Annotated in this window: 109 protein-coding genes; 92 read left to right on the forward strand and 17 right to left on the reverse strand. The window is 65.3% G+C overall.

What is annotated here, in order from left to right; all coding sequences use genetic code 11:
* The 10 genes from AC07O4_RS28075 to xylB all read left to right on the forward strand — a co-directional run.
* Positions 1–612: extracellular solute-binding protein (locus tag AC07O4_RS28075; protein WP_495306245.1), on the forward strand; the 612-nt coding region annotated here is incomplete at its 5' end.
* Between the two features lie 58 nt (positions 613–670).
* The gene (locus AC07O4_RS28080) at positions 671–1,528 is read left to right on the forward strand and encodes a carbohydrate ABC transporter permease (protein ID WP_062472670.1); all 858 of its coding nucleotides are present in this window, start codon (positions 671–673) and stop codon (positions 1,526–1,528) included.
* A gap of 10 nt (positions 1,529–1,538) precedes the next feature.
* Positions 1,539–2,363, forward strand: coding sequence for a carbohydrate ABC transporter permease (locus AC07O4_RS28085; RefSeq protein WP_495306246.1), 825 nt, complete (start codon positions 1,539–1,541; stop codon positions 2,361–2,363).
* A gap of 17 nt (positions 2,364–2,380) precedes the next feature.
* Positions 2,381–3,418 carry an ABC transporter ATP-binding protein gene (locus AC07O4_RS28090; RefSeq protein WP_070059983.1) on the forward strand — a complete coding sequence of 346 codons (1,038 nt, stop codon included), beginning with the start codon at positions 2,381–2,383 and terminating at the stop codon, positions 3,416–3,418.
* A 90-nt stretch (positions 3,419–3,508) separates the two neighbouring features.
* A complete protein-coding gene (gene dalD, locus AC07O4_RS28095; protein ID WP_495306286.1) occupies positions 3,509–4,888 on the forward strand; it encodes a D-arabinitol 4-dehydrogenase in 1,380 nt (459 codons plus the stop codon).
* A complete protein-coding gene (locus AC07O4_RS28100; protein WP_095948299.1) occupies positions 4,885–5,673 on the forward strand; it encodes an L-iditol 2-dehydrogenase in 789 nt (262 codons plus the stop codon). Before dalD ends, AC07O4_RS28100 begins: the two co-directional genes overlap by 4 nt.
* A 26-nt stretch (positions 5,674–5,699) precedes the next feature.
* Positions 5,700–6,371: a transaldolase family protein gene (locus AC07O4_RS28105; RefSeq protein WP_495306247.1), complete on the forward strand. Its 672-nt coding sequence runs from the start codon at positions 5,700–5,702 to the stop codon at positions 6,369–6,371.
* A gap of 23 nt (positions 6,372–6,394) precedes the next feature.
* A complete protein-coding gene (locus AC07O4_RS28110) occupies positions 6,395–7,363 on the forward strand; it encodes a carbohydrate kinase family protein (protein WP_495306248.1) in 969 nt (322 codons plus the stop codon).
* A gap of 15 nt (positions 7,364–7,378) precedes the next feature.
* Positions 7,379–8,320: an AraC family transcriptional regulator gene (locus tag AC07O4_RS28115; protein ID WP_070059980.1), complete on the forward strand. Its 942-nt coding sequence runs from the start codon at positions 7,379–7,381 to the stop codon at positions 8,318–8,320.
* A gap of 52 nt (positions 8,321–8,372) precedes the next feature.
* Positions 8,373–9,839, forward strand: coding sequence for a xylulokinase (gene xylB, locus AC07O4_RS28120; protein ID WP_495306249.1), 1,467 nt, complete (start codon positions 8,373–8,375; stop codon positions 9,837–9,839).
* A 71-nt stretch (positions 9,840–9,910) separates the two neighbouring features.
* On the opposite strand, the gene groL is transcribed toward xylB, so the two are convergent.
* On the reverse strand, positions 9,911–11,566 hold the full coding sequence (groL, locus tag AC07O4_RS28125; protein ID WP_042579049.1) for a chaperonin GroEL: 1,656 nt from the start codon (positions 11,564–11,566) through the stop codon (positions 9,911–9,913).
* A 55-nt stretch (positions 11,567–11,621) separates the two neighbouring features.
* Positions 11,622–11,912 (reverse strand): co-chaperone GroES, encoded by a 291-nt coding sequence (locus AC07O4_RS28130; protein WP_056572926.1) that lies wholly within the window; start codon positions 11,910–11,912, stop codon positions 11,622–11,624.
* Between the two features lie 376 nt (positions 11,913–12,288).
* On the opposite strand from AC07O4_RS28130, the gene AC07O4_RS28135 reads away from it, so the two are divergent.
* Together AC07O4_RS28135 and AC07O4_RS28140 are read left to right on the forward strand one after the other, a co-directional pair.
* A complete protein-coding gene (locus AC07O4_RS28135; protein ID WP_495306250.1) occupies positions 12,289–12,780 on the forward strand; it encodes a cupredoxin domain-containing protein in 492 nt (163 codons plus the stop codon).
* A gap of 155 nt (positions 12,781–12,935) precedes the next feature.
* On the forward strand, positions 12,936–15,158 hold the full coding sequence (locus AC07O4_RS28140) for a copper-transporting P-type ATPase (protein WP_495306251.1): 2,223 nt from the start codon (positions 12,936–12,938) through the stop codon (positions 15,156–15,158).
* Here AC07O4_RS28140 and AC07O4_RS28145 read toward each other — a convergent pair.
* Positions 15,139–16,074 carry a LysR substrate-binding domain-containing protein gene (locus AC07O4_RS28145; protein ID WP_070059966.1) on the reverse strand — a complete coding sequence of 312 codons (936 nt, stop codon included), beginning with the start codon at positions 16,072–16,074 and terminating at the stop codon, positions 15,139–15,141. The genes AC07O4_RS28140 and AC07O4_RS28145 overlap by 20 nt on opposite strands.
* Before the next feature lie 97 nt (positions 16,075–16,171).
* Between AC07O4_RS28145 and AC07O4_RS28150 the strand changes: the two genes are divergently transcribed.
* From AC07O4_RS28150 to AC07O4_RS28170, 5 genes are read left to right on the forward strand one after another with little or no spacing between them, the layout of a single operon-like run.
* Positions 16,172–16,624, forward strand: coding sequence for a hypothetical protein (locus AC07O4_RS28150; RefSeq protein ID WP_495306252.1), 453 nt, complete (start codon positions 16,172–16,174; stop codon positions 16,622–16,624).
* Between the two features lie 8 nt (positions 16,625–16,632).
* Complete coding sequence (locus tag AC07O4_RS28155; RefSeq protein WP_495306253.1) at positions 16,633–17,805, forward strand: trans-sulfuration enzyme family protein; 1,173 nt, start codon at positions 16,633–16,635, stop codon at positions 17,803–17,805.
* 22 nt (positions 17,806–17,827) lie between these two features.
* The gene (locus AC07O4_RS28160) at positions 17,828–18,754 is read left to right on the forward strand and encodes a transporter substrate-binding domain-containing protein (RefSeq protein ID WP_495306254.1); all 927 of its coding nucleotides are present in this window, start codon (positions 17,828–17,830) and stop codon (positions 18,752–18,754) included.
* 55 nt (positions 18,755–18,809) lie between these two features.
* A complete protein-coding gene (locus tag AC07O4_RS28165; protein WP_062471835.1) occupies positions 18,810–19,547 on the forward strand; it encodes an amino acid ABC transporter permease in 738 nt (245 codons plus the stop codon).
* Complete coding sequence (locus AC07O4_RS28170; RefSeq protein WP_495306255.1) at positions 19,547–20,236, forward strand: amino acid ABC transporter permease; 690 nt, start codon at positions 19,547–19,549, stop codon at positions 20,234–20,236. The genes AC07O4_RS28165 and AC07O4_RS28170 overlap by 1 nt, the downstream gene beginning before the upstream one ends.
* A gap of 7 nt (positions 20,237–20,243) precedes the next feature.
* On the opposite strand, the gene AC07O4_RS28175 is transcribed toward AC07O4_RS28170, so the two are convergent.
* Together AC07O4_RS28175 and AC07O4_RS28180 are read right to left on the reverse strand one after the other, a co-directional pair.
* Entirely contained in the window at positions 20,244–22,322 is a 2,079-nt protein-coding gene (locus AC07O4_RS28175) for a TonB-dependent receptor (protein ID WP_495306287.1), read from the reverse strand.
* A gap of 373 nt (positions 22,323–22,695) precedes the next feature.
* A complete protein-coding gene (locus AC07O4_RS28180) occupies positions 22,696–24,288 on the reverse strand; it encodes a phospholipase D family protein (RefSeq protein WP_495306256.1) in 1,593 nt (530 codons plus the stop codon).
* 174 nt (positions 24,289–24,462) lie between these two features.
* Here AC07O4_RS28180 and AC07O4_RS28185 point away from each other — a divergent pair, with 174 nt between their 5' ends.
* Genes AC07O4_RS28185 through AC07O4_RS28200 form a run of 4 tightly spaced genes read left to right on the forward strand, consistent with a single transcriptional unit; the run spans position 24,463 to position 30,164 of the window.
* Positions 24,463–26,559, forward strand: a complete 2,097-nt coding sequence (locus AC07O4_RS28185; RefSeq protein ID WP_495306257.1) for a TonB-dependent siderophore receptor — start codon at positions 24,463–24,465, stop codon at positions 26,557–26,559.
* Between the two features lie 29 nt (positions 26,560–26,588).
* Positions 26,589–27,791 (forward strand): PepSY-associated TM helix domain-containing protein, encoded by a 1,203-nt coding sequence (locus AC07O4_RS28190; RefSeq protein ID WP_492734055.1) that lies wholly within the window; start codon positions 26,589–26,591, stop codon positions 27,789–27,791.
* Positions 27,788–28,000 (forward strand): hypothetical protein, encoded by a 213-nt coding sequence (locus AC07O4_RS28195; protein WP_070059960.1) that lies wholly within the window; start codon positions 27,788–27,790, stop codon positions 27,998–28,000. Before AC07O4_RS28190 ends, AC07O4_RS28195 begins: the two co-directional genes overlap by 4 nt.
* Before the next feature lie 37 nt (positions 28,001–28,037).
* The gene (locus AC07O4_RS28200; RefSeq protein ID WP_495306259.1) at positions 28,038–30,164 is read left to right on the forward strand and encodes a TonB-dependent receptor domain-containing protein; all 2,127 of its coding nucleotides are present in this window, start codon (positions 28,038–28,040) and stop codon (positions 30,162–30,164) included.
* A gap of 75 nt (positions 30,165–30,239) precedes the next feature.
* Here the strand turns inward: AC07O4_RS28200 and metK are convergent, their stop codons facing one another.
* A complete protein-coding gene (gene metK / locus AC07O4_RS28205) occupies positions 30,240–31,424 on the reverse strand; it encodes a methionine adenosyltransferase (RefSeq protein ID WP_062471813.1) in 1,185 nt (394 codons plus the stop codon).
* Between the two features lie 233 nt (positions 31,425–31,657).
* On the opposite strand from metK, the gene AC07O4_RS28210 reads away from it, so the two are divergent.
* Positions 31,658–32,557: a lysophospholipid acyltransferase family protein gene (locus AC07O4_RS28210; protein WP_095948316.1), complete on the forward strand. Its 900-nt coding sequence runs from the start codon at positions 31,658–31,660 to the stop codon at positions 32,555–32,557.
* Positions 32,554–33,438, forward strand: a complete 885-nt coding sequence (locus AC07O4_RS28215) for an LpxL/LpxP family acyltransferase (protein ID WP_095743746.1) — start codon at positions 32,554–32,556, stop codon at positions 33,436–33,438. The genes AC07O4_RS28210 and AC07O4_RS28215 overlap by 4 nt, the downstream gene beginning before the upstream one ends.
* 95 nt (positions 33,439–33,533) lie before the next feature.
* Here the strand turns inward: AC07O4_RS28215 and AC07O4_RS28220 are convergent, their stop codons facing one another.
* Both AC07O4_RS28220 and yihA read right to left on the reverse strand, forming a co-directional pair.
* Complete coding sequence (locus tag AC07O4_RS28220; RefSeq protein ID WP_495306260.1) at positions 33,534–34,445, reverse strand: alpha/beta fold hydrolase; 912 nt, start codon at positions 34,443–34,445, stop codon at positions 33,534–33,536.
* Between the two features lie 90 nt (positions 34,446–34,535).
* Positions 34,536–35,273: a ribosome biogenesis GTP-binding protein YihA/YsxC gene (yihA, locus tag AC07O4_RS28225; protein ID WP_095948319.1), complete on the reverse strand. Its 738-nt coding sequence runs from the start codon at positions 35,271–35,273 to the stop codon at positions 34,536–34,538.
* 71 nt (positions 35,274–35,344) lie between these two features.
* On the opposite strand from yihA, the gene AC07O4_RS28230 reads away from it, so the two are divergent.
* From AC07O4_RS28230 to msrQ, 5 genes are all read left to right on the forward strand, one after another.
* Positions 35,345–36,016, forward strand: a complete 672-nt coding sequence (locus AC07O4_RS28230; RefSeq protein WP_062471798.1) for a c-type cytochrome — start codon at positions 35,345–35,347, stop codon at positions 36,014–36,016.
* A gap of 121 nt (positions 36,017–36,137) precedes the next feature.
* Complete coding sequence (locus tag AC07O4_RS28235; protein WP_495306261.1) at positions 36,138–38,318, forward strand: cytochrome c biogenesis protein ResB; 2,181 nt, start codon at positions 36,138–36,140, stop codon at positions 38,316–38,318.
* A complete protein-coding gene (gene ccsB, locus AC07O4_RS28240) occupies positions 38,315–39,634 on the forward strand; it encodes a c-type cytochrome biogenesis protein CcsB (RefSeq protein WP_447787563.1) in 1,320 nt (439 codons plus the stop codon). The genes AC07O4_RS28235 and ccsB overlap by 4 nt, the downstream gene beginning before the upstream one ends.
* Positions 39,635–39,750: 116 nt before the next feature.
* The gene (msrP, locus tag AC07O4_RS28245; protein WP_159278438.1) at positions 39,751–40,764 is read left to right on the forward strand and encodes a protein-methionine-sulfoxide reductase catalytic subunit MsrP; all 1,014 of its coding nucleotides are present in this window, start codon (positions 39,751–39,753) and stop codon (positions 40,762–40,764) included.
* 31 nt (positions 40,765–40,795) lie between these two features.
* Positions 40,796–41,449: a protein-methionine-sulfoxide reductase heme-binding subunit MsrQ gene (gene msrQ / locus AC07O4_RS28250; protein ID WP_492743948.1), complete on the forward strand. Its 654-nt coding sequence runs from the start codon at positions 40,796–40,798 to the stop codon at positions 41,447–41,449.
* A 7-nt stretch (positions 41,450–41,456) separates the two neighbouring features.
* Here the strand turns inward: msrQ and lysA are convergent, their stop codons facing one another.
* Both lysA and lptM read right to left on the reverse strand, forming a co-directional pair.
* On the reverse strand, positions 41,457–42,734 hold the full coding sequence (lysA, locus tag AC07O4_RS28255; RefSeq protein ID WP_495306262.1) for a diaminopimelate decarboxylase: 1,278 nt from the start codon (positions 42,732–42,734) through the stop codon (positions 41,457–41,459).
* Positions 42,731–42,982, reverse strand: a complete 252-nt coding sequence (lptM, locus tag AC07O4_RS28260; protein ID WP_495301729.1) for an LPS translocon maturation chaperone LptM — start codon at positions 42,980–42,982, stop codon at positions 42,731–42,733. Before lptM ends, lysA begins: the two co-directional genes overlap by 4 nt.
* A 12-nt stretch (positions 42,983–42,994) precedes the next feature.
* Here lptM and cyaY point away from each other — a divergent pair, with 12 nt between their 5' ends.
* Complete coding sequence (gene cyaY / locus AC07O4_RS28265; RefSeq protein ID WP_062471779.1) at positions 42,995–43,327, forward strand: iron donor protein CyaY; 333 nt, start codon at positions 42,995–42,997, stop codon at positions 43,325–43,327.
* Positions 43,328–43,351: 24 nt separating this feature from the next.
* Here cyaY and AC07O4_RS28270 read toward each other — a convergent pair whose 3' ends face one another.
* Positions 43,352–45,763: a penicillin-binding protein 1A gene (locus AC07O4_RS28270; RefSeq protein ID WP_492745897.1), complete on the reverse strand. Its 2,412-nt coding sequence runs from the start codon at positions 45,761–45,763 to the stop codon at positions 43,352–43,354.
* Between the two features lie 251 nt (positions 45,764–46,014).
* Between AC07O4_RS28270 and AC07O4_RS28275 the strand changes: the two genes are divergently transcribed.
* From AC07O4_RS28275 to AC07O4_RS28370, 20 genes are all read left to right on the forward strand, one after another.
* Positions 46,015–47,094 carry a pilus assembly protein PilM gene (locus tag AC07O4_RS28275; RefSeq protein WP_062471776.1) on the forward strand — a complete coding sequence of 360 codons (1,080 nt, stop codon included), beginning with the start codon at positions 46,015–46,017 and terminating at the stop codon, positions 47,092–47,094.
* Positions 47,091–47,711 carry a PilN domain-containing protein gene (locus AC07O4_RS28280; protein ID WP_070059948.1) on the forward strand — a complete coding sequence of 207 codons (621 nt, stop codon included), beginning with the start codon at positions 47,091–47,093 and terminating at the stop codon, positions 47,709–47,711. The genes AC07O4_RS28275 and AC07O4_RS28280 overlap by 4 nt, the downstream gene beginning before the upstream one ends.
* 6 nt (positions 47,712–47,717) lie before the next feature.
* The gene (locus AC07O4_RS28285) at positions 47,718–48,404 is read left to right on the forward strand and encodes a type IV pilus inner membrane component PilO (RefSeq protein ID WP_492745895.1); all 687 of its coding nucleotides are present in this window, start codon (positions 47,718–47,720) and stop codon (positions 48,402–48,404) included.
* Complete coding sequence (locus tag AC07O4_RS28290; protein ID WP_062471766.1) at positions 48,401–48,943, forward strand: pilus assembly protein PilP; 543 nt, start codon at positions 48,401–48,403, stop codon at positions 48,941–48,943. Before AC07O4_RS28285 ends, AC07O4_RS28290 begins: the two co-directional genes overlap by 4 nt.
* Positions 48,940–51,090: a type IV pilus secretin PilQ gene (locus tag AC07O4_RS28295; protein WP_492728435.1), complete on the forward strand. Its 2,151-nt coding sequence runs from the start codon at positions 48,940–48,942 to the stop codon at positions 51,088–51,090. Before AC07O4_RS28290 ends, AC07O4_RS28295 begins: the two co-directional genes overlap by 4 nt.
* 23 nt (positions 51,091–51,113) lie before the next feature.
* Complete coding sequence (locus tag AC07O4_RS28300) at positions 51,114–51,662, forward strand: shikimate kinase (RefSeq protein WP_062471759.1); 549 nt, start codon at positions 51,114–51,116, stop codon at positions 51,660–51,662.
* 33 nt (positions 51,663–51,695) lie between these two features.
* A complete protein-coding gene (gene aroB, locus AC07O4_RS28305) occupies positions 51,696–52,820 on the forward strand; it encodes a 3-dehydroquinate synthase (protein ID WP_495306263.1) in 1,125 nt (374 codons plus the stop codon).
* Positions 52,817–53,953: a deoxyguanosinetriphosphate triphosphohydrolase gene (locus tag AC07O4_RS28310; protein WP_492743305.1), complete on the forward strand. Its 1,137-nt coding sequence runs from the start codon at positions 52,817–52,819 to the stop codon at positions 53,951–53,953. Before aroB ends, AC07O4_RS28310 begins: the two co-directional genes overlap by 4 nt.
* A complete protein-coding gene (locus tag AC07O4_RS28315) occupies positions 53,950–55,236 on the forward strand; it encodes an MFS transporter (protein ID WP_492743306.1) in 1,287 nt (428 codons plus the stop codon). The genes AC07O4_RS28310 and AC07O4_RS28315 overlap by 4 nt, the downstream gene beginning before the upstream one ends.
* Positions 55,233–55,808, forward strand: a complete 576-nt coding sequence (locus AC07O4_RS28320) for a DUF1415 domain-containing protein (RefSeq protein WP_492743307.1) — start codon at positions 55,233–55,235, stop codon at positions 55,806–55,808. The genes AC07O4_RS28315 and AC07O4_RS28320 overlap by 4 nt, the downstream gene beginning before the upstream one ends.
* A 14-nt stretch (positions 55,809–55,822) precedes the next feature.
* Complete coding sequence (locus AC07O4_RS28325; protein ID WP_492743342.1) at positions 55,823–56,704, forward strand: class I SAM-dependent methyltransferase; 882 nt, start codon at positions 55,823–55,825, stop codon at positions 56,702–56,704.
* Positions 56,705–56,733: 29 nt separating this feature from the next.
* On the forward strand, positions 56,734–57,435 hold the full coding sequence (locus tag AC07O4_RS28330; RefSeq protein ID WP_492743308.1) for a transposase: 702 nt from the start codon (positions 56,734–56,736) through the stop codon (positions 57,433–57,435).
* Positions 57,436–57,613: 178 nt separating this feature from the next.
* A complete protein-coding gene (locus AC07O4_RS28335) occupies positions 57,614–62,359 on the forward strand; it encodes a glutamate synthase-related protein (RefSeq protein ID WP_492743309.1) in 4,746 nt (1,581 codons plus the stop codon).
* A 35-nt stretch (positions 62,360–62,394) separates the two neighbouring features.
* The gene (locus tag AC07O4_RS28340) at positions 62,395–63,873 is read left to right on the forward strand and encodes a glutamate synthase subunit beta (protein WP_495306264.1); all 1,479 of its coding nucleotides are present in this window, start codon (positions 62,395–62,397) and stop codon (positions 63,871–63,873) included.
* A gap of 66 nt (positions 63,874–63,939) precedes the next feature.
* Positions 63,940–64,803 carry an ABC transporter ATP-binding protein gene (locus AC07O4_RS28345; RefSeq protein WP_070059938.1) on the forward strand — a complete coding sequence of 288 codons (864 nt, stop codon included), beginning with the start codon at positions 63,940–63,942 and terminating at the stop codon, positions 64,801–64,803.
* On the forward strand, positions 64,800–65,582 hold the full coding sequence (gene mlaE, locus AC07O4_RS28350) for a lipid asymmetry maintenance ABC transporter permease subunit MlaE (protein WP_062471733.1): 783 nt from the start codon (positions 64,800–64,802) through the stop codon (positions 65,580–65,582). Before AC07O4_RS28345 ends, mlaE begins: the two co-directional genes overlap by 4 nt.
* A 41-nt stretch (positions 65,583–65,623) precedes the next feature.
* Complete coding sequence (gene mlaD, locus AC07O4_RS28355) at positions 65,624–66,112, forward strand: outer membrane lipid asymmetry maintenance protein MlaD (protein WP_062471729.1); 489 nt, start codon at positions 65,624–65,626, stop codon at positions 66,110–66,112.
* Positions 66,109–66,858: an MlaA family lipoprotein gene (locus AC07O4_RS28360; RefSeq protein WP_070059937.1), complete on the forward strand. Its 750-nt coding sequence runs from the start codon at positions 66,109–66,111 to the stop codon at positions 66,856–66,858. Before mlaD ends, AC07O4_RS28360 begins: the two co-directional genes overlap by 4 nt.
* A 166-nt stretch (positions 66,859–67,024) precedes the next feature.
* On the forward strand, positions 67,025–67,687 hold the full coding sequence (locus tag AC07O4_RS28365) for an MlaC/ttg2D family ABC transporter substrate-binding protein (RefSeq protein WP_062471721.1): 663 nt from the start codon (positions 67,025–67,027) through the stop codon (positions 67,685–67,687).
* Positions 67,688–67,699: 12 nt separating this feature from the next.
* The gene (locus tag AC07O4_RS28370) at positions 67,700–67,975 is read left to right on the forward strand and encodes an STAS domain-containing protein (RefSeq protein WP_062471718.1); all 276 of its coding nucleotides are present in this window, start codon (positions 67,700–67,702) and stop codon (positions 67,973–67,975) included.
* Positions 67,976–67,979: 4 nt separating this feature from the next.
* On the opposite strand, the gene AC07O4_RS28375 is transcribed toward AC07O4_RS28370, so the two are convergent.
* Positions 67,980–69,593, reverse strand: a complete 1,614-nt coding sequence (locus AC07O4_RS28375; protein WP_495306265.1) for a serine hydrolase domain-containing protein — start codon at positions 69,591–69,593, stop codon at positions 67,980–67,982.
* 152 nt (positions 69,594–69,745) lie between these two features.
* On the opposite strand from AC07O4_RS28375, the gene AC07O4_RS28380 reads away from it, so the two are divergent.
* The 13 genes from AC07O4_RS28380 (at position 69,746) to AC07O4_RS28440 (ending at position 80,671) form a co-directional block, all read left to right on the forward strand.
* The gene (locus tag AC07O4_RS28380; RefSeq protein WP_070059934.1) at positions 69,746–70,693 is read left to right on the forward strand and encodes an ABC transporter ATP-binding protein; all 948 of its coding nucleotides are present in this window, start codon (positions 69,746–69,748) and stop codon (positions 70,691–70,693) included.
* A gap of 5 nt (positions 70,694–70,698) precedes the next feature.
* A complete protein-coding gene (locus AC07O4_RS28385; RefSeq protein ID WP_495306288.1) occupies positions 70,699–71,454 on the forward strand; it encodes an ABC transporter permease in 756 nt (251 codons plus the stop codon).
* 19 nt (positions 71,455–71,473) lie between these two features.
* Entirely contained in the window at positions 71,474–71,716 is a 243-nt protein-coding gene (locus tag AC07O4_RS28390) for a BolA family protein (RefSeq protein WP_062471708.1), read from the forward strand.
* 42 nt (positions 71,717–71,758) lie between these two features.
* Positions 71,759–73,048, forward strand: a complete 1,290-nt coding sequence (murA, locus tag AC07O4_RS28395) for a UDP-N-acetylglucosamine 1-carboxyvinyltransferase (protein ID WP_062471705.1) — start codon at positions 71,759–71,761, stop codon at positions 73,046–73,048.
* On the forward strand, positions 73,045–73,686 hold the full coding sequence (gene hisG / locus AC07O4_RS28400; protein WP_062471702.1) for an ATP phosphoribosyltransferase: 642 nt from the start codon (positions 73,045–73,047) through the stop codon (positions 73,684–73,686). Before murA ends, hisG begins: the two co-directional genes overlap by 4 nt.
* Positions 73,687–73,697: 11 nt before the next feature.
* Positions 73,698–75,020, forward strand: coding sequence for a histidinol dehydrogenase (gene hisD, locus AC07O4_RS28405; protein ID WP_159274022.1), 1,323 nt, complete (start codon positions 73,698–73,700; stop codon positions 75,018–75,020).
* Positions 75,021–75,057: 37 nt separating this feature from the next.
* Complete coding sequence (locus AC07O4_RS28410; protein WP_495306266.1) at positions 75,058–75,885, forward strand: hypothetical protein; 828 nt, start codon at positions 75,058–75,060, stop codon at positions 75,883–75,885.
* A gap of 12 nt (positions 75,886–75,897) precedes the next feature.
* Positions 75,898–76,278 (forward strand): hypothetical protein, encoded by a 381-nt coding sequence (locus AC07O4_RS28415; protein WP_495306267.1) that lies wholly within the window; start codon positions 75,898–75,900, stop codon positions 76,276–76,278.
* Positions 76,275–77,378: a histidinol-phosphate transaminase gene (gene hisC / locus AC07O4_RS28420; RefSeq protein WP_495306268.1), complete on the forward strand. Its 1,104-nt coding sequence runs from the start codon at positions 76,275–76,277 to the stop codon at positions 77,376–77,378. The genes AC07O4_RS28415 and hisC overlap by 4 nt, the downstream gene beginning before the upstream one ends.
* Positions 77,375–77,992 carry an imidazoleglycerol-phosphate dehydratase HisB gene (gene hisB, locus AC07O4_RS28425; RefSeq protein ID WP_062471688.1) on the forward strand — a complete coding sequence of 206 codons (618 nt, stop codon included), beginning with the start codon at positions 77,375–77,377 and terminating at the stop codon, positions 77,990–77,992. Before hisC ends, hisB begins: the two co-directional genes overlap by 4 nt.
* Before the next feature lie 19 nt (positions 77,993–78,011).
* Positions 78,012–78,671: an imidazole glycerol phosphate synthase subunit HisH gene (gene hisH / locus AC07O4_RS28430; protein ID WP_495306269.1), complete on the forward strand. Its 660-nt coding sequence runs from the start codon at positions 78,012–78,014 to the stop codon at positions 78,669–78,671.
* A gap of 63 nt (positions 78,672–78,734) precedes the next feature.
* On the forward strand, positions 78,735–79,478 hold the full coding sequence (hisA, locus tag AC07O4_RS28435) for a 1-(5-phosphoribosyl)-5-[(5-phosphoribosylamino)methylideneamino]imidazole-4-carboxamide isomerase (RefSeq protein WP_062471681.1): 744 nt from the start codon (positions 78,735–78,737) through the stop codon (positions 79,476–79,478).
* Between the two features lie 20 nt (positions 79,479–79,498).
* Entirely contained in the window at positions 79,499–80,671 is a 1,173-nt protein-coding gene (locus tag AC07O4_RS28440) for an AAA family ATPase (RefSeq protein WP_495306270.1), read from the forward strand.
* 18 nt (positions 80,672–80,689) lie between these two features.
* Here AC07O4_RS28440 and AC07O4_RS28445 read toward each other — a convergent pair whose 3' ends face one another.
* Positions 80,690–81,604 carry an amino acid ABC transporter substrate-binding protein gene (locus AC07O4_RS28445; RefSeq protein WP_492728457.1) on the reverse strand — a complete coding sequence of 305 codons (915 nt, stop codon included), beginning with the start codon at positions 81,602–81,604 and terminating at the stop codon, positions 80,690–80,692.
* An 11-nt stretch (positions 81,605–81,615) separates the two neighbouring features.
* Complete coding sequence (locus AC07O4_RS28450) at positions 81,616–82,923, reverse strand: dicarboxylate/amino acid:cation symporter (protein WP_070059926.1); 1,308 nt, start codon at positions 82,921–82,923, stop codon at positions 81,616–81,618.
* Between the two features lie 132 nt (positions 82,924–83,055).
* On the opposite strand from AC07O4_RS28450, the gene AC07O4_RS28455 reads away from it, so the two are divergent.
* The 9 genes from AC07O4_RS28455 to tatC all read left to right on the forward strand — a co-directional run bounded on the left by AC07O4_RS28455 (position 83,056) and on the right by tatC (position 87,962).
* Entirely contained in the window at positions 83,056–83,889 is an 834-nt protein-coding gene (locus AC07O4_RS28455; RefSeq protein WP_495306271.1) for a D-hexose-6-phosphate mutarotase, read from the forward strand.
* A gap of 22 nt (positions 83,890–83,911) precedes the next feature.
* Positions 83,912–84,697, forward strand: a complete 786-nt coding sequence (gene hisF / locus AC07O4_RS28460) for an imidazole glycerol phosphate synthase subunit HisF (RefSeq protein ID WP_095743770.1) — start codon at positions 83,912–83,914, stop codon at positions 84,695–84,697.
* Between the two features lie 42 nt (positions 84,698–84,739).
* Positions 84,740–85,129, forward strand: coding sequence for a phosphoribosyl-AMP cyclohydrolase (gene hisI / locus AC07O4_RS28465; protein WP_095743771.1), 390 nt, complete (start codon positions 84,740–84,742; stop codon positions 85,127–85,129).
* A complete protein-coding gene (locus AC07O4_RS28470) occupies positions 85,126–85,515 on the forward strand; it encodes a phosphoribosyl-ATP diphosphatase (protein ID WP_139701050.1) in 390 nt (129 codons plus the stop codon). Before hisI ends, AC07O4_RS28470 begins: the two co-directional genes overlap by 4 nt.
* Positions 85,516–85,540: 25 nt before the next feature.
* Positions 85,541–85,930: a DUF4870 family protein gene (locus AC07O4_RS28475; RefSeq protein WP_056572726.1), complete on the forward strand. Its 390-nt coding sequence runs from the start codon at positions 85,541–85,543 to the stop codon at positions 85,928–85,930.
* Positions 85,920–86,279, forward strand: a complete 360-nt coding sequence (locus tag AC07O4_RS28480) for a histidine triad nucleotide-binding protein (protein ID WP_070059922.1) — start codon at positions 85,920–85,922, stop codon at positions 86,277–86,279. Before AC07O4_RS28475 ends, AC07O4_RS28480 begins: the two co-directional genes overlap by 11 nt.
* A 64-nt stretch (positions 86,280–86,343) precedes the next feature.
* Entirely contained in the window at positions 86,344–86,592 is a 249-nt protein-coding gene (tatA, locus tag AC07O4_RS28485; RefSeq protein ID WP_495306272.1) for a Sec-independent protein translocase subunit TatA, read from the forward strand.
* A gap of 19 nt (positions 86,593–86,611) precedes the next feature.
* Entirely contained in the window at positions 86,612–87,073 is a 462-nt protein-coding gene (tatB, locus tag AC07O4_RS28490) for a Sec-independent protein translocase protein TatB (RefSeq protein WP_062471652.1), read from the forward strand.
* A gap of 73 nt (positions 87,074–87,146) precedes the next feature.
* Entirely contained in the window at positions 87,147–87,962 is an 816-nt protein-coding gene (gene tatC / locus AC07O4_RS28495; RefSeq protein WP_492686162.1) for a twin-arginine translocase subunit TatC, read from the forward strand.
* Between the two features lie 100 nt (positions 87,963–88,062).
* Here tatC and AC07O4_RS28500 read toward each other — a convergent pair whose 3' ends face one another.
* Positions 88,063–89,223 (reverse strand): S1C family serine protease, encoded by a 1,161-nt coding sequence (locus AC07O4_RS28500; RefSeq protein ID WP_492743318.1) that lies wholly within the window; start codon positions 89,221–89,223, stop codon positions 88,063–88,065.
* Between the two features lie 291 nt (positions 89,224–89,514).
* Here AC07O4_RS28500 and AC07O4_RS28505 point away from each other — a divergent pair, with 291 nt between their 5' ends.
* The 3 genes from AC07O4_RS28505 to pdxA are packed head-to-tail and all read left to right on the forward strand — an operon-like array spanning position 89,515 to position 92,674.
* Complete coding sequence (locus AC07O4_RS28505; RefSeq protein ID WP_070059916.1) at positions 89,515–90,867, forward strand: MFS transporter; 1,353 nt, start codon at positions 89,515–89,517, stop codon at positions 90,865–90,867.
* Positions 90,864–91,637: a Nif3-like dinuclear metal center hexameric protein gene (locus AC07O4_RS28510; protein WP_070059915.1), complete on the forward strand. Its 774-nt coding sequence runs from the start codon at positions 90,864–90,866 to the stop codon at positions 91,635–91,637. Before AC07O4_RS28505 ends, AC07O4_RS28510 begins: the two co-directional genes overlap by 4 nt.
* Positions 91,634–92,674, forward strand: coding sequence for a 4-hydroxythreonine-4-phosphate dehydrogenase PdxA (gene pdxA / locus AC07O4_RS28515; protein ID WP_495306273.1), 1,041 nt, complete (start codon positions 91,634–91,636; stop codon positions 92,672–92,674). Before AC07O4_RS28510 ends, pdxA begins: the two co-directional genes overlap by 4 nt.
* A 22-nt stretch (positions 92,675–92,696) precedes the next feature.
* On the opposite strand, the gene mscL is transcribed toward pdxA, so the two are convergent.
* Positions 92,697–93,128: a large conductance mechanosensitive channel protein MscL gene (gene mscL / locus AC07O4_RS28520; RefSeq protein WP_062473649.1), complete on the reverse strand. Its 432-nt coding sequence runs from the start codon at positions 93,126–93,128 to the stop codon at positions 92,697–92,699.
* 751 nt (positions 93,129–93,879) lie between these two features.
* On the opposite strand from mscL, the gene AC07O4_RS28525 reads away from it, so the two are divergent.
* The 18 genes from AC07O4_RS28525 to AC07O4_RS28610 all read left to right on the forward strand — a co-directional run bounded on the left by AC07O4_RS28525 (position 93,880) and on the right by AC07O4_RS28610 (position 110,576).
* Entirely contained in the window at positions 93,880–94,953 is a 1,074-nt protein-coding gene (locus AC07O4_RS28525) for a polysaccharide biosynthesis/export family protein (protein ID WP_492743344.1), read from the forward strand.
* Between the two features lie 86 nt (positions 94,954–95,039).
* Positions 95,040–96,296, forward strand: a complete 1,257-nt coding sequence (locus tag AC07O4_RS28530) for a lipopolysaccharide biosynthesis protein (RefSeq protein WP_495306275.1) — start codon at positions 95,040–95,042, stop codon at positions 96,294–96,296.
* A 61-nt stretch (positions 96,297–96,357) separates the two neighbouring features.
* Entirely contained in the window at positions 96,358–97,518 is a 1,161-nt protein-coding gene (pseC, locus tag AC07O4_RS28535) for a UDP-4-amino-4,6-dideoxy-N-acetyl-beta-L-altrosamine transaminase (protein WP_492743323.1), read from the forward strand.
* Positions 97,515–98,216 (forward strand): pseudaminic acid cytidylyltransferase, encoded by a 702-nt coding sequence (gene pseF / locus AC07O4_RS28540; RefSeq protein WP_492743324.1) that lies wholly within the window; start codon positions 97,515–97,517, stop codon positions 98,214–98,216. Before pseC ends, pseF begins: the two co-directional genes overlap by 4 nt.
* 5 nt (positions 98,217–98,221) lie before the next feature.
* Positions 98,222–99,352, forward strand: coding sequence for a UDP-2,4-diacetamido-2,4,6-trideoxy-beta-L-altropyranose hydrolase (gene pseG / locus AC07O4_RS28545; RefSeq protein ID WP_495306277.1), 1,131 nt, complete (start codon positions 98,222–98,224; stop codon positions 99,350–99,352).
* Positions 99,345–99,866 (forward strand): UDP-4-amino-4,6-dideoxy-N-acetyl-beta-L-altrosamine N-acetyltransferase, encoded by a 522-nt coding sequence (gene pseH / locus AC07O4_RS28550; protein ID WP_492743326.1) that lies wholly within the window; start codon positions 99,345–99,347, stop codon positions 99,864–99,866. The genes pseG and pseH overlap by 8 nt, the downstream gene beginning before the upstream one ends.
* Positions 99,867–99,882: 16 nt before the next feature.
* Positions 99,883–100,977 (forward strand): pseudaminic acid synthase, encoded by a 1,095-nt coding sequence (gene pseI, locus AC07O4_RS28555; protein ID WP_492743327.1) that lies wholly within the window; start codon positions 99,883–99,885, stop codon positions 100,975–100,977.
* Complete coding sequence (locus AC07O4_RS28560; protein ID WP_492743328.1) at positions 100,958–102,067, forward strand: hypothetical protein; 1,110 nt, start codon at positions 100,958–100,960, stop codon at positions 102,065–102,067. Before pseI ends, AC07O4_RS28560 begins: the two co-directional genes overlap by 20 nt.
* 2 nt (positions 102,068–102,069) lie before the next feature.
* Complete coding sequence (locus AC07O4_RS28565) at positions 102,070–102,915, forward strand: motility associated factor glycosyltransferase family protein (RefSeq protein ID WP_495306278.1); 846 nt, start codon at positions 102,070–102,072, stop codon at positions 102,913–102,915.
* The gene (locus tag AC07O4_RS28570) at positions 102,912–103,505 is read left to right on the forward strand and encodes an LbetaH domain-containing protein (protein ID WP_492743330.1); all 594 of its coding nucleotides are present in this window, start codon (positions 102,912–102,914) and stop codon (positions 103,503–103,505) included. The genes AC07O4_RS28565 and AC07O4_RS28570 overlap by 4 nt, the downstream gene beginning before the upstream one ends.
* A complete protein-coding gene (locus AC07O4_RS28575; protein WP_492743331.1) occupies positions 103,495–104,541 on the forward strand; it encodes a polysaccharide biosynthesis protein in 1,047 nt (348 codons plus the stop codon). Before AC07O4_RS28570 ends, AC07O4_RS28575 begins: the two co-directional genes overlap by 11 nt.
* Before the next feature lie 4 nt (positions 104,542–104,545).
* The gene (wbjC, locus tag AC07O4_RS28580) at positions 104,546–105,673 is read left to right on the forward strand and encodes a UDP-2-acetamido-2,6-beta-L-arabino-hexul-4-ose reductase (RefSeq protein ID WP_492743332.1); all 1,128 of its coding nucleotides are present in this window, start codon (positions 104,546–104,548) and stop codon (positions 105,671–105,673) included.
* Between the two features lie 22 nt (positions 105,674–105,695).
* Positions 105,696–106,832 carry a non-hydrolyzing UDP-N-acetylglucosamine 2-epimerase gene (wecB, locus tag AC07O4_RS28585; RefSeq protein WP_492743346.1) on the forward strand — a complete coding sequence of 379 codons (1,137 nt, stop codon included), beginning with the start codon at positions 105,696–105,698 and terminating at the stop codon, positions 106,830–106,832.
* A 7-nt stretch (positions 106,833–106,839) separates the two neighbouring features.
* On the forward strand, positions 106,840–108,093 hold the full coding sequence (locus AC07O4_RS28590) for a glycosyltransferase family 4 protein (protein WP_495306279.1): 1,254 nt from the start codon (positions 106,840–106,842) through the stop codon (positions 108,091–108,093).
* Positions 108,090–109,049, forward strand: coding sequence for a UDP-glucose 4-epimerase family protein (locus AC07O4_RS28595; protein ID WP_495306280.1), 960 nt, complete (start codon positions 108,090–108,092; stop codon positions 109,047–109,049). Before AC07O4_RS28590 ends, AC07O4_RS28595 begins: the two co-directional genes overlap by 4 nt.
* Positions 109,033–109,593: a sugar transferase gene (locus tag AC07O4_RS28600; protein WP_492743335.1), complete on the forward strand. Its 561-nt coding sequence runs from the start codon at positions 109,033–109,035 to the stop codon at positions 109,591–109,593. The genes AC07O4_RS28595 and AC07O4_RS28600 overlap by 17 nt, the downstream gene beginning before the upstream one ends.
* Positions 109,594–109,607: 14 nt before the next feature.
* Positions 109,608–110,186, forward strand: a complete 579-nt coding sequence (locus AC07O4_RS28605) for a NeuD/PglB/VioB family sugar acetyltransferase (RefSeq protein ID WP_492743336.1) — start codon at positions 109,608–109,610, stop codon at positions 110,184–110,186.
* A 135-nt stretch (positions 110,187–110,321) separates the two neighbouring features.
* On the forward strand, positions 110,322–110,576 hold the full coding sequence (locus tag AC07O4_RS28610; RefSeq protein ID WP_492743337.1) for a VanZ family protein: 255 nt from the start codon (positions 110,322–110,324) through the stop codon (positions 110,574–110,576).
* A 527-nt stretch (positions 110,577–111,103) separates the two neighbouring features.
* On the opposite strand, the gene AC07O4_RS28615 is transcribed toward AC07O4_RS28610, so the two are convergent.
* The gene (locus AC07O4_RS28615) at positions 111,104–111,829 is read right to left on the reverse strand and encodes a hypothetical protein (protein ID WP_492743338.1); all 726 of its coding nucleotides are present in this window, start codon (positions 111,827–111,829) and stop codon (positions 111,104–111,106) included.
* Positions 111,830–112,515: the final 686 nt, after the last annotated feature.

A 112,515-nucleotide genomic window follows, 5' to 3' on the forward strand; every position in this document is an offset into this window, starting at 1 on the left:
GGCCCGCCGGGCGCCTCGGCCAACAGCTTCAACGAGAACCTCGCGCTCTTCAACGAAGGCAAGTGCGGCATGTGGGTGGACGCGACCATCGCGGCCTCGTTCATCAGCGACCCCAAGCAGTCGAAGGTGGCCGACAAGGTGGCCTTCGCGCAGGCCCCGGTGGCCGTGACGCCCAAGGGCGCCAACTGGCTGTGGACCTGGAACCTGGCCATTCCCGCCAGCTCGACCAAGGGCGCCGCCGCCCAGACCTTCGTGAAGTGGGCGACCTCCAAGGAGTACGTCAACCTCGTCGCCAAGGAGCACGGCTGGGGCACGGTGCCCACCGGCACGCGCAAGTCGACCTACGCGAACCCCGAGTTCCAGAAGGTCGCCAAGTTCGCCGCCGCCGAGAAGAAGGCCATCGACAGCGCCAACCTCAGCGACAGCACCTTGCCGAAGTCGCCGTACGTCGGCGTGCAGTACGCGGCCATTCCCGAGTTCCAGGCCATCGGCGTGGCGGTGGGCCAGCAGATGAGCGCGGCACTGTCGGGCAAGGTCACGGTCGACCAGGCGCTGAAGACCTCGCAGCTCGCTGCGGAACGCGAAATGAAGAAAGCGGGCTACTACAAGTAAGCCGCGCTTCTTCCCCTCTCCCCACGGGGAGAGGGCCGCAGCCTGAGAGGAACAGACCATGAAAAGACTCCTGCCCCGCGCCCTGATGGCGCCCGCCGTGCTCACGCTCTTCCTCTGGATGATCGTGCCGCTGCTGATGACGTTGTACTTCTCGTTCGTGAACTACAACCTCATGCAGCCCGGCGAACGCACGTTCGCGGGCCTCGAGAACTTTCACTACTTCGTCACCGACCCCGACTTCTGGCCGGCCACGTGGAACACGCTGCTGCTGATCGGCAGCGTCATCGTCATCACGGTGGTGTTCGGCGTGCTGCTCGCGTTGTTGGTGAACGAACCCTTCCCGGGCCGCGGCATCGTGCGCGTGCTGCTGATCTCGCCGTTCTTCGTCATGCCCGCAGTGAATGCGCTGCTGTGGAAGCACATGATGATGAACCCCATCTACGGCATCCTGGCCGATGTGTGGCGCTTCTTCGGCGCGCAGCCGGTCGACTGGCTCACCGACGTGCCGCTGTTCTCCGTGATCATCATGGTGGCCTGGCAGTGGCTGCCCTTCGCCTGCCTGATCTTCATCACCTCGCTGCAGTCGCTGGACCGCGAGCAGATGGAAGCCGCGCGCATGGACGGCGCCAGTTCGTTCCAGCGCTTCTTCTATCTCACCATTCCGCACCTGGGCCGCCCGATGGCCGTGGTGATCATGATCGAGATGATCTTCCTGCTCAGCGTGTTCGCCGAGATCGCCATCACCACCAACGGCGGCCCGGGCAACGAGAGCACGAACATGACCTACATGATCTTCAAGCAGTCGCTCATGAACTTCGACGTAGGCGTGGCCTCCGCGGGTGCGCTGTTCGCGGTGGTGCTGGCCAACATCGTCGCGGTGTTCCTGATCCGCATCATCGGCAAGAACCTCGATTGAAGGAACGACCATGCAACCCAGCAACTTCCTTCCCCAGCTGCTGCGCACCGTCGGTGCGTGGGCCGTGGCGCTGCTTCTGTTCTTCCCGCTAGGCTGGCTGTTCCTCACGGCCTTCAAGACGGAGCTGCAGGCGATCCACGTGCCGCCGCTGTTCATCTTCGACCCCACGCTCGACAACTTCGGCGAGGTGCAGCGCCGCAGCGACTACCTGCTGTACGCGCGCAATTCGCTGATCACCAGCCTGGGCTCGACCATCCTGGGCCTCCTGATCGCCGCGCCCGCCGCGTACTCGATGGCGTTCTTTCGCACGAAGAAGACGCGCGACATCCTCATGTGGATGCTCTCCACCAAGATGATGCCGGCCGTCGGCGCGCTGGTGCCGATCTACGTGCTGGCGCAGACCGCCGGCATGCTGGACTCGCTCACCGCGCTCACCATCGTGTTCACGCTGTCGAACCTGCCGATCATGGTGTGGATGCTCTACAGCGCCTACAAGGACATTCCGAACGAGATCCTCGAAGCCGCACGCATGGACGGCGCGAGCCTGTGGACCGAGTTCCGCCACGTCGTGATGCCGCTGTCGGTGGGCGGGCTCGCATCGACCGGCCTCCTGTGCCTGGTGCTGAGCTGGAACGAGGCCTTCTGGGCATTGAACCTCACCTCCGCCAAGGCCGGCACGCTGGCCACGCTCATCGCCTCGTACTCCAGCCCCGAAGGCCTGTTCTGGGCCAAGTTGTCGGCCGCCTCGCTGATGGCCATCGCGCCCATCGTCGTGTTCGGCTGGTTCAGCCAGAAGCAACTGGTGCAAGGCCTGACCTTCGGCGCCGTCAAGTAAAGAAAGGGAGACATCTCATGGCCTACCTCGAACTCAAGAACATCAAGAAGAGCTTTGGCGACGTGCACATCATCAAGGGCGTCGACCTGCAGATCCAGAAGGGCGAGTTCATCGTCTTCGTCGGGCCTTCGGGCTGCGGCAAGTCGACGCTGCTGCGGCTGATCGCGGGGCTCGAGCCGATCACCAGCGGCAACCTGCTGCTCGACAGCAAGGACATCACCTGGACGCCTTCGGGCAAGCGCGACCTGGCAATGGTGTTCCAGAGCTACGCGCTGTACCCGCACATGAGCGTGTACGACAACATGTCCTTCGCGCTGAAGCTCGCGGGCGTGGCCAAGGACGAGATCAAGACCAAGGTCGAGTACGCGGCCAAGACGCTGAACCTCACGCAGTACCTGGACCGCACGCCGAAGGACCTGTCGGGCGGCCAGCGCCAGCGCGTGGCCATCGGGCGCGCGATCGTGCGTGCGCCCAAGGTGTTTCTCTTCGACGAGCCGCTGTCGAACCTCGATGCGGCGCTGCGCGGCAACACGCGCGTCGAGATCCACAAGCTGCACCGCGCGCTCGGCGCCACCACCATCTACGTCACGCACGACCAGGTCGAGGCCATGACGCTGGCCGACCGCGTGGTGGTGCTGAAAGACGGGCTCATCGAGCAGGTCGGCACGCCGCTGGAGCTGTACGACCGCCCCGCCAACCAGTTCGTCGCGCAGTTCATCGGCATGCCGTCGATGAACATGGTGGCGGCGAGCGCGATCCCGAGTTTTTCCGCCGCCACCGGCGGGCGCCTGCCGAGCGACGGCTTCCTGGGCGTGCGCCCCGAAGGCCTGCGCGTGCATCCGAAGCAGGGCGCGGCCGCCGGCGTGCCGGGCCGTGTCGAGCTCATCGAGGCGCTGGGCGCCGACACGCTGATCCACGTGGACGTGGGCGGCGTGCCGCTCATCGCGCGCCAGAACGAACGCACGCCGCTGCAGGCCGGCGACGACGTGGCGGTCGAGCTCGACCCGTCCGTGCTGCACCTGTTCAGCCGCGAAGGCCGCGCCGTCGCCGCCTGATTCGACGCCCCTCACTTTCAACGGACCTTCCCCGTGACCCTCGCAGCAGCGGGCCTCGTGCCCACCCCACCGGCGCCTTCGGAATTCACGGTGCTTCACCTCGGCCTCGGCTCGTTCCACCGCGCCCACCAGGCCGTCTACCTGCAGCGGCTGATCGATGCGGGCGACACCCGCTGGTCGCTGTCGGGCGCCAACATCCGGCCCGACATGGCCGAGGTCGTCGCGGCGTTGCAGGCCCAGGGCGGGCGCTACACGCTCGAGACCGTGTCGCCGGCCGGCGAGTACCGCTATGAGCAGATCGAAGCCATCCGCGAGGTGCTGCCGTACGAGCCCTCGCTGGCCCCGGTGATCGCGCGCGGCGCGGCGCCGTCCACGCGCATCGTCTCCTTCACGGTGACCGAGGCGGGCTACTACCTCGACACCAAGGGCAAGCTCGACCTGTCGTTCACCGACCTCGCGGCTGACATCGAACGCGCACGGCGCGGCGAGGCCGGCGAGACGATCTACGGCGCGGTCTGCGCGATCCTGCGGGCACGGCGCGCCGCGCAGGCGGGCCCCGTGACGCTGCTGAACTGCGACAACCTGCGCCACAACGGCGACCGCTTTCGCGCGGGCCTGCTCGAATTCATCGCGCTCGTCGGCGACGCGCCGCTGCAGGCCTGGGTCGATGCCAACACCCGCTGCCCGAACGCGATGGTCGACCGCATCACGCCGCGCCCGCCGCCCGAGCTGCGCGCGCGCGTGAGCGCCGCCACGGGCCGCGACGACGGCGCGGCGGTCACGGGCGAGAGCTTCATCCAGTGGGTGATCGAAGACGACTTCATTGCCGGCCGGCCCGACTGGGGGCGCGTGGGCGTCGAGCTGGTCGAATCGGTGCAGCCTTACGAAGAGGCCAAGATCCGCATCCTCAACGCCACGCACAGCTGCATCGCCTGGGCGGGCACGCTGGCGGGGCTGGGCTTCATCCACGAAGGCACGCACGACGCGGCCATCCGCCGCATGGCCTTCGACTACGTGACCGACGACGTCATTCCATGCCTGAGCCCGAGCCCGATCGACCTCGCGGCCTACCGCGACGTGGTGCTCGACCGCTTCGGCAACCCTGCGATCCGCGACACCAACCAGCGCGTGGCGGCCGACGGCTTCTCGAAGATCCCGGGCTTCATCGCGCCGACCGTGCGCGAGCGCCTGGCAGCCGGGCAGGGCATCTACAGCGTGGCGATGCTGCCCGCGCTGTTCCTCGCGTTCCTGCAGCGCTGGCACCGGGGCGCGCTGCCCTATGCCTACCAGGACCAGAGCATGGACGACGCCGCCGCGCACGCCATCTGCGACGCGGCCGACCCCGTGGCGGCGCTGTGTGCCGATGCCGGGCTGTGGGGCAGCCTCGCGGGCGATGCGCGCTTGGTCGATGCGGTGCGCCGTGCTGGTGCGCGCGTGGCGCGCTTCATCGAAGAGAAGGCTGCACCATGAGCGGCCGCTTGCAGGACCGCCATGTGCTGTTGACCGGCGCGGGCGGCGGCATCGGCCTGGCGGTCGCCGAGGCCTGCATCGCCGAGGGCGCGCGCTGCAGCGTGATCGACCGCGCGACCGCCGCACCCGAGGCCGTGCGCGTGCTGCAGCAAGCCCATCCCGACGCGCTCGCCTACATCGCGGCCGACGTGACCGACACGCGGGCCATCGCGCACATGCTGGCCGAGGCACAGGTCGCCTTCGGCCCCATCCACACGCTGTTCAACAACGCCGCCGTGTTCGACCTCGCGCCGCTGCTCGACAGCGACGAGGCCTCGTTCGACAAGCTCTTCGCGGTCAACGTGAAGGGCATGTTCTTCGTCATGCAGGCCGTGCTGCGCCACATGGTCGAGGCCGGCACGCCGGGCGCGTCGGTCATCAACATGGCCTCGCAGGCCGGGCGCCGCGGCGAGGCGCTGGTGTCGCACTACTGCGCGACCAAGGCGGCCGTCATCAGCTACACGCAGAGCGCCGCGCTGGCCATGGCGCCGCACGGCATCCGCGTCAACGGCATCGCCCCCGGTGTGGTCGACACGCCGATGTGGGACCATGTCGACAGCCTGTTTGCCAAAGCCGAGGGGCTGGCGCCGGGCGAGAAGAAGCGGCGTGTCGGCCTCGCCGTGCCGCTCGGGCGCATGGGCGTGCCGGGCGACATTGCCGGGGCGGCGGTGTTTCTCGCCAGCGACGAGGCGCGCTACATCACGGCGCAGACCCTCAATGTCGACGGCGGCAATGTCATGAGTTGAACCCTACCTTCCTTCCGCATTTCTGCATGAACGACGACTTCCACCTGTACCTCGACAGCGCCGACCTGGCCGAGCTGCAGGCCTGCCTGCCGCATCCGGTGGTGCACGGCGTGACGACCAACCCGACGCTGCTGCAACGCGCCGGCGTCGGGCGTGCTTACGTCCCGGATCTGCTGAAACGCTGCATCGATCTGGGCGCGCGCCAGGTGCAGGCCCAGGTGTATTCGAGCGAGGTCGACGGCATGCTGGAAGACGCCGCCGTCCTGCTGCCGCAGTTCGACCCCGGCCAGCTCGTCATCAAGATTCCCGCCACGCGCCAGGGCCTGGACGCCGGTGCGCGGCTCATCGCCCAGGGCGTGCCCGTCACCTGGACCGCCGTGTACGCGCCCGAGCAGGCGCACTTCGCCGCGCAGCTGGGCGCGGCCTATGCGGCGCCGTACCTCGGCCGGCTCGAAGACGCCGGCATCGACGGGCTGGCGCTCATCGCGCAGATGCAGTCGCTGGTGGCGCAACGGCCTTCGCCGGGTACGCGGCTGCTGGTGGCGAGCATCCGTTCGCGCGCGGCCTACCTGGCGCTGCTGGGGTTGGGCGTGGGCGCCATCACCATTCCGCCGCGCCTCTTTGCCGAGCTGCTCGACCATCCCGCCACCCTGGCTGCCGAAGCGGGTTTCCTGGCCGACGCCCGCGCCTTGCCCTGACAGAAGAAGAAAATCCAAGCACCATGCGCATTGCACTCACGGGCGAGGCCCTGATCGATTTCACCGCCGGCGAAGGCGGCACTCTGGCGTTCCTCGGCCATGAAGGCGGCTCGCCGCTGAACACGGCCGTGGCCTGTGCACGGCTTGGACAGCCGACCGGCTTTCTCACGCAGCTGTCCACCGACCTGTTCGGCGAGCGGCTGATGGCCTTTCTCGAACGCAACGGCGTCGACACCCGGCTCATCCTGCGCAGCGACGCGCCGTCGACGCTGGCGTTCGTGGAGCGCACGCCGCAGACCAATCGCTACGCCTTCTACACAAGCGGCAGCGCCGACGCCACCTGGGCGCCCGAGCCGCTGCCGCAGCTGCCCGCGGAATGCCGCTTCCTGCACTTCGGCTCGATCTCGCTGCTGCAGGAGCCGGCGTCGTCGCGCATCGCCGACCTCGTGGCCGCCCACACGGGGCGCTGCGTGATCGTGTTCGATCCCAACGTGCGGCCCAGCCTGATCCCGAACATGGCCGCCTACCGCGCCCGCGTCAGCGAGTGGTTCGCCATGGCCGACCTGGTCAAGCTCAGCGACGAAGACGCCGCGCTGCTCGCCCCCGGGCGACCGGTCGATGCGCTCGCGGCCGAGTGCCTCACGGCCGGCGCGCGCGCCGTGGTCGTCACGCGCGGCGGCGCCGGTGCCACGCTGTGGCGCACCGGCAGCGCGCCGCTCACCGTGGCCGCGCCGCGCGTCGAGGTGGTCGACACCATCGGCGCGGGCGACACCTTCACCGCCGGGCTGTCCGTGGCGCTGCTGGCGCATGGCGTCGAGCATCCGGCGCAACTGGCCGAGCTCGGCGACGACGCCTGGCGCGCCGTGATGCGCTTTGCCGCCACCGCCGCGGCCCTGAACTGCACCCGCGAGGGCGCCGATCCACCGACGCTGGAAGCCGTTCGCACGGCGCTTTCGCAGGAAGACAACGAGGCCGTCGCTTCCCGGCCCTGATCGATCCGTGCCGCCATGACCACGACCACCCGCAAACGCGCGATCCCTCGCCAACGCCAACCCGAGCTGGAGCGCGACTTCGCGCGCTCCCCGTCGCTGGGCTACGAGGCCCCGGAAGAAACCGGCCTGGTGCGCTGTCTCGCGCACGGCTTTCCGAGCCCGCTGGTGCGATGGCACTTCCATGAAGACTACGAGCTGCACCTGATCACCGAGACCTCGGGCAAGGCCTTCATCGGCGACTGGATCGGACCGTTCCAGCCCGGGCATCTCGTGCTGTGCGGGCCGCGCCTGCCGCACAACTGGATCTCGCTGGACGTGCCCGAAGAAGGCGCGGCCGGGCGCGACCGCGTGATCCAGTTCCGCCACGAGCCCATCGAGCGCGCAGCCGCTGAGATTCCCGAACTGCGCGACGTGATGCCGCTGCTCGACCGCGCGCGCCACGGCATCGAGTTCTTCGGCATGTCGGAACAGGCGCTGGCGCACTGGGACGCCATCAAGGCCGCGCGCGGCGTGCGCCGCCTGGGCCTGTTCTGCGAGTTCATGGCCGACCTGGCGCAGTGCACCGACTACCGGCTGCTGTCGAGCGTGCAGATGCAGGGCGTGCAGGGCAGCGACGGCGATGCGCAGGTCGACCAGATCAACGACATCGTGAACCGCATCACCAACAACATGACCGACTCGATCTCGATGTCGGACGTGGCCGCCGAGCTGGGCATGAGCGAGAGCCGCTTCAGCCGCTTCTTCCGCCGCTCGACCGGCAACAGCTTCACCGACTTCGTGAACCGCGTGCGCATCAACAGCGCCTGCCACCTGCTGATGCAGACCGACCACTACGTGACCGACATCTGCTACCAGGTGGGCTTCAACAACGTGGCGAACTTCAACCGGCGCTTTCTCGAAATCAAGGGCATGACGCCGAGCGAGTTCAGGCGCCAGGCCGACACGCGCTTCGGCTGACTTCTTTCAAGGCGAACGCGCCCGCTCCGAAGGCGCCATCAGGGAGACCATCTTGTATCTGGGACTCGACCTCGGCACGTCCGAGCTCAAGGCATTGCTGCTCGCGGACGATCACCGCATCGTCGGCGTGGCACGCGCGCCGCTCACGGTCGACCGGCCGCAGCCGCTGTGGTCGGAACAGGCACCCGCCCAATGGTGGCGGGCGCTCGAGGCCGTCATGGCCGAACTGCGCACCACGCATGCCGAGGCGTTGTCGCAGGTGCGCGCCATCGGCCTCTCGGGCCAGATGCACGGCGCCACGCTGCTCGACGCGGCGGGCGAGGTGCTGCGCCCGGCCATCCTCTGGAACGACGGCCGCAGCGGTGCGCAGTGCGAGGCGCTCACGCGCGCCGTGCCGCGCCTGGGCGAGATCGCGGGCAACCTCGCGATGCCCGGCTTCACCGCGCCCAAGCTGCTGTGGGTGCGCGAGCACGAGCCCGAGGTCTTCGCCCGCGTGGCGCGCGTGCTGCTGCCCAAGGACTGGCTGCGCTTCATGCTCAGCGGCGAGGCGGTCAGCGAGATGTCCGACGCGGCCGGCACGCTCTGGCTCGACGTGGGCGCGCGCGACTGGTCCGACGAACTGCTCGCCGCCACGGGGCTCACGCGCGATCACATGCCGCGGCTGGTCGAGGGCAGTGAAGTCTCCGCGCTGCTCAAGCCGGAACTGGCGGCGCGCTGGGGATTGCGCGACGGCGTGAAGATCGCCGGCGGCGCGGGCGACAACGCCGCCAGCGCGGTCGGCATGGGGCTCGTCGAGCCGGGGCAGGGCTTCGTCTCGCTCGGCACCTCGGGCGTGGTGTTCGTCTCGACCGACCGCTTTTTGCCGAACCCCGCGCAGGCGATGCACGCCTTCTGCCACGCGCTGCCCAGGCGCTGGCACCAGATGTCGGTGATGCTCTCGGCCGCCAGCGCGGTGAGCTGGGCGGCGAAGACCTTCAAGTTCGCGGACGAGGCGGCGTTGCTCGAAGCCGCGGCGTCGGTCGCGCTGGCGGACCGGGCGCGCTGCCCGCTGTTCCTGCCGTACCTGTCGGGCGAGCGTTCGCCACACAACAACCCGAATGCGCAAGGGGTGCTGTTCGGCCTCACGCATGCGCATGGCCCGGCGGAGATCGCCTATGCCGTGGTCGAGGGCGTGAGCTTCGGTTTGCGCGATGGCTTCGACACGCTGCGCCTGCCGGCCGACATGCCGCTGCGCGAAGTCGCGCTCGTGGGTGGGGGGGCGCGCAGTGTGTGGTGGGGGCAGTTGCTGGCCGACATCTTCCAAGTCGAGCTCACGCTCTACGCAGGCAGCGAGACGGGCGGGGCGCTCGGCGCGGCGCGCCTAGCGTGGCTGGCCGATGGGGGCGAGGTCGCCGAGGTGTGCACGCTGCCGCCGGTGAAGCAGACGCTGGAGCCTTCATCCGAAGGAGCCGATGGACACAAGACGCGGCATGCGCGGTTCCAAGTGCTGTACATGGCGCTGCGCGACCAGTTCCGCTGAACCTTCCGCACAAAGAAAAAGGGCCGCTTGCGCGGCCCTTTTTACTTTGGTGAGCAGAGCTCAGCCGGGCATTACATGCCCATGCCGCCCATGCCGCCCATGCCACCCATGTCGGGCATGCCACCGCCGCCGGCGCCGGACTCGTCCTTGGGTGCGTCAGCAACCATGGCTTCGGTCGTCAGCAGCAGCGAGGACACCGAAGCGGCGTTCTGCAGTGCGGTGCGGGTGACCTTCGTCGGGTCCAGGATGCCCAGCTCGAGCATGTCGCCGTACGTGTCGTTCGCAGCGTTGAAGCCGTAGTTGCCCTTGCCGGCCAGCACAGCGTTCACCACCACCGAGGCTTCGCCGCCGGCGTTGTTCACGATTTCGCGCAGGGGCGCTTCGATGGCCTTCAGCACCAGCTTGATGCCGGCTTCTTGATCAGCGTTGTCGCCCTTGACCGACTCGCCCACGGCTTGCTTGGCACGCAGCAGCGCCACGCCGCCGCCAGCCACAACGCCTTCTTCCACTGCAGCGCGGGTGGCGTGCAGGGCGTCTTCGACGCGAGCCTTCTTTTCCTTCATTTCGACTTCGGTGGCAGCGCCAACCTTGATCACTGCCACGCCGCCGGCCAGCTTGGCCACGCGCTCTTGCAGCTTTTCACGGTCGTAGTCGCTGGTCGCTTCTTCGATCTGAACGCGCACTTGCTTCACGCGGGCTTCGATGTCACCAGCAGCGCCAGCGCCGTCGATGATGATCGTGTTTTCCTTGCCCACTTCGATGCGCTTGGCTTGACCCAGGTCGGCCAGCGTCACCTTTTCGAGCGTCAGGCCCACTTCTTCAGCGATGACCTTGCCGCCCGTCAGGATGGCGATGTCTTCCAGCATGGCCTTGCGGCGGTCGCCGAAGCCAGGAGCCTTCACAGCCACGACCTTCAGGATGCCGCGGATCGTGTTCACGACCAGCGTCGCCAGGGCTTCGCCTTCGACTTCTTCGGCAATGATCAGCAGCGGACGGCCCGCCTTGGCGACTTGCTCCAGCACGGGCAGCAGGTCACGGATGTTGCTGATCTTCTTGTCGAACAGCAGCACGAAGGGGTTGTCGAGCAGCGCCGATTGCTTCTCGGGGTTGTTGATGAAGTAGGGCGACAGGTAGCCGCGGTCGAACTGCATGCCTTCGACGACGTCGAGTTCGCTGTCCAGCGACTTGCCGTCTTCCACGGTGATCACGCCTTCCTTGCCGACCTTGTCCATCGCGTCAGCGATGAGCTTGCCGATGGTTTCGTCGCTGTTGGCCGAGATGGAGCCGACTTGCGCGATTTCCTTCGAGGTGGTGGTGGGCTTGGAAGCCTTCTTCAGCTCGGCGACCAGGGCCGTGACAGCCTTGTCGATGCCGCGCTTCAGGTCCATCGGGTTCATGCCGGCAGCCACCAGCTTGAAACCTTCGCGAACGATGGCTTGTGCCAGGACCGTGGCGGTCGTGGTGCCGTCACCAGCGTTGTCGCTGGTCTTGGAGGCCACTTCCTTCACGAGCTGGGCGCCCATGTTCTGCAGCTTGTCCTTGAGTTCGATTTCCTTGGCCACGGACACACCGTCCTTGGTCACGGTGGGGGCGCCGAACGAACGCTCGAGCACCACGTTGCGGCCCTTGGGGCCCAGGGTCACTTTGACTGCGTTGGCCAGGATGTTGACACCCTCGACCATGCGTGCGCGGGCTTCGCCGCCGAAGACTACGTCTTTTGCTGCCATGATGAATTAACTCCGAATGGATTGGATTGGATGGGATCGAAAGGGAGGAGAAGAATTACTTCTCGACGACTGCGAACAGGTCGTCTTCCTTCATCACGAGCAGTTCGTCGCCATCGACCTTGACGGTCTGGCCGCTGTACTTGCCGAACAGGACGCGGTCGCCGACCTTGACGGTCAGTGCGGCCAGTTCGCCCTTGTCGTTGCGCTTGCCCGGGCCCACGGCCAGGACTTCACCCTGATCGGGCTTTTCGGCGGCTGCGTCGGGGATGACGATGCCGGAGGCGGTCTTGGTTTCGCTGTCAACACGCTTGACGATCACGCGATCGGCCAAAGGACGAAGTTTCATTGCATCTCCTGGAGGGTAAGAAACGGGTTTGTTTGTGGTCGGGCGCCGGAGAAACCGGCGACCTGTCGACTGGATGGGAGGGCTGTTAGCACTCGTCAGCAGCGAGTGCTAATCATAAGGGCATTCGATGACCTTTCAAGGGCGGCGCCCTTGCCGCCGTTTGGCACCGCCGGGCTTTTCCGGGGAAACACCGGGTGGCCGGGTGCCTTCGGCCGGGAAGCTTTGAGATATTTTGCCCGGGCAAAATAAGACCGTGCCCATGTCGCCGATGCACAGAGGTCGAACGCGCAGATTGCTTTTTTGTAATCCGGGTGATCGGTGGTGGACGGGCTTGGCTTCCTAGAGTCGCGGCATCCCGGCAACCTCCAAGGACACCATGACACACACCTTCCGCAACACCGTTTTCGCTGCAGGAGCCGCACTGGCCGCTGCCGGCGCGTTCGCCTCGGGCACCCACGCCGGTGGCCACGGCCACGATGCCGCAGCCGCCGTCGGCAAGCCCGGCGTGGCCGCCAAGGTGACGCGCACGGTCCAGGTCGACATGACGGACTCGATGCGCTTCACGCCGGCGGACATCAAGGTCAAGCAGGGCGAGACGGTACGCTTCGTCGTCAAGAACTCCGGCGTCCTGAAGCACGAGCTCGTGCTCGGGACCGAGAAGGCGCTGCTGGCGCACTACGAGGCCATGAAGAAGAACCCCGAGATGGAGCACGCCGATCCGAACATGGTCACGCTGGCTGCGGGCAAGACCGGCGAGATCGTCTGGCAGTTCACCCAGGCCGGCAAGGTCGACTTCGGCTGCCTGCAGCCGGGCCACTACGACGCCGGAATGAAGGGCGCGGTGCTGGTGGGCAAGGCCGGCAAGTGAGCGTCATGCGCACGCGTCTTTCACGCGCCGGCCGCCATGCCGGCGCTTTTTCTTCAAGGGTATCGCGCGACAGGGCTTGACCTTCACATCGTGTCAATCTGGACACTGATCGCTTCCCCCTCAAGGGCTTCCCCCTTTCCTGTCGGAGAACGCGAATGAACGACACGTCCACCAGGCACGCAGGACACCCCCACGGTCATCACGGCCACCACGATCACCACGCATCGCACGGGCATGCGCCCGCGGGCCCTGCGCAGCCCGCCGCGCAAGGCACGGTCTACACCTGCCCCATGCACCCGGAGATCCGGCAGGACCATCCCGGCAACTGCCCCAAGTGCGGCATGACGCTGGAGCCCGAGATGCCGACCCTCGACGAGGGTGAAGACCCCGAGCTGAAAGACTTCAAGCGGCGCTTCTTCTGGACGCTGCCGCTCAGCGTTGTCGTCACCGTGCTCGCCATGGCCGGCCACCGCCTGCAGTGGTTCGAGATGGGCACGCAAAGCTGGATCGAGCTCGTGCTCAGCGTGCCGATCGTGCTGTGGGCCGGGTGGCCGTTCTTTGTGCGCGCGGTGCAGTCGGTGGCGAACCGCAGCCCGAACATGTGGACCCTGATCGGCCTGGGCACGGCCGCCGCCTTTGTCTACAGCGTCGTGGCCACGGTGGCGCCCGGCGTGTTCCCCGCGTCGTTCGTGTCGATGGGGCGCGTGTCGGTCTACTTCGAAGCGGCGGCGGTGATCATTTCGCTCACCTTGCTGGGCCAGATCCTCGAGCTCAAGGCGCGCTCGCAAACCTCCGCGGCGATCAAGTCGCTGCTGGGGCTCGCGCCCAAGACAGCACGCCGGATCGGCGCCGACGGCACCGAGGAAGACGTGCCCATCGGCCACGTGCATGTCGGCGACAAGCTGCGCGTGCGCCCCGGAGAGAAGGTGCCGGTGGACGGCGTGGTGATCGAAGGCGGCAGCGCGGTCGACGAGTCGATGCTCACCGGCGAGCCGCTGCCCGTGACCAAGCGCGTGGGCGACAAGCTCATCGGCGCGACGCTCAACACCAACGGCGCCCTCGTCATGCAGTCGGAAAAGGTCGGCTCGCAGACCGTGCTCGCGAGCATCGTGCAGATGGTCGCGCAAGCCCAGCGCTCGCGCGCGCCGATGCAGCGGATGGCCGACCAGGTCGCCGGCTACTTCGTGATGACGGTGATCGCCATCGCGGTGCTGACCTTTTTCGCCTGGGGGTTCTTCGGGCCGCAGCCCAGCTGGGTCTACGGCCTCATCAATGCCGTGGCGGTGCTCATCATTGCCTGCCCCTGTGCGCTCGGCCTCGCGACGCCGATGTCGGTCATGGTCGCCACGGGCAAGGCGGCCACGCAGGGCGTGCTGTTCCGCGATGCCGCCGCGATCGAGAACTTCCGCAAGGTCGATGCGCTCATCGTCGACAAGACCGGCACCTTGACGGAAGGCCGGCCGCAGTTCGAGCGCGCGGTGCCTGCGCCGGGCTTCACCGCCGACGAGGTGCTGCGCCTGGCGGCCAGCCTGGACCAGGGCAGCGAGCACCCGCTGGCCGACGCCATCGTGCGGGCGGCGCGCGAGCGCCAGCTGGCGCTGGACACGCCCGAGGGTTTCGAATCCAGCAGCGGCATCGGCGTGAGCGGTGGCGTGGCCGGCAGGAAGCTGGCGCTCGGCAACACGGCGCTCATGGAACAGCTGCGCGTGCGGGTCGACGACCTCAAGCCGCAGGCCGAGGCCCTGCGGGCCGAGGGCGCGAGTGTCATGTTCCTGGCGGTGGACGGCCAGGCGGCCGGCCTGCTCGCGGTGTCGGACCCGATCAAGCCCACCACGCTGGAGGCGCTGGCCGCGCTCAAGGCCTCGGGCCTGCGGGTCATCATGGCCACCGGCGACGGGCTGACCACGGCCCGGGCCGTCGCCGCGAAGCTGGGCATCGACGAGGTGCACGGCGAAGTGAAGCCCGCCGACAAGCTCGCGCTGGTCGACAGGCTGCAGCGCGAGGGCCGCATCGTCGCGATGGCCGGCGACGGCATCAACGACGCGCCCGCGCTCGCCAAGGCCGACGTCGGCGTGGCGATGGGCACCGGCACCGATGTCGCGATGAACAGCGCCCAGGTGACGCTGGTCAAGGGCGACTTGCGCGGCATCGCGCAGGCGCGCGTGATCTCCGAGCAGACCATCGCCAACATGAAGCAGAACCTCGGCTTCGCCTTCCTCTACAACGCGCTGGGCGTGCCGCTGGCCGCGGGCGTGCTGTTCCCGTTCACGGGCTGGTTGCTGTCGCCGATGATCGCGGCGCTGGCCATGAGCCTGAGCTCGGCCTCGGTGATCACCAATGCCTTGCGCCTGCGCGGCGCTACCTGGCGCGAGGCTTGAGAAGGCCCGCCAGGGCCTTCTGGTCTTCGGCCAGCTGGATGCGCATGAGCTGGAGCACGCGCACCGCCAGGCCGGACAGCGGCTGTCCCGGCGGCAGCACCAGCAGGCCCGCGAAGGACACCTCCAGCGACAGCGGGCGCACGGCCAGGCCGCGCTGCGCGTACTCCAGCGCGGTGACCGGGTTGACGACGCCGATGCCCATGCCGCTCAGGGCCATCTCGCACACACTGGCCGCGTAAGGGGTCTCGACCAGCACGCTCAGCGCGACGTTGCAGTCCGCCAGGGCCCGCTCCAGGCGGCGCCGGGACGCATCTTCCGGGTTGAGCGCGAGGAAGGGCTCTTCGGCGAGTTGATGCGGCTGGATGGTCCTGGCGCGGGCCAGCCGGTGCTTCGCATGCATCACCACCACGCCCGGAAAGCGCGCGAATTCGGAGTGCTCCAGGCCCGTCGTCGGCATCTCGTCGGCCATCAGCCCGAAGTCGACCTGGCGCCCCAGCACGGCCTCGTGCACCTCCCGCGAACTGAGCACCTGCAGCGAAATCTGCGGACGGGCGTCGGCATCGCCGCGCTCGGCCACCAGCCGCGACAGCACCCGCGGCACGAAGCTCAGGCCGAAGGCCGGGTACACCGCCATGCGCAGCGTGTTGACGCCGAAGCGCTTGAGGCTGCGCATGCGGTGCTCGATGCTGCTCAAGCCCACGAAGACGCGCTCGACCTCGGCCAGCAAGGCCTGCGCTTCGGGCGTCGGATGCAGGCGGCCGCGCAGCCGGCGGAACAGGGGAAAGCCTGCGGCTTCCTCCAGCCTGCGCAGCGACTGGCTGATGGCCGGCTGCGTCACGCCCAGCAGCGCCGCCGCCTTGCTCGCGGAGCCCACGGACATCACGGAACGGAACACCTCGATCTCTCGGAGCAACATATAACAACCGCTTATGGAGAAAGAATTTCGGGCGCGATCCGGATTATCTCCAGCGTCCTAGAGTTGGTGTCTTCAGCCACTTCCCGAAAGACGCGAGATGAACCTTCGAACAGCGCTTGCAGTGACGGTCCTGGCGTGTGCGATGCCCGCATGGGCGCACGACTTTTCCAGCGACGTCGCCAGGTTCCAGACCCTCGCGGCCACCCGCAAGCCCGACAGCCCGCAGGCGGTGGCCGCCAAGCTGGCGCTGGAGCGGGCGCAGGGCGAGATGGAGCAGTCGGACGTGAAGATGCTGCTGCGCATCCGCGCCATGACCAACGCCGGCCTCCGTGCCATCGGCGAGCAACCGGCCTTGCTCACCAGCGAGTACAAGCGCCTAGAGGCGGCGCTGGCCAACCCGAAGACGCAGGACCCGGCCCGGATCGCCACCGCCCGCGAAACCTTCACCCGCCTGGGCGTGGAGATGAAGGTCTACACCGACCTCGAAACCATGGCCGTCGAGCAGATGAAGCACGCGCTGCAGCTCATCGAATCGGCCCCCGCGAACTGACTCCCATCGTGAACCCATCCATTTCCCATCCCGGCGCGTCCCCTGCGGACGCTGCCTTCGCCAGCCTGGCGCCGCCGGTGTGGCGCGCCTCCACGGTCGTCTTCGACTCGCTCGACGATTTCGTGCACCGCCGCACCCGCCTGCCGGACGGCTTCAGCTACGGCACGACGGGCACGCCGACGCAGCGTGCCCTGGAGGCGCGCATCGCCGAGCTGGACGGCGCCGCCCACGGCATCGTCTTTCCCTCCGGACAGGCGGCCATCTGCGGCGTGCTGCTCGCGCTGCTCAAGCAGGGCGACCACCTCTTGATGACCGATGCCGCCTACGGTCTGGCCAAGTCCTTCGCCGTCGAGCGGCTGCAGGCGCTGGGCATCGAGGTCGAGTTCTATGCGCCGCGCATCGGCGCGGGCATCGAGCGCCTCGTGCGCCCGAACACGCGGCTCATCTGGCTGGAGTCGCCCGGCACGGTGACGATGGAAGTCGAGGACGTGCCGGCGATCACCGCCGTGGCGCGGGCCCGTGGCGTGCTGACCGCCATCGACAACACCTGGGCGAGCCCGCTGGGCTTTGCCGCGCTGGCGCATGGCGTCGACCTGTGCGTTCACGCATGCACCAAGTACATGGGCGGCCATTCCGACGTGCTGATGGGCAGCGTCACCACCCAGGACGAAGGCCTGTACCGGTCCTTGCGCGGCCTGCAGTCGCTGATGGGGCTGGCCGTGAGCCCGGAGGACTGCTTCCTGGTGGCCCGGGGCCTGGACACGATGCAGGTGCGCATGGAGCGCCAGGCCGCCAGCGCGCGCCTGATCGCCGGGCAACTCGCCGCGCACCGCCTCGTGCGCCGGATGCTCTTTCCGGCGCTGCCCGGCGCGCCGGACCATGCGCTGTGGGCGCGCGATTTCGCGCAGCCCGGCTGCGTGATGTCGCTGCAGCTCGTGGACTGCCCCTACGACGCCTACCGGGCGCTGTTCGCCGGCCTGAAGCGCTTTGCCATCGGCGCCAGCTGGGGCGGCGTGCGCAGCATCGCGGCCTTCTACCCGGCGGAGGAACTCGCCAGGCGCAATTTCTGCGACGTCGAAGGCCCGGTCATCCGCCTGTCGATCGGCCTGGACGACCCCGAGGCCCTGCGCGACGAGCTGCTCGGCGCGCTGGACGCCTGCGCCACGCGTTTCGACCTCTGACCCCCGACACCTGGAGCCCGCGATGACTTTCAAGCCGACCCTTCACGCCGCGTCGACCCGTTCCTTCCTCGCCATGGCCGGCCTCGCGCTGTGCGCCGGCGTCGCCGCGCAGACCGCGCCGCCGCTGGACGGCACGCTCAAGAAGATCAAGGACACCGGGGCGATCACGGTGGCCACGCGCGGCGCCTCCATCCCGTTCAACTACCTGGACGACCACAACAAGCAGGCCGGCTTCGCCTGGGAAATCTCGCAGCGCGTGGTCGCCCAGGTGAAGAAGGACCTGCAGCTCGCCCGGCTGGAGGTCAAGACCCTGGAAGTCACGCCGCAGACGCGCATTCCGCTGGTGGCCAACCAGACGGTCGACCTGGAGTGCAGCTCGACCACCAACAACGCCGAGCGGCAGAACCAGGTGTCGTTCTCGACGACCTTCTTCGTCGTGGGCGCGCGGCTGCTGGTGCGCAAGAACTCCGGCATCAAGCACTGGGCCGACCTCGTGGGCAAGAACGTCGTGGTCAGCGCGGGCACCACGGCGGAGCGCATGCTGCGGCAGCTCAACGAGAAGAACAAGTGGGGCATCCAGATCATCCTGGCCAAGGACATCAACGAGAACTTCCTGACCGTGGAGACGGGGCGCGCGGTGGCCGCGACGCAGGACGACATCATTCTGTTCAGCAACATCGCCCGCGCCAGGAACCCGGCGGACTGGGAGGTGGTCGGCGTGCCGCAGCAGAAGGAGGCCTACGGTTGCATGCTGCGCAAGGGCGACGCGGCGTTCAAGAAGCTCGTCGACGGCGTGATCACCGGGATGATGCGATCGGGCGAGTTCACCGCGTTGTACGAGAAGTACTTCCTCAAGCCCATCGCGGTGAAGGGCAGCGTGACGGTCAACTTCCCGATGTCGCCCGACATGCAGGAACTCGTGCGCCATCCGAGCGACCAGCCGCTGTAAGGCGCGGACGCGGCCACCCCTTCACGAACCGAACCGCCTCCCGGCACCTTTCGCGATGCACTACACCTGGGATTGGTTGATCTTCTTCAAACCCTCGGTCACGGGGGAGGGCCTGTACGGCCTGATGCTCGTGCGCGGGTTGCTGTGGACGGTCGCGCTGTCGCTGCTGGCCTGGACGCTGGCATTGGGCCTGGGCCTGATCGCCGGCGTGGCCCGCACGCTGCCCCACCGGACGGCGCGCACGCTGTCGGCGGTGTACATCCACTGCTTTCGCAACACGCCGCTGCTGGTGCAGCTGTTTCTCTGGTACTTCGTGGTGCCCGAGCTGTTGCCGACCGCCTGGGGCCATGCGATCAAGCAGATGAACCCGACCGCGAACCAGTTCCTCACCGTGCTGGTGGGCCTCACGCTCTACACGGCGGCGAAAGCGGCCGAGCAGGTGCGCGCGGGCATCGAGTCGGTGCCGCGCAGCCAGAAGCAGGCGGCCATGGCGATGGGCCTGGGAACCGTGGCGGCCTATCGGTACGTGATCCTGCCGCAGGCCCTGCGCATCGTCATCCCGCCGCTGACCTCGGACTTCCTGAACGTGTTCAAGAACTCGGCCGTCGCGCTGACGATCGGGCTCATGGAGCTCACCGGGCAGACGCGCCAGCTCAGCGAGTTCAGCGCCCATCCCTTCGAAGCCTTCATCGTGGCGACGCTCATCTACATGGCGATCACCTACGGCGTGATCGTGCTGATGCGCCGCATCGAACATCGGGTGCGGGTGCCCGGGCTGCTGGGCGCCGCGTGATGGGCTACGACTTCGATTGGGTCGCCCTGCAGCGCGCCTGGCCCTACCTGCTGCAGGGCCTGCAGATGACCGCCTTGCTGGTGGCGGCCTCCATGGCCGCGGGCATCGGCCTGGGAACCCTGCTGGCGATCACGCGGATCTTCGCGCCGCGGCCGGTGGCGGCGCTCGTGGCGGGGTACGTGAACCTGTTCCGCTCGATCCCGCTGATCCTCACGATCCTGTGGATCTACTTCCTGATGCCGGTGGTGCTGCGCGCCGTGACCGGCGACCCGAACCTCGGCGTCGGGCCGATCTACGCCGCGCTCGTGGCGTTCGTGCTCGCGGAGTCCGCGTACTACTGCGAGATCATCCGCGCCGGCATCGGCAGCGTGCGCGCCGGCCAGCTGCAGGCGGCGCAGTCGCTGGGGATGTCGCCGGGGCAGGCCCTGCGGCACGTGATCCTGCCGCAGGCGTTTCGCAACATGACGCCCTCGCTGATCAACCAGACCATCGCGCTGCTCAAGGACACCTCGCTGGTCTACGTGATCAGCCTGAACGACTTTCTCGGCGCCGCCAGCAAGGTGGGACAACGCGACGGGCGCGTGGTCGAGGTCTACATCCTGGTCGCCGTCGTCTACCTGGTGCTGTGCACGGCGGGCGCCTGGTGGGTCACCTGGCTGCAACGGCGCAGGACAGCGGCGGCGACCTGAGGCCTTCTCAGAACTTGGCGCGCAAGGTCAGCTGCACCTCGCGCCCCGGTCCCGGCAGGATCAGGTTGTCCACGCTGCCGTGGGCCGAGACGTAGTACTTGCGGTTGGCGATGTTCTTCAGGTTCAGCGCGATCTCGTAGCGCTCGGTCTTGTAGTTGGCCGCGAGGTCGGCGGTCAGGTACGAGGGCAGCGTGACGAGGTTGCTCAGCGAGGCATAACGCGCGCTGACGTAGTTCAGGCCGCCGCCGGCGCTGAAGCCGTGGCCGAGATCCTTCATGGCCCACACGAAGGCCGAGTGGCGCGGCGTGAGCGCAGCGGTCTTGCCCTGCACCGGGATCGCGGCGCCCACGGGCAGCTGCAGCGAGCTCACGGTGGCGAGCGACTTGGTCATCTTCGCGTCGAGGTAGGCATAGCCCGCGCTCACGTCCCAGCGGCCCGGCAGGCGGCCGTTGAGCGCGAGCTCCAGGCCGTTGGTGCGTTGCGTGCCGACGTTGATCTGGCGGCGCGGGTTGTTCGGGTCGGTGTTCTTGATGCCCGAGCGCTCCAGGTTGAACAGCGCGGTCGTGAGGTTCAGGCCGCCGTCGAGCAGGTCGAACTTGGCGCCGATTTCCTTGTTGACGGTGATTTCGGGTGCGTTGTCGATGTTGCCGGTGGACAGCGCGAAGTTCTCGCCCGAGGGCTGGAACGAGCGGCTGTACGACACGTAGTACGACTGCACCGTGTCGGGCTGCCACACCACGCCGGCGCGCGGGCTGAACTTGCGGTCGGTGCGTTCCAGCGGCGCGAGCTTGCGCTCGAAGCTGGTGTCCTGCTTGAACACGTCGTAGCGCCCGCCGATCAGCGCCTTCCAGTGCGGCGCCAGCGTGATCTGGTCCTGGAAGTACACGGCTGCGGTCTTGAACTCGCTGTTGCTCGGGATCGCGCCGTCGGCGAGGTAGGTGGCCAGCGGGATCGGCAGCGGGTCCGCCACCGGGCTGAACAGGTTCACGCGCTGCGCTCCTGTGGCGGAAGACACGCTGAACAGCCGCTTGCGCTGCACGCCGAACTCGGCGCCGACCAGCCACTCCTGCTTGAAGCCGCCAAGGTCGTTGCGCCAGGTCAGGTCGGTCTGGTTGAACCAGCCGCTCTCGTCGCGGTCGACGATGCCGCGCGTGCGGCCCACCGTCAGGCGTACCGGGTCGGTGGTGCCGCTGGGCAGCGTGTTGTTGCGGTCCAGGTGGTAGCTCGAATAGCGCGTGGTGTTGCGCAGGCTCAGCGCGTCGCTGAAGCGGTGGTTCAGCGTGGCGGTGAAGGTCTGCACCTTGCTGGTCACGGTGTCGTCGCGCTTGCCGTGCGCGGAGCCGTAGTAGGCGCCGATGGGCACGTCGACCGGGCGGCCGTTGAGCGCCGGAATGCCGAAGTCGGTGAGGCGCTGGTCGCGCAGGTTGGTGTACTGCAGCAGCAGGTCGGTCTGCGGGCTGAACTTGATCGCGAGCGAAGGCGCGATGTTGTGGCGGTCGGTGAACTGCTGGTCGCGGTAGCTGTCCGACTGCTCGCCCGCCACGTTCAGGCGGAAGGCCATGTTCTCGCCGATGGGTGTGTTCAGGTCGATCGTGCTGCGCGTGTAGTGGTGGCTGCCCAGGCCCAGCGAGACCTCGCCGAAGCGGCGCTCGAACACGGGCTTCTTGGTCACGCGGTTGATCAGGCCGCCCGAGGAGCCGCGGCCGTAGAGCACGGCGGCCGGGCCCTTGAGCACTTCGATGCGCTCGGTGTCCGAGAGGTCGCGGAAGTACAGCGCGTCGTCGCGCACGCCGTCGACGAACCAGTCGGAGATGCCGCTGAAGCCGCGGATCACGACCTGGTCGCGCTGGCCGTCGCCGTGGTTGAAGCTCACGCCCGGCACGTTGCGCAGGGCGTCCTGCATCGACACGGCGCCCTGGTCGCGCAGCAGCTGCTCGGGCAGCACGTTGACGGCCTGCGGCACGTCGCGCAGCGGCGCGCTGCCCTTGGTGGCGGTGCTGGCGGCGGCGGGGGCGTAGCCCTTGTCGTCCTCGGCGCTGACGGTGACTTCCTTCAGGGTCGAAGCGGCGGTCTGTGCCAGCGCCATGCCCGACAGCGACGCGAGGGCGGCGCCGGCCAGCAGCGAAAGGGGCCACAGCGGGCGCGAGGGGGTGGCGGTGCGGGTGGCGGTGCGGGAGGAGGGCTTCATGTTGTCCGGTTGTGCTTGTTCTTGGAGGGCGGCGCCGCGCAGGGGCAGCCGTACGCGACAACGCCCTTCGTCGCGAGAGACGAAGGGCGTTGTCGTGCCCTGCCTTGAACTGGAAATGTCTGGGTGAGGCAATGGCGCAGCGCGGACGGAAGAAGCTCCGTGGCTGCACGCCATGACGGCCGCTGGACGCGGCGGGCTGAATTCTAAAGAGCTAAATGCGAGGCGTTTGCATTTGTGGCGAGGATGCGACGCGGGGCCGCCCGCTCGCGGCTCACAGTTGGTCGGTCGGCACGAACCACGAGAACAGCAGCAGCTGCAGGCGCGTGAGCATGCTGGAGTCGGGCTCGCTGTCGAGCACCTCGTTGTGCACATCGCCGGTGCCGATCCATTGCACGTTCTGGCCGTCGGGCTTGAGCACGACGCGGTACACGCCTTCCATGTCGTCCAGCTGGTAGGCGAAGAGCAGCGCCTGCGTGAGCTCGAAGCTGCGCACGCGCACGCCGAACTCGGTGTTCAGCAGGGCCGAGCGCGGATCGAGGTTCATCGAGCCCAGCAGCACCCACTGGCGGTCGACCAGCGCCAGCTTGGCGTGCAGCCGCCCGCGGGCCTTCTTGAGCAGGCTGCGGAACTGGCCGCTGCGCTTGAGCTGCTGCGTGCTCACCTCGTACAGGTTCACGCCCAGCTTGAGCATGTCGACGCGGTAGCGGTTGTAGTTGATGTTCACCAGGGGCTCGTCGCTGTCGGCCAGCGAGTTGGTGACCACCGTGATGCTCAGGCCGTGGTCGCGGCCCATGCGGATGCGCTCCATGCCCTCGTCGCCGGGAATGAAGTAGGGCGAGATCACCACCACGTTCGACTTCGCGGCGCCCAGCATCTCGTGGAAGCGCTGCGCCAGCGACTCCTGCGGGCGCGCCATCGTGCCCAGGGCCTTGTTCGGGCTGTCGGCGGTGGCGGCGGCCTCGGCGCGGATCCAGCGCGTCTCGCCGATGTTGTCCAGCTGCGCGCCCAGCGGCAGGTCGCCCAGCAGGTCGGTGGCGGCCAGCGGGTCGGGCAGGGGCGCAAAGGCGGGCGAGGTCGCGGCGTCGAAGGCGGCCTTGAGCTCGTCGGGCGTGAGCGTCGTGCCGGCCATGCGCTGCAGCGGGTAGACCACGTCGCTGTTCCAGTAGGTGTCGAAGATCCCGGCCGACTGCGGCACCACCGGGCCGGCCAGCAGCAGCTCGAAGTCGATGAAGTTGGCGCTCTCGCTGCGCAGGAAGTACTCGTCCGCGAGGTTGCGCCCGCCGGCGATGGCCATGGCCCCGTCGGCGATGAACAGCTTGTTGTGCATGCGGTGGTTGAGCCGCCGGAAATCGCCGAAGAACTCGAGCCAGCGCATCGACGAATGGTCGCGCGCGTTCACGAAGGGGTTGAACAGCCGCACCTGCGCGTTGGGCTCGGCGGCCAGCCCGAGCAGCAGGCGGTCCATGCCGGCGGTGTAGAAGTCGTCGAGCAGCAGCCGCACGCGCACCCCGCGCCGGGCGGCGTCGCGCAGTTCGCGCAGCAGCAGGCGGCCGGTCTTGTCGTTGCCGAGCTGGTAGGTCTGCACGTCGAGCGAGGCTCGGGCGCGGCGGATGAGCTCCAGCCGCGCATCGAGCGCGAAGGAGGCCTCGATCAGCGGCCGCATGCTCGACAGCCCGTCGGGCGGTGAGTCGAGGCTGGCGGCGGCGTGGCCGAGCGGGGTGGCGGACGAAGCGGGAATGGCGATCGAGGGCGGCCCATCGGGCAGGCGCGGCGGCAGGCCGGCGCAGCCGGTGAGCACCAGCACGACCAGCACCAGCGCCGGGCCGCGCAGCGCAGGAAACAACGAGGCGAGGAGCTTGAGCATGGGGCCTGTCAGCGCACGCAAGGGCGTGCGGGCGGCATCGTAGCCCGGCTCGCGGCAGCGACCGCGGCGGTTTTGCAACGCTTCGGCCCCGGGTGCTGGAAAACCCGTGGACCGCGACTTTCTTGACAATAGAATGCGAATTGTTATCAATAGTGTTCAATGAGCAATAAAAACATGGCAAGAATGAGGGCGCGGCGCAGGGCCGCTTCGGTGCTGGTGGGCTGTCTGGCGATCTACGCGCAGCAGCACGTTCTGGCGCAAACGGGCGGTACGGGCTCGCTGCCCGAAGTGCGCGTCGATGCGAACGCCGAAGCCGAAACCGCCACCTCGCCCGTGATCGGCTACCGCGCGAAGAACGCCGTCACCGCCACCAAGACCGACACGCCGCTGTCGGAAACGCCACAGTCCGTCACCGTGATCACGCGCGACCAGATGGTCGACCAGGGCGCCAACAACCTGCAGGACGCCCTCAACTACGCGGCAGGCGTGCGCTCCGACGCCTACGGTGTCGATTCGCGCACCGACTCGATCCGCGTGCGCGGCGCCTACCCCGACATCTACCTCGATGGCCTGCGCCAGGCCTACGGCTACTACACCAGCACGACGCGCACCGAGCCCTACACGCTGGAGCGCCTCGAAGTGCTGCGCGGCCCCTCGGGCATGCTGTTCGGCGCGGGCACCGCGGCGGGCGTGGTCAACATGGTCAGCAAGCGGCCGCTGCAGGAGGCCCAGCGCGAGGTGGGCGTGCAGTTCGGCAGCTTCGGCCGCAAGCAGGTGCAGGCCGACCTGACCGGTCCGCTGAATGCCGATGGCTCGCTGTCGTACCGGTTGATCGCGCTGCAGCGCAAGTCCGATTCGCAAGTGGACAACGTGCCCGACGACCGCAGCGTGATCGCGCCGTCGCTCACCTGGCGGCCCAACGCGGCGACCTCGCTCACGTTGCAGGGGCTGTGGCAAAAAGACAAGAGCGGCAGCAGCTCGCAGTTCCTGCCGTGGGAAGGCACCTTGCTGCCGAACCCGAACGGCCGCGTGCCGGCCAGCCGCTTCATCGGCGAGGCCGGCGACTACTACAACAGCGAGCGCCAGACCTTCGGCTGGCAGTTCGAGCACAAGTTCAACGACAGCTGGACCGTGCGCCAGAACTTCCGCTACGCGAAGAACGAAAACGACAACCGCTACCACTACGGCGGCGCGTTCAGCGGCTTCGACAGCTGGTCGACCGACCCGATCTTCAAGCGCGTGTTCCCCCGCTACTTCGACAGCCAGCTGACCCGCAACCGCACGCAGACGCTGGACAACCACGTCGAGGGCCACTTCCAGACCGGTGCGCTCAAGCACACGCTGCTCGTGGGCGCGGACTTCGCGCGCCAGCGCGAGAACGTCTGGGGCGGCACCACCGCGGACACCATCGACCTCTACGCGCCGGTGTACGGCCACGTGGACGAACCCGAGCGCGTGGCGCGTCCGCGCACCCGCCAGCGCCAGACCGGCCTGTACCTGCAGGACCAGATCAAGCTCGACAACTGGATCTTCGTGGCCGGCCTGCGCCATGACCGGGCCGTGTCCAGCGCCGCCGGCAGCGACGAGCAAAAGAGCAGCGCCACCACCAAGCGACTGGGCGTGATGTACGCCCATCCGTCGGGCTGGTCGCCGTACCTGAGCTACAGCGAGTCGTTCACGCCGCAGTCGCCGCGCGAAGGCCGCATCTTCTCGCCGCTGCGCGGCGAGCAGTGGGAAGCGGGCGTCAAGTACGAGCCGAAGAACCGCGCCATGGCCTTCAGCGCCGCGGTGTACGACCTGCGCGAGAAGAACCAGATCGTCGAAGAGCAGCCGAAGGTGTTCTCGCAGCGCGGCCTGACCAAGACCCGGGGTGTGGAGCTGGAAGCCAAGGGCTCGGTGGGCGCCAACCTCGACCTGATCGCCCACTACAACTACACCGACGCCGACGCGCAGATCGAAGGCCTGCCCAAGCACCAGGCCAGCTTCTGGGCCAAGTACAGGTTCTCGGTGGCCGGCATGAGCGGCTTCTCGGCCGGCGCCGGCGTGCGCGTGATGAGTTCGTTCCGCGACACCCAGTTCGGCAGCGGCCCGCGCATCCCGGGCGTGGCACTGGCCGACCTGGTGTTTGCTTACGATACGGCCCAGTGGCGCTATGCGCTCAACATCAACAACGTGACGGACAAGGTGTACTTCAGCACCTGCCTCTCGCGCGGTGACTGCTGGTACGGTGCGCGCCGCAACATCGTGGCGAGCGCCACCTACCGCTTCTAGCCTTTTTCCACCCAACGACGCACGACGACATGGACAGCCGAAAGATCAAGACCTGGGCCTGGGTGCACAAGTGGAGCAGCCTTGTCTGCACGGTGTTCATGCTGCTGCTGTGCATCACCGGCCTGCCGCTGATCTTCCACCACGAGATCGGCCACCTGCTGGGCACCGAGGTCGAGGCGCCGAAGATGCCGGCGAACACGCCGCGCATCAGCCTGGACAAGGTGGTCGAGATCGGCCGCGCCAAGCACCCCGATCGCGTGGTGCAGTTCGTCTCGCAGCCCGAGGACGACGACGGCCTGTGGTTCGTCACGCTCACGCCCACGCCCGAGCCCACCGAAGACTTCAAGTCGGTGGCGGTCGATGCGCGCACCGGTGTCGTGCTGGCGCAGCCGGAGTTCAGCCAGGGCTTCATGTACATCATGTTCAAGCTGCACGTCGACCTGTTCGCCGGGCTGCCGGGCAAGCTGTTCCTGGGCTTCATGGGCCTGCTGCTGCTGGTGGCCATCGTCTCGGGCGTGGTACTGTACTCGCCGTTCATGCGCAAGCTCGACTTCGGCACCGTGCGGCGCGAGAAGCGCCCGCGCCTGAAGTGGCTCGACCTGCACAACCTGCTGGGCATCGTCACGCTGGTGTGGCTGTTCGTGGTGGGCTCCACCGGCATGATCAACACCTGGGCCGACCTGATCATCAAGTACTGGCAGTACGACCAGCTCAGCACGCTGCTCGCGCCCTACAAGAACGAGCCGGTGGTGCCGGTGGCCGAGCGCGGCTCGCTGCAGCGCTCGATGGAAGGCGCGATGCAGAAGGCGCCCGGCATGAAGCTGTCGTTCATCGCGTTCCCGGGCACCTCGTTCTCGAGCCCGCACCACACGACCTTCTTCCTGCGCGGCAACGAGCCCTTCACCTCGAAGCTGCTGCAGCCGGTGCTGGTCGATGCCAAGACCGCAGAGGTGACGGCGGCGCCGAAGATGCCGTGGTACCTCACGGGCCTGCTGGTGTCGCAGCCGCTGCACTTCGGCGACTACGGCGGCATGCCGATGCAGATCCTGTGGGCGCTGCTCGACATCGCGACCATCATCGTGCTGGGCAGCGGGCTGTACCTGTGGCTCAAGCGTGGCAACACCGTGCCGGCACGGACTGCCACGACTGCGGCGCCCGCCACGGAGCGCGCGCCGCCCTCGGCATCGGGCCCGCAGCCCGACCCGGCACCGGCCATGAAGGTGCAGGCATGACGACGCACCACAAGGCACCGCACCAGTCCTTCTGGCGCATGTGGGGCTGGCCGATCGCGCTCGGCGTGATGACCACCGTCGGCCTGATCACCGCGCTGTTCAGCGATGGCGGCCTCGGCGACATGGTGGCCTGGGTGGGCCTGGGCATTCCGGTGCTCGTGTGCGCCTGGTACGGCTGGCGCCGCTCGCCGCGCACGGGTTCCCGCTAGGCGGAAGGGGCAGGGCACCGACGCAGAATCGGTGCCGATGAATGCCGCACTCTCCTACCCGCTTCGCCTCCTGATCCTGGGCGCTCCGCTGGCCGTGCACGGCCAGCAACCCGCCACGTCGCCGGCCGGCACGCTGCGCGATGTCACCGTTTCCACGCCGCGCGGCACGCTGTCTCCGTTTCTCGTGCCCGGCTCGGTCGACCGCGTCGAAGGCGACGAGATGCGCGACAGCCGGATGCAGGTCAACCTGTCCGAGAGCCTGGGCGCCGTGCCCGGTCTGCAGGTGCAGAACCGCATGAACTATGCGCAGGACCTGCAGCTGTCGGTGCGCGGCTTCGGCGCGCGCTCGACCTTCGGCGTGCGCGGCGTGCGCCTGTACGTCGACGGCATTCCGGCCACCTTGCCCGACGGCCAGGGGCAGACCTCGAACATCGACATCGGCTCGGTCGATCGCGTCGAGGTGCTGCGCGGGCCGTTCTCGGCGCTGTACGGCAATTCGTCGGGCGGCGTGGTGCAGGCGTTCACGGCCTCGGGGGAGGGCGCACCGCGCTTGTCCTATTCGCTGGCGGGCGGCAGCTTCGGCAGCTGGCGCCAGTCGGTGCAGCTCAGCGGTTCGCAGGGCGCGGTCGACTACCTGCTCGGCGCGAGCCACTTTCGCACCGACGGCTGGCGCGAGCAGAGCGCCGCGCGGCGCAACATCGCGAACGGCAAGCTGGGCATCGCGCTGGACAACGGCGACAAGCTCACGCTGGTGTTCAACAGCGTGCGCATCGAGGCGCAAGACCCGCTGGGCCTGACGGCCGAGCAGGTCGCGCAGGCACCGCGCAAGGCGCCGCTGGCGCTGCAGTACGACACGCGCAAGACGGTCGAGCAGACGCAGGTCGGCCTGCGCTACGAGCGGCGCCTGAATGCCGAGCAGGCGCTGCAGTTCATGGTCTATGGCGGCGAGCGCAAGACCGTGCAGTTCCAGTCGATCCCGCCGTCGGCGCAGCAGAGTCCGCTGCATGCGGGCGGCGTGATCGACCTCACGCGCCAGTACGGCGGCGTCGACCTGCGCTGGACCGCCGCGCTGCAGCTGGCCGACCGGCCCTTCGACCTCGTCGCGGGCCTGGGCTACGACAGCCTGCGCGAGCGCCGCCGCGGCTACGAGAACTACCTGGGCCCGGTGGCCGCGCCCCTGCTGGGCGTGCAGGGGCGGTTGCGCCGCAACGAGCGCAACGAGGTCTGGAACCTCGATCCGTATGCGCAGGCGGCCTGGCGTTTTGCCGAGCGCTGGACGCTCGAGGCCGGCGTGCGCCGCAGCCGCGTGCACTTCGATTCGCACGACCTGTACATAGCCGGCGCCAACCGCAACGACAGCGGCAGCGCGAGCTACAGCAAGACCCTGCCCGTGGCCTCGCTGCGCTACCAGGCCACGCCCGATCTCGCGGTGTACGGCTCGGTCGGTCGGGGCTTCGAGACGCCGACGCTCAACGAGCTGTCGTACCGCCCGGGCGGCGCGAGCGGGCTCAACTTCGGGCTGCGGCCGTCGGTGAACGACAGCCTCGAAGTGGGCGCGAAGGCGCGGCTGGGAGGAGGCCTGCTGACGGCGGCGCTGTTCCACACCCGAACGCGCGACGAGATCGTCACCGCCACCAACAGCGGCGGCCGCGCCACCTTCCAGAACGCGGGGCGCACGCGGCGCAACGGCTTCGAGCTGGGCTGGCAGCACGAAACGGCCGACCACTGGCGCACGCAGGTGGCCTACACGTGGCTGGACGCGAACTACCGCGATGCGTTCTGCTCGCCGTCGCCTTGCGCGGGCAGCAATGCGGTGAACGCGGGCAACCGCATCCCGGGCATCGCGCGGCAGTCGCTGTTCGCCTCGCTCGGCTGGGTGCCGCCCGAGGGCTGGCGCGCCGGTGTCGAGATGCGCGCGCTGAGCCGCATCCAGGCCAACGACCTGAACACCGCGAGCGCGCACGGCTACGCCGTGGCGGCGCTGTACGCCGGCTACCTGAAGAAGTGGGCGCGCTGGGACTTCAACGCCTTCGCGCGCGTCGACAACCTGTTCGACCGGCGCTACATGGGCTCGGTCATCGTCAACGAAGGCAATGCGCGCTTCTACGAGCCCGCGCCGGGCCGCAACTGGACGGTGGGCCTGAGCGGCGCGTACCGCTTCTGAGCGAACGCGCCATGAAAGGAAAAGGCCCGCCGCCCCGAGGGGACGGCGGGCCTTGAGGCCCGGTAGTCGCAGTGCTTACTTGAGGCCGGCTGCGGCGCGCAGTGCGGCCGCTTGCGTCGTTGCTTCCCAGGTGAACTCGGGCTCTTCGCGGCCGAAGTGGCCGTAGGCGGCGGTCTTCTGGTAGATCGGGCGCAGCAGGTCGAGCATCTGGATGATGCCCTTCGGACGCAGGTCGAAGTGCTCGCGCACGAGCTCGGCGATCTTCTCGTCGGGGATCACGCCGGTGCCTTCGGTGTAGACCGTGATGTTCATCGGCTGGGCCACGCCGATGGCGTACGCCACCTGGATCTGGCACTGGCGCGCCAGGCCGGCGGCCACGATGTTCTTGGCCACGTAGCGCGCGGCGTAGGCGGCCGAGCGGTCGACCTTCGACGGGTCCTTGCCGGAGAACGCGCCGCCGCCGTGCGGGCAGGCGCCGCCGTAGGTGTCGACGATGATCTTGCGGCCGGTGAGGCCGCAATCGCCCTGCGGGCCACCGATGACGAAGCGGCCGGTCGGGTTGATCAGGTAGCGCGTGTTCTGCAGCCATTCCTTGGGCAGCACGGGCTTGATGATCTCCTCGATGATGGCTTCGTTGAACGAGGCCTTCATCTTGGTCGGCGTCTCGCTCTGGTCGGGGCTGTGCTGCGTGGAGAGCACCACGGTGTCGATGCTGTGGGGCTTGCCGTCCACGTAGCGCATCGTGACCTGGCTCTTGGCGTCGGGGCGCAGGAAGGGCAGGCGGCCGTCCTTGCGCAGCTGGGCCTGGCGCTCCACGAGGCGGTGCGCGTAGTAGATCGGCGCGGGCATCAGCTCGGGCGTCTCGTCGCAGGCGTAGCCGAACATCAGGCCTTGGTCGCCGGCGCCGGTGTTCAGGTGGTCGTCGGAGGCGTGGTCCACGCCCTGGGCGATGTCGTTGGACTGCTTGTCGTAGCAGACCATCACGGCGCAGCCCTTGTAGTCGATGCCGTACTCGGTGTTGTCGTAGCCGATGCGCTTGATGGTGTCGCGCGCGACCTGGATGTAGTCGACGTGCGCGTTGGTCGTGATCTCGCCGGCAAGCACCACGAGGCCGGTGTTGGTCAGCGTTTCGGCGGCGACGCGGCTGCGGGGGTCTTGTTCGAAGATCGCGTCGAGGATCGCGTCCGAGATCTGGTCCGCGACCTTGTCGGGATGGCCTTCGGAGACCGATTCGGAGGTAAAGAGAAAGTCGTTCGCCACTGTGGTCACTCCTTGAAGTTCAATTGGCGCGTTGCCAACTCTGCGGAGCCCTGGCGAACGCTTTAGCAGATGTCGACGTATCGACGGGACACAATCGCATTCGCGCTTGTGGGTGTCGCCCTGCAAGTTGTTCCGTAACTCGGCGACAATTTGCATTCTATTCGAGCCGCGCAATACCATGCGCGCGCGTCCGCCTTTTGACCCTCCCTGACTCTCCCCCCCCTCCCCGTTCAATGATCACCCTGTTCCGCCTGCTTGCCCGCGTGCCGATGCCGTTGATGCATCGGCTCGGCGCCTTGCTGGGATGGCTGGTCTGGTGGTGCGCGCCGGATTACCGCCGCCGCTTCAAGGCCAACGCCGAGAGCGCCGGCTTCTCGCCCGCGCAGTACCGTCCCGCCATCGCCGCCGCCGGCCACATGGCGTCCGAGCTGCCCTGGCTGTGGCTGCGCCCGCAGGGCGAGAGCGTGCTGACGCGCGTGGTGCGCTGGGAAGGCGTCGAGGCCTTCGAGGCCGCGATGCGCGCGAAAAAGGGCGTGATCCTCGTGGCGCCGCACCTGGGCAGCTGGGAGATGTGCGGCCAGGCCATCGGCGAGCGCTTTCTCGCGGACTTCGGGCCGATCACCGCGCTGTTCCGTCCGGCGCGCAAGAAATGGATGGCCGACCTGATCGCCGCGGGCTCGCGCGACCGGCCCGGCCTGCAGACCCTGCCGACCAACAACACCGGCGTGCGCGGCCTGATCCGCACGCTGCGCAGCGGCGGCTACACCGGCATCCTGCCCGACCAGGTGCCGCCGCTGGGGCAGGGCGTGTGGGCGCCTTTCCTCGGTCGCCCCGCCTACACCATGACCCTGCTTCCCCGTTTGGCCCAACAGACCGGTGCCGCCTGCTTCCTCAGCGTGTGCGAGCGCCTGCCGCGCGGCGCGGGCTACGTGATCCGCTTCGAGCCGATCGTCGGCACCGCGCTCACCGACCCCGAGGCCTCCATCGAGGACGCCGCCGCCGCCATGAACGACGGCATCGGCCGCCTGATCCACAGCCTGCCCGGGCAGTACGTGTGGGACTACGCGCGCTACAAGGAGCCGCGCGGCGAACCCGCCGTGGTGGCCAATGCCGCCGGAGGGGCTGCGCCATGAGCCTCAGTTCCCGACTCGGTATCGGCTTCATGCGGGTGCTGGCCCCGCTGCCCCTGCCGCTCGTGCGCGGCTTCAGCAGGGTCCTCGGCCGCCTGCTGCACACCATCGCCGTGCCGCGGCGGCGCGTGGTCGACCGGAACTTGGCCCTGTGCTTCCCCGAAAAATCGGAGGCCGAGCGCCGCGCCATCGCGCGAGAGACCTTCGTCTTCGTCGCGCAGTCCTGGCTGGACCGCAGCTGGCTCTGGCATGCGCCCGAACAGGTGGTGAAGAGCCGGCTCAAGATCGTCGGTTCTGCCTCTGAAATCCGCGAGATCGCCGAAGGCGACGCGCCGATGATCCTGTTCGCGCCGCACTTCTACGGCCTGGACGCCGCGGCCACCGCGCTCACCATGCACACGGCGCGCCCGTCGGCCACGATCTACACGACCCAGCGCGACCCGATGGTCGACGCCTGGATCCGCGAAGGCCGCACGCGCTTCGGCGACGTGGCGGCGCTCAACCGGGTGGACGGCATCAAGCCCATCCTCGCGGGGCTGCGCAAGGGCGGTTTGCTGTACCTGCTGCCCGACATGGACTTCGGGCGCGACCAGACCATCTTCGTGCCCTTCTACGGCGTGCAGGCGGCCACCGTGCCGTCGCTGTCGCGCTTCGCGCGCCTGGGCAAGGCCAAGGTGGTGCCGGTGGTGGCCAAGCTCACGCCGGGCGGTTACGAGATTCAGGTCCTGCCGGCGTGGCAGAACTTCCCCACCGACGACGTCGAGGCCGACACGGCGCTCATGAACGAGCGCCTGCAGGGCTACATCGACACGATGCCGTCCCAGTACTACTGGGTGCATCGCAGGTTCAAGACCCGCCCCGAGGGCGAGCCGCCGATCTATTGAAAGCCCCCCGGCTTTTCACTTCGCTTCGCTGCGTGTAACTCCACCCCCCGAGGGGGAGGCGCGGCCCGCCTTGGGGCGGCCCGGCGGCGGCCGCCTCAATTGCGGGCCAGGAAGCCCTCGATCTCGCGCGCGACCAGCTGCGGCTGCTCGTGCACGATCCAGTGGGTGGCGTTCGGCACCTTCTTGACCTCGAGTTGGGGCACGTAGTCTTCCAGCCCTTCGAGCAGGCCCGGCAGCAGCGCGGCGTCGTCGAGTGCCCAGAACACGAAGGTCGGCATGGTCACCGTGAGGCGTTCGCGCGGCAGCACCGGGATGCTGTCGATGGTCTGGCCCGGCAGCGGTGGCTTCATCGGCGTCACGCGGTACAGGTTGCAGGCGCCCGTGAGGCCCGCGCTCCAGACTTCGCGGTACTGCTGCTTCACTTCCTCGGTGAGCCAGCCGAAACCGTCCGGGCCGGCCTTCATCAAGAGGAAGAAGGGCCACATGCGCTTGAAGTCGTCCGCCGCGAGCAGGGCTTCGGCGTCGGGGCGCGCCAGGAAGTGCATGTAGGCACTGGCCTGCTGCTGCGCCGGGTTGTTGCGCAGCTCGCGCGTGAAGGTGCCCGGGTGCGGCGAATTGATGATGACCAGCTTGCCGACCTGCTGCGGGAAGGCATTGGCGTAGCCCCAGGCGAAGGCGCCGCCCCAGTCGTGGGCCACCAGCGCGGCCATGGTGCCGTCGGCGCTCTCGGTGGCCACGAGCTGCTGGATGTCCTGGATCAGCAGGTGGGCCTTGTAGTCGGCCACTTCCGTGGGCGCGCTGGACTTCTCGAAGCCGCGCAGGTTCGGCGCCACGCAGCGGTAGCCGCCGTGGGCCGGGTCCGAGAAGTAGGCGAGCAGTTCGTCCCAGATGAACGCGGCTTCGGGAAAGCCGTGCAGGAACACCATCAGCGGCTGGCCCGGCTTGCCGGCGGCGCGGCAACTCAGGGTGGTGCCGTTGGGCAGGCTGCGTTGGAAGGTCTCGATCATGCTTCGTGTCTCCTTGGGTTGACTGTCGCTATTGTTTTGATAGTGAACTTCGCAGGCGAGGCGCTCGATGCAGCCGGTTCCTCTAGCGCATCAGGCGTCTTCGGCCGGTGGCGGCGCGGGCGTTGGCGCGGCGTCGTCGGGATGCACCCAGCGCCACAGCAGCTCGGCCGCTTCGCCGACCCCTTGCTTCTTCAGGGCCGAGAACAGTTTGACCTCGCCGCCGCCGGCGTTCAGTCGCGTAATCGACAGCACCTTGGCGGCTTCGGTGCGCGTGAGCTTGTCGGACTTGGTCAGCAGCACGAGGAATTTCAGGCCCTGCTCGACGCGCGGACGGATCACGTCGAGCAGGATCTCGTCGAGCTCGGTCATGCCGTGGCGCGGATCGCACATCAGGACAACCCCGCGCAGACTTTCGCGCGTCATGAGGTAGTTGCCCATCACGCGCTGCCAGCGCAGCTTGGCTTCCTTCGGCACGGCCGCGTAGCCGTAGCCGGGCAGGTCGGCCAGCACGGCGTCGTCGACCTTCTGCTTGCCGATGCCGAACAGGTTGATGTGCTGCGTGCGGCCCGGCGTCTTCGAGGCGAAGGCCAGCCGTGTCTGCTGCGTCAGGGTGTTGATGGCGGTCGATTTGCCGGCGTTGGATCGGCCGACAAAAGCGATCTCGGGCAGGTCGACCGGGGGCAGGTGCTCCAGCTGCGGAGCGCTGGTCAGGAAGTGGGCGGTGTGCAGCCAACCGAGGGCCACGCGCTCGCGTTCAGCGACCTGCGGGTCCACGGCAGGGGCCGCGCGGGGAGGATAAGCGGCGGACTTGGCGCGCGGGGAGGTCATCAATGGGCTTTCGGAACGGGGCGCCATTGTAGAATCGCGGGGTTTTGCGCCATAAATTCGAAGCCCCCGATATGAAGTTGTTTGCCAATATTCTGCTTGCAGCCCTCATGGGCGTCGCAGCCAGCGCGAGTTTTGCAGCCGATGAGCATGCAGCTGCCCCCGCAGCGGCAGCCGCCAAGCCGGCCAAGCCCGATCCCGCCAAGGGCGACACGCTGTTCAATGCGACGCCGGCCAACAGCCAAAGCTGCGCTTCGTGCCACAACGCGGACGGCAACTCGGCCATCGCAGCCAACCCCAAGCTGGCGCAACAACACCCCGAATACATCCTCAAGCAGCTGCAGGACTTCAAGTCCGGCAAGCGCAAGAGCGCCATCATGAAGCCGCTGGCCTCGGCGCTGTCCGAAGAAGACATGCGCAACATCGCCTGGTTCGTCGGCTCCAAGAAGATCAAGCCGGGCTTCTCGAAGGAGAAGGACACGGTCGCCCTCGGCGAGAAGATCTACCGCGGCGGCATCGGCGATCGCCAGATCCCGGCCTGCGCCGGCTGCCACAGCCCGAACGGTGCCGGCCTCCCGGCCCAGTACCCGCGCCTGGGCGGCCAGCACGCCGACTACACCGTGACCCAGCTCGTGGCCTTCCGCGACAACGTCCGCCTGAACAGCTCGCCCATGAACGGCGTGGCCGCCAAGCTCAACGACCGCGAAATCAAGGCTGTCGCCGACTACATCGCCGGCCTGCGCTGATTTCCGTCGTCGCGCTGTCCAGCGTGAACTAACCGCCGATAAAAATCCCAAACAAAGGGCGGGCCGATCCAGGAGGATGGCCCGCCCTTTTGTTTTTTTCCTCTTTCCTGGTTCCCTCCCGATGACCGTTTCCACCCATGGCCTTCGCGTGCATCGCGGCCCGCAGCTGCTTCGCGCCGCGGTGGAACTGCTGTCGTCGATGCGCTTCGCGATCGCGCTGCTCACGGTCATCTGCATCGCCTCGATCATCGGCACCGTGCTCAAGCAGCACGAGCCGATCAACAACTACATCAACCAGTTCGGGCCCTTCTGGGCCGAGCTGTTCCGCACGGCGCGGCTCGACTCGGTCTACAGCGCCTGGTGGTTCCTGCTGATCCTGCTGTTCCTGGTGATCAGCACGTCGCTGTGCGTCGCGCGCAACACGCCGCGCATCCTGATCGACCTGCGCACCTTCAAGGAAGACATCCGCGCCCAGAGCCTCAAGGCCTTCGGCCAGCGCGCCGAGAACCGGCTGGCGGAAACGCCCGACATGGCGGCCAACCGCATCGGCCAGCTGCTGGTGAGCGGCGGCTGGAAGGTCAAGCTGCAGCAGCGCAACGCCAGCGCCGACGGCAAGGCCTCGGCCGGCTGGATGGTCGCGGCGCGCGCCGGCGGTGCCCACAAGCTGGGCTACATCGCGGCCCACAGCGCGATCGTGCTGGTGTGCATCGGCGGCCTGCTCGACGGCGACCTGGTGGTGCGCGCCCAGACCTGGTTCAACGGCAAGAGCGTGTTCACGGGCGGCGGCATGATCGCCGACGTGGCGCCCGAGCACCGCCTGTCGACCGCCAACCCGACCTTCCGCGGCAACATCCTCGTGCCCGAGGGCGGGCGGGGCAACGTGGCCATCCTGAACCAGGCCGACGGCGTGCTGCTGCAGGAGCTGCCGTTCACCATCGAGCTGAAGAAGTTCATCGTCGACTACTACTCGACCGGCATGCCCAAGCTGTTCGCCAGCGAGGTGGTGCTGCACGACCGCGAGAGCGGCGAGCAGGTGCCCGCGCGCATCGAGGTGAACCATCCGGCCAGCTACAAGGGCGTGGAGATCTACCAGTCGAGCTTCGACGACGGCGGCTCCACGGTGAAGCTCAAGGCGGTGCCGATGGCGGCCGCGGCCAAGCCCTTCGAGGTCGAGGGCATCATCGGCGGCCCGAGCACCGAGATCACCAACGGCAAGGACAAGCTCACGCTCGAGTACGCCGCGCTGCGCGTGATCAACGTCGAGAACTTCGCCGACGGTGGCGCCATGGGCAGCGGCGCCGACGTGCGCAAGGTCGACCTGCGCCACGGCATCGAGTCGCGCCTGGGCGCCGCCAACAAGACCAACAAGCCCAAGGTGCTGCGCAACATCGGCCCGAGCATCGGCTACAAGCTGCGCGACGCGGCCGGCCAGGCGCGCGAGTACCAGAACTACATGGTGCCGGTCGACGCCGGCGACGGCCAGCCGGTGTTCCTGCTGGGCATGCGCGAGAAGCCCGAGGAGCCGTTCCGTTACCTGCGCGTGCCGGCCGACGAGCAGGGCTCGATGGACGGCTTCGTGCGCATGCGCACCGCGCTGGGCGACCCCGCCACGCGCGAGCGCGCCATCGAGCGCTACATCGCCAAGGCGACCGACCCCAAGCGCCCCGAAATGGCCGAGCAGCTGCGCGTGTCGGCCGCCCGCGCGCTGGCGCTGTTCTCGGGCGCCGAGCGCGCCAAGGCCGACGCCGCGTCGCAGGGCGGCTGGCAGGCGATCGCCGAATTCATGGAAGCCAACGTGCCCGAGGCCGAGCGCGAGCGCGCCGGCACGGTGCTGGTGCGCATCCTCAACGACGTGCTGTTCGAAGTGCTCAACCTGAGCCGCGAAGGCGCCGGCCTGGCCGCGCTGCCGAACGACGAGAAATCGCAGGGCTACCTGACGCAGGCCGTGCTGGCGCTGAGCGACGCGCACTTCTACCCGGCGCCGGTCGCGATGATGATGACCGACTTCACCCAGGTGCAGGCCAGCGTGTTCCAGGTGGCGCGCGCCCCTGGCAAGAACATCGTCTATCTGGGGTGTCTGTTGCTGATCGTCGGTATTTTTGCCATGCTGTACGTGCGCGAGCGCCGCCTGTGGGTGTGGCTGACACCCGGCGGCGGCGCCTCTGGAGACAACGACGGCCGCGAAACGGTCGCCACGATGGCGTTCTCGGTCAACCGCAAGACCCTGGACAGCGATCGCGAATTCGAGCACCTGAAGCACAGGTTGCTCGCCCTGAAGAAAGAAGAACCGGCGTCACCATGAACACCACGACCCTCACGCTCCACGAAAGCTGGCTCTCCCGCCGCAACCTGTTCGACTGGGTGTTCGCGGCGCTGGTGCTGGCCGGCGGCGCGTTCGCCTTCATGCGCCACGCCGGCTCGATGGACAGCTACGAAAAGCCGATCCTCGTGGCCGCGCTGGTTTCGGTCATCGGCATCTGCTGGTTCTGGCGCCCGCTGCGGGTGCTGGCGCTGGTGGTGGCTGCGGCCTCGCTGCTGGCCATCAGTTCCTACCAGGGCGACCTGGCGCGCGCCGACTCGGTGTTCTGGCTCAAGTACTTCCTGTCGAGCCAGTCGGCCATCCTCTGGATGAGCGTGCTGTTCTTCATGAGCACGCTGTTCTACTGGATCGGCTTCGCCGCCGGCAAGCAGCAGGCCGACACCTTCGACCTGATCGGCTCCCGCCTGGCCTGGGCGGCCGTGACCATGGCGCTGATCGGCACCATGGTGCGCTGGTACGAAAGCCATCAGCTCGGCCCGGACATCGGCCACATCCCGGTGAGCAACCTGTACGAAGTGTTCGTGCTGTTCTGCTGGCTGACGGCGGCGTTCTACTTGTACTTCGAAGAGCGCTACAACACGCGCGCGCTGGGTGCCTTCGTGATGCTGGTGGTGAGCGCGGCGGTGGGCTTTTTGCTCTGGTACACGATCGTGCGCGAGGCGCACGAGATCCAGCCGCTGGTGCCCGCGCTGCAGAGCTGGTGGATGAAGCTGCACGTGCCCGCCAACTTCATCGGCTACGGCACCTTCGCGCTCGCGGCGATGGTCGCGTTTGCGTACCTCATCAAGGAACAGGCGAGCGAGACCCGCTGGTACAAGCTCACGCCGATCTGGCTCCTGGGCGTGGCGCTGTGCTTCGTGCCGGTGGCCTTCCGCCAGCGCGTGCAGGAAGCCGGCGGCAGCTACTGGGTGATCTACGCGGGCATCTCGGCGCTGATCGCCGCGGGCATCCTGCTGGGACGCAAGCGCATCGCGGCGCGCCTGCCGGCCAACGAGGTGCTCGACGACGTCATGTACAAGTCGATCACCGTCGGCTTCGCCTTCTTCACCATCGCGACCGTGCTCGGCGCCCTGTGGGCGGCCGATGCCTGGGGCGGCTACTGGAGCTGGGACCCGAAGGAAACCTGGGCGCTGATCGTCTGGCTCAACTACGCGGCCTGGCTGCACATGCGCCTCGTGAAGGGCCTGCGCGGCACCGTGGCGGCCTGGTGGGCGCTGGCCGGCCTGGCCGTGACCACCTTCGCCTTCCTCGGCGTGAACATGTTCCTGAGCGGGCTGCACAGCTACGGCACGCTGTAAGCGCAGGCCTGGCGCCTTTTGCGAAGAATTGAAACCACGCGCCGCCATGGCGCGTAACCAAACCGGGGCATGTCACGAACTACCCTGAGCACAACGATTCACGCGAAAGGCCTGCCATGTCGTTCCATTCCCGTTCGCACCGTCGCGACACCCAGGGTTTCACCCATCCGCTGTCGAGCGAGATCACGCCGCGCGCCGCCTACGAAGGCCGGCGCGACCTGCTCAAGCTGATGGCCGGCGGTGCCGCGGGTGCGGCGCTCGCCACCTTCGCCGGGCGCGAGGCCTTCGCCCAGGCGACCGGCCCGCACAAGCTGGCCCTGCTGCCGGGCGCCAAGTCGGCCGTGCCGGGCGCGCAGACCATGGAAAAGCTCACCGACTACAAGGACGCGAGCAGCTACAACAACTACTACGAGTTCGGCGTCGACAAGGGCGATCCGGTGAAGAACGCCGGCACGCTCAAGACGCGGCCGTGGACCGTGGAGGTCGAAGGCCTGGTCAAGAAGCCGGGCAAGTACGGCATCGAGGACCTGCTCAAGCTCAGCGCGCAGGAAGAGCGCATCTACCGCCTGCGCTGCGTCGAGGGCTGGTCGATGGTGATTCCGTGGGTCGGCTATTCGCTGGCCGAGCTCATCAAGAAGGTCGAGCCGCAGGGCAATGCCAAGTTCGTCGAGTTCGTGACGCTGGCCGACCCGAAGACCATGCCCTTCGTCGGCTCGCGCGTGCTCGACTGGCCCTACACCGAAGGCCTGCGCATGGACGAGGCGATGCACCCGCTCACGCTGCTGGCTTTCGGCATGTACGGCGAGGTGCTGCCCAACCAGAACGGCGCGCCGGTGCGGCTCGTGGTGCCATGGAAGTACGGCTTCAAGTCGGCCAAGTCGATCGTCAAGATCCGCTTCGTCGAGAAGGAGCCGAGCACGGCCTGGAACAAGGCGGCGGCGCAGGAGTACGGCTTCTATTCGAACGTGAACCCGAACGTCGACCACCCGCGCTGGAGCCAGGCGACCGAGCGCCGCATCGGCGACGGCGGCGGCCTGTTCGCAAAGCGGCGCAAGACCGAGATGTTCAATGGCTACGAGGCGCAGGTCGGCCAGCTCTACGCCGGCATGGACCTGAAGAAGAACTACTGAGCGGGCGCGCCCGCCCGGTCGTTGCGCCATGCTGAACAAGCTGCTCATGCACCCGGCGACCAAGCCGGTCGTCTTCCTGCTGTGCCTGCTGCCGTTCGCGCGGCTGGCCTTCGGTGCCTTCACCGACGGGCTGGGCGCGAACCCGGCCGAGTTCCTGATCCGCGCGACGGGCGACTGGACCCTGCGCTTCCTGTGCATCGTGCTGGCGGTGACGCCGCTGCGCGTGATCGCCAAGCTCAACGCGCTGGCGCGGCTGCGTCGCATGCTGGGCCTGTTCGCGTACTTCTACGTGGTGCTGCACCTGCTGTGCTACAGCTGGTTCGACATGGGCTTCGAGTGGGGCGAGATCGCCAAGGACATCGCCAAGCGGCCGTTCATCCTGGTGGGCTTCTCGGCCTTCGTGCTGCTGACGCCGCTGGCGGCCACGTCATTCAACCGCGCGATCAAGGCGATGGGCGCCAAGCGCTGGCAGCTGCTGCACAAGCTGGTCTATGTGATCGCGGGGCTCGGGCTGCTGCACTTCTTCTGGATGCGCGCGGGCAAGAACAACTTCGCCGAAGTGTTCGTCTATGCCGCGATCATCGGGGTGCTGCTGGCGTGGCGCGTCTGGAATTTCGCGCGCAAGCGCCAGGCCAGGCCCGCAGTGGCCGTGCGCGGCAGCGAGAAGCCGCTGCGCACCGGCTGAGACCGGATCAGCCGTCGATCTCGGCGCGCAGCTGGTCTTCCATCGTCTCACGGCGACGGATCAGCTTCGTTGTGGCGCCGCTCACCAGCACCTCGGCCGCACGGCCGCGCGTGTTGTAGTTGCTCGCCATGCTCATGCAGTACGCGCCGGCCGACAGCACGGCCAGCAGGTCGCCGGCCACCACGTTGAGTGCGCGGTCGCGGCCGATCCAGTCGCCGCTTTCGCAGACCGGGCCCACCACGTCGTAGGTCGGTGCGTCGCCGGCGCGCTCGCGCAGCGGCACGATCTTCTGGAAGGCCTGGTACATCGCGGGGCGCGGCAGGTCGTTCATGGCCGCGTCGACGATGCAGAAGTTCTTGTCTTCGCCGGGCTTGGTGTAGAGCACCTCGGTCACGCAGACACCGGCATTTCCGACCAGCGAACGGCCGGGTTCGATCACCAGCTTACGCTGGCCGAAGCCGCGCGCGTCGAGCTTGGCGAGCAGCTGCTGCCACAGCGCATCGGCCTTGGGCGGCACTTCGCCGTTGTAGTCGATGCCCAGGCCGCCGCCGAAGTCCAGGTGATGGATCGGCACGCCGGCGGCCTCGATGGCTTCCACCAGGTCGAGCACGCGGTCGCAGGCGTCCAGGTAGGGCGAGGCTTCGGTGATCTGCGAGCCGATGTGGCAGTCGATGCCGACCACCTCGAGGCCCGGCAGCCGGGCGGCGTGCTGGTAGGCCTGCACCGCGCGGTCGTGCGCGATGCCGAACTTGTTGCCCTTCAGGCCCGTGGAAATGTACGGGTGCGTCTTCGGGTCGACGTTCGGATTGATGCGGATGCTGATCGGTGCGCGCACCTTCTCGGCCAGCGCCACCTCGTTGAGCACGTCGAGCTCGGCTTCGCTCTCGACGTTGAAGCAGGCGATGCCGGCCGCCAGGGCCTGGCGCATCTCGGCGCGCGTCTTGCCGACGCCCGAGAAGATGATCTTCTTCGGGTCGGCGCCCACGGCCAGCACGCGCGACAGCTCGCCGCCCGAGACGATGTCGAAACCGCAGCCGGCTTCGGCGAACACGCGCAGTACGCCGAGCGAGGAGTTGGCCTTCATGGCGTAGCAGATCAGTGCCTCGCGGCCCTCGAAGCCGCGCTGGTAGGCGGCCAGGGCATCGAGCATCCACTGCTTCGAATAGACGAACAGCGGCGTGCCGTGCGTGCGTGCCAGCGCGTCGAGCGCGACGCCTTCGACGTGCAGGGCGCCGTCGCGGTGGGCGATGTGGGCGTGGCCGGGCAGGGGGGTGTTCGTCGTCATTTCTGGGGGGAGGCGGGGGCGCTGCTGGCTGCGGCGGGCTTGGGGGCCGCTTCGTTGTCGGCGGCTTTGGAGCCGCCGGGGGTGAGCAATTGGGGCAAGGTGGCGCGCTGGGCGGCCGCTGGATCGGTAGGCAGATAGAGCGCGCCGCGCTGTCCGCACGCCGCAAGGCCGGCCGCGCTGGCGGCAAGGCAGACCATGAGCGCGGTGCGGGCGCGAGCGCTCACTAGAATTTGGCGAACATTCAACATGCTGAAATTGTAATGACCGACACCGAGTACATGGACCGCGCCGAGGCGGCGCTTGCTGCCATCGAGCAGGGCTGCGACCGCATCAACGACGCGACCGACGCCGACATCGACAACCAGCGGGTCGGCGGGATGATCACGATGTCGTTTCGCAACGGCAGCCAGCTGATCGTGAACCTGCAGAAGCCGCTGCAGGAAATCTGGCTGGCGGCGCGCTCCGGCGGCTACCACTACCGGCACGACGGCCGGGTGTGGGTGGACACCAAGACCGGGGAAGAATTCTTCGGCAACCTGTCGCGCGAGGCGACCCTGCAGGCGGGGCAGCCGCTGGTGTTCGCGGCGGCCTGAGCCGCCGCTTTCCCGCTTTCTTGATCAGTTCCTGAACAGGTCGAGGATGCGGTTGCGCTCCTCGGGCGGCGCAGGCGCGCTGATCGCCGGGCCGCTCAGGGCTTCGGCCGGTGCTACCGGCGCGGAGGATTCCACGCCCAGGCTCGACACGCCGCGGCCCGGCGCGTAGTCGTCGTAGTACCACTCGCCGCCGACGCTCACGATGCCCGAAGGCGGCGTGGTCGACAGGTCGGTCACGGGCACGCCCTTGAGGGCGGTTTCCATGTAGTTGATCCAGATCGGCAGGCTCAGGCCGCCGCCGGTTTCGCGGTCGCCCAGGTTGCGCGGCGTGTCGTAGCCGATCCACGAGATCGCCGTCATGGTGGGCTGGAAGCCCGCGAACCAGGCGTCGAGCGAGTCGTTGGTGGTGCCGGTCTTGCCGTAGAGGTCGGGGCGCTTGAGCATCGCCTGCGCCTTCGCGGCCGTGCCGGCGCGCGTGATGGACTGCAGCAGCGTGTCCATGATGAAGGCGTTGCGCTGCGGGATGGCGCGCGACGCTTCGTTGAGCAGTGGCGGCTGGACGTCGACCAGCACGCGGTCCTTGTGGTCGGTGACGCGGGTCACGAGGTACGGATTCACGCGGTAGCCGCCGTTGGCGAACACCGAATAGCCCACCGCCATCTGCATCGGCGTGACGGCACCGGCACCGAGCGCCATCGGGAGGTAGGCGGGGTGCTTGTCCTTGTCGAAGCCGAAGTTGGTGATCCAGTCTTGCGCGTAGCGCGTGCCGATGGATTGCAGGATGCGGATCGACACGAGGTTGCGCGACTTCATCAGCGCCGTGCGCATCGACATCGGACCGTCGAAGCCGCCGCCGTAGTTCTTGGGCTCCCAGGGCTGGCCGCCGGTGGTGCCGGCGTCGAAGAACAGCGGGCCGTCGTTGATGACGGTGGCGGGGGTGAAGCCCTTTTCGAGCGCCGCCGAGTAGATGAAGGGCTTGAAGCTCGAGCCCGGCTGGCGCCACGCTTGCGTGACGTGGTTGAACTTGTTCTTGCCGAAGTCGAAACCGCCGACCAGTGCCTTGATGGCGCCGTCGCGCGGGTCCATGGCCACGAACGCGCCTTCCACCTCGGGCAGCTGGGTGATTTCCCAGGTGTTCTTGGGCGTCTTGGCGACACGAATCACGGCGCCGCGGCGGATCTTGATGTTGGGCGGTGCCTTGTCCGACAGGCCGGACTGCGCGGGCTTGAGGCCGTCGCCCGTGATCTGCACGGCGTCGCCGTTGGCGCGGATGGCCTGGATTTCCTTGGGCGTGGCCTTGAGCACCACGGCCGCCATCACGTCGCCGTTGTCGGGGTGGTCGTTCAGCACGTCGTCCACCGCTTCGTCGAGCTCCTTGGGGTCGTTCGGCAGGTCGATGAACTTCTCCGGGCCGCGGTACACCTGACGGCGCTCGTAATCCATGATGCCCTTGCGCAGGGCCTTGTAGGCCGCGGCCTGGTCGGCGGCGACCAGCGAGGTGTAGACCTTGAGGCCGCGCGTGTAGGTGCTGTCGCCGTACTGGGCGTACATCAGCTGGCGCACGGTTTCCGCCACGTACTCGGCGTGCAGGCGGTTCGGGTCGGCGGCGTCGCGCAGGTGCAGCTCTTCCTTCTTGGCCTCGGCCGCCTGCTCGGCGGTGATGAAGCCGGCCTCCTGCATGCGGTCGATCACGTAGAACTGGCGCCCGCGTGCGCGCTGCGGGTTGTTGACCGGGTTGTTGGCGCCGGGTGCCTTCGGCAGGCCGGCCAGCATGGCGGCCTGGGCGATCGTCATCTCGGACAGCGGCTTGCCGAAGTAGGCCTCGGAAGCGGCCGCGAAGCCGTAGGCGCGGTTGCCCAGGTAGATCTGGTTCAGGTAGATCTCGAAGATCTGGTCCTTCGTGAGCAGGTGCTCCAGCTTGAAGGTCAGCAGCACCTCGTAGATCTTGCGGGTCAGCGTCTTCTCGGAGCTCAGGTAGACGTTGCGGGCCACCTGCATCGTGATGGTGGAGGCGCCCTGGCTCTTCACGCGGTTCAGGTTGGCGAGGCCGGCGCGGACCAGCCCCTTGTAGTCGACGCCGCCGTGGTCATAGAAGCGGGCGTCTTCGGCGGCCAGGACGGCGTCCTTCACCACTTTTGGGATCGCGGCGATGGGAGTGAGGTTGCGTCGCTCTTCCCCGAACTCGCCGATCTGCGTGCCTTCGGCGGAGAACACGCGCAGCGGCAGCTTGGGTCGGTAGTCGGAGAGTTCCGAGATGTCCGGCAGGTTGGGGTAGGCCACTGCCAGGGCCACGGCCACCACGCACAGGATGGAAAGCAGGCCCGCCGCAGCGATGCCCGCCCCCCAGAACACGAAACGCAACAGCCATTTCAGCCAGAAGGGGCGTTCGGGTGGAGGAGTCTTGGCGCGCCCTTTCGGGCTGGGAGTTTCTTGCATGGGGGCCCGGAGAGTCACCGGACATTATAAAAAGTCGCCCCCTCGGCGCCTCCGGATCTTTGTTACCTCGCGCATTCCCTCTCCAGGGGCTAAGCAGAAAGTTACAGAATGCGGCTTTGACGTCACGTTTTGACAACGGTTGTCGGTTTCGGGCTTTCTGCACGCTTGGTGGGCGCTGTGCCTGCTGCTAGCATGCAACCGAACGCATATTTTTCCATTGGTTACAAATAACAGGGGGAGAGGGACCTAACTTGGCTGCTCTTGGATCATTGTTTCGTCGTCAGAACGCCCCCCTGCTGGGACTGGACGTCAGTTCGTCCAGCGTGAAGCTGGTGGAGCTCGGCCGTGAGGCCAGCGGCAAGCTGGTTCTGGAGCGCTGCGCCATCGAACCGCTCGAACGCGGCTGGATCACCGACGGCAACGTCGAGAAATTCGACGAAGTCGCCGAAGCCGTGCGCCGTGTCGTGCGAAAGAGCGGCACCAAGACCCGCAACGTGGCGCTGGCGCTGCCGCCCTCGGCGGTCATCACCAAGAAGATCATTCTCCCGGGCGGCATGAGCGAGCAGGAGCTCGAGATCCAGGTCGAATCCGAAGCCAACCAGTACATCCCGTTCTCGCTCGATGAAGTGAGCCTCGACTTCTGCGTGACGGGACCGAGCACGACCTCCGTCGGCGACGTGGAAGTGCTGATCGCCGCCTCCCGCAAGGAGAAGGTGCAGGACCGCGAGGGCCTGGCGGAAGCCGCGGGCCTGAAGGCCATGATCCTCGACGTCGAGTCGTATGCCTCGCGCCTCGCAACCGCGCGCCTGATCGAGCAACTGCCGGGCAAGGGCGTGGACGCCATCGTGGCGCTGTTCGAAGTCGGTGCCTTCACGACCAGCATGCAGGTGCTGCGCAACCAGGAAGTGCTGTACGACCGCGACCAGGCCTTCGGCGGTGCTCAATTGAGCCAGCTGATCGTGCGCCAGTACGGTTTTTCCGCCGAGGAAGCCGAAGCCAAGAAGCGCAGCGGCGACCTGCCCGACGACTACGGCTCGGGCGTGCTCAAGCCCTTCGTCGAAAGCATCGCGCAGGAAATCGCGCGGGCGCTGCAGTTCTTCTTCACCAGCACGCCGCACAACCGCGTGGACTACGTGCTGCTGGCGGGCGGATCGTCGTCGCTGCCGGGGCTGACCAATGCCGTGACCCGCCAGACCTCTTTTGCCTGCTCGCTCGTGAATCCGTTCGACGGCATGGACTTCGGCCCCAGCATTCGCGAGAAGAAGGTCCGCCGCGAAGCGCCTTCCTATCTGACCTCCTGCGGCCTGGCCATGCGGAGGTTCCTGCAGTGATCCTGATCAATCTGCTTCCGCACCGCGAAGCCGCGCGCAAGCGCCGCCGCGAGGCTTTTTACGGCACCCTGGGTGGTGCCGCGCTGCTGGGTGCCCTGATCGCCGGCCTCGGTTACCTGTGGTTCGAGGCCCAGATTTCGGCTCAGCAATCGAAGAACGGTTTCCTTCAGGCCGAGATCAAGAAGCTCGAGGTCGAGATCAAGGAAATCTCGACACTGCAGGAGGAAATCGCAGCCTTGCGCGCGCGCCAGCTGGCCGTGGAAGACCTGCAAGGCGACCGCAATCTGCCCGTGCACTTGCTCAACGAACTCGTCCGGCAACTGCCCGACGGCGTCTACCTCACCAGCATGAAGCAGGAGAATCAGACCGTGACCCTGCAAGGCATGGCGCAGTCGAACGAGCGCGTGTCGGAGCTGCTGCGCAACCTCGGCAACAACAGCCCCTGGCTGGTGAAGCCCGAGCTGGTCGAAATCACCTCGGCCAACGTGAACCTGAGCCAGCGCGACCAGCGCCGCGTGGCGAACTTCACGATGCGCATCGGCCTCAAGCGGCCCACCGATGCGCAGAAGGCGGAGGCCGAGAAGGCCCTGGCCGCCAAGGCGCAGGCGAAGGGGTAATCGATCATGGCCATCAGCAACCGATCCCTCCCCAAAGTCGACGTCGCCACCGCATTGCGCAACTTCGGCGACCAGTTCCGCGGACTGAATCCGAACGATCCTTCCATGTGGCCGGCGGTGCCGCGCTACGCACTGTGCCTGGCCGTGTCCGCGCTGGTGCTGGCGGGCCTGTGGTTTGTCTGGCTCACGAACTCCAATGACGAGCTCGAAGCCGAGCGCGCCAAGGAAGTCACGCTCCGGACCGACTACCAGAAGAAAGTGGCGCAAGCCGCCAACCTCGACCTGCTGAAGAAGCAGCGCGAGCAGGTGCAGCAGTACGTGATCCTGCTCGAGAAGCAACTGCCCAGCAAGGCGGAAATGGACGCACTGCTCTCGGACATCAACCAGGCCGGCCTCGGCCGCAGCCTGCAGTTCGAACTGTTCCGTCCGGGCCAAGTGTCGGTCAAGGATTACTACGCAGAGCTGCCGATCGCCGTGCGCGTCACGGGCCGCTACCACGACATGGGCGCCTTCGCGGCCGACGTGGCCAGCCTGTCGCGCATCGTGACGCTCAACAACGTGACCATCACACCGCAGAAGGACAAGGACAAGGACGTGCTGACGATGGACGCCACCGCGCGCACCTACCGCTACCTCGACGAAGACGAGCGGGCCGCCCAGAAACGCGCCACGGCGCCGAAGGCGAAGAAATGAAGCCGGTCGCCAAAGTCCTGTGGCTGGCACTGGCCACGCTGGGCCTGAGCGCCTGCGGCGATTCCGACCAGGAAGACCTGCAGCGCTGGATGGTCGAGCAGCGCGCGCAGGTGAAGCCCTCGGTGCCGCCGATCTCCGAGCCCAAGAAGTTCACGCCGCAGGCCTACACCGAGGCGTCGTCGTTCGAGCCCTTCAACATGCTGAAGCTGACCCAGGCGCTGCGCCGGGAGTCGAACCAGCCGAGCACCTCCGAGCTGATCGCGCCGGAGCTGGCGCGCCGCAAGGAAGCCCTCGAAGCGTTCCCGCTCGACACGATGGCGATGGTCGGCAGCATGAACCGCAACGGCCAGCCGGTGGCGCTCGTGCGTGTGGACAAGCTGCTCTACAAGGTGCGCGTCGGCGAATACCTGGGGCTCAACTACGGGCGCATCACCCGTATCAACGAAACCGAAGTCGCCCTGCGCGAGATCGTGCAGGACGCCGCGGGCGAATGGATCGAACGCGTAGCCACGCTGCAGTTGCAAGAGAGTGCGAAATGAACCATAAAAAATCAACGATGGCACAGTGGCTGCGCGCCGCCGGGCTGGGTCTGCTGGCTTTCGGTGCCCTGGCCGTCGCCCATGCGCAAAACGCGATCGAGTCGGTGACGAGCTCGACCCAGTCGGGCGCGGAAGTGATCCGCATCGACCTGGCGCAGCCGCTCACCGCCGTGCCTGCCGGGTTCTCGGTGCAGACGCCGGCGCGCATCGCGCTGGACTTCCCGGGTGTGACGAACGCCATCGGGCGTTCGGCCATCGAGGTGAACCAGGGCAACCTGCGCTCGGTCAACGTGGTGCAGGCCGGTGACCGCAGCCGCGTCGTGCTGAACCTGAAGCAGGCCACGGCGTACAAGGCCGAGATCCAGGGCAAGTCGCTGCTGGTGGTGCTTGAGCCTGTGGCCGGGACGGCACTCGTCGCTTCCGCGGCGACCACTTTCGCCGAGAACCGCAACCGCGACACGCTGCCGCTGCGCGACGTCGATTTCCGACTCGGCGCCGACAACACCGGTCGCGTGCTGGTCGACCTGCCGAACAACCAGGTCGGCGTCGATGTGAAGCAGCAGGGCAAGAGCCTCGTGGTGGAGTTCACCAAGTCGACGCTGCCCGAAGGCCTGCGCCGCCGCCTCGACGTGGCCGATTTTGGTACGCCGGTGCAGCTGATCACCTCGCAGCAGTCGGGCGACCGCGTGCGCATGACGATCGATGCCAAGGGCGACTGGGAGCACAGCGCCTACCAGAGCGAAAACCAGTTCGTGGTGGAAGTGCGCGCGCGCAAGGTCGACCCGAGCAAGCTCACGCAAGGCGTCGGCTACAACGGCGAGAAGCTGTCGCTCAACTTTCAGAACATCGAGATCCGCTCGCTGCTGCAGGTGATCGCCGACTTCACGAACTTCAACATCGTGACCTCCGATTCGGTCAGCGGCGCACTGACGCTGCGTCTGAAGGACGTGCCCTGGGACCAGGCGCTCGACATCATCATGCAGGCGAAGAACCTGGGCATGCGCAAGAACGGCAGCGTGCTGTGGATCGCGCCCAAGGACGAGATCAACGCCAAGGAAAAGCTCGAGTTCGAAGCCAAGGCGGCGATCGAGAACCTGGAGCCGCTGCGCACGCAGTCGTTCCAGTTGAACTACACGAAGGCCATTGCGATTGCACAGGGCCTGACGGGGACTGGTGCATCGGCGGGTGGCGGCGGTGGTGGTGGCGGCGGCGCGACCTCGCGCATCCTGAGCCCCCGCGGCAGCGTGATCGCCGAATCGCGGACCAACCAGCTGTTCGTGTCCGACATTCCCTCGCGCCTGGCCCAGGTCACCGACCTGATCCAGAAGCTGGACATTCCCGTCCGCCAAGTGCTGATCGAAGCGCGCATCGTGGAAGCCTCGGACACCTTCGGCAAGTCGCTTGGCGTGCGGATGGGCGGCGGTATCTCCCGCGAACGCGTCGCGTCGGCCAACGGCAATCCGGCCTACGGCACCTTCGGCGTCATGCCTGCCACCACCAACGCCGGCGGCGTCGGCGGCGCAGCAGCCACCTGGACCAACTCCAACTTCATCAACCTGCCCGCCGGCGACGCCGGCGGCACCGGCAACGCCGCAGGCACCTTCGCGATCTCGCTGTTCAACTCGAGCTTGTCGCGCATGCTGAACCTCGAGATTTCCGCCCTCGAAGCCGATGGCAAGGGCAAGCTGGTCTCCAGCCCCCGCGTCATCACGGCCGACCAGACCAAGGCGCTGATCGAGCAGGGCGAGGAAATCCCCTACCAGCAGGCCACCTCCAGCGGCGCGACCTCGATCTCGTTCCGCAAGGCGGTGCTCAAGCTCGAAGTCACGCCGCAGATCACGCCCGAGGGCAACATCATCCTCACGCTGGACGTGAGCAAGGATGCCCGCGGCGTCAACACCTCGGCGGGCCCGGCCATCAACACCAAGCACGTGCAGACCGAGGTGCTGGTCGAGAACGGCGGCACGGTCGTCATCGGTGGTATCTTCGAGCTCACCGAAACCAATGACGAATCGCGCGTGCCGGTGCTGGGTGAAATCCCCTACATGGGGGCATTGTTCCGCAAGCGCGAACGCGTTGCCAACAAGACCGAAATGCTCGTCTTTATCACCCCGAAGATGATTACCGACCGCAACGCCGCGCGCTGACGCGCGGGCGTAGCAGCCACCGCGTGGCGGTCGCACTTGTCGGGTTGCCCGGCGCCGGAAAGTCCGCAGTGGGCCGGCGCCTGGGCGCTCGGCTGAACACCCCCTTCATCGACACCGATCACGTGATCGAGCAGCGCATCGGCTGCACGATCCGTGATTTCTTCGATCGCGAGGGCGAAGCCGCCTTCCGCGACATCGAGCAGGCGGTCATCGCCGACCTGGCCGCCCATCCCCACGGCGTGCTGGCGACCGGCGGTGGCGCCGTGCTGCGCGAGGCCAACCGCCAGCAGTTGCGCGACCATTTCCACGTCATCTACCTGCGCTCCTCGCCCGAAGACCTGTTCCGGCGCCTGCGCCACGACGTCAAGCGCCCGCTGTTGCAGGTGGCCGATCCGCTGGGCCGGCTGCGCGAACTGCACGATGCGCGCGACCCGTTCTACCGGGAAACCGCCCACGACGTGGTCGACACCGGCCGGCCGTCGATTGCGGTGCTGGTCAACCTCATCGTGATGCAGCTCGAACTGGCCGGGGTGGTCGAACCCGGCGCCCATCCGGAAGAGCCCTCGGACTGACCCCGGCAGGCCCGAGCGCCTAAACTCGCGGCCATGTCCTTGCCTGTTTCGCCCGCACTTTCCGCCCCGCCAAAGCCCGAACGCGTCGAGATCCAGCTCGGCGAGCGCAGCTACCCGATCCTGATCGGCGGTGGCCTGCTGGAAGACCCCGCCAGCTTCGGTGTCGTTCCCGCAGCCGCCAGCGCGCTGATCGTCAGCAACACCACCGTGGCGCCGCTCTACGCGCAGGCCTTGCGGACCGTGCTGGCCAAACGCTTTCGCACGGTCCACCTGCTCGAACTGCCCGACGGTGAGGCATACAAGAACCTCGAGACGCTCAACCTGATCTTCGACGCCCTCCTGGGCCACGGCAGCGACCGCAAGACGGTGCTGTTCGCGCTCGGCGGCGGGGTGGTGGGCGACATGACGGGCTTCGCCGCCGCCAGCTACATGCGCGGCGTGCCTTTCGTGCAGGTGCCGACCACGCTGCTGGCGCAGGTCGATTCCTCGGTGGGTGGCAAGACGGCCATCAACCACCCGCTGGGCAAGAACATGATCGGCGCGTTCTACCAGCCGCAGCTCGTGCTGTGCGACCTGGACACGCTGCAGACGCTGCCCCCGCGCGAACTGAGTGCCGGCCTGGCCGAAGTCATCAAGTACGGCCCGATCTACGACATGGCTTTCTTCGACTGGATCGAGTCGAACATCGAAGCGCTGGTGGCGCGCGACCCGGCCGCGCTGGCCCATGCCGTGAAGCGCAGCTGCGAGATCAAGGCGCTGGTGGTCGGCCAGGACGAGCGCGAGACCGGCCTGCGCGCCATCCTCAATTTCGGCCACACCTTCGGCCATGCCATCGAGTCGGGCCTGGGCTACGGCGAATGGCTGCATGGCGAGGCTGTCGGCTGCGGCATGGTCATGGCGGCGCAGCTGTCGCAGCGGCTCGGCGGCGTCGACGCGGCCTTTGTCGAGCGGCTGACTCGCCTGATCGAGCGGGCCGGCCTGCCCACCGTGGGACCGGCGCTGGGGGCCGAGCGCTACCTGGAGCTGATGCGCGTCGACAAGAAATCGGAAGCCGGCGAGATTCGCTTCGTGGTGATCGACCGACCCGGCTCCGCCGTCGTGCGCAGCGCGCCCGACGCGATGGTGCGCGACGTGCTCGCGCAGTGCTGCGCGGCATGAGCCTTGCGGCGTACGCCTGCCACCCCGCGCGCTCGCGCGGACGGCGCCACGCGGAGCCGCCCGCGCCCACGCGCGACGCCTTCCAGCGCGACCGTGACCGCATCGTCCACTCCACCGCCTTCCGACGGCTGGTCTACAAGACCCAGGTGTTCCTGAACCACGAAGGCGACCTGTTCCGCACGCGGCTCACGCATTCGCTCGAAGTCGCGCAGCTGGGCCGCTCCATCGCACGCGCCCTGCGGCTCAACGAAGACCTGGTCGAGGCGATCGCGCTGGCCCATGACCTGGGCCACACGCCCTTCGGCCACGCGGGCCAGGACGCGCTCAACGCCTGCATGGCCGAACACGGTGGCTTCGAGCACAACCTGCAGAGCCTGCGCGTGGTCGATGCGCTGGAGCACCGCTACCCGCAGTACGACGGCCTGAACCTCAGCTTCGAGACCCGCGAAGGCATCCTCAAGCATTGCTCGCGCGCCAACGCCGAACGCATCGAGGCGGCCGAGCCGCAGGGCGTGGCCCGCCGCTTTCTCGACCGCACGCAGCCCGGGCTGGAGGCGCAGCTGTGCAACCTGGCCGACGCCATCGCCTACAACGCGCACGACATCGACGACGGCGTGCGCTCGGGCCTGATCAGCGTCGAGCAGCTGGCCGATGTGGAACTGTTCGAACGCTACCGCCGCGAAGCGCTGGCCGAGCATCCGCACCTGCAGGGCCAGGGCCGGCGCGTGCTCTATGAAACCATCCGCCGCATGCTCAGCGCGCAGGTCTACGACGTGATCGACACGACGCGCGCGGCCATCGAGGCGCTGGCGCCCACCGATGCCGACGCCGTGCGCCAGGCGCCACCGCTGGTGGCCTTCAGCGGCGTCATGCAGGCGCAGTCGGAGGCGCTCAAGCAGTTCCTGTTCCGCAACCTCTACCGCCATCCGCAGGTCACGCAGACCACCGACCAGGCGAGCGAGGTCGTGCGCGGGCTGTTCGACGCCTACCTGGCGCGCGGCACCGAAATGCCCGCGTCGTACGCCGAGCGCCGCGACCGGCACCGGGCCGTGGCCGACTACATCGCCGGCATGACCGACCGCTTCGCCATGCGCGAGCACGAGCGGCTGACTGGCCGGCGGGGCATCGCATGACGGCGGCCGTGCGCTCGAACAGCGCGTCGGCCCGCGTGCCGGCCGCGGCCTTCGCCGTCGTGCTGGGCGGCGTCAGTGCCGCGCTGCACCTGGGCAAGCTGCCGCCCGCCGTGCCGGCGCTGCAGGCGTCGCTGGGCATCGATCTGGTCGAGGCGGGTTTCCTGCTCTCGCTGGTCCAGGTCGCGAGCATGACGCTCGGGCTGCTGGCCGGGCTTGCGGCCGATTCCATCGGTCTGCGGCGCAGCATGCTCGTCGGGCTGGCGGTGCTGACGACGGCCAGCCTGCTCGGGGGCGCCGTCGGTGCCGGTCTGCTGGGCGGGTCTCACGCGGTGCTGTGGCTGTTCGTGCTGCGTGCGGCCGAAGGCATCGGCTTCCTGATGGCGGTGATGCCCGGCCCGGGTCTCATCCGCGCACTGACACCGGCGGGCGCCGACAAGGCCGCGCTGGGCCTGTGGGGTGCCTATATGCCGTTGGGCGTGGCGCTGGCGCTGCTGGTCGGGCCGGCCCTGATCGGTTGGGGCGGCTGGGCCGACTGGTGGTGGACGCTGTCGCTGGTGTCGGCGGGTGCGGCACTCTGGGTGTGGTTGGCGGTGCCGCGCGATCGGGCCCGCGTGGCCGGTGCAAGCCCGCAGCCCGCGTCGGCCGGTTGGGCGTCGCGGCTGCGCGAGACGGTCGGCGCGCGCGCGCCGTGGCTGGTCGCGTTGACCTTCGCCGTGTACTCGTCGCAGTGGATGGCCGTGATCGGTTTTCTTCCCGCCATCTATGCCGACGCGAAGGTGCCCGCCGCCTGGAGCGCGGTGCTGACCGCGTTGGCCGCGGCGATGAACATCGTCGGCAACCTCATGGGCGGCCGTTGGCTGCAGCGCGGCGTGGCGCCCGAGCGCCTGCTGCAATGGGGTTTCCTGACCATGGCACTGGGCGGCGTCGCCGCCTTCGCGCAGGTGGGGCAGGGCGCCGGCGCCGAGGCGCTGGGCCTGCCGCCCGCGCTGCGCTATGCCGCGATCTGCGCCTTTTCGCTCGGCGGCGGCATGGTGCCGGCGACGCTGTTCCTGCTGGGCGTGCGGCTGGCGCCGGGGCCGAGCACCGTCTCGACCACCGTCGGCCTGATGCAGCAGGCGTCGTCGCTCGGCCAGTTCCTGGCGCCGCCGGCGGTGGCCTGGCTGGCGCACCGCGTCGGTGGCTGGCATTGGACCTGGACCGCCACGCTGGCCTGTTCGCTCGCCGGCATGGCGGTCGCCGCGCGCCTCGGGCGCATCCGCCGACTGACGGAGGCCACGGCATGAGCGACCCGACGGTCATCGACGCCGCGCAGGCCGAAGCCGACACCCGGCGCTGGCTCGAGCGCGCCGTGATCGGCCTCAACCTGTGCCCCTTCGCCAAGGCGGTGCATGTGAAGGGCCAGATCCACTACCTCACCTACCTCGACACCCACGAAGGCCGCCTGATCGATGCACTGGTGGCCGAAGCCCGCGCGCTCGTGGCGCTCGATGCCGAGGTGCGCGACACCACCTTGCTGATCGTCCCCCACGCGTTGGCGGACTTTCTCGACTTCAACGATTTCACCGAGCGCGCCGAGCGCAAGCTCGCCCGCGCGGGCTTCGACGGCGTGCTTCAGCTCGCCAGCTTCCATCCGCATTTCCAGTTCGCCGGCACCGAGGCCGACGACATCACCAACGCCACCAACCGCGCGCCATACCCCACGCTGCACCTGCTGCGCGAAGACAGCGTGGACCGCGCGGTCGAGGCCTTTCCCGAGGCCGAGGCGATCTTCGAGCGCAACATCGAGACGCTCGAAGCCCTGGGCCCGGCCGGCTGGACCGCGCTCGATGTCGGCCCGGGAAGCGCCACGCCATGAACAACAAGAACACCATGTCCCGTCCCGCGAAAGCCCACCCCACCAACAAGGCTGCGAAGGCCGAGGCCGAGCTGGCCGAAGTCCTGCGGCCGGGCCAGTCCGTTGAGCTGCTCAAGGAGCTGCACATCCTCACGCGCGAAGGCCGGCTCAACCAGGATTCGCGGCGCAAGCTCAAGCAGGTCTATCACCTGTTCCAGTTCATCGAGCAACTGCTGCGCGAGTTGCCCGGCGAGGGTGCCGAGGCGACGCTGGCCGACCACGGGGCGGGCAAGTCGTACCTCGGCTTCATCATCTACGACCTGTTCTTCCGCGCGCGGCAGGGCGGCCATGTCTACGGCATCGAGGCGCGCAGCGAGCTGGTCGAGCGCTCCCGCGCGCTGGCGCAGCAGCTGGGCTTCGGGCGCATGTCGTTCCTGAACCTCACCGTGGCCGAGTCGGCGCAGGCCAGCGAGCTGCCGGCGCAGATCGACGTGGTCACCGCGCTGCACGCCTGCGACACCGCCACCGACGACGCCATCGCCTTCGGCCTGGCCAAGAAGGCGCGCTGCATGGTGCTCGTGCCCTGCTGCCAGGCCGAAGTGGCGGCCTGCCTGCGCGAGACCAAGGCACTGGCCCTGTCGCGCACGCCGCTGGCCGAGCTGTGGCGCCATCCGCTGCACACGCGCGAGATCGGCAGCCAGCTCACCAACGTGCTGCGCTGCCTGTACCTGGAAGCCAACGGCTACAGCGTGACGGTCACCGAGCTGGTCGGCTGGGAGCACAGCATGAAGAACGAGCTGATCCTGGCGCGCTACACCGGCCAGCGCAAGGCGAGTGCGGCGACGCGGCTGCGCGAGCTGCTGGCGCAGTTCGGGCTCGACACGCTGGGCGACACGCGCTTCCGCCTCGCCGATTAAGTACCCGGACGGCGTCGTCCATCGTCCCCATGGCCCGTCTCCCCCGTCTCACGCTGGCCGGCATGCCGCACCACGTGATCCAGCGCGGCAACAACCGCCAGCCGATCTTCGTGGACCGCGCCGACCACGAGAAGCTGCTCGGCCTGCTGGCCGAGAACGCCGTGCGCTTCGGCATCGCGCTGCATGCCTACGTGCTGATGGACAACCACTTCCACCTGCTGGCCACGCCCGACAGCGCCACGGGCCTGCCGCAGTTCATGCAGTCGGTCGGGCGCAGCTACGTGCGCTACTTCAACGACCGCCATGGCCGTAGCGGCACCTTGTGGGAAGGACGCTACAGATCGACCCTGATCCAGACCGAGCGCTACCTGCTGACCTGCATGGCCTACATCGACCTGAATCCGGTGCGCGCCGGCATGGTCGCCGAGGCGCGCGACTTCCCCTGGTCCAGTCACGGCCACTACGCAGGCCTGCGGCAAGACAGGCTGTTGACCCCGCATCCGCTGTACTGGGAGCTCGGCAACACGCCCTTTGCGCGGGAGGCGGCGTATGCCGAACTGGTGCGTGGCGGGGTCCGCGCGGCCGATCAGCAGGCCCTGACCGAGGCCACCTTGCGCGGCTGGGCGGCCGGCGACGACGGTTTTCTGGACAGCCTGCAGAAGGCCACCGAGCGCCGCGTGATCAAGGCCAAGGCCGGCCGGCCGCCTGCGCCCGCCAAAGATACGGACTGAAAGCGGCCGAAAGCCGCGCCCTTGTTGGGCATCGTGCTGCTGTTTTTAATATGTCCCCAATTTAATTCTGACAAGAAAACTCAAGATTTAATAGGAATCCGACCCCTATTAAAGTGTTTGGCATTCTTTGTGCATCGCAATATGCTCCCTTTCCCTGCGAAAAATGAAGGAGCGCGCCATGACGACGGCTGCCGAGATTCAACACCTCCAAGAACACGGTCTGTATTCCGGTGCCGATGAGCACGATGCCTGCGGCGTCGGCTTCGTCGCCCATATCAAGGGCGAGAAGAGCCATGCCATCGTGTTGCAGGGCCTGAAGATCCTCGAGAACCTCGACCACCGCGGCGCCGTCGGCGCCGACAAGCTGATGGGCGACGGCGCCGGCATCCTGATCCAACTGCCCGACCTGCTGTACCGCGAAGAAATGGCCAAGCAGGGCGTCACGCTGCCCCCGCCCGGCGAATACGGCGTCGGCATGATCTTCCTGCCGAAGGAACACGCCTCGCGCGAAGCCTGCGAACAAGAGATGGAACGCGCCATCAAGGCCGAAGGCCAGGTGCTGCTGGGCTGGCGCGACGTGCCGGTCAACCGCGACATGCCCATGTCGCCCACCGTGCGCGAAAAGGAACCGCTGCTGCGCCAGATCTTCATCGGCCGCGGCAACGACGTGATCGTGCAGGACGCGCTGGAGCGCAAGCTGTACGTGATCCGCAAGACCGCCAGCGCCAACATCCAGCGCCTGAAGCTCAAGCACAGCAAGGAATACTACGTTCCGAGCATGTCCAGCCGCACCGTGGTCTACAAGGGCCTGCTGCTGGCCGACCAGGTCGGTACCTACTACCTCGACCTGCAGGACAAGCGCTGCGTCTCGGCCCTGGGCCTGGTGCACCAGCGCTTCTCGACCAACACCTTCCCCGAGTGGCCGCTGGCCCACCCGTACCGCTACGTCGCCCACAACGGCGAAATCAACACGGTCAAGGGCAACTACAACTGGATGAAGGCACGCGAAGGCGTCATGTCGTCGCCCGTGCTCGGCGCCGACCTGCAGAAGCTCTACCCGATCAGCTTCGCCGGCCAGTCCGACACCGCCACCTTCGACAACTGCCTCGAGCTCTTGACGATGGCCGGCTACCCCATCAGCCAGGCCGTGATGATGATGATTCCCGAGCCCTGGGAGCAGCACGCCACCATGGACACGCGCCGCCGCGCGTTCTATGAGTACCACGCCGCCATGCTCGAGCCGTGGGACGGCCCGGCCTCCATCGTGTTCACCGACGGCCGCCAGATCGGCGCCACGCTCGACCGCAACGGCCTGCGTCCCTCGCGCTACTGCGTGACCGACGACGACCTGGTCATCATGGCTTCGGAGTCGGGCGTGCTGCCCGTGCCCGAGCAGAAGATCGTGCGCAAGTGGCGCCTGCAGCCCGGCAAGATGTTCCTGATCGACCTGGAGCAGGGCCGCATGATCGACGACGAGGAGGTCAAGGCCACCCTCGCCAACAGCAAGCCCTACAAGCAGTGGATCGAGAACCTGCGCATCAAGCTCGACAGCGTCAAGGCCGAACCGGCCGCGATTCCCGTGAGCCAGGTCGCGCTGCTCGACCGCCAGCAGGCCTTTGGCTACACCCAGGAAGACATCAAATTCCTGATGAGCCCGATGGCCCAGGCCGGCGAAGAAGGCATCGGCTCCATGGGCAACGACAGCCCGCTGGCCGTGCTCTCCAGCAAGAACAAGCCGCTGTACAACTACTTCAAGCAGCTGTTCGCGCAAGTCACGAACCCGCCGATCGACCCGATCCGCGAAGCGATCGTGATGTCGCTCGTGTCCTTCATCGGCCCCAAGCCGAACCTGCTGGACATCAACCAGGTCAACCCGCCGATGCGGCTCGAAGTGAGCCAGCCGATCCTCGACTTCGCCGACATGGCGAAGCTGCGCGACATCGGCCGCTACACCCAGGGCAAGTTCAAGAGCTACGTGCTCGACATCACCTACCCGCTGGGCTGGGGCGATGAAGGCGTCGAAGCCAAGCTGGCCTCGCTGTGCGCCGAAGCGGTCGATGCCATCAAGGGCGGCCACAACATCCTGATCGTGAGCGACCGCGGCGTGGGCCCGACGCAAGTGGCGATCCCCGCCGTGCTGGCGCTGTCGGCCGTGCACCAGTACCTCGTGCGCGAAGGTTTGCGCACCACCGCCGGCCTCGTGGTCGAGACCGGTTCGGCCCGCGAAGTGCATCACTTCGGCGTGCTCGCCGGCTACGGCGCCGAAGCCGTGCACCCGTACCTCGCGATGGAAACGCTGGCGGCCATGCACGCCGACCTGCCGGGCGACCTGAGCGCCGACAAGGCGGTCTACAACTACGTCAAGGCCATCGGCAAGGGCCTGTCGAAGATCATGTCGAAGATGGGTGTCAGCACCTACATGAGCTACTGCGGCGCCCAGCTGTTCGAAGCCATCGGCCTGAACACCGAGACGGTGAACAAGTACTTCACCGGCACGGCCAGCCGCGTGGAAGGCATCGGCGTCTTCGAAATCGCCGAAGAAGCCATCCGCATGCACAAGGCCGCCTTCGGCGACGACCCGGTGCTCGCCCACATGCTGGACGCCGGCGGCGAATACGCCTGGCGCACGCGCGGCGAAGAGCACATGTGGACGCCCGACGCCATCGCCAAGCTGCAGCACAGCACGCGCTCCAACAACTGGAACACGTACAAGGAATACGCGCAGCTCATCAACGACCAGAACCGCCGCCACCTCACGCTGCGCGGCCTGTTCGAGTTCAAGATCGATCCGGCCAAGGCCATCCCGGTCGACGAGGTCGAAGCAGCCGCCGAGATCGTCAAGCGCTTCGCTACCGGCGCGATGTCGCTCGGCTCGATCAGCACCGAGGCACACGCCACGCTCGCCATCGCCATGAACCGCATCGGCGGCAAGAGCAACACGGGCGAAGGCGGCGAAGACCCGGCGCGCTACCGCAACGAACTGAAGGGCATCCCGATCAAGCAGGGCGACACGCTCAAGAGTGTGATCGGCGCGGCCAACGTCGAGGTCGACCTGTCGCTGAACGACGGCGACTCGCTGCGTTCGCGCATCAAGCAGGTCGCGTCGGGCCGCTTCGGCGTCACCGCCGAGTACCTGCACTCGGCCGACCAGATCCAGATCAAGATGGCGCAAGGCGCCAAGCCGGGCGAGGGCGGTCAGCTCCCGGGCGGCAAGGTCACCGAATACATCGGCAAGCAACGCTATGCCGTGCCGGGCGTGGGCCTCATCTCGCCCCCGCCGCACCACGACATCTACTCGATCGAGGACTTGGCTCAGCTGATCCACGACCTGAAGAACACCGCGCCGCACGCGAGCATCAGCGTGAAGCTGGTGAGCGAAATCGGCGTTGGCACCATCGCCGCGGGCGTGGCCAAGTGCAAGAGCGACCACGTCGTGATCGCCGGCCATGACGGCGGCACGGGCGCTTCGCCCTGGTCGTCGATCAAGCATGCGGGCAGCCCGTGGGAAATCGGCCTGGCCGAAACGCAGCAGACGCTGGTGCTCAACCGCCTGCGCAGCCGCATCCGCGTGCAGGCCGACGGCCAGATGAAGACCGGCCGCGACGTCGCCATCGGCGCGCTGCTGGGCGCGGACGAATTCGGCTTTGCGACCGCACCGCTGGTGGTCGAGGGCTGCATCATGATGCGCAAGTGCCACTTGAACACCTGCCCGGTGGGCGTGGCCACGCAAGACCCGGTGCTGCGCAAGAAGTTTTCGGGCAAGCCCGAGCACGTCGTCAACTACTTCTTCTTCGTTGCCGAAGAAGTGCGCCAGATCATGGCCCAGCTGGGCATCCGCAAGTTCGACGACCTGATCGGCCGCGCCGACCTGCTCGACATGCGCAAGGGCATCGAGCACTGGAAGGCCTCGGGCCTCGATTTCAGCCGCCTGTTCGCGCTGCCGATCGTGCCGGCCGACGTGCCGCGTTTCCATGTCGAGAACCAGGACCACGGCCTCGAGCGCGCCCTGGACGTGAAGCTCATCGAGAAGTCGCGTCCCGCCATCGAAAAGGGCGAGAAGGTGCAGTTCATCGAGGTGGCGCGCAACGTCAACCGTTCGGTGGGCGCGATGCTCTCGGGCGCGCTGACCAAGGTGCATCCTCAGGGCCTGCCCGACGACTCGATCCGCATCCAGCTCGAAGGCACGGGCGGCCAGTCGTTCGGCGCCTTCCTGGCACGCGGCATCACGCTGTACCTGATCGGCGATGCCAACGACTACACCGGCAAGGGCCTCTCGGGCGGCCGCGTGGTGGTGCGCCCCAGCCTGGACTTCCGCGGTGAAGCCGCGCGCAACACCATCGTCGGCAACACCGCGCTGTACGGCGCGACCACCGGCGAGGCCTACCTGTGCGGCGTGGCCGGCGAGCGCTTCGCGGTGCGCCTGTCGGGTGCCACGGCGGTCATCGAAGGCACCGGTGACCACGGCTGCGAATACATGACCGGCGGCACGGTGGCCGTGCTCGGCAAGACGGGCCGCAACTTCGCGGCCGGCATGAGCGGCGGCGTCGCGTTCGTCTACGACGAAGACGGCCAGTTCGCCTCGCGCTGCAACCTTTCGATGGTGTCGCTCGACAAGGTGCTCACCTCGGCCGAGCAGACCGCCAGCGTGCACCGCAAGATCTGGCACGGCGGCGAGACCGACGAAGCGCAGCTCAAGAAGCTGCTCGAAGAGCACCACCGCTGGACCGGCAGCAAGCGCGCGCGCGAGCTGCTCGACAACTGGGCCGAGTCGCGCACCAAGTTCGTCAAGGTGTTCCCGAACGAGTACAAGCGCGCCCTGGCCGAACTGCACGACCGCCAGGTCGAGCTGGCCAGCAGCGGCAACAACGCCCACGTCGGCCTCGAGCCGCACGCACTGGCCGCGCCCGCCACGGCCGCCGTCTGAGCGCGCCATAGATACGAAGAACAGAGGAAAGCACGATGGGAAAAATCACCGGCTTCATGGAGCATGAGCGCATCGAAGAGGGCTACAAGCCTGTCGAAGAGCGCGTCAAGCACTACAAGGAATTCGTCGTCGGCCTGAACACCGACCAGGCCAAGGTGCAGGGCGCACGCTGCATGGACTGCGGCACGCCGTTCTGCAACAGCGGCTGCCCGGTCAACAACATCATTCCGGACTTCAACGACCTCGTGTACCGCGACGACTGGCAGAACGCCTTCGCGGTGCTTGATTCGACCAACAACTTCCCCGAGTTCACCGGCCGCATCTGCCCCGCGCCCTGCGAGGCGGCCTGCGTGCTCAACGTGAACGACGACGCGGTTGGCATCAAGTCGCTGGAACACGCGATCATCGACCGCGCCTGGGACGAAGGCTGGGTGGCGCCGCGCGTCGCCAAGCACAAGACCGGCAAGAAGGTCGCGGTGGTGGGCTCCGGCCCGGCCGGCATGGCCGCCGCGCAGCAGCTGGCGCGCGCCGGCCACGACGTCACGCTGTTCGAGAAGAACGACCGTGTCGGCGGCCTGCTGCGCTACGGCATTCCCGACTTCAAGATGGAGAAGTCGCACATCGACCGCCGCGTCGAGCAGATGAAGGCCGAAGGCGTGACCTTCCGCACCGGCGTGATGGTCGGTGCTGCGAAAGACCCGCTGGGCAAGGGCTCCAAGGTGACCAACCTGGCCAAGGAAACTGTCACGCCCGAGCAACTGCAGAAAGACTTCGACGCCGTGGTGCTCACCGGCGGCGCCGAGCAGTCGCGCGACCTGCCGGTGCCCGGCCGCGATCTCGACGGCATCCACTTCGCGATGGAGTTCCTGCCGCAGCAGAACCGCGTCAACGCAGGCGACAAGGTCAAGGGCCAGCTGCGCGCCGAAGGCAAGCACGTCATCGTCATCGGCGGCGGCGACACCGGCTCCGACTGCGTGGGCACCAGCAACCGCCACGGCGCCGTGAGCGTCACGCAGTTCGAACTGATGCCGCAACCGCCGGAAGAAGAGAACCGTCCGCTGACCTGGCCCTACTGGCCGATCAAGCTGCGCACCAGCTCCAGCCACGAAGAAGGCTGCGAGCGCGAGTTCGCCATCTCGACCAAGGAATTCATCGGCGAGAAGGGCAAGGTCACCGGCCTGAAGACCGTGCGCGTCGAGTGGAAGGACGGCAAGATGCAGGAAGTGCCCGGCAGCGAGCAGATCCTCAAGGCCGACCTCGTGCTGCTGGCGATGGGCTTCGTCAGCCCCGTGGCCACCGTGCTCGACGCCTTCGGTGTCGAGAAGGACGCCCGCGGCAACGCGCGCGCCACGGTCGACTTCATCGGCGGCTATGCCACCAATGTGCCCAAGGTGTTCGCCGCAGGTGACATTCGCCGCGGCCAATCGCTGGTGGTGTGGGCAATTCGCGAGGGCCGTCAAGCGGCGCGTTCGGTCGACGAATTTTTGATGGGATTCAGCGACTTACCGCGCTGATTTTTGTTTCATTTGAAGCGGCGCCGTTCGCGGCCCCGTTATCATCCGCGGAAACCGCATGCCGGGATGCCTGAGAAGGCGCCCGGCTTTTTTATTGAGATGGACCCAGCCACACCCACGTCTTCCTCCTTCGTCGAGTTCCGCGATGTCACGTTCGGCTACGGCGCGCGCGCGATCCTCGACGGCGTGTCGTTTTCCGTGCCGCGCGGCAAGGTGACGGCGTTGATGGGGGCATCGGGTGGTGGCAAGACCACCGTGCTGCGCCTCATCGGCGGCCAGCAGCGCGCCCAACGCGGCGAGGTGCTGTTCGACGGGAAGGATGTCGGCCACTTCGATGTCGCGACGCTGTATGCGGCGCGGCGCCGCATGGGCATGCTGTTCCAGTTCGGTGCGCTGTTCACCGACATCAGCGTGTTCGACAACGTGGCCTTTCCGTTGCGCGAGCACACGCAGCTGTCGGAAGCGCTGGTGCGCGACATCGTGCTCATGAAGCTGGACGCCGTCGGGCTGCGCGGCGCGCGCGACCTGATGCCCAGCGAGGTGTCGGGCGGCATGGCGCGGCGCGTGGCGCTGGCGCGTGCGATCGCGCTCGACCCCGACCTCGTGATGTACGACGAGCCCTTCGCGGGGCTCGACCCGATCTCGCTCGGCACGGCCGCGCGGCTGATCCGCCAGCTCAACGACGCGCTCGGCCTCACCAGCATCATCGTGTCGCACGACCTCGAGGAAACCTTCCGCATCGCGGACCACGTGATCATCCTGGCCAACGGCGGCATCGCCGCGCAGGGACGGCCCGACGAGGTGCGCGAGAGCGTCGATCCGCTGGTGCACCAGTTCGTCAATGCACTGCCTGACGGGCCGGTGCGCTTCCATTACCCGGGCGTCAGCATCGAAGACGACTTCGGCAATGGCGAAGGAGGGCGCTCATGACCTGGTGGAAGCCCGCCGACGTCGGCTTTGCCGTGCGCAGCCAACTGGCCGACATGGGCCATGCGGCCAAGCTGTTCCTGCGCCTGCTCGGCCCGGGCGCGCAGATCATGCGCCGCTTCGGGCTGGTGCGTGATCAGATCCATTTCCTGGGCAACTACTCGCTCGCCATCATCGGCGTGTCGGGCCTGTTCGTGGGCTTCGTGCTCGGGCTGCAGATGTACTACGCGCTGCAGCGCTACGGCTCGTCCGAGGCGCTCGGCCTGCTGGTGGCGCTGAGCCTGGTGCGCGAACTCGGTCCCGTGGTGGCGGCCCTGCTGTTCACCGGCCGGGCCGGCACCTCGCTGACGGCCGAGATCGGCCTCATGAAAGCCAACGAGCAGTTGAGCGCCATGGAAATGATGGCGGTCGACCCGGTGCAGCGCATCCTCGCGCCGCGCTTCTGGGCCGGCGTCATCACCATGCCGCTGCTGGCGGCCGTGTTCAGCGCGGTCGGCATCATGGGCGGCTATGTCGTGGGCGTGCTGATGCTGGGCGTCGACCCGGGCGCGTTCTGGGGCCAGATGCAGGGCGGCGTCGACGTCTGGCGCGACGTCGGCAACGGCGTCATCAAGAGCATCGTGTTCGGTTTCACCGTGACCTTCGTCGCGTTGCTGCAGGGCTTCGAGGCCCAGCCGACGCCCGAGGGCGTGTCGCGCGCGACCACGCGCACTGTGGTGATGGCGTCGCTGGCGGTCTTGGGGCTCGATTTCTTGCTCACCGCCATGATGTTCAGTATCTAAAGGGCCCCTGGCTCCATCGTTCTAGACAGAGAGTGCAAACCATGCAACGTTCCACCAACGACATCTGGGTCGGCCTGTTCGTGCTGATCGGCGGCGCCGCATTGCTGTTCCTGGCGCTGCAGTCGGCCAACCTGCTGAGCCTGAACTTCCAGAAGACCTACACGGTCACCGCGCGTTTCGACAACATCGGCGGGCTCAAGCCCCAGACGGCGGTCAAGAGCGCTGGCGTGGTGGTCGGTCGTGTGGAATCCATCGCGTTCAACGACAAGGCCTTTCAGGCCGATGTGACGCTGGCGCTGCAAAACCGTTACAGTTTTCCCAAGGACAGCTCGCTCAAGATCCTGACCAGTGGCCTGCTCGGCGAGCAGTACATCGGCATCGAGGCGGGCGCCGAGGAAAAGAACCTGCAAGCCGGCGACACCATCACCGCGACCCAATCGGCCGTGGTGCTGGAGAACCTGATCAGCCAGTTCCTGTACAGCAAGGCAGCCGAGGGGAATACGGCGCCGGGAACAGCCAACAAGAAATGACCACACGACTTTTTTCGTCGACTGCTATTAAAAGTGTAGCTAGCTCCGCCCGTTGGGCCACCGCCACCGTCGGTTTCGCCCTCGTGGCCGGATGCGCCACCGGATCCGGCGCAAGCCCGACCGACCCCTTCGAGCCGTACAACCGCGGCATGACGCGCTTCAACGACACCGTCGACGAGGCCGTGCTGGAGCCCGTGGCCACTGCCTACCAGAACGTGGTGCCCTCGCTGGTGCGCCAGGGCGTGACCAACTTCTTCAGCAACCTCGGTGACATCTGGAGCCTGGCCAACAACGTGGCCCAGCTCAAGCTACAGAACAGCGCCGAGACCTTCATGCGGCTGAACGTCAACACCTTCTTCGGCCTGGGCGGCCTGCTCGACGTCGCTTCCGAGGCGCGCCTGCCGCGCCACGAGGAAGACTTCGGCCAGACGCTGGGCTACTGGGGCGTGGGCGCCGGTCCGTACGTCGTGCTGCCGTTGCTCGGCCCCTCGACGCTGCGCGACACGATCGCCCGGCCGCTCGACATGTACGGCGACGCGCAGGGCCATATCCACGACATCGCCTGGCGCAATTCGCTGGCAGGCCTGCGTGTCGTGGACACCCGCTCGCGCTACCTGGGTGCCACCCGCCTGCTCGACGAAGCCGCGCTCGACAAGTACTCGTTCACGCGCGATGCGTTCCTGCAGCGCCGCCGCAACCAGGTCTACGACGGCAACCCGCCGGACGACGACAACGCCGGCAAGTGACGGCAAAAGAGGGCGGACGGGGTGGTCCTGCTTGCATCCGGTTGCAAGGCTTCACCTCCGCTTCAGGAACCCGGTCGGCCTGGCGCCTGTCGAAACCGTTCCTGTCTCAGCACGGGGCCATTGGCTGCACCGTGCAGGGAAGACAATTCAACCTGAGGGACTCACCATGAACAACAAGATCTTGCTGCAACGACGCGACCTGGGCCGCCTGGCATTGGCCGGCGCGCTGCTGTTCGGCGCCGCCACCGCCTTCGTGCACCAGAGCGCATTCGCGGCCGACGAAGCCCCCGACGCGCTCGTCAAGCGCCTGTCGACCGACGTGCTTGAGACCATCAAGGCCGACTCGTCGATCAAGGCCGGTGACATCAACAAGATCATGCTGCTGGTCGACAGCAAGATCATGCCCAACGTCAACTTCCAGCGCATGACCGCCTCGGCCGTCGGCCCGGCCTGGCGCCAGGCCACGCCCGAGCAGCAAAAGCGCCTGCAGGACGAGTTCAAGACCCTGCTCGTGCGCACCTACGCCGGCGCGCTCGACCAGGTGAGTGACCAGACCGTCACCATCCGCCCGTTCCGCGGCGCGCCCACCGACACCGACGTGCTCGTGCGCACCGAGGTCAAGGGCCGCGGCGACCCGGTGCAACTGGACTACCGCCTCGAAAAGACCCCGGGTCAGGGCGCTGGCTGGAAGGTCTACAACCTGAATGTGCTGGGCGTGTGGCTGGTCGACACCTACCGCACCCAGTTCGCGCAGGAAATCAACAAGAGCGGTATCGATGGCCTGATTGCCGCGCTGGCCGCGCGCAACAAGGGCAACGGCAAGGGCTGACGGGCGCACGCCATGCTGGTCCTTCCCTCCCGACTCACCCACGACGAGGCTCCTGCCTGCATGCGCATGCTGCAGCAGGGGCTCAAGGGCCAGACCGATTCGTCGTCCACCGTGGTCGACGCCACGGCACTGGCCCAGTTCGATTCCTCCGCGCTGGCGGTGCTGCTCGAGTGCCGGCGCGAATCCAGCGCGCTGGGCCGGGGGTTCTCGGTCAAGGGCCTGTCGCCGCGCCTGCGCGAACTGGCCGCGCTGTACGGCATCGCGGGCCTTCTGCCCGCTGCACCCTGACGCCCTAGCGCGTGCGTGGCACCGCTGCGGTCAGCAGCGTGAGTGCCTTGTTCAGGGTCGAGGTCGCGAATCGCTCCCCCTTGGAGTGGCCGATGCGCACGACGACGAGATCGTGCGACGGAATCACGAGCACGAACTGGCCCCCTGCGCCGAGCATGTAGTAGGCCGTCGTCGGTGCCGCCAGTGCCCCCGTTCCATTGATCCAGAAGAATCCCCCGTAGATGGGGCGCTGGTCTGCGGCCCAGGCCGGTGCGGCCGTGCTCACGAAATTGACGAATCCCTCGGGAAGAATGCGCTCCCCGTTCCACACCCCGTCCTGCAGGTAGAGATTGGCCAGCCGGGCCCAATCGCGGGCCGACATGAAGTCGTAGCCTTGCGTGAGGAAGTTGCCGTAGGGATCGGTCTCGATCACCATGGAGCGGATGCCGATCTTGTCGAAGATGGCACGCTGCGGGAACGAGAAGTACTCTTCGCCGCGCTTCTCGACCGCAAGGCGGACCAGGTAGTTGGCAAGCACCGGATCGGTGTTGCGGTAGCGGCCCACCGTGTTGGGCGGCCATTGCTGCGGTCGGGTTGCGGCGTAGTTGAATGCGTTGATCCGGCCTGTGTAGTAGTAGATGTGATCGGGGTAGGTGCCGTTCGGGTCGAAGTCCGGATCGTCCGGGGCCTTGATGCGCAGCCCGCTGGACATGCGCAGGATGTCGGCAATGCGGATCTGCTGGCGGCCGTCGCCGGCACCTTGCCATTCGGGAATCGGTGCGGGCTGGTCGAGCTTGTACACACCCTGCTTGATCAGCACGCCCATCATCGTGGCCACGACGCTCTTGCCCATCGACCATGATTCGAGCGGCGTTGTCGCGCTGATGCCGCTCATGTAGCGCTCGCCGATGAGCCGCCCCTTGTGCGTGACCACGAAGGCCGCGGTGTAGGCCTCCGTGGTTTCGAAGGCGGCGCCGAGGGCCTGGTTCACCTTGGCCATGTCGACGTCGGCGGGCGGCGGGCCGTTCGGCAGCACATCGCCCATGGGCCAGGGCACGGTCGTGGGGTCGGCCAGCGCGCTCTTGACATTGACGGGTGTGAAGAAAACGTCGTCCTTGCCGGGCGGCAGCGTGATGCAACCCTGCGATCCGAAGTGGCGGGCCACCAGCGTCGGGCCGCCGTTGGGCATCGTGATGCGGACCTCCTTCTTGGTGCGGTCGACCACCGGCGCTCCCACCTTCTTGCGCTGTTCGTACGGCCCCGTGAAGTACCCGATGGTTTCGGCGGCGACTGCAGGATCGAGTCCGGTGATGAAGACCGCCGAGCACATGGCCTTGGCATAGCCGGACGTGTTGTGCTCCAGCACATCGCCGGGTGGTGGCACGTAGGGCGTGTCCAGCTCCAGGCACTTGGCGCGCGCAATGAGTGCATCGCGGGCCGGCAGCTGGGCCGAACCGGCAGATGAAGTGCAAGGTTGGGCGGTGCCGCCCCCTGCGCCAGCGCCTGCGCCGCCGCCGACAAGGGCGATGCCGCCACCTCCGCCGCCACCACCTCCACCTCCTCCCCCGCAAGCAGTCAGCACCATCGCCAGGAGCAGGGCGGCAACGGTTGGGAGGGGGCTGCGGGTCAAACACTTCATTGGCGTTCCTCGCGATGGGCGGTTGCGGTGCGCAGAATCGGCACCGGCGGGATTGTGGGTGAACTTCGGGCCGATGCCTAGCGCGGCCGGCTCCCCGCGTTCACCCCTGAGCAGCGCCGAAAAACCCATCGCCCGTAAAATCGCGGGCTCCCATGCCCGCGATCTCATTCCAGTCGGTCTCCAAGACCTACCCTCCCTCCCGTCAGCAACGCGCCCAAGGCAAGCAGGGGCTGCGTGCGGTCGACGAGGTTTCCTTCCAGATCGAGCCGGGCGAGTTCTTCGGCCTGCTCGGCCCCAACGGCGCGGGCAAGACCACCCTCATCAGCATGCTGGCGGGCCTGTCGCGGCCCACGGCGGGCGCGATCAGCGTGCACGGTTTCGACGTGCAGCGCGACTACGCCGAGGCTCGGCGCCAGCTCGGCATCGTGCCGCAGGAGCTGGTGTTCGACCCCTTCTTCAACGTGCGCGAGTCGCTGCGCATCCAGTCGGGCTACTTCGGCATCAAGAACAACGAGGCCTGGATCGACGAGCTGCTGCAGAGCCTGGGCCTGGCCGACAAGGCCACCGCCAACATGCGCCAGCTCTCGGGCGGCATGAAGCGCCGCGTGCTGGTGGCGCAGGCGCTGGTGCACAAGCCGCCGGTCATCGTGCTCGACGAGCCCACGGCCGGTGTCGACGTCGAATTGCGCCAGACGCTCTGGCAGTTCGTCGCCAAGCTCAACAAGCAGGGCAGCACCGTGCTGCTCACCACCCATTACCTCGAAGAGGCCGAGGCGCTGTGCAGCCGCATCGCGATGCTCAAGCTCGGCAAGGTGATCGCCCTGGACCGCACCAGCGAGCTGCTGAAGTCGGCCGCGAGCAATGTGCTGCGCTTCAAGACCGACGCCATGCTGCCCTGGGCCATCGCCCAGCACGCGCGCATCACCGGGCGCATCGTGCAGTTGCCGGCGCAGAACGCGCATGAAGTCGAACAACTGCTGGCCGCGATCCGCGAAGCCGGCGTCGCGGTGGAAGACGTGGAAATGCGCAAGGCCGACCTGGAAGACGTGTTCATCGACCTGATGGCGGGCGAGCAGACGCCGCTGGAGGTGTCGCGATGATGGCCGTGACCGGGTGGCGAGCGCTGCTCTACAAGGAAACGCTGCGCTTCTGGAAGGTCGGCTTCCAGACTGTCGGCGCGCCGGTGCTCACCGCGCTGCTGTACCTCATGGTGTTCGGCCATGTGCTCGAAGGCCGCGTGACGGTCTACGGCACCGTGGGCTACACCGCCTTCCTGATCCCCGGCCTCGTGATGATGAGCGTGCTGCAGAACGCGTTCGCGAACAGCTCGTCCTCGATCATCCAGAGCAAGATCATGGGCAACCTCGTGTTCGTGCTGCTCACGCCGCTGTCGCACTGGGGCTGGTTCTTCGCCTACGTGGGCTCCTCGGTGATCCGCGGGCTGGCGGTGGGCGCGGGCGTGTTCGCCGTGACCGTTTTCTTCGCCGTGCCGAGCTTCGTGGCGCCGGTGTGGATCCTGGTGTTCGCGCTGCTGGGCTCGGCCATGCTGGGCACGCTCGGCCTCATCGCCGGGCTCTGGGCCGAGAAGTTCGACCAGATGGCCGTGTTCCAGAATTTCCTGATCATGCCCATGACCTTCCTGTCGGGCGTGTTCTATTCGATCGGCTCGCTGCCGCCGTTCTGGCAGAGCGTGAGCCACCTGAACCCCTTCTTCTACATGATCGACGGCTTCCGCTACGGCTTCTTCGGGGTGAGCGACGCTTCGCCCTGGCTGAGCTTCGGCATCGTCGGTTCCGCCTGGCTGGTGGTGAGCGCCATCGCTGTCCACCTGCTGCGCATCGGCTACAAAATCCGCGGCTGACCGCGACTTCCAAGACCCCATGACCGCTGACGAACTCCAAGCCATCATCGCTGCCCATCTGCCGTGCGAGCACATCACGCTCGAGGGCGACGGCCGACATTGGTACGCGACCATCGTCTCGGCCGAATTCGAGGGCAAGCGCGCCATCCAGCGCCACCAGCGGGTCTACGCCACCCTCGGTGCGAAAATGCACACCGACGAGGTGCATGCGCTCTCGATGAAGACCTATACGCCGGCCGAATGGGCGGCAGTGGACAAATGACTTTCCGGCCCTTGCGGGCCTCCTGATTTCGCTGGATCCTTCATGGACAAACTTCTGATTCGCGGCGGGCGTGAGCTTCGCGGCGAAGTGCTCATTTCCGGCGCCAAGAACGCCGCGCTGCCCGAGCTGTGCGCGGCGCTGCTGACCGACCAGCCCGTGGTGCTGCACAACGTGCCGCGCCTGCAGGACGTGTCGACCATGCTCAAGCTGGTGCGCAACATGGGCGTGACGGCCGAGGCCGACGACAACGGCACCGTGCGTCTGAACGCCGGCGAGCTCGGCAACCCCGAGGCCCCCTACGAACTGGTGAAGACCATGCGCGCCTCGGTGCTGGCCCTGGGGCCGCTGCTGGCGCGCTTCGGCCACGCCAAGGTGTCGCTGCCGGGCGGCTGCGCCATCGGCTCGCGGCCGGTCGACCAGCACATCAAGGGCCTGCAGGCGATGGGCGCCGAGATCGTGGTCGAGCACGGCTACATGGTCGCGCGCCTGCCCGAAGGGCGCACGCGGCTGAAGGGCGCGCGCATCCTGACCGACATGGTCACCGTCACCGGCACCGAGAACTTCCTCATGGCCGCCGCGCTGGCCGAGGGCGAGACGCTGCTCGAGAACGCCGCGCAGGAGCCCGAGATCGTCGACCTGGCCGAAATGCTGATCCGCATGGGCGCGAAGATCGAAGGCCACGGCACCAGCCACATCCGCATCCAGGGCGTCGAGAAGCTGCACGGCTGCGAGCACGCCGTGGTGGCCGACCGCATCGAGGCCGGCACCTTCCTGTGCGCCGTGGCGGCCACGGGCGGCGAGGCCTTCCTGCGCCATGCGCGCGGCGACCACCTCGACGCCGTGATCGACAAGCTGCGCGACGCCGGCTGCACTGTCGTGACAGAGCCCGACGGCATCCGCATCGGCTCGCAGGGCCCCGCGTACGACCACCTGAAGGCGCAGAGCTTCAGTACCACCGAATACCCCGGCTTCCCCACCGACATGCAGGCCCAGTTCATGGCCCTGAACGTGATCGCGCGCGGCGCCTCGATGGTCACCGAGACCATCTTCGAGAACCGCTTCATGCACGTGAACGAGATGGTGCGCCTGGGCGCGCGCATCCACGTCGAGGGCAAGGTCGCGATGGTCGAGGGCGTGCAACAGCTCTCGGGCGCCACCGTGATGGCCACCGACCTGCGCGCCTCCGCCAGCCTCGTCATCGCCGGCCTCGTGGCCGAGGGCGAGACATTGGTCGACCGCATCTATCACCTGGACCGGGGTTATGACCGCATGGAATCGAAACTGCGCGGCCTCGGTGCCGACATTGAACGCGTGACGGGAGCCGCCGCATGATCACCCTGGCTCTTTCCAAAGGCCGCATCTTCGAAGAGACGATGCCCCTGCTGGCCGCCGCCGGCATCGAGGTCACCGAAGACCCCGAGAAATCGCGCAAGCTCATCCTCGACACCACCCGCCCCGACGTGCGCGTGGTGCTGGTGCGCGCCTCCGACGTGCCCACCTACGTGCAGTACGGCGGCGCCGACCTCGGCGTGACCGGCCTGGACGTGCTGCTCGAGCATGGCAACCAGGGCCTGTACCAGCCGCTGGACCTGCGTATCGCGGCCTGCCGCCTCAGCGTGGCCGTGCGCGCCGACTACGACTACGCCTCGGCCGTGAAGCAGGGCTCGCGCCTGCGCGTGGCCACCAAGTACGTGGGTCTGGCGCGCGACTTCTTCGCCAGCAAGGGCGTGCACGTCGACCTGATCAAGCTCTACGGCAGCATGGAGCTGGCGCCACTCACGGGCCTGGCCGACGCCATCGTCGACCTGGTCTCGACCGGCAACACACTCAAGGCCAACCACCTCGTCGAGGTGGAGCGCATCATGGACATCAGCGCCCGGCTGGTCGTCAACCAGGCCGCGCTCAAGCTCAAGCGCGAACCCATCCGCCGCATCATCGACGCCTTCGCGTCCGCCATTCCCTCCGCCTGAACCTCAAGCCCATGACTCTGCAAGCAGCCCCCGCCCGACTGTCCACGAACTCAGCCAGCTTCGACGCTGAATTCAAGGCGCGGCTGCATTGGTCCGCGGACGACGACGCGGCCATCGAGAAGGTGGTGGCAGACATCCTGGCCGACGTGCAAAAACGCGGCGACGAGGCGGTGCTGGAATACACCAACCGCTTCGACAAGCTCGACGCGAAGACGCTGCCCGAGCTCGAACTCACGCAGGCCGAGCTGAAGGCCGCGTTCGAGGGCCTCCCCGCCGCGCAGCGCGACGCACTAGAAGCCGCCGCGCGCCGCGTGCGCAGCTACCACGAGGCGCAGAAGAAGGCCTCGGGCGAAAGCTGGAGCTACCGCGACGCCGACGGCACGCTGCTCGGCCAGAAGGTCACGCCGCTGGACCGCGTGGGCATCTACGTGCCGGGCGGCAAGGCCGCGTACCCGTCGAGCGTGCTGATGAACGCCATTCCCGCTCACGTCGCCGGCGTGGGCGAAATCATCATGGTCGTGCCCACGCCGAAGGGCGAGAAGAACCAGCTCGTACTCGCCGCCGCCTACGTGGCCGGCGTGACGCGCGGCTTCACCGTCGGCGGTGCACAGGCCGTGGCCGCGCTGGCTTACGGCACGGCCACCATCCCGGCCTGCGACAAGATCACCGGCCCCGGCAACGCCTACGTGGCCGCCGCCAAGCGCCGCGTGTTCGGCACCGTGGGCATCGACATGATCGCGGGCCCGAGCGAAATCCTGGTGCTGGCCGACGGCTCCACGCCGCCCGACTGGGTGGCCATGGACCTGTTCAGCCAGGCCGAGCATGACGAGCTGGCGCAAAGCATCCTGCTGTGCCCCGACGCCGCCTACATCGACCGCGTGCAGGCCGAGATCGACCGCCTGCTGCCGACCATGCCGCGCGCCGAGATCATCGCCGCCTCGCTCAACGGCCGCGGCGCGCTGATCCACACGAAGAGCATGGAAGAGGCCTGCGAGATCAGCAACCGCATCGCCCCCGAACACCTGGAAGTCAGCAGCAGCGAGCCGCACCGCTGGGAGCCGCTGCTGCGCCACGCCGGCGCGATCTTCCTGGGCAACTTCACCAGCGAGAGCCTGGGCGACTACTGCGCCGGCCCGAACCACGTGCTGCCGACCAGCGGCACGGCGCGTTTCTCGAGCCCGCTGGGCGTGTACGACTTCCAGAAGCGCTCCAGCCTCATCGAGGTGAGCGAGGCCGGCGCGCAGGTGCTGGGCCCGATCGCGGTCACGCTGGCCGAAGGCGAGGGCCTGCAGGCGCACGCCGAAGCCGCGCGCATGCGCCTGCGTAAGATCTGAGGCTCCAACAACCCCGCTTCAGGGAGGAGCACGCCAGATGATTCAACGCCTCTATCGCTCGCGATTTTTCCGCTTCGCCACCGGCCTCGTTGCCGGTGCCGCCTTGCTGGCCGCCTGCACCCAGATGCCGCAGAACCGCGCCGAGACGACGGCGATGGCGGCCACGTCCAGTGCTGCCAAGCCCGCACCCGCGCCGGCCCAGCTCGGCACGCAATGGGGCGAAGGCATCGAGTCGAAGACCCGCACGGTGGCTGCCAAGCGCCTGTCCGACCAGCCCGACGACGTGGCCTCGATCGGCTACAACGACGCGGCCAGCGTGCGCCGCGACGCGGGCAGCAACCCCGAGCGCCGGCTGAACCTGCAGCTGGCCCAGGGCGACATCGAATGGTCGGTGCTCGACGAGAACGACCGCCCGCTGCCGCTGCAGCGCGCACGTCGAAGCGGCAACGACATGTTCCGCCTCGCCGGCGTCGAAGGCGCGCGCTACACGCTGCGCTTTCGCAACCTCAGCGACCGCAGCTACGAGGTGATCGCCACCGTCGACGGCCTGGACGTGCTCAACGGCAAGCCCGGCAGCCTGCGCAACGGCGGCTACGTGCTGCGCCCGCAGCAGACGCTCAACATCGAAGGCTTCCGCAAGAGCCAGAGCGAAGTGGCCGCCTTCCGTTTCGCCACGCCGGGCCGTGCCTACGCCGCGAACACCGAGGCCGGCGACGTGCGCAACATCGGCGTGATCGGCGCCGCGCTGTTCGAGCTCGAAGAGCCGAACACCCCGCGCCGCACCCGCCGCGACGCCTCGCCGTCGCAGCCCAGCGCCTTCCCGGCCGACGGCGCGTACGCGCCGCCGCCGCGCTACCGCAAGTAAGCCGGCGAGGCCATGCAACGCGCCGCCGTCCTGCTGTTGCCGCGCCTGCCGGCGCTGCTGCTCGCCCTGGCGGCCGGTGCGATCGGCGCCGGCGTGCAGGCGATGAGCATCCGCGAGCTGCGCACCCTCGAAGCCGGCGAGAAAGACGGCAAGGCCTACGCCAGCTACTACCTCGTCGGCGTGCTCGAAGGCCTGCGCGAGGGCGTCGAGTCGTCGCAGCGCAACGGCCAGGTGCCGCCGTTCTGCATCGAGGGCCGCCGCCTCGAACCCTCGATGGCCCGTTCGCTCTACCAGACCGAGCTGAGCCGCAACGCCGACAGCTACGAAGCCGACATGCCCGTGCAACTGGTCATGGCCGGCGCCCTCCGCAACAGCTACCGCTGCACCCGATGACCGTTTCCGATTCCTCCGCCTCCGACAACCGTCTGCCGCTCGAGCGCATCCGCGCCGACGTGCGCGCCATGCACGCCTACGCGGTGCAGGACGCGCGCGGCTTCCTCAAGCTCGACGCGATGGAGAACCCCTACGGCCTGCCGCCCGCGCTGCAGGCCGAACTGGGCGCGCGCCTGGGCGCGCTGGCGCTCAACCGCTACCCCGGCGACCGCGGCGCCGACCTGCAGCGCGCGCTGGCCGCCCATGCGGGCCTGCCCGAAGGCTTCGGGCTGATGCTGGGCAACGGCTCGGACGAACTGATCTCGCTGCTGGGCATTGCCTGCGACCAGCCCGGCGCCGCCGTGCTCGCGCCCGTGCCCGGTTTCGTCATGTACGCGATGAGCGCCCAGCTGCAGGGTTTGCGCTTCGTGGGCGTGCCGCTGACGGCCGATTTCGAACTCGATGAAGCCGCCATGCTGGCCGCCATCGCGCGCGAGAAGCCGGCCATCGTCTACCTCGCCTACCCGAACAACCCGACCGCCAACCTCTGGGACGACGCCGTCATCGAGAAGATCGTGCAGGCCCAGGGCGTGCAGGGCGGCCTGGTGGTGATCGACGAGGCCTACCAGCCCTTCGCCGCCCGCAGCTACATCGACCGGCTCGCGAACCACCGCCATGTGCTGCTGATGCGCACCCTGAGCAAGTTCGGCCTGGCCGGCATCCGCCTGGGCTACCTCATGGGCCCCGCCGCGCTGGTCGCCGAGATCGACAAGGTGCGCCCGCCCTACAACATCAGCGTGCTCAACTGCGAGGCCGCGCTGTTCGCGCTGGAGCACGCCGCGGTGTTCGAGGCGCAGGCGCGCCAGATCCGCGAAGGGCGCGACCAGCTCATGGCCGCGCTGGCCCGGCTGCCGGGCGTGAAGACCTGGCCCAGCGACGCCAACATGATCCTGCTGCGCGTGCCCGATGCCACCCGTACCTTCGAGGGCATGAAGGCCCGCGGGGTGCTGGTGAAGAACGTTTCTAAAATGCATGAACTGCTCGCCAACTGCCTGCGCCTCACCGTCGGAACGGCCGACGAGAACACGCAGATGCTGGCGGCGCTCGAAGCCTCACTATGACCACCCCCACGACCCCGGGCAGCACCGATCGCATCGCGACGGTCACCCGCCACACCGCCGAGACGAAGATCACGGTCAGCGTCAACCTCGACGGCACCGGCAAGGCCAAGCTCTCCACGGGCATCGGCTTTTTCGATCACATGCTCGACCAGATCGCCCGCCACGGGCTGATCGACCTGGACATCGACTGCGAGGGCGACCTGCACATCGACGGCCACCACACGGTGGAAGACGTGGGCATCACGCTCGGCCAGGCCGTGGCCAAGGCCATCGGCGACAAGAAGGGCATCCGACGCTACGGCCATGCCTATGTGCCGCTGGACGAGGCACTGAGCCGCGTCGTCATCGATTTCTCGGGCCGTCCCGGCCTCGTGATGCACGTGCCCTTCACCAGCGGGATGATCGGCACCTTCGACAGCCAGCTCACCTACGAGTTCTTCCAGGGCTTCGTGAACCACGCCTTCGTCACGCTGCACATCGACAACCTGAAGGGCGTGAACGCGCACCACCAGTGCGAGACCGTGTTCAAGGCCTTCGCGCGCGCCATGCGCGGCGCGCTGGAACTCGATCCGCGCTCCGTGGGCGTCATTCCCTCGACCAAGGGTTCGCTCTGAAACTCCTCGGCGAACAGCTATGAAATCTGCAGCAAAGAATTCCGTCGCGGTCGTCGACTACGGCATGGGCAACCTGCACTCCGTGTCGCAGGCCGTGCGCCATGCGGCCGACCAGGTGGGCGTGGAGGTGTTCGTCACCTCCGACCCGGACGTGGTGCGCCAGGCCACCCGCGTGGTGCTGCCGGGGCAGGGCGCCATGCCCGACTGCATGCGCGAGCTGCGCGACTCGGGCCTGCTCGAATCGGTGCTCGAGGCCGCGGCCAGCAAGCCGCTCTTCGGCGTGTGCGTGGGCATGCAGATGCTGCTGTCGCGCAGCGACGAAGGCCCGACCGACGGCCTGGGGCTCATTCCCGGCGAGGTCGTCAAGTTCGACCTGGCCGGCCGCCTGCAGCCCGACGGCAGCCGCTTCAAGGTGCCGCAGATGGGCTGGAACCAGGTGCGCCAGGCCCAGCCGCACGCGGTGTGGGCGGGCATTCCCGACCAGAGCTACTTCTATTTCGTGCACAGCTTCTACGCATGTCCGGCGGATGCCCGGCACAGCGTGGGCGAGGCCGATTACGGGGCATGCTTTACCGCGGCCATCGCACGCGATAACATTTTTGCAACCCAGTTCCACCCGGAGAAGAGTGCGGACCATGGGCTGCAGCTGTATCGCAACTTCCTCCACTGGAATCCCTGACCTTATATTCCCGCCCGGGCCGCACCGTTCGCAGCCCAGCTTTCGCACACTCGCGTCACTTCCATGCTCCTCATTCCCGCCATTGATCTCAAAGACGGCCACTGCGTTCGCCTCAAGCAGGGCGACATGGACCAGTCCACCATCTTCAGCGAAGACCCCGCCGCCATGGCCCGCAAATGGGTCGAGGCCGGCGCCCGTCGGCTGCACCTGGTCGACCTGAATGGCGCCTTCGCCGGCAAGCCGCAGAACCACGCGGCGATCAAGGCGATCCTGAAGGAAGTCGGCGACGACATCCCGGTGCAGCTGGGCGGCGGCATCCGCGACCTGGACACCATCGAGCGCTACATCGACGACGGCCTGCGCTACGTGATCATCGGCACCGCCGCGGTCAAGAACCCCGGCTTCCTGAAGGACGCCTGCAGCGCCTTCGGCGGCCACATCATCGTGGGCCTGGATGCCAAGGACGGCAAGGTCGCCACCGACGGCTGGAGCAAGCTCACGGGCCACGAAGTGGCCGACCTGGGCAAGAAGTTCGAGGACTACGGCGTCGAATCGATCATCTACACCGACATCGGTCGCGACGGCATGCTCTCGGGCATCAACATCGACGCCACCGTCAAGCTCGCGCAGGCGCTGACCATCCCCGTGATCGCTTCGGGCGGCCTGTCGAACATGGCCGACATCGACCAGCTCTGCGCGGTCGAGTCCGAAGGCGTCGAGGGCGTGATCTGCGGCCGCGCCATCTACTCGGGCGACCTCGACTTCGCCGCCGCCCAGGCGCGCGCGGACGAGCTGGCCGGCGCCTGACGCCTTTCCCGTAGCGGCGCGTGCTCTCCGCGCTCGCCATCGCCAATTACCGCTCGCTGCGCCAGCTGACGGTGCCGCTGGGCCGCCTCACGGTGGTCACCGGCGCCAACGGCAGCGGCAAGTCGAGCGTGTACCGCGCGATGCGGCTGCTGGCCGACATCGCCAACGGCGGCGTGATCCGCTCGCTGGTGCGCGAGGGCGGGCTGTCTTCCACGCTGTGGGCCGGGCCCGAGCGCTTTTCGGCGGCCATGCTGCGCGGCGAACAGCCGGTGCAGGGCACCACGCGCAGCGAGCCGGTGGCGCTGAAGCTGGGCTTCGCCGGCGCCGAGGCCGACGATTTCGGCTACGCCATCGACATCGGCCTGCCGCCGCCGGTCCCGTCCTCGGCCTTCTCGCACGACCCGCAGATCAAGCACGAGGCGATCTGGAGCGGCCCGCTGCTGCGCCCCTCCACGCACCTGGTCGACCGCAAGGGCGCCGCGCTGCGCCTGCGCGACGGCAGGGGCTGGCAGGCCGTCGGCCGGCCGATCCCGGCCTTCGCCAGCATGATGACCGAGCACGCCGACCCGCGCGACGCGCCCGAGATGCTCACGCTGCGCGAGCAGATGCGCTCCTGGCGCTTCTACGACCACTTCCGCTCCGATGCCGACGCCCCAGCGCGCCAGCCGCAGCTGGGCACCTACACGCCCGTGCTGGCGAACGATGGGGCCGATCTGGCCGCGGCCCTGCAGACCATCCGCGAGATCGGCGACGGCGAGGCGCTCGACAGCGCCGTGGACGATGCCTTCCCGGGCGCCCGCATCGAGGTGCAGGCGAACGGCGACCGCTTCGAGACGCTGATGCACCAGCACGGCCTGCTGCGGCCCCTGACGGCCGCCGAACTGTCGGACGGCACCCTGCGCTACCTGCTGTGGATCGCGGCGCTGCTGACGCCCCGTCCGCCTGCGCTGCTGGTGCTCAACGAGCCCGAGACCAGCCTGCACCCCGACCTGCAGCCCGCGCTCGGCCGCCTCATCGCGCAGGCCGCGCGGTCGTCGCAGGTGATCGTGGTGTCGCACGCGGCGCGCCTGATCGCCGCCCTGGACGACAGCGACGGCCTGCAGCCGGTGGTGCTCGAAAAGCGCTTCGGCGAGACCCGCATCGCGAACCTCGACATGAGCGAGATTCCGCGCTGGGAGTGGCCGGCGCGGTAGAGAAAAGGGCAGGCGGGCCTACTCGGCCTTCACCGCCATCGTCTGGATGATCGTTTCCAGCTGCGCGCTCATCGGCAGGTTGAGGCTCTCCCCCGAAGGCAGCTTGCGCATGAACCAGCGCTTGTACTGGCGGTGGATCTCGCCGTCTTCCGCCAGCACCTGGAAGGTGTCGACCACCACCTTGTTCAGCTGCGGGTCGCCCTTGCGGTACATGACCGCGTAGGGGTCGTAGGAGAGGAAGTCGCCCACCACCTCGTACTGCGCCTTGGCGGCGTCGCGGGCGATCAGGCCGTAGAGCAGCACGTCGTCGGTGGCGAAGGCGTCGGCCTGGCCTTCTTTCACGAGCGCGAACGACTCGGCATGGTCGCGCGCCACCTTCAGCTCGATGTTGAGCTTGAACTTCTGCGACAGGTCGCGCAGCGTCTTCTCGTTGGTGGTGCCGGCCGTCACGGCCACCTTCTTGCCGGCCAGGTCGCGGAACGACTGGATCGGCGAGCCCTTCTTCACCAGCACCTTGGTGCCCGAGACGAACATGGTCGGCGAGAAGGCCACGCGCTTCTGGCGCTCGAGGTTGCTGGTGGTGGAGCCGCACTCGAGGTCGACCTGGCCGCTGACGACCGCGTCGATGCGCGAGTCGGAGGTGACGGGCACCCACTTGATCGTGAGGCTCTTGTTGACCGTGTCCTCGATGGCCGTGACGAGCGCGCGGCACAGCTCGATGGAATAGCCGATCGGCTCCTTGCGCGCATTGAGGTACGAAAAAGGCACCGAGGCCTCGCGGTGGCCGATGGCGATGGTACCGCTCTCGCGCACCTTGGCCAGCGTGCCGGTGAGGAGCTCCTGTGCCTGCGCGGGGCCGCCCGGCAAGGCCAGGGCCACGGCCGCCAGCAGCCATGCGGCGACGGCGGAGGGCAGCGTGGCGATGCGCGTCATGGCGTGGCGCCTCACGCGTGCGCCGGGTGGGCGAGGGTGGCGGCGGCTTCCTCGTCGAGCACCTTGGCGTTGGCCTCGGCATCGCTCTCGGACAGCAGCTCGCCTTCCCACTTGGCGACCACGGCCGTGGCGATGGAGTTGCCCACCGCGTTGGTGGCCGAGCGGCCCATGTCCAGGAAGGTGTCCACGCCCAGGATCAGCAGCAGGCCGGCCTCGGGAATGTCGAAGTGGTTCAGCGTGGCGGCGATCACCACCAGCGAGGCGCGCGGCACGCCGGCCATGCCCTTGGAGGTGAGCATCAGGATCAGCAGCATGGTGATCTGCGTGCTGATCGGCATGTGGATGTCGTAGGCCTGCGCGATGAACAGCACGGCGAAGGTGCAGTACATCATCGAACCGTCGAGGTTGAACGAGTAGCCCATCGGCATCACGAAGCTGGAGATCTTGCGCTTCACGCCGAAACGGTCGAGCGCCTGCAGGATCTTCGGGTACGCGGCCTCGGAGCTCGCGGTGGCGAACGACAGCAGGAACGCCTCCTTGATGAGCACCAGCAGCTTGAACACGCGCGGCCCCAGGAACAGCAGGCCGGCCATGATCAGCACGCCCCACAGCACGAACAGGCCCAGGTAGAAGTCGCGCATGAACACGGCGAACTTGACGAGAATGCCCAGCCCGTTCACGGCCACGGTGGCGGCCATGGCCGCCAGCACCGCCAGCGGTGCGAGCTTCATGACGTAGCCCGTGATCTTGAGCATGGCGTGCGACAGCTCCTCGATGGCGGCCACCAGCGTCTTGGCCTTGTCGCCGAGCGAGGCCAGCGCCACGCCGAAGAACATCGAGAACACCACGATCTGCAGGATCTCGTTGTTGGCCATCGCCTCCACGAACGACTTGGGCACCGTGTGGCTCACGAAGTCCTTGAAGGTGAACTTGTTGGTCGCCAGGTTGGCCGAGGCGCCGATATCGGGCAGCGGCAGGCCCAGGTTCTCGCCGGGCTTGAGCAGGTTGGCCATGACCAGGCCGATCACCAGCGAGATCAGCGAGGCCGTGAGGAACCAGCCGATGGCCTTGCCGAACACGCGGCCCACCGACTTGGCGTCGCCCATGTGCGCGATGCCCACCACCAGCGTGGAGAACACCAGCGGGCCGATCAGCATCTTGATCAGGCGCAGGAAGACGTCGGAGACGATGGAGACGTAGTCCGCGATCTCCTTGGCGGCCTTCTTGTCGGGAAAGCTGGTGAAGATCATGTAACCGACGATGATGCCGAGCACCATGGCGATCAGGATCCAGGCGGCCATGGGCAGCTTTTTCTTCATGCGTATCCCCTTTGTCGTGTGAGAGTGGTTCTTTTCGAGTGCACGGGACCGACCCGGCACAGGGTATCCAAGAAAGGCGGATGCACGCAATGGCCCGCTGTCAGGATGCGGCGGCTGCCTACAATTCCTCACATGGATATCCGCTCGATCGAGTTTCGAGGCCAGCCGGCGTTGCACGCCGTGGCGGCCGATGGCAGCACGCTGACGGTGGCGCTGCATGGCGCCCAGGTGCTTTCCTGGGCCCCGGCCCGCGGTGGGGAGCGACTGTATCTGAGTCCGAAGGCCGTTTTTGACGGCCAAACTGCCATCCGCGGCGGCATTCCCCTGTGCTGCCCCCAGTTCAACCAGCGCGGCATGCTCCCCAAGCATGGCTTCATGCGCAATCTGCCTTGGATTCGCGAGGATTCGGGCGCGTCCGACACGCTGCGGCTGGTGCTGCGCGACAACGACGCCACCCGCCGGCTCTGGCCGCACGCCTTCGAGGCGCGCATGGACGCCACGCTCGCCGCCGGCCGGCTGCGCACCGCGCTCACCCTGGCCAACACCGGCGACGCGCCCTGGCCGTTCTCGGCCGCGCTGCACACCTACCTGCGCGTGGACGACATCGCCGCCGTGCGCCTCGAAGGCCTGCAGGGCGCCGCCCGCTGGGACGCGGTGCGCGACGTGCGCCAGACCGAAACCGCCGCCGCGCTGCAGTTCGACGCCGAGTTCGACAGCGTCTACACCGCCCCGGCGCAGCCGCTGCGGCTTGTGCAGCCCGGCGGCACGCTCGAAATCACCCAGAGCGAAACCTGCACCGAAACCGTGGTCTGGAACCCCGGTGCCGTGCTCGGTGCGACACTCGCGGACATGCCTCCAGAGGGCTTCCGCCACATGCTCTGCGTCGAGGCGGCCCGCATCGACGAACCCGTCGTGCTGGCCCCCGGCGCCCAATGGCAGGGCTGGCAACAGCTTTGCGTTCTCTGATTTCTCCCTGGTTCACCATCCCATGCTTGCCAAACGCATCATTCCCTGCCTCGACGTCACCGGCGGCCGCGTCGTCAAGGGCGTCAACTTCCTCGAGCTGCGCGATGCCGGCGACCCGGTCGAGATCGCCGCGCGCTACAACGCGCAGGGCGCCGACGAACTCACCTTCCTGGACATCACCGCCACCAGCGACGGCCGTGACCTGATCCTGCCGATCATCGAGGCGGTGGCCTCGCAGGTCTTCATTCCGCTGACCGTGGGCGGCGGCGTGCGCACCGTGGCCGACGTGCGCCGGCTGCTCAACGCGGGCGCCGACAAGACCAGCTTCAACTCGGCCGCCATCGCCGATCCGCAGGTGATCAGCGATGCGGCCCAGAAGTACGGCTCGCAGTGCATCGTGGTCGCCATCGACGCCAAGCGCCGCAGCCCCGAAGACGCCGCCACGCGCGGCGCGGGCTGGGACGTGTACAGCCACGGCGGGCGCAAGAACACCGGCCTGGACGTGGTGCAGTGGGCGACCGAGATGGCGCGCCGCGGCGCGGGCGAGATCCTGCTCACGAGCATGGACCGCGACGGCACCAAGAGCGGCTTCGACCTGGCCCTGACGCGCGCCGTGAGCGACGCGGTCAACGTGCCCGTGATCGCCTCGGGCGGCGTCGGCAGCCTCGACGACCTGGCCGACGGCATCCAGAAGGGCGGCGCCGACGCGGTGCTGGCCGCGAGCATCTTCCACTACGGCGAGCACACCGTGGGCGAGGCCAAGGCGCGCATGGCCGAGCGCGGGATTCCCGTGCGCATCGACGCCTGAGCGGGACCGGAAGGGTCTTTTCCTATCCTCGACAATATCCCCATGAATTGGCTTGATGAAGTGAAGTGGGACGCGAACGGGTTGGTGCCCGTGATCGCCCAGGAACAAGGCACGAACGACGTGCTCATGTTCGCGTGGATGAACCGCGAGGCGCTCGAGAAGACCGCCGAGCTGGGCCGCGCGGTGTATTTCAGCCGCTCGCGCAGCAAGCTGTGGTTCAAGGGCGAGGAGTCGGGCCACGTGCAGACCGTGCACGAGATCCGCCTCGACTGCGACAACGACGTGGTGCTGCTCAAGGTGACCCAGCTCGGCCACGAGCCCGGCATTGCCTGCCACACCGGCCGCCACAGCTGCTTCTTCAGCAAGTACGAAAAGGGCCAGTGGACCGTGGTCGAACCGGTCTTGAAAGACCCGGAGTCGATCTACAAATGAGCGCCACAGTGAACGATTCGAACACCTCCGACGCGCTCGCCCGCCTGGCTGCGGTGCTCGAGAGCCGCCTGCCCGCGAACGGCGGCGACCCCGAGAAGAGCTACGTGGCCCGGCTGCTGCACAAGGGCCCCGACGCCTTCCTCAAGAAGATCGGCGAGGAAGCCACCGAGGTCGTGATGGCCGCCAAGGACGCCGATCACGGCGGCGACCGCTCGAAAATAGTGAACGAAGTGGCCGACCTGTGGTTCCACACCATGGTGGCGCTGGCCCACTACGGTTTCTCGCCGGCCGACGTCGTCGCGGAGCTCGAGCGCCGCGAGGGCACCAGCGGCATCGAGGAAAAAGCCCTGCGCAAGGTGCAGGCCCGTGAAGCTTCCAACGACTGACTGATCGATTGAAAGGGCATCGACCATGGCCAATGACATCGTGAACGTGGAACCCGACGACTCCCTCAAGACCTGGGGCTGGGTCAGCTACGTGCTGCACCTGATCGTGGCCATCGGCGCGGTCGTGCCGGGCGCGCAGGCCTCCGTGCTGCTGCTGCTCATCGCCCTCCTGATCGATTTCGTGAAGCGCGACGACGCGGCCGGCACCTGGCAGGCCTCGCACTTCAGCTGGCGCATCCGCTCGGTGCTGTGGGCCGGCCTGCTGTACATCGTCACCTCGTGGCTCTGGCTGCTGCTGTTCGTGCCGGGCTGGATCGCCTGGAGCCTGATTTCGCTGTGGTTCCTCTACCGGATCGTGAAAGGCATGATCCGGATGAACGACGGCCGTCCCATGGAACCCAAAGATGTCATCTGATCCGAACTGCGTCTTCTGCAAAATCATCGAAGGCAAGATCCCCTCGCGCAAGGTCTACGAAGACGACGACCTGTTCGGTTTTCATGACATCTCGCCCTGGGCACCGGTGCATTTCATGCTGGTGCCGAAGAAACACATCGCCTCGATGGCGCAGCTCACGCCCGAGGATTCGGCGCTCATGGGCAAGATCATGACGCTGGCGCCCCAGCTGGCGCTGGAGCAGGGCTGCCGGCCCTATCCGGACGGCGGCTACCGCGTCGTCGTGAACACCGGCGCCGAAGGCGGACAGGAGGTTCACCATCTCCATGTGCACGTCATGGGCGGCCCCCGCCCCTGGCTTCGCGGCTGAGCAGGGTTAAGCCAAACTGTCACATTCCCCCCGACTAAAATCGGACACATTCTTAGGAGTTCTCATGGGTTCTTTTTCCATCTGGCACTGGCTGATCGTGCTGCTCGTCGTGGTCATGATCTTCGGCACCAAGAAGCTGCGGAACATGGGTTCGGATCTCGGTGGCGCCGTCAAGGGCTTCAAGGACGGCATGAAGGACGGCTCGGCCTCCCCTGACGCCTCCGCTGCACCGGCCCCCACGCAGCAAGTGACCGGCCAGCCGACCAACAGCGACAAGTCGACGATCGACGTCGAAGCGCGCCAGAAGTCCTGAGCACCGCAGGCACACATCCGTGATCGACCTCGGCATTGAGAAGCTGGCGCTCATCGGCGTCGTGGCGCTGATCGTGATCGGGCCGGAGAAGCTGCCGCGCGTTGCACGCACGGTGGGCGCCCTGCTCGGCAAGGCGCAGCGCTACGTGAACGACGTCAAGGCCGAAGTCAACCGTTCGATGGAGCTCGACGAGCTCCGCAAGATGAAGACCACGGTCGAGGACGCGGCGCGCGACGTGGAGCACAGCATCCACACCGGCGCCAGCGAGTTCGAGAAGCAGTTTTCCGGCGCATCCGGCGACACCCTGTCGGCACTGGCCGAGCCCGAGCAGGCGGTGCCCGAATACAGGCACCCCCGCAAGAACTGGCGCCTGAAGCAGGGCGCCACGCCGAACTGGTACAAGGCGCGTAACGGCGTACGTACCAAGGCGCTGTCGGGCGCGGCGCGGGTTGCCCGCTTCCGCCCCCACAAGATCAACTGACGCACGCGCACGCCCCGCGGCGTTCCCGGGCGCCCCGTGCGCCTGTGTCTTCTCCCACGCTTTCTCCTCTCCCATGGCCGATTCCGACAACAAGAACAAAGAAGACGAGCTGGCGGGCACCGAGCAGCCGTTCGTGCAGCACCTGGTCGAGCTTCGGGACCGGCTGCTGTACTGCGTCTACGGCCTGGTGGTCGCGGGCATCCTGCTGGCGATCTGGCCCGGCCCGAGCGGGCTCATGGACATCATCGCCATGCCGATCCGTGCGCACATGCCGCCGGACGCCAAGCTGATCGCCATCGGCGTGTTCTCGCCGTTCTTCGTGCCGCTCAAGGTGCTGATGATGGCGGCCGTGCTGCTGGCGCTGCCCTGGCTCATGTACCAGGCCTGGATGTTCGTCGCGCCGGGCCTGTACAGCCACGAGAAGCGCTTCGCCTTGCCGCTGATCTTCTTCGGCAGCGTGCTGGCCTACGGCGGCATCGCCTTCGTGCAGCTGTTCGTGTTGGACAAGATGTTCGGCTTCATCCAGAAGTTCACGCCCGCGGCGGTGGCGGCCACGCCCGACATCTCGTCGTACGTGGAGGCCATCCTGTCGCTGTACATCGCCTTCGGCGTTGCCTTCCAGGTGCCGATCGTGGTGATGCTGCTGGTGCGTTTCGAGATGGTCACCATCGAGAAGCTGCGCTCGTTCCGCGGCTACTTCATCGTGATCGCCTTCGTGGTGGCCGCGGTGCTCACGCCGCCCGACGTGGTCTCGCAACTCGCGCTGGCGGTGCCGATGTGCCTGCTGTACGAGGTGGGGATCATCGGGGCGCGCTACTTCGCAGGGACGGGCAAGGCGCCCGAGGGTGAGGAAGAGAGCGCGGGTTCGGGGTCTTCCGGCAGTTCCTGATCCCCGGATCGATCGGCTCCTGCCCCCCAAACAAAAGCGGCCCGAGGGCCGCTTTTTTGTTGCTGTCTGATCTGCGGCCGGAGCCGCTGTCGTTTCCCGCCTACTCGTTGTTGGGCAACTGCTGCCGGATCGGACTCTTCGGTCGCAGCCCCGGTGTCACGTCCAGTTCCATCTTGTCGGTGCCGCGCTGCAGGGCGAAGCGTGCGGTGTCGCCTGGCTTGAGGCCGGCGACGGCGGTCAGCAGGGCCTGCACGCTGTCGGTCTTCTTCTCGCCCACCGATGTGATCACGTCGCCGGGGCGGATGCCGGCCTTGGCGGCAGGGCCGTTCTGCAGCACGCCGGTGATGATCACGCCCGCGTCGGCCTTCACGCCGAAAGTCTCGGCCAGTTCGGGCGACAGGTCGCTCGGCTCGACGCCGATCCAGCCGCGGCGCACCTGACCTTCCTTCACGATGCCCTCGAGCACGATCTTAGCCATCGACACCGGAATGGCGAAGCCGATGCCCATGCTCCCACCTGAGCGCGAGTAGATGGCGGTGTTGATGCCCTGCAGGTTGCCGTTGACGTCGATCAGCGCGCCGCCCGAGTTGCCGGGGTTGATGGCCGCGTCGGTCTGGATGAAGTTCTCGAACTGGTTGATGCCCAGCTGGTTGCGCCCCAGCGCCGAGACGATGCCGCTGGTCACGGTCTGGCCCACGCCGAAGGGGTTGCCGATGGCCAGCACCTGGTCGCCCACCAGCAGCTCGTCGGAGTTGCCCAGCACGATCACCGGCAGCTTGTCGAGCTCGATCTTGAGCACGGCCAGGTCGGTGTCGGGGTCGGTGCCGATCACCTTGCCGCGCGCGTGGCGGCTGTCGTTCAGGGTGACCTCGATTTCGTCGGCGCCCTCGACCACGTGGTTGTTGGTGAGGATGTAGCCGTCGGTGCTCACGATCACGCCGCTGCCCAGGCCCACCTGCGGCTGGTCGGCCTGGTCGCCGAAGAAGAAGCGGAACCACGGGTCGTTGCTGCGCGGGTGGCGCTGTGCGGCCTTGCTGGTGTTGATGCTCACGACCGCCGGCGAAGCCTTCTTGGCCGCCGCGCTCAGGCTGCCCGCGGCGGGCACGGCCGGCGAGCCGCTGGGCGCTTCCACGATGGACACCACGCCGCCCAGCGAGGTCGAGCGCTTGTGGATCCACTCGGGCTTGAGCGTCGCGACGACGAAATAGGCCGCCAGCAGGACGGTCACGGCTTGGGCAAAGAGCAGCCAGGTGCGTTTCATGAAAGCTTGAAGAAAGAGCGTTGGAAAAGCGCTGAAAGACGGCGCCGGTTGCAATTGTCCCTCAACCGGCCTGGCGCCATAGACCGCGCGGCAGGGTCGAGATTGCGCGGCCTGCGGGGCGTGAATACGGGCTAACCCTTAGTATCGGCAGGCGATCCGACCCGGATCGCCCCCTCAGGCCTTCCGCGCCGCCCACCCGGCGGACGCGGCCAGGCGATTCTTTCGTCGGCGTGCCACGCTCTGCCCCTATCCGGTTCAAGGCAGGCGAGCGGCCACGATACCCCTGCTGCCATGACCTCAGAAGCTACCTACACGGACGGCGCCACGCCCGCTCCGGCGCGCACGCTCGATGCGCGCGACTACAAGACCCTGGCCCTGTCCGCCCTCGGCGGCACGCTCGAGTTCTACGACTTCGTCATCTACGTCTTCTTCGCGACCGTGCTGGGCGCGCTGTTCTTCCCCGCCGACATGCCCGACTGGCTGCGCCAGCTGCAGACCTTCGGCATCTTCGCGGCGGGCTACCTCGCGCGGCCCGTGGGCGGCATCGTCATCGCGCACTTCGGCGACCTGCTGGGGCGCAAGCGCATGTTCACGCTGTCGATCTTCCTGATGGCGGCGCCCACGCTGGTGATCGGCCTCTTGCCCACCTACGCGAGCATCGGTGTCGCGGCGCCCCTGCTGCTGTTGGCGATGCGCGTGCTGCAGGGCGCGGCCATCGGCGGCGAGATGCCCGGCGCCTGGGTGTTCGTCGGCGAGCACGTGCCGGCCAAGCGCTACGGCTTCGGCATCGGCACGCTGACCTCGGGCATCACCGGCGGCATCCTGCTGGGCTCGCTGGTGGCCGTGGCCATCAACCGCCACTACTCGCCGGAGCAGGTGAATGACTTCGCCTGGCGCATTCCCTTCATCCTGGGCGGCGTGTTCGGGCTGTTCTCGGTCTACCTGCGCCGCTTCCTGCACGAGACGCCGGTCTTCAAGGAACTGGCCGGCCGAAAGACGGTCGCCCGCGAACTGCCGCTGCGCACCGTGCTGCGCGAGCACCGCCTGGCGAGCGTGTACGTGGGGCTGCAGACCTGGGTGCTGTCGGCCGCCATCGTCGTGGTGGTGCTGTACACGCCCACCTACCTGCAGAAGGTGCACCACATTCCGGCGGCGCTGGCGCTCGAGGCCAACGCGCTCGCCACGCTGACCCTGACCATCGGCTGCGTGATCGTCGGCTGGGCCAGCGACCGCATCGGCACGCGCGCCGTGATGCTCATCGGCTGGGGCGGCCTCTTTGCCACCGCCTACCTGTTCTACACCGGGCTGCCCGGCACGCCGGCCACGCTGTTCTGGCACTACGGGCTGGTGGGTCTGTTCGTGGGCACCATCGCCACGGTGCCGATCGCGGGCGTGCGGGCGTTTCCGGCGCCGGTGCGCTTCACGGGGCTTTCGTTCGCCTACAACATGTCTTATGCCGTCTTCGGCGGCCTGACGCCGGTGATCCTCACGCTCTGGCTGCAGCACGACACCATGGCGCCGGCGCACTACGTCGCCGCACTGGCGGCGCTGGGCTTCCTGCTGGCCCTGTGGCCCCTGGCCGCACGCGGCCACCCGATGCGCGATGGCGCGCCGGCCGCGGGGAGCGCGACAATGTCGCGATGAGCACCACACGCCACGAACTGCTTCACGCATTCGACCTGCTGCTGGCCCCCGGGCGCTTCAAGGATTACGGACCCAACGGCCTGCAGGTCGAAGGGCGCACCGTGGTCCGCAAGATCGTCTCGGGCGTGACCGCCAGCCGCGCGCTGATCGAGGCCGCGATCCACGCCGAGGCCGATGCCATCTTCGTTCACCACGGCCTGTTCTGGCGCGGCCAGGACGGCTGCGTCACCGGCTGGATGAAGCAGCGCCTGGGCCTGCTGCTGGGCGACGACGTCAACCTGTTCGCCTACCACCTGCCGCTCGACGCGCACCCCGAGCTGGGCAACAACGCGCAACTCGGCCTGCAGTTGGGGCTCGTGGCGCACCCGGGGTCGGCAGGACGCTTCGGCGAACAGGAACTGGGCTTCCTGGGCGCGCGCGAGAACGGTGAGAACTTCGCCAGCGCCAAGGCCCTGGCGACCCATGTCGAGAAGGTGCTGAAGCGGCCCGTCACGCTGGTCGACACGGCCCACCGCCCGATCAAGAACGTCGCGTGGTGCACGGGCGGCGCCCAGGGCTACTTCGAGGCCGCCATTGCGGCTGGCGCCGACGCCTTCATCACCGGCGAGATTTCCGAGCCGCAGGCGCACTACGCCCGCGAGCTGGGCGTGGCCTTCCTGGCCTGCGGGCACCACGCGACCGAGCGCTATGGCGCGCAGGCTGTGGCGGCCCATGTGGCGGCGCAGCTCGGGCTGAAGCACGAATTCATCGACATCGACAACCCCGCATGAAGGCGCCGATCGCGATCACGCTCGGTGACCCGGCGGGCATCGGCCCCGAGATCATTGCCAAGGCCTTCCGCGACGCGCCCGAAACCGTGCGCGGTGCGTTCGTGGCCGGCGACGTCGGCACGTTGCGAAAAGCCTCGCAGGCGCTCGCGGCGCCGGGGCGGCTGGGGTGGCCTGTCGTGGAGATCGCCAGCGTCGCTGAAGCGGTTGCCGTGCCGCCGGGGTGCATCCCGGTGCTGCAGGTGATCGCGCCGCCTCAGGGCATTGAACAAGGGCGCATCAGCGCCGAAGCCGGCCGAGCTGCTGGCGATTGCGTGGTGTGGGCCGCGCGCGCCGCATTGCGCGGCGAGATCTCAGCTCTTGTCACCGCGCCACTGCATAAGGAAGCGCTGGCCGCGGCCGGCTTTCCGTACCCCGGCCACACCGAATTGCTGCAGGCCGAGGCCGCCGCCCACCTGGGCCGCACCGTGGCCGACGTGCCCGTGCGCATGATGCTGGCCAACGACGAGCTGCGCACCGTGCTCGTGAGCATCCACATGTCGCTGCGCGACGCCATCGAGGCAGTGCGCTTCGACGGCGTGCTGGACACGCTGCGCATCACCCATCGCGCCTTGACCCACGCCCTCGGGCGGCCGCCGCGCATCGGCGTGGCCGGGCTCAACCCGCACGCGGGCGAGGGCGGCCTGTTCGGTTCGGAAGAGCGCACCGTCATCGCGCCGGCCATCGAGGCCGCACGCGCCGAGGGCATCGATGCCCAGGGGCCTCATGCACCCGACACCGTCTTCATGCGCGCGCGCGCCAAGGCCGGCGTGCCGTCCAGCGGCGAGTTCGACGTGGTGATCGCGATGTACCACGACCAGGGCCTGATCCCGGTCAAGTACCTCGGGGTGGAGAAGGGCGTGAACGTGACGCTCGGGCTGCCGCTGGTGCGCACCAGCCCGGATCACGGCACGGCGTTCGACATCGCGGGCCAGGGCGTGGCCGATGCCTCGAGCCTCGTCGAGGCGCTGCGCATGGCGCGAACGCTGGCCGGCGCCTGAGCGCGCGGCCGGAAAGAAAAGGTCAGGGACGCTTCAGGCTGTCGCGGATCTCGCGCAGCAGCGTGATGTCTTCCGGCGTGGCGGCCGGCGCTGCGGGCGCGGCCTCTTCGGTCTTGCGCAGCTTGTTGATCTGCTTGACCATGATGAAGATGATGAAGGCGAGGATCACGAAATTGACAGCAATTGTGATGAAGTTGCCATACGCCAGCACCGGCACGCCGGCCTTCTTCAACTCCGCCAGCGTGTTCGTCACGCCCGGCGGCACCGTGCCCAGGATTACGTAGAGGTTCGAGAAGTCGAGCTTCCCGAACACCATGCCCACGAGCGGCATGATGATGTCGGCCACGAGCGAGTCGACGATCTTGCCGAACGCCGCCCCGATGATCACGCCGACGGCGAGGTCGATGACGTTGCCCTTGACGGCAAACTCCTTGAATTCACTGAGGATGCTCATGATTCAGAAAGGGTGCTGAAGACCTGCTGTTGAAAGGGGTGCCAGTATGCCTGCGGAAGCGGGAGGGCAAGACGGCGGCGCGGCGGGTGATGCTGGACGGCAACTGAGGCATGACCGCTGGCGGCTCTTACCTGGAACGGACGGAGGGTACCCAGTCTCCGTAGCCAAACCTTGCCGACTACGCTTTGGAACGTCTTGTTTCCAATTTCGCGGGATGGGTAGAACCGGTCGGATACGCCGTGTTTTGCTCTCGAAAAGAAGGCAAAACGGCGCCGTACGAGCATTCCGGAAGCATCCTGGAACGCAGGCAAAGCCCCATTGACAGTGCACTGCACTGGTACGATGAGAGGGGAGCAGTGGGGAGCGGCCGCGCGAAATCGACCTTCAAGACTTCTGTCTTTCAGAGCGCATCCGGCCCGAGTGCGCCGAGTTCTTGCGTGACCCCGCGATGAATTCTGCACCTTTGTTGCCTGAATTTGCCAGTTTCAGCGCGACTATAGCTGTTCAAATTTTTACATAAATGGTGCCGCGTAGTGGCGGCGATCACAAGTGTTTGAAAAAGAAGCGCGATACAAGAGAGCGGATGTGCGAGCCTCGCATGCCTCCGGGAATTGCTGTTCTTTCGCCGCTTCGTTGTTGATACGACTGACTGACTTTCAAGGGACCTGAATTGAGAAGAGATGCGAAAGCCCTCGCGTGGGTAGCGCTTGCCGGCGCGGTATTGCTCCAAGGCTGTGCCGTGGTGCCCGGCATGGGTTCGGTGGAGCCTTACGAAGCGGGTGGCGAGCTGCCGTCACAGTTCCGCTACCTTCCCGATGAAGCGCCTGAAGGCGAAATCACTCCGATCTCGCTGGCGCTGGTGCGTACGCTAGCGGAGGTGTCGCCCAAGGGGGTACCGCCTGAGGTGCAGGCGCTATTCGGTAAAGGGGCTCGCTACACCATCGGGTCGGGTGATGTCGTGGGCGTCATCGTGTACGACCACCCTGAGTTGCTGCCCAATGCGGGTGCTGTGATTTCGCAGTCGGCCGACCCAACTGGTGTGCAGGTGGCGCCAGGTTTCATCGTCGATGCGGATGGTGAGATTGCCTTTCCCTACATCGGTCGCGTGCGCGTGGCAGGTCTGAGCGAAGGCGACGCTTCTGACCTGATCGGAAAGCTGCTGCGGCCGCATGTTCGCGATCCGCAAGTGACGGTGCGCATCCAGTCCTTCAGAAGCCGGCGCGCTTATGTGGAAGGCGAAGTGCGCGTTCCGGGGTCTCAGATCTTCACTGATGTGCCCATGACGCTGAACGAGGCAATCAACCGCGCCGGTGGCATGACGGCCAATGCCAATCGCGCGGCCGTTACGCTCATTCGCGATGGCCGCTCAGTCCCGATCGACATGACCCGGCTGCGTGAGGCTGGCTATGACGGGAACAACATTCCCCTCAAGAACGGCGACACCGTCCGCGTGGCACACCGCGAAGACTCCAAGGTATTCGTCATGGGCGAAATCATGGCGCCTGTTGCCTTGTCCATGCGCAGCAATGGCCGCTTGAGCCTGAGCGAGGCCTTGGGTGAGGCGGGAGGTCCGATGACGACCACTTCCAATGCCGGCCAGATCTACGTTGTTCGCCAAGGCGCGACCGGCGCGCCAGCCATATTCCATCTGAACGCCAAAAACCCGGCGACGATGGCTCTAGCCAGCCAGTTTCGGTTGCAGTCGCAGGACGTCGTGTATGTCGACCCGGTGCCGCTGGTCAAGTGGAACCGCGTAGTCAGTCTTATTTTGCCTTCGGCATCGGTAGTTAACAACGCCAGCGAGGTGTACGTCAGGCATCGCTAACCAATGGATCTGCTGCGCTTCTTGGTGGAGAGTAATTTGCGTTAAAGAGAAAAAATGACGAGTGCAACTGCGCGAAATTAAAAAAGATGGGAATTTTTAACCTGAATCGAGCGTTGAATATTGCCTTGCGTGCTGCAACCCTAGCTAGTCGTTTTTTTCTAATTTTTTTTCTGGCTCGATTTCTTGAGCCGGTTCAATTTGGTTTGTACGGCCTGCTTGCTGCCACCATTGGCTATTCTTTGTATTTACTGGGCTTCGATTTTTATACGTTTACAACTCGCGAATTACTCAAGCGAGAGCGTAGAGAATGGGGTGGTCTGCTGAAGGATCAAGGCGCGCTGTCGTTGGTGCTATATGCTGTCTTCATACCTCTGCTAAGCCTTGTATTTATTACGGGTATGCTACCTCGAAATCTATTGGGGTGGTTCCTTGTGTTGCTGATTCTTGAGCACGTGAATCAAGAATTAAGTCGTCTGCTAGTCGCTATTTCTGAACAACTCTTGGCCAGCGTAATACTCTTTCTTAGGCAAGGAACGTGGGCTATTGCGATTGCCGTGCTCATGACTATAGAGCCCGCAACAAGGTCATTAAGTTACGTGCTTGGTGCGTGGACGGTGGCAGGGGTGATTGCCGTTTTGGCTGGGTCTTATCGGCTTGCGCAACTTGGTATTGGCGGATGGCATAAAGAAATAGATTGGAAATGGATCGCCGTCGGCCTTAAAGTTTCTATCCCATTGTTGGCCGCCACGCTCGCGATTCGAGGGGTTTTTACTTTGGATCGTTACTGGCTTCAATCTCTGGGTGGCCTGGAAATTGTGGGGGCCTATGTTCTTTTTATGGGGGTTGGCGGAGCATTAATGACATTTCTTGATGCGGGCGTTTTTGCTTTTAGCTATCCCGGGCTAATTAGCGCTCATCAAAAACAGCAGCCCGAGGTATTTCGTGAAAATTTTCGCATGTTGCTGATACAAACGAGCGTGCTCTCTGCAGCTTTTTCTGTGGTGAGCTTGTTTTTGCTTCCGCTTTTGCTGGCTTGGCTCGCGAATCCACTCTATGCCGCACAACAGTATCTTTATCCATGGGTTCTGATCAGTATGGTTCTTTATGCCTTGGGCATGGTCCCGCATTACGCGCTTTACGCTCAAGGGATTGACCGCCCCATCATCCACAGCCACATCGCCAGTCTTGTCGTGTTTATTGTGGCTGCCTGGGCGTTTTCCCTGCGCTGGCCACTGCTGGCCGTCCCACTTGGTTTGTGCGTAGCTTTCGCGCTTGTTCTTGTCTGGAAGGCGTGGGCTTTTTTTAAATTGACACCGTTGCATTACCGTTTCGCACAAGCGTGACTGACTGAATTGAAAGTCGCGCTTATATGAAATTAAAGAAGATATAGAAAGCTGCCAGTTCATGATTCCTTACGGTCGCCAAGACATTCATCAAGCAGACATCGACGCAGTGGTGAAAGTCCTGCACTCAACCAACCTCACGCAAGGGCCTGCAGTGCCGCGTTTTGAGCAAGCCGTGCTCAAGCATTGCAAGGCTAAACACGCTTTGGCCGTTAACAGCGCGACGTCCGCATTACATATCGCCTGCCTAGCGCTTGACCTTGGTCCCGGTGACTGGCTATGGACTACCCCTAACACCTTTGTCGCTTCCGCCAATTGCGCTTTGTATTGTGGTGCCCAAGTCGATTTCGTCGACATTGACCCGCGCACCTATAATTTGTGTCCAAAGGCGTTGGAGCGAAAACTGATTGCTGCGAAAAAAATAGGTCGCTTGCCAAAAATTGTGGTGCCGGTTCATTTGTGCGGGCAGCCTTGCGAAATGCAGGCGATTTATGCACTCGGGCAGAAATTTGGGTTCAAGATAATTGAAGACGCTTCGCATGCGATTGGCGGAAAATATAAGGATGAACCGATCGGAAATTGCCGCTTTAGCGACATTACCGTTTTCAGCTTTCACCCGGTCAAAATCATAACCACCGCCGAAGGCGGGATGGCTTTGACAAACGACGACAAATTAGCTGAGCGTCTTGGCCTGCTGCGCAGCCACGGCATTACTCGCGACCCGGTGCTAATGACTAAAGGTATGGATGGTCCTTGGTACTATCAACAGGTCGCACTGGGCTATAACTACCGCATGACGGACCTCCAAGGCGCGCTGGGCGCTAGCCAGATGGATCGTCTGGAGCAATATGTTGCTCGCCGTCATGAATTGGCCAAGCGTTACGACGAGCAACTAAAAGATCTGCCAGTGACTATCCCATGGCAGCATCCGGATGGTTACTCGGGTCTGCACTTGTACGTTATTCGCTTGCAATTGGACAAGATCAGGAAAACGCATCTGCAGGTGTTTGAGGCCCTACGGGCACAAGACATCATTGTTAATCTGCATTACATCCCGATTCACACCCAACCCTATTATCAGAAGATGGGTTTCGCGGTCGGCGAATTTCCGGAGGCCGAACGCTACTACGCTGAAGCCATAAGCATTCCCATGTACCCTGCCATGACTGAAGTGCAGCAGGACGAAGTCGTCTGTTGTTTGCGAGAAGCGCTTGGAGCATGAGGCTTGCCATCATTCCTGCGCGCGGTGGCAGCAAGCGCATTCCGCGGAAAAATATCAAGCCATTTTGCGGTAAGCCCATGATCGCTTGGCCGATTGAGGTGGCGCTACAAAGCGGCTGTTTCGATCAGATCGTGGTGTCCACAGACGACGCCGAGATCGCCGAAGTCGCTCGCCAGTATGGCGCGCAAGTGCCGTTTATGCGACCGGCAGAACTCTCTGATGATCACACCGGCACCACCGCAGTCATCGCACATGGCATCGACTGGTTCGCCGCGAGGGAGCAGGCGCCCGTGCAGGTTTGCTGCGTGTACGCAACTGCCCCGTTCATCAGTGCTGACGACCTTCGCCGAGGCCTTACCGTGCTGGCTGAAACAGGCAGCGATTACAGTTTTTCGGTCACCAATTACGCCTTCCCCATCCAGCGTGCCGTCCGCATTAATGCCACTGGCCGGATCGAGATGTTCGATCCCGCGAACTTCGGTGTGCGATCACAGGATCTCGAAGAGGCGTATCACGACGCAGGCCAGTTCTACTGGGGTCGCGCGGACGCTTGGAGACAGGGGAAGCTGATATTCGGTCCCGGGGCCGTACCGGTCATGTTGCCCCGGCATAAGGTGCAAGACATCGACACTCCCGAAGACTGGACCCGGGCTGAATGGATGTTCAAGGCCCTGCAAGCGGAAGCCAACGGCGCATAGCAAGCATGAAGATCGCTTTTCGCACCGACGCCTCCCTACAGATCGGCAGTGGTCACGTTATGCGCTGCCTGACGTTGGCTGATGCGCTCAAAGCTCAAGGCGCGGATTGCCACTTCATTAGCCGCGAGCACCCCGGTCATTTGCTGGAAGTCATTCGCCAGCGCGGTCACGAGATAAGTTGCCTAGAAATGTATGGGCAGAATTCGCAAGGCATTCCAATAAGCCAAACGAAAAAAATCGGGGACCCGCAGCGGGGACCCGCGCACGCCGCTTGGCTGGGCAGCACTTGGCAGAATGATGCGCGAGACACGGCCTCCATCCTCGCGAGTCTGAAACCCGAGTGGCTGGTCGTGGACCATTACGCCCTTGACCACCATTGGGAAGAGGTGATCGCGCCGCACCATCGCCAGTTGTTGGTCATCGATGATCTTGCAGATCGGGTCCATCACTGCGATCTGCTGCTCGATCAGAACCTGGGCAGGCGGCCGCAAGACTATACCGCTTTGGTGCCACCGCTTTGCGAGCTTCTAATCGGTCCGCACTTTGCACTTTTGCGCCCGGAGTTTGCCGCCTTGCGGTCCTACAGCTTGCAACGCCGTCGGGCGCAGCCCGCCTTGCGACATCTGCTCATTTCGCTGGGAGGGGTCGATCAACCCAACGCTACCGGACTGGTGCTCCAAGCGCTTCGCACCTGCGCCCTGCCCCCGGAGTGTCATATCACTGTGGTAATGGGTTTGACGGCGCCTTGGTTGCAAAACGTTCGAGAACTAGCGATGCAAATGCCATGGCCGACCGCAGTGGTGGTCAATGTCGACGACATGGCCCAGCGCATGGCCGACAGTGATCTGGCAATTGGCGCCGCCGGCAGCACGTCGTGGGAGCGGTGCTGCCTTGGTCTGCCGACATTGATCGTGGTGTTGGCCGAAAACCAGCGAGCTGGGGCCCAAGCCTTGGCAGCGGCACACGCGGCCCGTCTGATGGGAGCTGCAGGTGATATCGCTGCACAACTCCCCGAAGCTATACAGGAATTGATCGATCCAAGGCGCGCGGCAAATCTAAGCCTCGCCGCAAGTGCAGTCACTGATGGGCGAGGCATTGAAAAAATAATGAAGGCAATGGGAGTAGTCGATGCCTGAGTCGATTCCGGTTTCTTCTCGTATTCGGGCCATGATCCATGCCGATCTGGCGCTTGTGCTGGATTGGCGCAATCATCCGAAAATTCGACGGTATATGTACACTCAGCACGAAATTACGCTAGCTGAACATCAAGGCTGGTTCGAACGCTGCTTGCCGGATCCAAGAAAGCATTTGTTGATTTTTGAAATCAACCAACAGCCTCTGGGGTTCGTGAGTTTTGGTGAGACGGGAATCGGTGGTATCGCCAATTGGGGATTTTACGTTGCGCCAGATGCACCTAAAGGAAGCGGGCAGCAGCTTGGTCACGCAGCACTCAGCCATGCGTTTACTGAACTGAAACTGCAAAAAATAAGTGGCGAGGCATTGGCGTATAACCAGCGCTCTATTCGGTTTCACCAAAAACTCGGTTTCCAAGAGGAAGGAATTCTGCGTGACCAGCACTTCGACGGCTATCAATATAGCCACGTCATCTGTTTTGGGTTGCTACGCAGTGAATGGCAATCAAGAATCTGACACAAGAGAGAATACCATGTCGAATTTCCCTAGTATCACCATTGCAGGTCGGCGAATTGCTACTGATGAGGTGCCCTACGTGATTGCCGAAATGTCCGCCAATCACAATGGCAATATTGAGACCGCATTCAAACTCATTGAGGCCGCTAAACAGGCTGGCGCTGATGCCGTCAAATTGCAAACATACCGCCCCGACACTATAACGCTTGACTGCGACACGGAAGATTTTTGCATTCGCGGCGGACTATGGGATGGTAGGACGCTGTATGAACTCTACGAGGAGGCCCACATGCCATGGGATTGGCACGCTCCGTTATTTGCGCACGCTCGTAAACACGGAATTACCATCTTCAGTTCGCCTTTTGACAATACCGCCGTTGATCTGTTGGAAGATCTGAATGCTCCAGCTTACAAAATTGCATCTTTTGAAGCCGTTGATATTCCGCTCATTAAATACGTCGCCAGTACGGGCAAACCCATGATTATTTCTACCGGCATGGCGGACGCGGAAGAGATTAAGGAAGCCATCGACGCTGCGCACGAAGGCGGTTGCAAAGAATTGGCCATCTTGCATTGCGTCAGTGGGTACCCCGCGCCTTCGAATGATTACAACCTGCACACCATCACCGACATGATCCAGCGCTTCGGCCTGACTGTCGGTCTTTCTGACCATACGTTAGACAACACAACCGCTATTGCTAGTGTGGCTACCGGTGCGTGCATCATTGAAAAGCATTTCACTTTGGACCGCAATGGCGGCGGGCCGGACGACAGCTTTTCTCTTGAGCCCGTCGAACTGGCTGCTTTGTGCAATGACAGCAGGACGGCTTGGACTGCACTCGGACGGGTGGACTATGGTCGAAAATCCAGTGAGCAGGGTAATGTGAAATTTCGACGCTCATTGTATTTCGTGCGGGATTTGAAAGCCGGTGAAATAATTTCTGCAGATTGCATGCGTAGCGTAAGGCCAGGTTTTGGGGTCTCGCCTCGCATGTATGAAAAAATTATTGGGCTTAAATTGAACTGCGATGTGCAAAAAAATACCCCAGTAAAAATTAATTACTTTGATCTGCCGGTAGCGTCTGATTTTTATGAAAATAAAATATCATAACGTTGCTCAAATAATTCCGGCTGCATATGTGCTGCTATATTTTCTTAGATTTTTGTTTGACGAATCTGTTGCATCGTCAATTGCAGCAGTTCTTGGTGTCTTAGGTGTCTTGTCGGCCTTTGTATTTTTTCGAACTCAAAATAAGAAAAGATCAGAAACTGCGCTCGGTTTTTTGATTTTGATGCTGGCGATTGGGATTTTCAATGCAGGGCTGAGCAAAAATGACGTTGCAATTTCTTTGCTTCAATCGCTCACGTACTCCTGTGCTGCACTGTCTTTTTTTTGTGTTAAATTGAATTTAAGGCTATATAAATCGATGCTATTGATTTTGGCTGGGTATTTTCTATTCCAGATGATAATTGGGACAAATCCAAATGAAATGTTTCTGATTAGCCAAAATTATGTTTCGATAATTTTCATCTTGTCTTTGTGCGTGTACTATGTGGCTTGTGATCAAAATGGAAAAAGGCCCGAAATCTATCCGGCCTTGATTGGAATTGCAATATGCATCTGGGCGGGCGGACGAAGCGGAATTTTATCCGTGGCAATGCTGGCTTTGGCAACAATGTTTTTTTTAAGGAGAATGAATCGTACCTGGTTGATTGTTGCCTTGTTGTTTTGTGTGTCCGTTTACGTGGCGATATTGAATGTTGAAATTCTGGGGGATTTCTATGGTCTTGAGCGGCTTGCACGCCTCGGCCTTGTGGATGTGCGAGATGAAATAAATGCAGCGTATGTTCAAAGAATTTCTACGTCTTTTTACGAGCTATTTTTCGGTGCGCCGCTAAACGAGATTTCAGAAATAAGTGTGCTGGGCGGGAATCCCCATAATTCATATATCCGCCTTCATACGCAATACGGTGCAATTGGATTTGTGTTGTTGCTTGGGATGCTCGGGTGGGGGTTATTTCGCGCCATGATTGGCGGCGCATATATTTTTGTGGCGATTGTATTTGTATCCATGTTGAGAATCTCTTCGGATATCGCGGCGTTCCATGGGCCGTTGGATCTTATTTTGTACTACGGAATTTTTGCAACCCTATTTGGTCTAGGTCTGGGCGAGCGAAAATATAAACTCTTTAATGAGTGAGGATGAGTTTCGTTGTCGCGAAAATGGCTATGAGTAATTTCCTGATTAAAGAAAAAGTCGATAATTGCATCTACTCTGCATACAATTTAATTTCTGATCTGAATTTTAATTTCAATTTGAAGTTGAAGAATAGGTTGAGGCGCAACTCTGATTTTGAAAATATTCATCACGGTCGCAGATGCTTCATCTTGGCGACGGGCCCCTCAATTAACGAGCTTACTGCGGAGGATGTTGAGGGGGTGGGCCGTGAGATCACCATCGGCGTCAATTCCATGTATAAGTCAAAAAAATTAGATCGACTTATTCCGAATTACTACGCGCTGCTCGACAACCATTATTGGGGGCTGAGTTCCGGTGAGTTCGCTGAAGTGGCAAGAAAATATGCTGCAAATCCACCAACTTTTATTACCGATATTAGAGCGGCGGAAATTGCGTCGGCCGCGATACCCGACGTTCAGCATATTTGCTTGCGTGCGAAAAATTACCCAATTAATAACATGAGATACGATCCGACAGGAAATATGTCGATTGCAATGAATGTTGTGGGGTCGTCGATATTGTTGGCGATTTATATGGGGTTTAAAGAGATTTATTTGCTCGGCTGCGACTTTAATTCTTTTTGCATGCAAAAAATGGCACACTGCTATGACGATACGGAAGAGTTAAATGGATTGCCCACATTCAATCTGTCATTTTATTTGAAATACTATCACATAACGGCTGAATTTCATTATCTGATTGCGCGCTTGGCCAAGGAGCAATCAATCCGCATAGTGAATTTGTCTGAAAAAAGCCTATTGGATGCTTATCCTCGAGGGGACCTGAGAAAGGCACTGAGGTTGCAATGAGAAGTCTTTCTAAAATTCGAGTATTTATAAGAAAGCACATTCCTTATGAAATATACAGAAATGTGATGTGCCGCATAAAAATATGGCGATATGGCCTCGAAAAAGTTCACAAAACATTTCTCGTGACCGGATCATCGGTAATTTCAAGGGATTTTGTTGCTGGCTCAAATGGGTTTATGGCTTCAGGTTGTCGAATTTGTCCCGGAGTGCGTGTTGGCCGTTTTGTAATGTTCGGCCCGGATGTGGCAATATGTGGCGGGGATCATATATACGATAAGCCGGGTGTTCCAATGATTTATGCGGGAAGGCCTGAGCCAAGATTGACAAATATCGGCTCCGATGTGTGGATAGGGCAGGGAGCATTGATTATGGCTGGTCTGACAATTGGAGATGGCGCAATTATTGCGGCCGGATCGGTGGTGACCCGAGATGTTCCCGCGTATGAAGTTTTTGGGGGAGTGCCCGCAAAAAAAATCAAGAGCAGATTTAGAAATTTAGATGAAGTTGAAATTCATAAATCTATGCTCAAAAAATCGAACTTTGATGGCGTCTATTGCGAACCTATAGAACTGAATAGTCATGAAATTTAGCGATAAAGCACTACTTTTGACCGGCGGTACCGGCTCCTTCGGGAATGCTGTCCTCCAGCGTTTTCTCTCTACGGATATTGCTGAAATTCGCATCTTCAGCCGTGATGAAAAAAAGCAAGATGACATGCGCAAGCGCTACCACCATCCTCGGCTTAAGTTCTACGTAGGGGACGTACGCGATGCGCGTAGCGTGGCATCCGCAATGCGGGGCGTGGACTACGTTTTTCATGCCGCAGCGCTCAAGCAGGTTCCGTCCTGTGAGTTTCATCCCATGCAGGCTGTGCGCACTAATGTATTGGGTACAGAGAACGTGCTTGAGGCCGCCATTGCAGCAGGCGTGAAGCGGGTGGTATGCCTGAGCACCGACAAAGCGGTGTACCCCATCAACGCTATGGGCATATCCAAGGCCATGATGGAAAAGGTAATGGTCGCTGCCAGCCGCAATTTGGAGGGCACGGGAACCGTAATTTGCGGTACTCGCTATGGCAACGTTATGGCCTCGCGAGGCTCAGTGATTCCGCTGTTTGTCGATCAAGTTTTTGCTGGGAAGCCCATTACTGTGACGGACCCTGCAATGACACGTTTCATGATGACTTTGGCCGATGCGGTGGATTTGGTGCTATATGCGTTTGATCACGGGAATAATGGTGACATATTTGTGCAGAAGGCCCCAGCAGCTACGGTGGAGGTGTTAACTCGGAGTATTTTGGAATTGATGGGAAAACCCGATCATCCGGTGCATGTGATGGGGACACGGCACGGGGAAAAACTCTATGAAGCGCTGCTGAGCCGTGAAGAAATGGCTTGTGCCGAAGATATGGGGGACTATTTTCGGGTGCCGCCTGATGGGCGTGATTTGAATTACGCTAAATTCGTCGATCAAGGCGACACTCGCTTGACGCAAAGTGCGCATGGCGACGAGTACAACTCGCATAACACCGATCGGCTCGACATGGGGGGCATGAAGAAGTTACTGCTCAAGCTAGATTTCATGCAACGAATCGCGCGTGGTGAGCGGGTTTTGGCGGAAGACTGAACGTATGAAGGTTTTGATCACTGGGGCCGACGGCTTCATCGGGAAGAATCTGCAACTGCACCTAGCTGAGCGCAAGGATGTGGAGATGGTTTGTTATACCCGGGGCAATAAGGCCGCTGATCTTCCCGCTCTGTTGCAAGGGGTGGGCTTCGTTTTCCATTTGGCGGGGGTTAATCGGCCACAGGATCCGCAAGATTTTTATAAAGGCAATGTGGACTTAACGCAAGCACTGTGCGACGCCATCGTCGCTACAACTAATGCTACCGGTGTGGCAGTGCCTGTAATTTTCACGTCGTCAACACAGGCTGCATCCAATAACCTATATGGCCATAGCAAGCGTGGCGCGGAAGATGCGTTAGTTAATTTGGCCCGCATTCACCAAGTGCCGGTACATATATTCCGGTTGCCAAACGTATTTGGCAAATGGTGTAAGCCGAACTACAACTCTGTGGTAGCCACGTTTTGCCATAACATCGCGCGCGGCTTGCCAATTCAGATAAACGATCCGGCTGCGGCGGTCACATTGGTATATATCGACAATGTGATTGAGCGCTTTGTACAATTGATGGATGGTGCCAACCCGGCTGTGGACACAGACGGTTTTTCTATCGTAGCGCCGGAATACACCACTACTGTGGGCGAGTTGGCGCATCAGATTCAGGCGTTTAAAGAGAGTCGCGCCACTCTTATTACAGAGCGCGTAGGTACTGGCTTGATGCGGGCGCTTTATGCAACCTACGTTAGCTATCTTCCGGTCGAGCAGTTTGCTTATCTGGTGCAGCAGCATAGCGACGCTCGCGGCGTCTTTGTCGAGATGTTAAAGACTCAGGACAGCGGTCAGTTTTCGTTCTTCACGGCTCATCCCGGTATCACACGGGGCGGGCATTACCACCACACGAAGACCGAAAAATTCTTGGTAATCAAAGGAGATGCTCTCTTCAAGTTTCGACACACGCAAACGGGGGAAAGGCACGAACTGATCACCAGTGGAGAGCGGTCCCAGATTGTTGAAACTATTCCCGGCTGGACGCACGACATTACCAACATCGGTTCTGACGAGATGGTTGTGATGTTGTGGGCAAATGAGGTTTTTGATCGCGCTCGTCCCGACACATTTGCGTGCACCGTTTAGGGAAGCAGTAGCCATTTCTACGATGAAAAAACTCAAAGTCATGACCGTGGTCGGTACCAGGCCCGAGATCATTCGCCTGTCGCGCGTACTGGCCAGACTGGACGAGCATTGCGACCACGTGCTGGTGCATACTGGCCAAAACTACGACTACGAACTCAACCAGGTCTTTTTCGACGATCTGGGCGTGCGTAAGCCCGACCACTTTTTGAACAGCGCGGCCAACGCCACCAGCGCGGCGCACACCATCGGCAATCTCATCATCGTGGTCGACCAAGTGCTGGGCGAGGTGCAGCCCGAGGCGATGCTTGTCCTGGGTGACACCAACAGCTGCCTCTCGGTGATTCCGGCCAAGCGCCGCAAGATTCCGATTTTTCACATGGAAGCGGGCAACCGTTGCTTCGACCAGCGCGTGCCCGAGGAGACCAACCGCCGCATCGTGGACCACACTGCGGACGTCAACCTCACTTACAGCACGATCGCGCGCGACTACCTGTTGCGCGAAGGGCTGCCGCCAGATCTGGTCATCAAGACCGGCAGCCCGATGTTCGAGGTGCTGACGCATTACCGCCCGCGCATCGAGGCGTCCGATGTGCTGGACCGGCTTGGCCTGCAGGCTGAGCAGTACTTCGTGGTCAGTGCCCATCGCGAAGAGAACATCGAATCGCCGCAGTCCTTTGCCAAGCTGGTGGCGGTGCTCAATGCCGTCGCCGAAGACCACGACCTGCCGGTCATCGTCTCGACGCACCCGCGCACGCAAAAGCGCATCGATGCTACGGGCGCTCGCTTTCATCCGCAGGTGCGGCTGTTGAAGCCGCTGGGCTTTCACGACTACGTGAAGCTGCAGCTCTCGGCGCGCACCACGTTGTCCGACAGCGGCACGATCAACGAGGAGTCGTCGATCCTGAATTTTCCGGCGCTCAATCTGCGCGAGGCGCATGAACGGCCCGAAGGGATGGAAGAGGCCGCCGTGATGATGGTGGGCCTCGAGGTGGAGCGTGTGCGCCAGGGGCTGGCGATTCTGGAGAGCCAGCCGCGAGGCGATGCGCGCGGCTTGCGTCAGGTGGCCGACTACAGCATGCCCAATGTGTCGGACAAGGTGCTGCGGATCGTTCACAGCTACACCGACTACGTGAACCGCGTGGTCTGGAAGAAGTACTGACGTCACTATGCGATTGCTCGTCGTCTCTCAGTACTTTTGGCCGGAAAACTTCAGGATCAATGATCTTGTCGCCGAATTCGTGCGGCGTGGTCACCAAGTCACGGTGCTGACCGGCGTGCCCAACTACCCCGACGGCAAAGTCTTCCCCGCGTACCGCGATGACCCCGAGAAGTTTGCGCGCTATGAAGGCGCGGAGGTCGTCCGGGTGCCCATGTCTGTACGTGGAAAGGGAGGCATCCGGTTAATGCTGAACTTTGCAACCTTCGCGATCAGTGCCTCCGTGCTTGGGATGTGGAAGCTGCGAGGGCGCGACTTTGACGCGGTTCTCGCCTATGAGCCATCGCCCATCACGGTCGGCGTGCCCGCAGTTGCATTGCGAGCGGTAAAACGGGCACCGCTGGCTTTCTGGGTTCTTGACCTCTGGCCCGAGACGCTGGAAGCCATTGGCGTGGTTCGTTCGCCTTTCATCCTGCGTTCAGTGGGACGGCTTGTGTCGTTCATCTACAAGCGCTGCGACCTGATCCTGGCGCAGTCGAAAAGCTTTGTGCCTCAAATCAAGAAGTACGCGGGCAACAGCGGCCGAATCGAGTACTTCCCCAGTTGGGCCGAGACGCTGTTCGATGTAGAACAAGCGGTTGCTGCGCCTGAGGTACAGGTCCAACCGGAAAGCTTCAATGTGATGTTCGCTGGAAACATCGGCGATGCTCAAGATTTTCCGGCGATCCTTGCGGCGGCAGAGATGCTCAAGGAACACAGAAACATCCGTTGGTTGATCGTTGGTGATGGCCGAATGGCGCAGTGGGTGGCCGATGAAATCCAGCGGCGCGGATTGCAGGAGTGCGTCCACATGCTGGGACGGCACCCAGTGGAGCGAATGTCCTCTTTCTTCAAGCATGCCGACGCATTGCTGGTCAGCTTGAAGAACGAGCCGATCTTCTCCATGACCATTCCTGGCAAGCTCCAGTCGTATCTGGCAGCAGGCGTTCCCGTATTGGCCATGCTGAACGGCGAAGGTGCTGACGTGGTGAAAAATGCCGCGGCTGGTTTGACTTGCAACGCAGGGGATCGCAAGGAGCTTGCCAAGGCAGTTCTGGATCTCTCGAAAAAATCGGCTGAAGAACGCGAGGCAATGGGCGCGAATGGCCTTGCGTTGAGTGCCAGCGAATTCGAGCGAGGCTCGCTGATCAATCGATTGGAAGGATGGCTTCAGTCGCTGTCCTTTCCCGCCTCGGCCACAAAAAAACAAAGCGAGGCAAGATGATCTTGGTAACGGGAGCGAGGGGCTTTGTAGGTACTGCGCTGATTGCGCGGCTGCTCGCTGATGGCCTGCCTGTACGCGCGGCGATTCGTCGTGAATCCGCGCTCGAGAAGTTCAAGGTCGAAACCGCGATGGTCGGCGACCTCAGCGCGGAAACTGACTGGCAAGAAGCTGTCGCAAATGTTGACGCTGTGATCCACACCGCCGCCCGCGTCCACGTGATGTCGGACGGTGCGAGCGATCCATTGATGGAATATCGGCGCACGAATCTTCATGGAACGTTGCGACTGGCGCGGCAAGCCGCAGAGGCGGGGGTGCGACGCTTTGTCTTCGTGAGCTCCATCAAAGCCAACGGAGAAGCAACGTCGATCGGCAGTGCTTTTTCAGCGGATGGGCCGACAGCGCCGGTGGATCCATACGGCGTTTCCAAACTGGAGGCGGAGCAGGCCTTGCGAGAACTGGCAACGCAAACCGGAATGGAAGTGGTGATCGTTCGTCCGCCTCTCGTGTACGGCCCGGGCGTCAAGGCGAACTTCCGCACGATGATGAGCATCGTCGCGCACCGAACTCCGTTGCCGCTCGGGGGCATCACCGGCAATCGCAGAAGCATGGTGTCGCTCGACAACTTGGTGGATCTGTTGACCTCTTGCGTGCACCACCCCGCAGCGGGCAATCAGACTTTTCTGGTTTCGGACGGTGAAGATCTTTCCACCGCACAACTGCTGAAACGCCTGGGGCAGGCCATGGGGAAGCCTGCGCGGCTGCTTCCTGTTCCGGCGAGTTGGTTGGAGCGAGGCGCTTCGATGCTGGGTCAAGCCCATGTCGCGCAACGACTCTGTGGCTCTTTGCAAGTCGACATTTCAAAGACGAGGGACTTGCTGGGGTGGACGCCCCCCATTTCGGTTGACGAGGGCTTGAAAAGGACTGCAGAAGGATATTGGCGTGAAGCGTCTGTTTGATTTGTTTTTGGCATTGTGCGCGGGGGGCGTGTTGCTGTTGCCCATCATGATCGTGGCGATAGCAGTACGCCTTACCTCTCGCGGGCCTGCTCTCTACTGGTCTGATCGGATCGGCCGCGATAACCGCATTTTCAAGATGCCCAAGTTCCGTAGCATGCGTGTCGGTACGCCGGCAGTAGCTACGCATTTGTTGTCCGACCCCAGGGTGTATCTGACGCCTATCGGCTCTTTTCTGCGCAAAAGCAGTCTCGACGAACTGCCGCAACTCTGGAGCATCTTGGTCGGGGACATGAGTTTTGTGGGGCCCCGACCAGCGCTCTTCAATCAGCAGGATCTGATCGATCTGCGGACGCAGCATGGTGTGGATGTATTGGCGCCGGGCCTGACGGGCTGGGCGCAGGTGAATGGACGCGATGAATTACCTATCCCTGCCAAGGTCCAGCTCGATATCGAATACCTTCAGCGTCGCTCGTTCTGGTTTGATATCCGCATCCTATGGCTTACCTTCGTCAAGGTGCTGAGGCGCGAAGGTGTGACGCACTGAATATGAGGCAGCAGATGAAAAAGCGCTTGCTGATCATTGGCGCGGGTGGTCACGGACGTTCCGTTGCTGAGGCCGCATTGCTCGGGCAGGACTATGCATTGACGGCGTTCCTGGACGACGCGGCCAAGTCACAGCAGCATCATTTGTGGGGCTGCCCGGTCTGGGGCACAACCGCAATGCTGGCCGACTGCCGTGGCCGAATCGATACGGTGATCGTGGCGATCGGCAATAACGCGTTGCGCGAGGCTCTGCATCAGCAAGTAAAGGCGCAGGGATTGACGCTGGCGATGGTGGTTCATCCGGCAGCCATCGTGTCGCCCACAGCCACCATCGGGGAGGGCAGTGCCATCATGGCCGGCGCTATCGTCGGAACCGGGGCTCAGCTGGGCGAGGGCGTTATCGTCAACTGCGGCGCTGTTGTCGATCATGACTGTGTGGTGGAGTCATTTGGTCATCTCGGTGTCAATACGAGCATGGCTGGAGGCAGTGTGCTTGGGCGTTCGGCGTGGATGCGTGTGGGCTCAGCGCTCGCTTATGGAGTCAAGATTCCCGCTGAATGTGTGCTGCGTGCGGGCGAAGTGGTTGAGGCCTGAACTGATGCCTCATGCTGCTCGTGCCCAAAAGAGAGTAACCAGGTGAGATTGAATATTGGTCTGCTATCGGCTTGGGCTTTCTGGGCTTGTGTTTGTGCAATTCTTGCGTTGTCGCTCGCACCTCCCTCGACGTTCATGCCCACCACCGGCTGGGACAAGAGCAATCATGTACTGGCCTTTGCAACATTGGCCTTCCTGGCGCACAAGGCATGGCCGAGGCGATTGAGCTTGGTGCTGTCGAGCCTGTTGGCCTATGGTGCGCTCATCGAGTTGCTGCAGTCTTTCACGCCTGATCGGTACGCTGAGTGGAGCGACCTCTGGGCGGATGGCCTCGGCCTCCTTGTCGGGCAGGTGTTCGCGCGACTGATGAGCTGGGTGGCCCAGCGATAATCAGGTTCCTGATTTCCCCCCTACGTTGTCGGCCCTGCAAATCCCTGGTAACACACACGAATACTGAGTTTCGTTGGTTCGTATAGGTTGCCGATCCGCGAGGATCGTTGGATCCGACGCTGATTCCCGGAAGTGTTGTCAGCGCCCCAGTCAGCCGACATCGCGGATTTTTCCCGCCCGCGCCTGGCCTAGATGATCGATCTGCGCCACCCCTTGGTGATGCTGGCCAGCCGACTCCCTGGGCGCAAATCGAGGCGGCACCAGCATCGCATTTCGCCCGCCTGATGCGTGAGGTTGTGGGGCGTGGTGCAGCCCAATCCGGGCATCCAGATCACCCATCGGGGCAGGGTCAAGGCCTTGGGCGATTGGCAGTGCGCCGTGGGCTTCACCATCCGGTGGCTGCTGCGCGCCGCATCTGCGCATGCGGGCCTCCAGGGCGACCAGCTCGGTCGGGTGAGTTTTACAGGGTCGACTACTTCGGTGCCTGCCTACCCCGTTCTCAACCTCACCGGCTCCGAAGGACCAATTTATTTCGAAAGCGAATGGACCCTCATGAACTTCAAGGTTTGTTGCCACCATTCAGCATTCGGGTCCCATTCTTTATGCGGCTCATGATTCCAGATGACAATGCCGTCGGCATATTTATAGCAAGTCTCTAACTCTAAATTCCAATATTCTGCAGACAAATATTTCCCGGTGAGTTCTCGATCTCCGCCGTGATACTTTGGCCATAAAAAGCAGTAGACAGGCTTGCCAAAAGACTTGCTGATTCGCAAAGCTTCTTCTGCGTAAGTCTTCCATCCTTGCTGATCGCCATAGAGCGTATAGAGCGACGGAAATATGGCATCCACGTGTGGTGCAAAATCCTCAGAGGCTCTCTTGTTTAAATTTTCCCAACTTCTCTTTTCCAATTTTCTCGCCACATCAACCACTGACCAATATCTCATGGTCGGAACGACGTCATAGTACCCAACTTTGATCCCAGGACGCGCGACTCTGATTTTTTCCAAGACATTTAAAAATTTTTCTCTATTTTTCTCTCGGACATTCTCGTTATCCGAATAAATGCTCCAACGCTCAATATCAAGTATCAATGGCAATGGTCCGAGCTTTATTCCATTTATCACTCTCTTCAACTCTTCGCCTTCAAGGATTTGGTCTGATTTCCTAGAAGGAAAGAGCAAGGCCTCGTAGATCATGGGGCTCTTCGGAACTCCGTAAAAAGAAAGATCCACTGCATTCTTGTAGTTCATGGAATGCGTTACGATAAAAGTTTTGCTTGCCGGCTGTGCATGCGATCCACTACTCGCACCAAGAAGTGCCAAGATAAAAACTGCGAGATAAAATCTCATTAGCGCAATTCCCTTCATATTTTAGTTGGGCGGTGAAGCTGGCTGGCCTAAAGCGGATTTAGTGATCAGCCTACAGGAATTCTCTGATTGTGTCCCCTTGTGTTGCAGGCGGAAATGCATCCTTACAGTCGCCTGAATGGCGAGACCGATGAGCACTGGATAAGGCGCTGAAGACCGCGAAGTGGTCTATAGCGGTCAGGAGTCCGCTGAGAGCCTGCACGCGCATATGCCCGCTGAGACAAAAAACTTCGGAGCTGGCCGGCCACGCTGCGAACATGTGGGCTGTCAAGGAAATGGGTGCTGAGCGTCTGGCGATACCATCTTGCGCCCGCCGTGCCGCCCTTCGGGGATGAGCGCCCACCTATTTTTGGCGGACAGCCATGTATCCCAATAGCTCCAATCGCCGAGTCCACAGTGCCGAGTTCAAGGCACGCATTCTGGCCGACTGCCGGCGTGCCCGGCGCGTCGGTCTCGGCCGTGGCCATTGCGCGCGGCCTGAACACCAACGTCGTGCGCAAGTAGTTCGCGGGTCGCGGCCTCAGCGCATGGGCGATGCGGTCCTCTTGACCCTGTCGAGTTGCCGCGGC

It is taken from the genome of Variovorax sp. GW821-FHT09D04 (genome assembly GCF_059416405.1).

Excerpts from the sequence above, each read along its gene's own strand:
- AC07O4_RS28080 (WP_062472670.1), top strand. The coding sequence starts at position 671 with ATGAAAAGACTCCTGCCCCGCGCCCTGATGGCGCCCGCCGTGCTCACG.
- AC07O4_RS28085 (WP_495306246.1), top strand. The coding sequence starts at position 1,539 with ATGCAACCCAGCAACTTCCTTCCCCAGCTGCTGCGCACCGTCGGTGCG.
- AC07O4_RS28090 (WP_070059983.1), top strand. The coding sequence starts at position 2,381 with ATGGCCTACCTCGAACTCAAGAACATCAAGAAGAGCTTTGGCGACGTG.
- AC07O4_RS28100 (WP_095948299.1), top strand. The coding sequence starts at position 4,885 with ATGAGCGGCCGCTTGCAGGACCGCCATGTGCTGTTGACCGGCGCGGGC.
- AC07O4_RS28105 (WP_495306247.1), top strand. The coding sequence starts at position 5,700 with ATGAACGACGACTTCCACCTGTACCTCGACAGCGCCGACCTGGCCGAG.
- AC07O4_RS28110 (WP_495306248.1), top strand. The coding sequence starts at position 6,395 with ATGCGCATTGCACTCACGGGCGAGGCCCTGATCGATTTCACCGCCGGC.
- AC07O4_RS28115 (WP_070059980.1), top strand. The coding sequence starts at position 7,379 with ATGACCACGACCACCCGCAAACGCGCGATCCCTCGCCAACGCCAACCC.
- groL (WP_042579049.1), bottom strand. The coding sequence starts at position 11,566 with ATGGCAGCAAAAGACGTAGTCTTCGGCGGCGAAGCCCGCGCACGCATG.
- AC07O4_RS28130 (WP_056572926.1), bottom strand. The coding sequence starts at position 11,912 with ATGAAACTTCGTCCTTTGGCCGATCGCGTGATCGTCAAGCGTGTTGAC.
- AC07O4_RS28135 (WP_495306250.1), top strand. The coding sequence starts at position 12,289 with ATGACACACACCTTCCGCAACACCGTTTTCGCTGCAGGAGCCGCACTG.
- AC07O4_RS28140 (WP_495306251.1), top strand. The coding sequence starts at position 12,936 with ATGAACGACACGTCCACCAGGCACGCAGGACACCCCCACGGTCATCAC.
- AC07O4_RS28145 (WP_070059966.1), bottom strand. The coding sequence starts at position 16,074 with ATGTTGCTCCGAGAGATCGAGGTGTTCCGTTCCGTGATGTCCGTGGGC.
- AC07O4_RS28150 (WP_495306252.1), top strand. The coding sequence starts at position 16,172 with ATGAACCTTCGAACAGCGCTTGCAGTGACGGTCCTGGCGTGTGCGATG.
- AC07O4_RS28160 (WP_495306254.1), top strand. The coding sequence starts at position 17,828 with ATGACTTTCAAGCCGACCCTTCACGCCGCGTCGACCCGTTCCTTCCTC.
- AC07O4_RS28165 (WP_062471835.1), top strand. The coding sequence starts at position 18,810 with ATGCACTACACCTGGGATTGGTTGATCTTCTTCAAACCCTCGGTCACG.
- AC07O4_RS28170 (WP_495306255.1), top strand. The coding sequence starts at position 19,547 with ATGGGCTACGACTTCGATTGGGTCGCCCTGCAGCGCGCCTGGCCCTAC.
- AC07O4_RS28175 (WP_495306287.1), bottom strand. The coding sequence starts at position 22,322 with ATGGCGCTGGCACAGACCGCCGCTTCGACCCTGAAGGAAGTCACCGTC.
- AC07O4_RS28180 (WP_495306256.1), bottom strand. The coding sequence starts at position 24,288 with ATGCTCAAGCTCCTCGCCTCGTTGTTTCCTGCGCTGCGCGGCCCGGCG.
- AC07O4_RS28185 (WP_495306257.1), top strand. The coding sequence starts at position 24,463 with ATGGCAAGAATGAGGGCGCGGCGCAGGGCCGCTTCGGTGCTGGTGGGC.
- AC07O4_RS28190 (WP_492734055.1), top strand. The coding sequence starts at position 26,589 with ATGGACAGCCGAAAGATCAAGACCTGGGCCTGGGTGCACAAGTGGAGC.
- AC07O4_RS28195 (WP_070059960.1), top strand. The coding sequence starts at position 27,788 with ATGACGACGCACCACAAGGCACCGCACCAGTCCTTCTGGCGCATGTGG.
- AC07O4_RS28200 (WP_495306259.1), top strand. The coding sequence starts at position 28,038 with ATGAATGCCGCACTCTCCTACCCGCTTCGCCTCCTGATCCTGGGCGCT.
- AC07O4_RS28210 (WP_095948316.1), top strand. The coding sequence starts at position 31,658 with ATGATCACCCTGTTCCGCCTGCTTGCCCGCGTGCCGATGCCGTTGATG.
- AC07O4_RS28215 (WP_095743746.1), top strand. The coding sequence starts at position 32,554 with ATGAGCCTCAGTTCCCGACTCGGTATCGGCTTCATGCGGGTGCTGGCC.
- AC07O4_RS28220 (WP_495306260.1), bottom strand. The coding sequence starts at position 34,445 with ATGATCGAGACCTTCCAACGCAGCCTGCCCAACGGCACCACCCTGAGT.
- yihA (WP_095948319.1), bottom strand. The coding sequence starts at position 35,273 with ATGACCTCCCCGCGCGCCAAGTCCGCCGCTTATCCTCCCCGCGCGGCC.
- AC07O4_RS28230 (WP_062471798.1), top strand. The coding sequence starts at position 35,345 with ATGAAGTTGTTTGCCAATATTCTGCTTGCAGCCCTCATGGGCGTCGCA.
- AC07O4_RS28235 (WP_495306261.1), top strand. The coding sequence starts at position 36,138 with ATGACCGTTTCCACCCATGGCCTTCGCGTGCATCGCGGCCCGCAGCTG.
- ccsB (WP_447787563.1), top strand. The coding sequence starts at position 38,315 with ATGAACACCACGACCCTCACGCTCCACGAAAGCTGGCTCTCCCGCCGC.
- msrP (WP_159278438.1), top strand. The coding sequence starts at position 39,751 with ATGTCGTTCCATTCCCGTTCGCACCGTCGCGACACCCAGGGTTTCACC.
- lysA (WP_495306262.1), bottom strand. The coding sequence starts at position 42,734 with ATGACGACGAACACCCCCCTGCCCGGCCACGCCCACATCGCCCACCGC.
- lptM (WP_495301729.1), bottom strand. The coding sequence starts at position 42,982 with ATGTTGAATGTTCGCCAAATTCTAGTGAGCGCTCGCGCCCGCACCGCG.
- cyaY (WP_062471779.1), top strand. The coding sequence starts at position 42,995 with ATGACCGACACCGAGTACATGGACCGCGCCGAGGCGGCGCTTGCTGCC.
- AC07O4_RS28270 (WP_492745897.1), bottom strand. The coding sequence starts at position 45,763 with ATGCAAGAAACTCCCAGCCCGAAAGGGCGCGCCAAGACTCCTCCACCC.
- AC07O4_RS28285 (WP_492745895.1), top strand. The coding sequence starts at position 47,718 with ATGGCCATCAGCAACCGATCCCTCCCCAAAGTCGACGTCGCCACCGCA.
- AC07O4_RS28290 (WP_062471766.1), top strand. The coding sequence starts at position 48,401 with ATGAAGCCGGTCGCCAAAGTCCTGTGGCTGGCACTGGCCACGCTGGGC.
- AC07O4_RS28295 (WP_492728435.1), top strand. The coding sequence starts at position 48,940 with ATGAACCATAAAAAATCAACGATGGCACAGTGGCTGCGCGCCGCCGGG.
- aroB (WP_495306263.1), top strand. The coding sequence starts at position 51,696 with ATGTCCTTGCCTGTTTCGCCCGCACTTTCCGCCCCGCCAAAGCCCGAA.
- AC07O4_RS28310 (WP_492743305.1), top strand. The coding sequence starts at position 52,817 with ATGAGCCTTGCGGCGTACGCCTGCCACCCCGCGCGCTCGCGCGGACGG.
- AC07O4_RS28315 (WP_492743306.1), top strand. The coding sequence starts at position 53,950 with ATGACGGCGGCCGTGCGCTCGAACAGCGCGTCGGCCCGCGTGCCGGCC.
- AC07O4_RS28320 (WP_492743307.1), top strand. The coding sequence starts at position 55,233 with ATGAGCGACCCGACGGTCATCGACGCCGCGCAGGCCGAAGCCGACACC.
- AC07O4_RS28325 (WP_492743342.1), top strand. The coding sequence starts at position 55,823 with ATGTCCCGTCCCGCGAAAGCCCACCCCACCAACAAGGCTGCGAAGGCC.
- AC07O4_RS28330 (WP_492743308.1), top strand. The coding sequence starts at position 56,734 with ATGGCCCGTCTCCCCCGTCTCACGCTGGCCGGCATGCCGCACCACGTG.
- AC07O4_RS28335 (WP_492743309.1), top strand. The coding sequence starts at position 57,614 with ATGACGACGGCTGCCGAGATTCAACACCTCCAAGAACACGGTCTGTAT.
- AC07O4_RS28340 (WP_495306264.1), top strand. The coding sequence starts at position 62,395 with ATGGGAAAAATCACCGGCTTCATGGAGCATGAGCGCATCGAAGAGGGC.
- AC07O4_RS28345 (WP_070059938.1), top strand. The coding sequence starts at position 63,940 with ATGCCTGAGAAGGCGCCCGGCTTTTTTATTGAGATGGACCCAGCCACA.
- mlaE (WP_062471733.1), top strand. The coding sequence starts at position 64,800 with ATGACCTGGTGGAAGCCCGCCGACGTCGGCTTTGCCGTGCGCAGCCAA.
- mlaD (WP_062471729.1), top strand. The coding sequence starts at position 65,624 with ATGCAACGTTCCACCAACGACATCTGGGTCGGCCTGTTCGTGCTGATC.
- AC07O4_RS28360 (WP_070059937.1), top strand. The coding sequence starts at position 66,109 with ATGACCACACGACTTTTTTCGTCGACTGCTATTAAAAGTGTAGCTAGC.
- AC07O4_RS28365 (WP_062471721.1), top strand. The coding sequence starts at position 67,025 with ATGAACAACAAGATCTTGCTGCAACGACGCGACCTGGGCCGCCTGGCA.
- AC07O4_RS28370 (WP_062471718.1), top strand. The coding sequence starts at position 67,700 with ATGCTGGTCCTTCCCTCCCGACTCACCCACGACGAGGCTCCTGCCTGC.
- AC07O4_RS28375 (WP_495306265.1), bottom strand. The coding sequence starts at position 69,593 with ATGAAGTGTTTGACCCGCAGCCCCCTCCCAACCGTTGCCGCCCTGCTC.
- AC07O4_RS28380 (WP_070059934.1), top strand. The coding sequence starts at position 69,746 with ATGCCCGCGATCTCATTCCAGTCGGTCTCCAAGACCTACCCTCCCTCC.
- AC07O4_RS28390 (WP_062471708.1), top strand. The coding sequence starts at position 71,474 with ATGACCGCTGACGAACTCCAAGCCATCATCGCTGCCCATCTGCCGTGC.
- murA (WP_062471705.1), top strand. The coding sequence starts at position 71,759 with ATGGACAAACTTCTGATTCGCGGCGGGCGTGAGCTTCGCGGCGAAGTG.
- hisG (WP_062471702.1), top strand. The coding sequence starts at position 73,045 with ATGATCACCCTGGCTCTTTCCAAAGGCCGCATCTTCGAAGAGACGATG.
- hisD (WP_159274022.1), top strand. The coding sequence starts at position 73,698 with ATGACTCTGCAAGCAGCCCCCGCCCGACTGTCCACGAACTCAGCCAGC.
- AC07O4_RS28410 (WP_495306266.1), top strand. The coding sequence starts at position 75,058 with ATGATTCAACGCCTCTATCGCTCGCGATTTTTCCGCTTCGCCACCGGC.
- AC07O4_RS28415 (WP_495306267.1), top strand. The coding sequence starts at position 75,898 with ATGCAACGCGCCGCCGTCCTGCTGTTGCCGCGCCTGCCGGCGCTGCTG.
- hisC (WP_495306268.1), top strand. The coding sequence starts at position 76,275 with ATGACCGTTTCCGATTCCTCCGCCTCCGACAACCGTCTGCCGCTCGAG.
- hisB (WP_062471688.1), top strand. The coding sequence starts at position 77,375 with ATGACCACCCCCACGACCCCGGGCAGCACCGATCGCATCGCGACGGTC.
- hisH (WP_495306269.1), top strand. The coding sequence starts at position 78,012 with ATGAAATCTGCAGCAAAGAATTCCGTCGCGGTCGTCGACTACGGCATG.
- hisA (WP_062471681.1), top strand. The coding sequence starts at position 78,735 with ATGCTCCTCATTCCCGCCATTGATCTCAAAGACGGCCACTGCGTTCGC.
- AC07O4_RS28445 (WP_492728457.1), bottom strand. The coding sequence starts at position 81,604 with ATGACGCGCATCGCCACGCTGCCCTCCGCCGTCGCCGCATGGCTGCTG.
- AC07O4_RS28450 (WP_070059926.1), bottom strand. The coding sequence starts at position 82,923 with ATGAAGAAAAAGCTGCCCATGGCCGCCTGGATCCTGATCGCCATGGTG.
- AC07O4_RS28455 (WP_495306271.1), top strand. The coding sequence starts at position 83,056 with ATGGATATCCGCTCGATCGAGTTTCGAGGCCAGCCGGCGTTGCACGCC.
- hisF (WP_095743770.1), top strand. The coding sequence starts at position 83,912 with ATGCTTGCCAAACGCATCATTCCCTGCCTCGACGTCACCGGCGGCCGC.
- hisI (WP_095743771.1), top strand. The coding sequence starts at position 84,740 with ATGAATTGGCTTGATGAAGTGAAGTGGGACGCGAACGGGTTGGTGCCC.
- AC07O4_RS28470 (WP_139701050.1), top strand. The coding sequence starts at position 85,126 with ATGAGCGCCACAGTGAACGATTCGAACACCTCCGACGCGCTCGCCCGC.
- AC07O4_RS28475 (WP_056572726.1), top strand. The coding sequence starts at position 85,541 with ATGGCCAATGACATCGTGAACGTGGAACCCGACGACTCCCTCAAGACC.
- AC07O4_RS28480 (WP_070059922.1), top strand. The coding sequence starts at position 85,920 with ATGTCATCTGATCCGAACTGCGTCTTCTGCAAAATCATCGAAGGCAAG.
- tatA (WP_495306272.1), top strand. The coding sequence starts at position 86,344 with ATGGGTTCTTTTTCCATCTGGCACTGGCTGATCGTGCTGCTCGTCGTG.
- tatC (WP_492686162.1), top strand. The coding sequence starts at position 87,147 with ATGGCCGATTCCGACAACAAGAACAAAGAAGACGAGCTGGCGGGCACC.
- AC07O4_RS28500 (WP_492743318.1), bottom strand. The coding sequence starts at position 89,223 with ATGAAACGCACCTGGCTGCTCTTTGCCCAAGCCGTGACCGTCCTGCTG.
- AC07O4_RS28505 (WP_070059916.1), top strand. The coding sequence starts at position 89,515 with ATGACCTCAGAAGCTACCTACACGGACGGCGCCACGCCCGCTCCGGCG.
- AC07O4_RS28510 (WP_070059915.1), top strand. The coding sequence starts at position 90,864 with ATGAGCACCACACGCCACGAACTGCTTCACGCATTCGACCTGCTGCTG.
- pdxA (WP_495306273.1), top strand. The coding sequence starts at position 91,634 with ATGAAGGCGCCGATCGCGATCACGCTCGGTGACCCGGCGGGCATCGGC.
- mscL (WP_062473649.1), bottom strand. The coding sequence starts at position 93,128 with ATGAGCATCCTCAGTGAATTCAAGGAGTTTGCCGTCAAGGGCAACGTC.
- AC07O4_RS28525 (WP_492743344.1), top strand. The coding sequence starts at position 93,880 with ATGGGTTCGGTGGAGCCTTACGAAGCGGGTGGCGAGCTGCCGTCACAG.
- AC07O4_RS28530 (WP_495306275.1), top strand. The coding sequence starts at position 95,040 with ATGGGAATTTTTAACCTGAATCGAGCGTTGAATATTGCCTTGCGTGCT.
- pseC (WP_492743323.1), top strand. The coding sequence starts at position 96,358 with ATGATTCCTTACGGTCGCCAAGACATTCATCAAGCAGACATCGACGCA.
- pseF (WP_492743324.1), top strand. The coding sequence starts at position 97,515 with ATGAGGCTTGCCATCATTCCTGCGCGCGGTGGCAGCAAGCGCATTCCG.
- pseG (WP_495306277.1), top strand. The coding sequence starts at position 98,222 with ATGAAGATCGCTTTTCGCACCGACGCCTCCCTACAGATCGGCAGTGGT.
- pseH (WP_492743326.1), top strand. The coding sequence starts at position 99,345 with ATGCCTGAGTCGATTCCGGTTTCTTCTCGTATTCGGGCCATGATCCAT.
- pseI (WP_492743327.1), top strand. The coding sequence starts at position 99,883 with ATGTCGAATTTCCCTAGTATCACCATTGCAGGTCGGCGAATTGCTACT.
- AC07O4_RS28560 (WP_492743328.1), top strand. The coding sequence starts at position 100,958 with ATGAAAATAAAATATCATAACGTTGCTCAAATAATTCCGGCTGCATAT.
- AC07O4_RS28565 (WP_495306278.1), top strand. The coding sequence starts at position 102,070 with ATGAGTTTCGTTGTCGCGAAAATGGCTATGAGTAATTTCCTGATTAAA.
- AC07O4_RS28570 (WP_492743330.1), top strand. The coding sequence starts at position 102,912 with ATGAGAAGTCTTTCTAAAATTCGAGTATTTATAAGAAAGCACATTCCT.
- AC07O4_RS28575 (WP_492743331.1), top strand. The coding sequence starts at position 103,495 with ATGAAATTTAGCGATAAAGCACTACTTTTGACCGGCGGTACCGGCTCC.
- wbjC (WP_492743332.1), top strand. The coding sequence starts at position 104,546 with ATGAAGGTTTTGATCACTGGGGCCGACGGCTTCATCGGGAAGAATCTG.
- wecB (WP_492743346.1), top strand. The coding sequence starts at position 105,696 with ATGAAAAAACTCAAAGTCATGACCGTGGTCGGTACCAGGCCCGAGATC.
- AC07O4_RS28590 (WP_495306279.1), top strand. The coding sequence starts at position 106,840 with ATGCGATTGCTCGTCGTCTCTCAGTACTTTTGGCCGGAAAACTTCAGG.
- AC07O4_RS28595 (WP_495306280.1), top strand. The coding sequence starts at position 108,090 with ATGATCTTGGTAACGGGAGCGAGGGGCTTTGTAGGTACTGCGCTGATT.
- AC07O4_RS28605 (WP_492743336.1), top strand. The coding sequence starts at position 109,608 with ATGAAAAAGCGCTTGCTGATCATTGGCGCGGGTGGTCACGGACGTTCC.
- AC07O4_RS28610 (WP_492743337.1), top strand. The coding sequence starts at position 110,322 with ATGCCCACCACCGGCTGGGACAAGAGCAATCATGTACTGGCCTTTGCA.
- AC07O4_RS28615 (WP_492743338.1), bottom strand. The coding sequence starts at position 111,829 with ATGAACTACAAGAATGCAGTGGATCTTTCTTTTTACGGAGTTCCGAAG.